The 110,173-nt window shown below is 63.4% G+C and carries 118 protein-coding genes and 2 pseudogenes (2 of these 120 only partly in view); 45 read left to right on the top strand and 75 right to left on the bottom strand.

Annotated features, from left to right (window positions below; translation table 11 throughout):
• A protein-coding gene (locus PNO31109_RS11210) for a hypothetical protein (protein ID WP_150555598.1) crosses the window boundary here: on the bottom strand, positions 1-442 show its 5' portion. 80 nt of this gene lie to the left of the window's left edge; 442 of the gene's 522 nt are visible here — the first part of the coding sequence; it begins with the start codon at positions 440-442; the stop codon falls past the left edge of the window.
• Here PNO31109_RS11210 and PNO31109_RS21930 point away from each other — a divergent pair.
• The gene (locus tag PNO31109_RS21930) at positions 441-581 is read left to right on the top strand and encodes a hypothetical protein (protein ID WP_174966361.1); all 141 of its coding nucleotides are present in this window, start codon (positions 441-443) and stop codon (positions 579-581) included. The genes PNO31109_RS11210 and PNO31109_RS21930 overlap by 2 nt on opposite strands.
• A 30-nt stretch (positions 582-611) precedes the next feature.
• Here PNO31109_RS21930 and sctE read toward each other — a convergent pair whose 3' ends face one another.
• The 8 genes from sctE to PNO31109_RS11170 form a co-directional block, all read right to left on the bottom strand.
• A complete protein-coding gene (gene sctE / locus PNO31109_RS11205; RefSeq protein ID WP_150555597.1) occupies positions 612-2,114 on the bottom strand; it encodes a type III secretion system translocon subunit SseC family protein in 1,503 nt (500 codons plus the stop codon).
• Positions 2,111-2,626 carry a SycD/LcrH family type III secretion system chaperone gene (locus PNO31109_RS11200; protein WP_150555596.1) on the bottom strand — a complete coding sequence of 172 codons (516 nt, stop codon included), beginning with the start codon at positions 2,624-2,626 and terminating at the stop codon, positions 2,111-2,113. The genes sctE and PNO31109_RS11200 overlap by 4 nt, the downstream gene beginning before the upstream one ends.
• Positions 2,623-3,240, bottom strand: a complete 618-nt coding sequence (locus tag PNO31109_RS11195; protein ID WP_150555595.1) for a hypothetical protein — start codon at positions 3,238-3,240, stop codon at positions 2,623-2,625. Before PNO31109_RS11195 ends, PNO31109_RS11200 begins: the two co-directional genes overlap by 4 nt.
• Before the next feature lie 24 nt (positions 3,241-3,264).
• On the bottom strand, positions 3,265-3,537 hold the full coding sequence (locus tag PNO31109_RS11190) for a hypothetical protein (RefSeq protein ID WP_150555594.1): 273 nt from the start codon (positions 3,535-3,537) through the stop codon (positions 3,265-3,267).
• Between the two features lie 125 nt (positions 3,538-3,662).
• Positions 3,663-4,274, bottom strand: coding sequence for a hypothetical protein (locus PNO31109_RS11185; protein ID WP_150555593.1), 612 nt, complete (start codon positions 4,272-4,274; stop codon positions 3,663-3,665).
• A gap of 212 nt (positions 4,275-4,486) precedes the next feature.
• Positions 4,487-8,149, bottom strand: a complete 3,663-nt coding sequence (locus tag PNO31109_RS11180) for a hydantoinase B/oxoprolinase family protein (RefSeq protein WP_150555592.1) — start codon at positions 8,147-8,149, stop codon at positions 4,487-4,489.
• 224 nt (positions 8,150-8,373) lie between these two features.
• Positions 8,374-9,705, bottom strand: a complete 1,332-nt coding sequence (locus PNO31109_RS11175; protein WP_150555591.1) for an MFS transporter — start codon at positions 9,703-9,705, stop codon at positions 8,374-8,376.
• Between the two features lie 225 nt (positions 9,706-9,930).
• Entirely contained in the window at positions 9,931-10,737 is an 807-nt protein-coding gene (locus PNO31109_RS11170; RefSeq protein ID WP_241013782.1) for a putative hydro-lyase, read from the bottom strand.
• Positions 10,738-10,965: 228 nt separating this feature from the next.
• On the opposite strand from PNO31109_RS11170, the gene PNO31109_RS11165 reads away from it, so the two are divergent.
• A complete protein-coding gene (locus PNO31109_RS11165) occupies positions 10,966-11,898 on the top strand; it encodes a LysR family transcriptional regulator (protein ID WP_150555590.1) in 933 nt (310 codons plus the stop codon).
• Positions 11,899-11,926: 28 nt separating this feature from the next.
• Here PNO31109_RS11165 and PNO31109_RS11160 read toward each other — a convergent pair whose 3' ends face one another.
• The 5 genes and pseudogenes from PNO31109_RS11160 to PNO31109_RS11140 all read right to left on the bottom strand — a co-directional run.
• Positions 11,927-12,295, bottom strand: coding sequence for a cytochrome C oxidase subunit IV family protein (locus PNO31109_RS11160; RefSeq protein WP_150555589.1), 369 nt, complete (start codon positions 12,293-12,295; stop codon positions 11,927-11,929).
• Positions 12,296-12,303: 8 nt separating this feature from the next.
• On the bottom strand, positions 12,304-13,041 hold the full coding sequence (locus PNO31109_RS11155; RefSeq protein ID WP_174966360.1) for a heme-copper oxidase subunit III family protein: 738 nt from the start codon (positions 13,039-13,041) through the stop codon (positions 12,304-12,306).
• A gap of 125 nt (positions 13,042-13,166) precedes the next feature.
• Positions 13,167-13,799 carry a cytochrome c oxidase subunit 3 gene (locus PNO31109_RS11150; protein ID WP_150555588.1) on the bottom strand — a complete coding sequence of 211 codons (633 nt, stop codon included), beginning with the start codon at positions 13,797-13,799 and terminating at the stop codon, positions 13,167-13,169.
• Positions 13,796-15,667, bottom strand: coding sequence for a cytochrome c oxidase subunit I (gene ctaD / locus PNO31109_RS11145; protein ID WP_241013757.1), 1,872 nt, complete (start codon positions 15,665-15,667; stop codon positions 13,796-13,798). The genes PNO31109_RS11150 and ctaD overlap by 4 nt, the downstream gene beginning before the upstream one ends.
• Before the next feature lie 687 nt (positions 15,668-16,354).
• Positions 16,355-17,470: pseudogene (locus PNO31109_RS11140) on the bottom strand (cytochrome c oxidase subunit II); the annotation flags it as partial.
• Positions 17,471-18,290: 820 nt separating this feature from the next.
• Here PNO31109_RS11140 and PNO31109_RS11135 point away from each other — a divergent pair.
• The 11 genes from PNO31109_RS11135 to PNO31109_RS22145 all read left to right on the top strand — a co-directional run bounded on the left by PNO31109_RS11135 (position 18,291) and on the right by PNO31109_RS22145 (position 28,626).
• Positions 18,291-19,748, top strand: a complete 1,458-nt coding sequence (locus PNO31109_RS11135; RefSeq protein ID WP_150555586.1) for a mannose-1-phosphate guanylyltransferase/mannose-6-phosphate isomerase — start codon at positions 18,291-18,293, stop codon at positions 19,746-19,748.
• Positions 19,749-19,763: 15 nt separating this feature from the next.
• Entirely contained in the window at positions 19,764-20,855 is a 1,092-nt protein-coding gene (gmd, locus tag PNO31109_RS11130) for a GDP-mannose 4,6-dehydratase (RefSeq protein ID WP_150555585.1), read from the top strand.
• A gap of 18 nt (positions 20,856-20,873) precedes the next feature.
• Positions 20,874-21,956: a DegT/DnrJ/EryC1/StrS family aminotransferase gene (locus PNO31109_RS11125; protein WP_150555584.1), complete on the top strand. Its 1,083-nt coding sequence runs from the start codon at positions 20,874-20,876 to the stop codon at positions 21,954-21,956.
• A gap of 128 nt (positions 21,957-22,084) precedes the next feature.
• On the top strand, positions 22,085-23,014 hold the full coding sequence (locus PNO31109_RS11120; RefSeq protein WP_150555583.1) for an ATP-grasp domain-containing protein: 930 nt from the start codon (positions 22,085-22,087) through the stop codon (positions 23,012-23,014).
• Positions 22,989-23,318, top strand: coding sequence for a hypothetical protein (locus tag PNO31109_RS11115; RefSeq protein WP_206111020.1), 330 nt, complete (start codon positions 22,989-22,991; stop codon positions 23,316-23,318). Before PNO31109_RS11120 ends, PNO31109_RS11115 begins: the two co-directional genes overlap by 26 nt.
• Complete coding sequence (locus tag PNO31109_RS11110) at positions 23,311-24,702, top strand: glycosyltransferase (RefSeq protein ID WP_150555582.1); 1,392 nt, start codon at positions 23,311-23,313, stop codon at positions 24,700-24,702. The genes PNO31109_RS11115 and PNO31109_RS11110 overlap by 8 nt, the downstream gene beginning before the upstream one ends.
• On the top strand, positions 24,692-25,465 hold the full coding sequence (locus tag PNO31109_RS11105) for an ABC transporter permease (protein WP_150555581.1): 774 nt from the start codon (positions 24,692-24,694) through the stop codon (positions 25,463-25,465). Before PNO31109_RS11110 ends, PNO31109_RS11105 begins: the two co-directional genes overlap by 11 nt.
• Before the next feature lie 7 nt (positions 25,466-25,472).
• Positions 25,473-26,210, top strand: a complete 738-nt coding sequence (locus PNO31109_RS11100) for an ABC transporter ATP-binding protein (RefSeq protein WP_150555580.1) — start codon at positions 25,473-25,475, stop codon at positions 26,208-26,210.
• Positions 26,211-26,271: 61 nt separating this feature from the next.
• Positions 26,272-27,378, top strand: coding sequence for a glycosyltransferase family 4 protein (locus tag PNO31109_RS11095; protein WP_150555579.1), 1,107 nt, complete (start codon positions 26,272-26,274; stop codon positions 27,376-27,378).
• A 233-nt stretch (positions 27,379-27,611) separates the two neighbouring features.
• Positions 27,612-28,079 carry a helix-turn-helix domain-containing protein gene (locus PNO31109_RS21925; protein ID WP_060784888.1) on the top strand — a complete coding sequence of 156 codons (468 nt, stop codon included), beginning with the start codon at positions 27,612-27,614 and terminating at the stop codon, positions 28,077-28,079.
• A complete protein-coding gene (locus PNO31109_RS22145) occupies positions 28,060-28,626 on the top strand; it encodes a helix-turn-helix transcriptional regulator (protein ID WP_235430215.1) in 567 nt (188 codons plus the stop codon). The genes PNO31109_RS21925 and PNO31109_RS22145 overlap by 20 nt, the downstream gene beginning before the upstream one ends.
• Here the strand turns inward: PNO31109_RS22145 and PNO31109_RS11080 are convergent.
• On the bottom strand, positions 28,608-29,723 hold the full coding sequence (locus PNO31109_RS11080; protein ID WP_061953545.1) for a Fic family protein: 1,116 nt from the start codon (positions 29,721-29,723) through the stop codon (positions 28,608-28,610). The two genes, PNO31109_RS22145 and PNO31109_RS11080, sit on opposite strands and share 19 nt — an antisense overlap.
• A gap of 153 nt (positions 29,724-29,876) precedes the next feature.
• Between PNO31109_RS11080 and PNO31109_RS11075 the strand changes: the two genes are divergently transcribed.
• From PNO31109_RS11075 to PNO31109_RS11050, 6 genes are all read left to right on the top strand, one after another.
• Positions 29,877-30,488 (top strand): type IV toxin-antitoxin system AbiEi family antitoxin domain-containing protein, encoded by a 612-nt coding sequence (locus tag PNO31109_RS11075; RefSeq protein WP_053822725.1) that lies wholly within the window; start codon positions 29,877-29,879, stop codon positions 30,486-30,488.
• Positions 30,489-30,589: 101 nt separating this feature from the next.
• Positions 30,590-31,057, top strand: coding sequence for a hypothetical protein (locus tag PNO31109_RS11070; protein WP_053823232.1), 468 nt, complete (start codon positions 30,590-30,592; stop codon positions 31,055-31,057).
• A 138-nt stretch (positions 31,058-31,195) separates the two neighbouring features.
• Positions 31,196-32,755 carry a recombinase family protein gene (locus PNO31109_RS11065; RefSeq protein ID WP_053822726.1) on the top strand — a complete coding sequence of 520 codons (1,560 nt, stop codon included), beginning with the start codon at positions 31,196-31,198 and terminating at the stop codon, positions 32,753-32,755.
• Positions 32,752-33,651, top strand: coding sequence for a plasmid partitioning protein RepB C-terminal domain-containing protein (locus PNO31109_RS11060; protein WP_061953543.1), 900 nt, complete (start codon positions 32,752-32,754; stop codon positions 33,649-33,651). Before PNO31109_RS11065 ends, PNO31109_RS11060 begins: the two co-directional genes overlap by 4 nt.
• Positions 33,648-34,532: a plasmid partitioning protein RepB C-terminal domain-containing protein gene (locus PNO31109_RS11055; RefSeq protein WP_053822728.1), complete on the top strand. Its 885-nt coding sequence runs from the start codon at positions 33,648-33,650 to the stop codon at positions 34,530-34,532. Before PNO31109_RS11060 ends, PNO31109_RS11055 begins: the two co-directional genes overlap by 4 nt.
• Positions 34,533-35,897, top strand: coding sequence for a hypothetical protein (locus tag PNO31109_RS11050; RefSeq protein ID WP_053822729.1), 1,365 nt, complete (start codon positions 34,533-34,535; stop codon positions 35,895-35,897).
• Between the two features lie 166 nt (positions 35,898-36,063).
• Here the strand turns inward: PNO31109_RS11050 and PNO31109_RS11045 are convergent, their stop codons facing one another.
• Genes PNO31109_RS11045 through PNO31109_RS11035 form a run of 3 tightly spaced genes read right to left on the bottom strand, consistent with a single transcriptional unit; the run spans position 36,064 to position 40,429 of the window.
• Entirely contained in the window at positions 36,064-37,170 is a 1,107-nt protein-coding gene (locus PNO31109_RS11045; protein WP_063392212.1) for a DNA methyltransferase, read from the bottom strand.
• Positions 37,167-39,275 (bottom strand): ATP-binding protein, encoded by a 2,109-nt coding sequence (locus PNO31109_RS22400; protein WP_053822731.1) that lies wholly within the window; start codon positions 39,273-39,275, stop codon positions 37,167-37,169. Before PNO31109_RS22400 ends, PNO31109_RS11045 begins: the two co-directional genes overlap by 4 nt.
• An 11-nt stretch (positions 39,276-39,286) precedes the next feature.
• On the bottom strand, positions 39,287-40,429 hold the full coding sequence (locus PNO31109_RS11035) for a hypothetical protein (RefSeq protein ID WP_053822732.1): 1,143 nt from the start codon (positions 40,427-40,429) through the stop codon (positions 39,287-39,289).
• Positions 40,430-40,540: 111 nt separating this feature from the next.
• Between PNO31109_RS11035 and mads1 the strand changes: the two genes are divergently transcribed.
• From mads1 to PNO31109_RS11015, 4 genes are all read left to right on the top strand, one after another.
• A complete protein-coding gene (mads1, locus tag PNO31109_RS11030) occupies positions 40,541-40,744 on the top strand; it encodes a methylation-associated defense system helix-turn-helix domain-containing protein MAD1 (protein WP_053822733.1) in 204 nt (67 codons plus the stop codon).
• A gap of 44 nt (positions 40,745-40,788) precedes the next feature.
• Positions 40,789-43,161 carry a type I restriction-modification system subunit M gene (locus PNO31109_RS11025; RefSeq protein ID WP_053822734.1) on the top strand — a complete coding sequence of 791 codons (2,373 nt, stop codon included), beginning with the start codon at positions 40,789-40,791 and terminating at the stop codon, positions 43,159-43,161.
• 77 nt (positions 43,162-43,238) lie between these two features.
• Positions 43,239-44,558, top strand: coding sequence for a restriction endonuclease subunit S (locus PNO31109_RS11020; protein WP_223819439.1), 1,320 nt, complete (start codon positions 43,239-43,241; stop codon positions 44,556-44,558).
• A complete protein-coding gene (locus tag PNO31109_RS11015; RefSeq protein ID WP_053822736.1) occupies positions 44,545-47,544 on the top strand; it encodes a type I restriction endonuclease subunit R in 3,000 nt (999 codons plus the stop codon). The genes PNO31109_RS11020 and PNO31109_RS11015 overlap by 14 nt, the downstream gene beginning before the upstream one ends.
• A 6-nt stretch (positions 47,545-47,550) precedes the next feature.
• Here the strand turns inward: PNO31109_RS11015 and PNO31109_RS11010 are convergent, their stop codons facing one another.
• The 26 genes from PNO31109_RS11010 to PNO31109_RS10880 form a co-directional block, all read right to left on the bottom strand.
• Positions 47,551-47,841, bottom strand: coding sequence for a hypothetical protein (locus tag PNO31109_RS11010; protein WP_053822737.1), 291 nt, complete (start codon positions 47,839-47,841; stop codon positions 47,551-47,553).
• 78 nt (positions 47,842-47,919) lie between these two features.
• The gene (locus PNO31109_RS11005; RefSeq protein ID WP_053822738.1) at positions 47,920-48,384 is read right to left on the bottom strand and encodes a lysozyme; all 465 of its coding nucleotides are present in this window, start codon (positions 48,382-48,384) and stop codon (positions 47,920-47,922) included.
• Positions 48,381-48,857, bottom strand: a complete 477-nt coding sequence (locus PNO31109_RS11000) for a hypothetical protein (RefSeq protein WP_053822739.1) — start codon at positions 48,855-48,857, stop codon at positions 48,381-48,383. Before PNO31109_RS11000 ends, PNO31109_RS11005 begins: the two co-directional genes overlap by 4 nt.
• Positions 48,854-49,156: a DUF6127 family protein gene (locus PNO31109_RS10995; RefSeq protein WP_060784892.1), complete on the bottom strand. Its 303-nt coding sequence runs from the start codon at positions 49,154-49,156 to the stop codon at positions 48,854-48,856. The genes PNO31109_RS11000 and PNO31109_RS10995 overlap by 4 nt, the downstream gene beginning before the upstream one ends.
• A 63-nt stretch (positions 49,157-49,219) precedes the next feature.
• The gene (locus PNO31109_RS10990; protein WP_060784893.1) at positions 49,220-49,573 is read right to left on the bottom strand and encodes a DUF2793 domain-containing protein; all 354 of its coding nucleotides are present in this window, start codon (positions 49,571-49,573) and stop codon (positions 49,220-49,222) included.
• A 29-nt stretch (positions 49,574-49,602) separates the two neighbouring features.
• Positions 49,603-51,822 (bottom strand): phage tail protein, encoded by a 2,220-nt coding sequence (locus tag PNO31109_RS10985; protein ID WP_060784894.1) that lies wholly within the window; start codon positions 51,820-51,822, stop codon positions 49,603-49,605.
• Positions 51,819-52,031: a hypothetical protein gene (locus PNO31109_RS10980; protein WP_053822741.1), complete on the bottom strand. Its 213-nt coding sequence runs from the start codon at positions 52,029-52,031 to the stop codon at positions 51,819-51,821. The genes PNO31109_RS10985 and PNO31109_RS10980 overlap by 4 nt, the downstream gene beginning before the upstream one ends.
• A complete protein-coding gene (locus PNO31109_RS10975) occupies positions 52,028-52,258 on the bottom strand; it encodes a hypothetical protein (RefSeq protein WP_053822742.1) in 231 nt (76 codons plus the stop codon). Before PNO31109_RS10975 ends, PNO31109_RS10980 begins: the two co-directional genes overlap by 4 nt.
• 9 nt (positions 52,259-52,267) lie before the next feature.
• Complete coding sequence (locus tag PNO31109_RS10970; RefSeq protein ID WP_053822743.1) at positions 52,268-53,071, bottom strand: phage/gene transfer agent baseplate hub protein; 804 nt, start codon at positions 53,069-53,071, stop codon at positions 52,268-52,270.
• On the bottom strand, positions 53,068-54,750 hold the full coding sequence (locus PNO31109_RS10965; RefSeq protein ID WP_141192903.1) for a hypothetical protein: 1,683 nt from the start codon (positions 54,748-54,750) through the stop codon (positions 53,068-53,070). Before PNO31109_RS10965 ends, PNO31109_RS10970 begins: the two co-directional genes overlap by 4 nt.
• Complete coding sequence (locus tag PNO31109_RS10960) at positions 54,751-55,893, bottom strand: hypothetical protein (protein ID WP_060784896.1); 1,143 nt, start codon at positions 55,891-55,893, stop codon at positions 54,751-54,753.
• 7 nt (positions 55,894-55,900) lie between these two features.
• Entirely contained in the window at positions 55,901-56,872 is a 972-nt protein-coding gene (locus PNO31109_RS10955; RefSeq protein ID WP_053822747.1) for a hypothetical protein, read from the bottom strand.
• Positions 56,873-56,874: 2 nt separating this feature from the next.
• The gene (locus PNO31109_RS10950; RefSeq protein WP_053822748.1) at positions 56,875-60,072 is read right to left on the bottom strand and encodes a tape measure protein; all 3,198 of its coding nucleotides are present in this window, start codon (positions 60,070-60,072) and stop codon (positions 56,875-56,877) included.
• Between the two features lie 3 nt (positions 60,073-60,075).
• A complete protein-coding gene (locus PNO31109_RS10945) occupies positions 60,076-60,723 on the bottom strand; it encodes a DUF6441 family protein (protein WP_053822749.1) in 648 nt (215 codons plus the stop codon).
• A 189-nt stretch (positions 60,724-60,912) separates the two neighbouring features.
• On the bottom strand, positions 60,913-61,302 hold the full coding sequence (locus tag PNO31109_RS10935; protein ID WP_060784897.1) for a DUF6631 family protein: 390 nt from the start codon (positions 61,300-61,302) through the stop codon (positions 60,913-60,915).
• Positions 61,303-61,312: 10 nt separating this feature from the next.
• Positions 61,313-62,065: a phage tail tube protein gene (locus PNO31109_RS10930; RefSeq protein ID WP_060784898.1), complete on the bottom strand. Its 753-nt coding sequence runs from the start codon at positions 62,063-62,065 to the stop codon at positions 61,313-61,315.
• 2 nt (positions 62,066-62,067) lie between these two features.
• The gene (locus PNO31109_RS10925) at positions 62,068-62,247 is read right to left on the bottom strand and encodes a DUF7210 family protein (protein ID WP_053822751.1); all 180 of its coding nucleotides are present in this window, start codon (positions 62,245-62,247) and stop codon (positions 62,068-62,070) included.
• Between the two features lie 6 nt (positions 62,248-62,253).
• The gene (locus tag PNO31109_RS10920) at positions 62,254-62,679 is read right to left on the bottom strand and encodes a hypothetical protein (protein WP_053822752.1); all 426 of its coding nucleotides are present in this window, start codon (positions 62,677-62,679) and stop codon (positions 62,254-62,256) included.
• A gap of 11 nt (positions 62,680-62,690) precedes the next feature.
• Positions 62,691-62,975, bottom strand: a complete 285-nt coding sequence (locus PNO31109_RS10915) for a head-tail joining protein (protein WP_174782328.1) — start codon at positions 62,973-62,975, stop codon at positions 62,691-62,693.
• Positions 62,975-63,976: a major capsid protein gene (locus PNO31109_RS10910; RefSeq protein ID WP_053822753.1), complete on the bottom strand. Its 1,002-nt coding sequence runs from the start codon at positions 63,974-63,976 to the stop codon at positions 62,975-62,977. The genes PNO31109_RS10915 and PNO31109_RS10910 overlap by 1 nt, the downstream gene beginning before the upstream one ends.
• Positions 63,977-63,978: 2 nt before the next feature.
• Entirely contained in the window at positions 63,979-64,356 is a 378-nt protein-coding gene (locus PNO31109_RS10905; RefSeq protein ID WP_053822754.1) for a head decoration protein, read from the bottom strand.
• Between the two features lies 1 nt (position 64,357).
• The gene (locus PNO31109_RS10900) at positions 64,358-65,665 is read right to left on the bottom strand and encodes a S49 family peptidase (protein ID WP_053822755.1); all 1,308 of its coding nucleotides are present in this window, start codon (positions 65,663-65,665) and stop codon (positions 64,358-64,360) included.
• Between the two features lie 22 nt (positions 65,666-65,687).
• On the bottom strand, positions 65,688-67,214 hold the full coding sequence (locus tag PNO31109_RS10895; RefSeq protein ID WP_053822756.1) for a phage portal protein: 1,527 nt from the start codon (positions 67,212-67,214) through the stop codon (positions 65,688-65,690).
• A 1-nt stretch (position 67,215) separates the two neighbouring features.
• Positions 67,216-67,422, bottom strand: coding sequence for a phage head-tail joining protein (locus tag PNO31109_RS10890; protein WP_053822757.1), 207 nt, complete (start codon positions 67,420-67,422; stop codon positions 67,216-67,218).
• A 10-nt stretch (positions 67,423-67,432) separates the two neighbouring features.
• On the bottom strand, positions 67,433-69,403 hold the full coding sequence (locus PNO31109_RS10885) for a phage terminase large subunit family protein (RefSeq protein WP_150555578.1): 1,971 nt from the start codon (positions 69,401-69,403) through the stop codon (positions 67,433-67,435).
• 10 nt (positions 69,404-69,413) lie between these two features.
• Positions 69,414-69,941 carry a hypothetical protein gene (locus PNO31109_RS10880; protein WP_053822759.1) on the bottom strand — a complete coding sequence of 176 codons (528 nt, stop codon included), beginning with the start codon at positions 69,939-69,941 and terminating at the stop codon, positions 69,414-69,416.
• 118 nt (positions 69,942-70,059) lie between these two features.
• On the opposite strand from PNO31109_RS10880, the gene PNO31109_RS10875 reads away from it, so the two are divergent.
• Both PNO31109_RS10875 and PNO31109_RS10870 read left to right on the top strand, forming a co-directional pair.
• Positions 70,060-70,572 carry a DUF3489 domain-containing protein gene (locus PNO31109_RS10875; RefSeq protein WP_053822760.1) on the top strand — a complete coding sequence of 171 codons (513 nt, stop codon included), beginning with the start codon at positions 70,060-70,062 and terminating at the stop codon, positions 70,570-70,572.
• 97 nt (positions 70,573-70,669) lie between these two features.
• Positions 70,670-71,035 carry a hypothetical protein gene (locus PNO31109_RS10870; RefSeq protein WP_053822761.1) on the top strand — a complete coding sequence of 122 codons (366 nt, stop codon included), beginning with the start codon at positions 70,670-70,672 and terminating at the stop codon, positions 71,033-71,035.
• On the opposite strand, the gene PNO31109_RS10865 is transcribed toward PNO31109_RS10870, so the two are convergent.
• From PNO31109_RS10865 to merR, 15 genes are all read right to left on the bottom strand, one after another.
• The gene (locus PNO31109_RS10865; protein ID WP_053822762.1) at positions 70,999-72,267 is read right to left on the bottom strand and encodes a site-specific DNA-methyltransferase; all 1,269 of its coding nucleotides are present in this window, start codon (positions 72,265-72,267) and stop codon (positions 70,999-71,001) included. The genes PNO31109_RS10870 and PNO31109_RS10865 overlap by 37 nt on opposite strands.
• Entirely contained in the window at positions 72,264-73,685 is a 1,422-nt protein-coding gene (locus PNO31109_RS10860; RefSeq protein WP_053822763.1) for a site-specific DNA-methyltransferase, read from the bottom strand. The genes PNO31109_RS10865 and PNO31109_RS10860 overlap by 4 nt, the downstream gene beginning before the upstream one ends.
• Before the next feature lie 330 nt (positions 73,686-74,015).
• Positions 74,016-74,414: a DUF6362 family protein gene (locus tag PNO31109_RS10855; RefSeq protein WP_060784899.1), complete on the bottom strand. Its 399-nt coding sequence runs from the start codon at positions 74,412-74,414 to the stop codon at positions 74,016-74,018.
• A complete protein-coding gene (locus PNO31109_RS10850; protein ID WP_060784900.1) occupies positions 74,407-74,616 on the bottom strand; it encodes a hypothetical protein in 210 nt (69 codons plus the stop codon). Before PNO31109_RS10850 ends, PNO31109_RS10855 begins: the two co-directional genes overlap by 8 nt.
• A gap of 1 nt (position 74,617) precedes the next feature.
• Positions 74,618-75,094, bottom strand: a complete 477-nt coding sequence (locus PNO31109_RS10845) for a crossover junction endodeoxyribonuclease RuvC (RefSeq protein WP_060784901.1) — start codon at positions 75,092-75,094, stop codon at positions 74,618-74,620.
• A 142-nt stretch (positions 75,095-75,236) separates the two neighbouring features.
• Positions 75,237-77,528: a phage/plasmid primase, P4 family gene (locus PNO31109_RS10840; protein WP_060784902.1), complete on the bottom strand. Its 2,292-nt coding sequence runs from the start codon at positions 77,526-77,528 to the stop codon at positions 75,237-75,239.
• Positions 77,521-77,748, bottom strand: coding sequence for a helix-turn-helix domain-containing protein (locus PNO31109_RS10835; RefSeq protein ID WP_060121201.1), 228 nt, complete (start codon positions 77,746-77,748; stop codon positions 77,521-77,523). Before PNO31109_RS10835 ends, PNO31109_RS10840 begins: the two co-directional genes overlap by 8 nt.
• On the bottom strand, positions 77,745-78,482 hold the full coding sequence (locus PNO31109_RS10830; protein WP_060121198.1) for a PD-(D/E)XK nuclease family protein: 738 nt from the start codon (positions 78,480-78,482) through the stop codon (positions 77,745-77,747). Before PNO31109_RS10830 ends, PNO31109_RS10835 begins: the two co-directional genes overlap by 4 nt.
• Positions 78,479-78,967: a DUF6511 domain-containing protein gene (locus PNO31109_RS10825; protein ID WP_060121195.1), complete on the bottom strand. Its 489-nt coding sequence runs from the start codon at positions 78,965-78,967 to the stop codon at positions 78,479-78,481. Before PNO31109_RS10825 ends, PNO31109_RS10830 begins: the two co-directional genes overlap by 4 nt.
• A gap of 9 nt (positions 78,968-78,976) precedes the next feature.
• On the bottom strand, positions 78,977-79,612 hold the full coding sequence (locus PNO31109_RS10820) for a hypothetical protein (protein ID WP_060121192.1): 636 nt from the start codon (positions 79,610-79,612) through the stop codon (positions 78,977-78,979).
• A gap of 5 nt (positions 79,613-79,617) precedes the next feature.
• Positions 79,618-80,457: an ATP-binding protein gene (locus PNO31109_RS10815; protein WP_060121189.1), complete on the bottom strand. Its 840-nt coding sequence runs from the start codon at positions 80,455-80,457 to the stop codon at positions 79,618-79,620.
• On the bottom strand, positions 80,457-81,230 hold the full coding sequence (locus PNO31109_RS10810; RefSeq protein WP_060121186.1) for a BRO-N domain-containing protein: 774 nt from the start codon (positions 81,228-81,230) through the stop codon (positions 80,457-80,459). Before PNO31109_RS10810 ends, PNO31109_RS10815 begins: the two co-directional genes overlap by 1 nt.
• A 2-nt stretch (positions 81,231-81,232) precedes the next feature.
• Complete coding sequence (locus tag PNO31109_RS10805) at positions 81,233-81,712, bottom strand: hypothetical protein (protein WP_060121183.1); 480 nt, start codon at positions 81,710-81,712, stop codon at positions 81,233-81,235.
• 11 nt (positions 81,713-81,723) lie between these two features.
• Positions 81,724-81,987 carry a helix-turn-helix transcriptional regulator gene (locus tag PNO31109_RS10800; protein WP_060121180.1) on the bottom strand — a complete coding sequence of 88 codons (264 nt, stop codon included), beginning with the start codon at positions 81,985-81,987 and terminating at the stop codon, positions 81,724-81,726.
• Positions 81,988-82,173: 186 nt separating this feature from the next.
• The gene (gene merR / locus PNO31109_RS10795) at positions 82,174-82,587 is read right to left on the bottom strand and encodes a mercury resistance transcriptional regulator MerR (RefSeq protein ID WP_060121175.1); all 414 of its coding nucleotides are present in this window, start codon (positions 82,585-82,587) and stop codon (positions 82,174-82,176) included.
• 41 nt (positions 82,588-82,628) lie between these two features.
• Between merR and merT the strand changes: the two genes are divergently transcribed.
• From merT to PNO31109_RS10780, 3 genes are read left to right on the top strand one after another with little or no spacing between them, the layout of a single operon-like run.
• The gene (gene merT / locus PNO31109_RS10790) at positions 82,629-83,003 is read left to right on the top strand and encodes a mercuric ion transporter MerT (protein WP_060121171.1); all 375 of its coding nucleotides are present in this window, start codon (positions 82,629-82,631) and stop codon (positions 83,001-83,003) included.
• A 15-nt stretch (positions 83,004-83,018) separates the two neighbouring features.
• A complete protein-coding gene (gene merP, locus PNO31109_RS10785) occupies positions 83,019-83,312 on the top strand; it encodes a mercury resistance system periplasmic binding protein MerP (protein ID WP_060121168.1) in 294 nt (97 codons plus the stop codon).
• Positions 83,309-83,530 carry a GDCCVxC domain-containing (seleno)protein gene (locus PNO31109_RS10780; protein WP_060784903.1) on the top strand — a complete coding sequence of 74 codons (222 nt, stop codon included), beginning with the start codon at positions 83,309-83,311 and terminating at the stop codon, positions 83,528-83,530. Before merP ends, PNO31109_RS10780 begins: the two co-directional genes overlap by 4 nt.
• A 3-nt stretch (positions 83,531-83,533) precedes the next feature.
• Here the strand turns inward: PNO31109_RS10780 and PNO31109_RS10775 are convergent, their stop codons facing one another.
• The 4 genes from PNO31109_RS10775 to PNO31109_RS10760 are packed head-to-tail and all read right to left on the bottom strand — an operon-like array spanning position 83,534 to position 86,092.
• Positions 83,534-84,004, bottom strand: coding sequence for a hypothetical protein (locus PNO31109_RS10775; RefSeq protein ID WP_060121166.1), 471 nt, complete (start codon positions 84,002-84,004; stop codon positions 83,534-83,536).
• Entirely contained in the window at positions 84,001-85,413 is a 1,413-nt protein-coding gene (locus PNO31109_RS10770) for a recombinase family protein (RefSeq protein ID WP_060121164.1), read from the bottom strand. Before PNO31109_RS10770 ends, PNO31109_RS10775 begins: the two co-directional genes overlap by 4 nt.
• Positions 85,410-85,880, bottom strand: a complete 471-nt coding sequence (locus PNO31109_RS10765) for a DUF2924 domain-containing protein (protein ID WP_060121161.1) — start codon at positions 85,878-85,880, stop codon at positions 85,410-85,412. Before PNO31109_RS10765 ends, PNO31109_RS10770 begins: the two co-directional genes overlap by 4 nt.
• Positions 85,877-86,092, bottom strand: a complete 216-nt coding sequence (locus PNO31109_RS10760; RefSeq protein WP_081059385.1) for a hypothetical protein — start codon at positions 86,090-86,092, stop codon at positions 85,877-85,879. The genes PNO31109_RS10765 and PNO31109_RS10760 overlap by 4 nt, the downstream gene beginning before the upstream one ends.
• Before the next feature lie 240 nt (positions 86,093-86,332).
• Here PNO31109_RS10760 and PNO31109_RS10755 point away from each other — a divergent pair, with 240 nt between their 5' ends.
• The 9 genes from PNO31109_RS10755 (at position 86,333) to PNO31109_RS10715 (ending at position 92,528) form a co-directional block, all read left to right on the top strand.
• Complete coding sequence (locus tag PNO31109_RS10755) at positions 86,333-86,668, top strand: PepSY domain-containing protein (protein ID WP_060121159.1); 336 nt, start codon at positions 86,333-86,335, stop codon at positions 86,666-86,668.
• Positions 86,669-86,724: 56 nt separating this feature from the next.
• A complete protein-coding gene (locus tag PNO31109_RS10750) occupies positions 86,725-87,321 on the top strand; it encodes an undecaprenyl-diphosphatase (RefSeq protein ID WP_060121157.1) in 597 nt (198 codons plus the stop codon).
• Between the two features lie 69 nt (positions 87,322-87,390).
• Positions 87,391-88,173: a COG4705 family protein gene (locus tag PNO31109_RS10745; RefSeq protein ID WP_060121153.1), complete on the top strand. Its 783-nt coding sequence runs from the start codon at positions 87,391-87,393 to the stop codon at positions 88,171-88,173.
• A 28-nt stretch (positions 88,174-88,201) separates the two neighbouring features.
• A complete protein-coding gene (locus tag PNO31109_RS10740) occupies positions 88,202-88,654 on the top strand; it encodes a hypothetical protein (RefSeq protein WP_060121150.1) in 453 nt (150 codons plus the stop codon).
• A gap of 2 nt (positions 88,655-88,656) precedes the next feature.
• The gene (locus tag PNO31109_RS10735; protein ID WP_081059384.1) at positions 88,657-89,292 is read left to right on the top strand and encodes a DedA family protein; all 636 of its coding nucleotides are present in this window, start codon (positions 88,657-88,659) and stop codon (positions 89,290-89,292) included.
• Positions 89,279-90,052 carry a COG4705 family protein gene (locus PNO31109_RS10730; protein WP_060121147.1) on the top strand — a complete coding sequence of 258 codons (774 nt, stop codon included), beginning with the start codon at positions 89,279-89,281 and terminating at the stop codon, positions 90,050-90,052. Before PNO31109_RS10735 ends, PNO31109_RS10730 begins: the two co-directional genes overlap by 14 nt.
• Before the next feature lie 22 nt (positions 90,053-90,074).
• On the top strand, positions 90,075-90,740 hold the full coding sequence (locus PNO31109_RS10725) for a response regulator transcription factor (protein ID WP_060784904.1): 666 nt from the start codon (positions 90,075-90,077) through the stop codon (positions 90,738-90,740).
• Positions 90,716-92,065, top strand: coding sequence for an ATP-binding protein (locus PNO31109_RS10720; RefSeq protein WP_060784905.1), 1,350 nt, complete (start codon positions 90,716-90,718; stop codon positions 92,063-92,065). The genes PNO31109_RS10725 and PNO31109_RS10720 overlap by 25 nt, the downstream gene beginning before the upstream one ends.
• Positions 92,066-92,093: 28 nt before the next feature.
• On the top strand, positions 92,094-92,528 hold the full coding sequence (locus PNO31109_RS10715; RefSeq protein WP_060122244.1) for an EamA family transporter: 435 nt from the start codon (positions 92,094-92,096) through the stop codon (positions 92,526-92,528).
• A 153-nt stretch (positions 92,529-92,681) separates the two neighbouring features.
• Here the strand turns inward: PNO31109_RS10715 and PNO31109_RS10710 are convergent, their stop codons facing one another.
• On the bottom strand, positions 92,682-93,611 hold the full coding sequence (locus PNO31109_RS10710; RefSeq protein WP_226151817.1) for an ImmA/IrrE family metallo-endopeptidase: 930 nt from the start codon (positions 93,609-93,611) through the stop codon (positions 92,682-92,684).
• Between the two features lie 3 nt (positions 93,612-93,614).
• On the bottom strand, positions 93,615-93,956 hold the full coding sequence (locus tag PNO31109_RS10705) for a helix-turn-helix domain-containing protein (protein WP_060121794.1): 342 nt from the start codon (positions 93,954-93,956) through the stop codon (positions 93,615-93,617).
• A 234-nt stretch (positions 93,957-94,190) separates the two neighbouring features.
• On the opposite strand from PNO31109_RS10705, the gene PNO31109_RS10700 reads away from it, so the two are divergent.
• The 7 genes from PNO31109_RS10700 (at position 94,191) to PNO31109_RS10670 (ending at position 102,474) form a co-directional block, all read left to right on the top strand.
• A complete protein-coding gene (locus tag PNO31109_RS10700; protein WP_150555577.1) occupies positions 94,191-95,426 on the top strand; it encodes a hypothetical protein in 1,236 nt (411 codons plus the stop codon).
• Positions 95,427-95,429: 3 nt separating this feature from the next.
• On the top strand, positions 95,430-96,383 hold the full coding sequence (locus tag PNO31109_RS10695) for a hypothetical protein (RefSeq protein WP_081059402.1): 954 nt from the start codon (positions 95,430-95,432) through the stop codon (positions 96,381-96,383).
• A 406-nt stretch (positions 96,384-96,789) separates the two neighbouring features.
• Positions 96,790-97,926 carry a site-specific integrase gene (locus PNO31109_RS10690; protein WP_174966359.1) on the top strand — a complete coding sequence of 379 codons (1,137 nt, stop codon included), beginning with the start codon at positions 96,790-96,792 and terminating at the stop codon, positions 97,924-97,926.
• A 9-nt stretch (positions 97,927-97,935) separates the two neighbouring features.
• Complete coding sequence (locus PNO31109_RS10685; protein WP_047906276.1) at positions 97,936-98,346, top strand: very short patch repair endonuclease; 411 nt, start codon at positions 97,936-97,938, stop codon at positions 98,344-98,346.
• 78 nt (positions 98,347-98,424) lie between these two features.
• Positions 98,425-99,687: a DNA cytosine methyltransferase gene (locus PNO31109_RS10680; RefSeq protein ID WP_047906277.1), complete on the top strand. Its 1,263-nt coding sequence runs from the start codon at positions 98,425-98,427 to the stop codon at positions 99,685-99,687.
• Positions 99,684-100,481, top strand: coding sequence for a hypothetical protein (locus PNO31109_RS10675; protein ID WP_047906278.1), 798 nt, complete (start codon positions 99,684-99,686; stop codon positions 100,479-100,481). The genes PNO31109_RS10680 and PNO31109_RS10675 overlap by 4 nt, the downstream gene beginning before the upstream one ends.
• A gap of 142 nt (positions 100,482-100,623) precedes the next feature.
• Positions 100,624-102,474: an ATP-binding protein gene (locus PNO31109_RS10670; RefSeq protein WP_047906279.1), complete on the top strand. Its 1,851-nt coding sequence runs from the start codon at positions 100,624-100,626 to the stop codon at positions 102,472-102,474.
• A 120-nt stretch (positions 102,475-102,594) separates the two neighbouring features.
• On the opposite strand, the gene PNO31109_RS10665 is transcribed toward PNO31109_RS10670, so the two are convergent.
• From PNO31109_RS10665 to PNO31109_RS10620, 9 genes and pseudogenes are all read right to left on the bottom strand, one after another.
• A complete protein-coding gene (locus tag PNO31109_RS10665; RefSeq protein ID WP_047906280.1) occupies positions 102,595-102,894 on the bottom strand; it encodes a hypothetical protein in 300 nt (99 codons plus the stop codon).
• A gap of 351 nt (positions 102,895-103,245) precedes the next feature.
• Entirely contained in the window at positions 103,246-103,767 is a 522-nt protein-coding gene (locus tag PNO31109_RS10655) for a hypothetical protein (RefSeq protein WP_047908551.1), read from the bottom strand.
• Between the two features lie 36 nt (positions 103,768-103,803).
• Positions 103,804-104,034, bottom strand: coding sequence for a type I toxin-antitoxin system ptaRNA1 family toxin (locus PNO31109_RS10650; protein ID WP_047906282.1), 231 nt, complete (start codon positions 104,032-104,034; stop codon positions 103,804-103,806).
• A 73-nt stretch (positions 104,035-104,107) separates the two neighbouring features.
• Positions 104,108-105,574, bottom strand: coding sequence for a P-type conjugative transfer protein TrbL (trbL, locus tag PNO31109_RS10645; RefSeq protein ID WP_174966358.1), 1,467 nt, complete (start codon positions 105,572-105,574; stop codon positions 104,108-104,110).
• Positions 105,571-105,759, bottom strand: coding sequence for a hypothetical protein (locus tag PNO31109_RS10640; RefSeq protein ID WP_047906284.1), 189 nt, complete (start codon positions 105,757-105,759; stop codon positions 105,571-105,573). The genes trbL and PNO31109_RS10640 overlap by 4 nt, the downstream gene beginning before the upstream one ends.
• Before the next feature lie 12 nt (positions 105,760-105,771).
• The gene (gene trbJ / locus PNO31109_RS10635) at positions 105,772-106,545 is read right to left on the bottom strand and encodes a P-type conjugative transfer protein TrbJ (RefSeq protein ID WP_047906285.1); all 774 of its coding nucleotides are present in this window, start codon (positions 106,543-106,545) and stop codon (positions 105,772-105,774) included.
• Between the two features lie 86 nt (positions 106,546-106,631).
• Positions 106,632-106,994, bottom strand: a pseudogene (gene traJ / locus PNO31109_RS10630) (conjugal transfer transcriptional regulator TraJ).
• A 331-nt stretch (positions 106,995-107,325) separates the two neighbouring features.
• Positions 107,326-107,565, bottom strand: a complete 240-nt coding sequence (locus PNO31109_RS21920) for a TraK family protein (RefSeq protein ID WP_167362721.1) — start codon at positions 107,563-107,565, stop codon at positions 107,326-107,328.
• A gap of 188 nt (positions 107,566-107,753) precedes the next feature.
• Positions 107,754-108,038, bottom strand: a complete 285-nt coding sequence (locus tag PNO31109_RS10620; protein WP_064674888.1) for a hypothetical protein — start codon at positions 108,036-108,038, stop codon at positions 107,754-107,756.
• Between the two features lie 258 nt (positions 108,039-108,296).
• On the opposite strand from PNO31109_RS10620, the gene PNO31109_RS10615 reads away from it, so the two are divergent.
• Positions 108,297-108,851 carry a hypothetical protein gene (locus PNO31109_RS10615; protein WP_237170011.1) on the top strand — a complete coding sequence of 185 codons (555 nt, stop codon included), beginning with the start codon at positions 108,297-108,299 and terminating at the stop codon, positions 108,849-108,851.
• Between the two features lie 449 nt (positions 108,852-109,300).
• On the opposite strand, the gene PNO31109_RS10610 is transcribed toward PNO31109_RS10615, so the two are convergent.
• A protein-coding gene (locus tag PNO31109_RS10610; protein WP_150555576.1) for a replication initiator protein A crosses the window boundary here: on the bottom strand, positions 109,301-110,173 show its 3' portion. Its footprint extends 111 nt past the window's final position; only the last 873 of its 984 coding nucleotides appear in the window; its start codon lies beyond the right edge, outside the window; it ends in the stop codon at positions 109,301-109,303.

Below are 110,173 nucleotides of genomic sequence, written 5' to 3'. Positions count from 1 at the left end.
CGCTCGCCGTGTCGATGCGCTGACGCAGGCGCTCGTTGGTGCGGCGCGTCTCGTCGGTGAGCGAGGTGGCGAATTCGCCGACGACGTCGTTGTCGCGCCCGCGGTTCGACAGGTCAGCCGCCGCGAATTCGAACGCCGGCTTGCCGAACTGCCCCACGCCGCTCACGACGCCGCCGATCGCCTGGCCGATCTCGATCCTGTCGCGCAGGCCGTAGCGCGCGCCGACCACGCTGCCGCCAAGCGAGAGCACGCCCGTGAACAGTGCGCCCCCCGCCTGCGTCATCGCAGCGTCATAATGCTTGCGGTTCGCGCGGTATTTTTCGTCGCGCGCCGCCACGCCGCGCGCGAACAGCATCACCTCGTGCCGCGTGCGATAGGCCTGGTCCGTGTTGCGCTCGCCGGTGCGGATCTCGATCATCAGCTTCGCGAGCAGCATCAGCATGACGAGGCTGTCCATTGCCGTCGCGACACGCGACATGCCAGGCGCCGCCGTTCCCGGCCTCGCCGTCTCGCCATACGGCGTCGACGTCAACGTCGGCGCGCTCGAAATTGCCATGTGGTTCATCTCCGACTCCGTGTGATGAAGACGCGGCTCGCACCGCGCCGGTTGATCAGGCCATCGACGCCGCGATGCGAATGCGCACCGCGCCCGTCCTCGTCACGGCTTCGCTCGCCGCTTCGGCCACGTCGCCCTGCTGGCCGGCCAATGCCTCCATGCGTTTGGCGATACGCTTCTTGTCGTCGCCGTTCAACGCCATGAGAAATTGCAGCCACGACATCTCGGTGGCGAGATCGCGGGCATCGAGCTGCAGCCTTGCGCGCTGCATGCCGATCGCACTCGCGGTGATTTCGCGCCCGGCCACCAATGCGCCGCGCAGCACCGACGAGAGCGACCACATGCCGCGCGCGACGGCGTGCCGCCCCTGCGAGGCCAACTGCTTGCCGAGCGACTTCGTGACTTCCGCCGCGCTCACCGGCACGCCCCTGGCCAGTTGCCGGCTCGTGGACTTGACGACGTTGTCGAACGCGCGCGTCACCATCTGCTCCATCATCTGCTGCGTGAACAGCTCGGCCATGCGGTTGAAGCCGCGCGCCGCGAGCGAGCGCGCAGTGCGCGTGCCCGACTGCGCGAGCGAGCGCCCCACCTGTCGGCCCACCTCCGCGCCGATCTGATACGACACCTCGGAGACCACCCGCGTCCTGATCGCGTTGATGGCGGCGTCGTCTCCCGCCTTGACGGCAGACGCGAGCGCGTCGCCCGCACCGCCCCGGAACACGCGCGTCGCCGTCTTCGCGACCGAGCGCGACGCCATGAACCCGCGCACCGAAATGCCGAAGCTCACGACCATGCCCAACGCCTGGAACGCCATCTGCGCGTGGCCCCACTTCGCGGCTTCGCGTTCGTAGTGCTCGGCGTTCTTCGGATCGGCCAGCGCCATCGTCTTCATGATCGCCGCACCGACGCCGGCGATACCCGCGCCCAGATCCGCCACGCCGCCCGCGATCATCAGCGGATTCATGGTAAGTACGCCGGTCACCACCTTGAGCGCACCTACCACCAGATCCACGGCTGCCGTGATCCAGTCGAAGATGACGCCGAACACGCCGCCCTTGCGGGCCTTGTCGGCGTCGCGGGTCATGGCCTCCATCTGCTCGCGAAACTTCTGGATGTCTTCCTGGCGCAGCCGGTCCTGACGCTCGGCGAGCAACGCCAGCGCGCGCTGCGTGGATTTCGCGGTGTCGCCCATGGCCTGCATCGAGATCATCGATGCGACCATCACCAGCGTCGACGGGTCGAGCTTCTCGAGACTGGCCAAATCCGTCACGCCGAACTGAGACGGCGGACGCAGCGCCTCGGCGCCCAGCCTTTCGCCCGCCGCGTAAAGCCGCTGCAGCAGCCGGGCGAACGCGCCCTCGGCGCCTTCCCAATCAGCGTCGGCCGGCGGGTCAGGGAGAAAGTCCTCCGGCGTGAGCCACGCAACGCGCTCGCCGGCCGGCGCCAATGTCTGCGCGCTCGCATGTTGCACGCGCCCGGCCCCGGCGGCCGTCGCCGGCACCGCGTCACCCGTCCATGGCGGGCGGTAGCCCACTCCCACTGCACCTATCGGGTTCATGTGTTTCCTCGTGTCGGAGAAGTTGTCAGAGCGTCGCGCCGCGCGCGCGCGGATCGTTCCAGCTCGCTGTGCTGCGACTGCCCCGCGCAAAGCCGCAGCGTGGCGTCGTAGGCCTTGACGGCGTATTCGTCATTGCCGATACCCTGGTAGCTCATGCCGGCGAGATACGGCGCTCGCGGGTCGTCCGCGCGAATCACGCCCGCCTTGGCGAAGCACGGCAGCGCCTCGCCGTGCTGCCCAAGCCGCTGGTAGCAAAGGCCGAGACCGAACCAATCGTCGAACGACCACTGATCCAGCGTTGCCAGCACGAAATAGACGCGCTGCGCGGCGGCAATCTCGCCCTGTGAAAAGCGCCGCTGCGCATAGGCGCGCACACGGGCGAGGTCGGCTTCGTCGAGCGAGGCGAGCATGCGAAGCGCACCGCCCTGCGCGAAGAAACGCGAAAAGATGGACTCGATGGACTCGATGGCCTCGACCTCGCCGACGCAGGGCTCCTGTGCTTGCGGCCTCACGAGCGCATCGACCCGTTGATCTGGTTGAGTTGCTGCCCACGCGAGCTGATGATCGTGTTAGCGAGCGTCGACACGCCGTTGTACTCCTGCAGGAACTTGTTGATTTCGATCTGCTCGATGGTGCGGCTGTCGGTGGCGGCCTCGCTGCGGCTCTCGGCGGCGGCCTTGAGCGCGCGCAAATGATCGGCACGGAATTCGCGCGAGGGTTCGACGTAATTGCGCTCGCCGAGCTTGCGCGGCCGGTTCTCCCACTGCTGCAGGGTGCGCTTCGTTCCCGAGTCGTCGATGGTGATCTCCACATCGTATTTGTCGAAGAATTGCCGGATGCCGTTGCCGACCTTGACGGTCTTCGAGGTGTCCGTGCCGAGCTGGTTGATCAGCGTCTCGATCTGGTTGGCGACGTCGCGCGCTTCGCGGCCGTGCGATTGACGCCGGCGCATCGAGTCGATCTTCTCCTTCGCGTCGTTGCCCGCGGCTTGCATCAGCGTGGCGGCATGCGCCAGAAGCAGCGAGTGCATGTCGATGGTGCGTGCGCTGGTGAGCGTGCTGTGCGTGGGCGGCGAAGCGAGGGGGGTGGCGCCGTAGCCGGCGCGGGGCGTGTCGAGCATGATCATGGGCAAAGCCGTGGGCAGGAAAAGTCAGAGGTTGTTCGTGATCCGGCTCATGAGCTCGCGCAGCTTGGCGATCACCGCGTTGCTCAGCGTGAGCGCGTTCTCGTAGGCGGAAAGGAACTGCTTGATCTCGATCTGCTCGAGCGTGCTGGACGTGGTCTCGCCGTCGGCCGCGCGCTGACGGGCCGACGCGACCCAGTCGGTCGCGCGCCGATGCAGGTCGTCCATCCGGTCGCTGGCGTGCGAGAGGGCTGCGAGCAGGGGATTGTCCGACGCGGCGAAGGCCGTAGTTCCGGACATTGCGGATGCTCGGATCGTTCGGGACGCGCCGGGCGATCTACCGGATGTCGCGTATCGGCTGGAGAACGATGTCGACGACACGTCGGCGCCAGGGGGTGGGAAGCCCGTCATCATGTGGCGCTCCGTCATGCCCTCGGCGAGCGCACCGCGAGAGAACGCCCCGCGGTGCGCTCCTGCGGCACGGACGAAGGCCAGGTCGCGGCCGCGGATGGCGCTGACGGCGGCGAGAGCGGTGATGACGGGGCCGTCGCCGCTGTCGCCGCTGTCGTCACTGTCGCCGAAGCCGGCGCATCGGACTTGAATCGCTCGATGGCGCTCACGAGCGCCGTCGCCATGCGCGCGATCTCGCGCTCTTCGCGTTGAAACGCTGCGCTCTCCACGAGTGTCTGGAGGCGCGACAGCTTTTCGCGCGCCTCAGGCGTCGCGCACGCCTCGAGCTGCCGGATGTCGGCCATCAGTGCCTCGTACTCCTGCATCTGCCGCTGCAGCCGGTGTCCCGCCAACTGCACCTCGCCGCAGGCGCGCTCGTACTGGACGAAGAGATCGTCGCCGGCCGCCGGCAACGCTTGCGCGTGCGCCGGCCGGGGCGCCGCGTCGGCGCGCCCAGGGGGGTCGCGCCGATCGGGTGAGGAATCGAGCGGAGAATCGAGTGGAGAATCGGGCGGAGACTCGAGCGGGGAGTCGAGCAGGGAGTCGAGCAGGGAGTCGGGCGAGGATGGTTGCGGCGAATCGGACATGTGGACACCTCCATACGTGAGCGTGGTCATCTACGACCAAGGCATCCTACGGAGGTCTCGCACGCCGGCCTTTGCAAAGCCAGTCATCCCTTCCGGGAACCGGCCGCACTTCAGGTTTCTCCTAGTACGCAGCCAGTCACCCCCTTGCATTGCATCATGCGCCCGGCGCGAGACACGCCGGCGCGCCGGGCACTACGGCATCGTGCGGCGCGTCATGCCGCGCCGAATCCCCCGCCTCCGGGCGTCTCGACGACGAAGACGTCCCCCGGTTGCATCCGCGTACTGCCAATGTGGCCCATCGCTTCGCGCGTGCCATCCGCACGCTCCACGTAGTTTGCGCCCAGCGCGCCAGGTGCACCGCCCTGCGCCCCGAACGGGGCATGCACGCGATTGTTCGACAGAATCGACGCCGTCATCGGTGCGAGGAAACGGATTCGCCGCACCGCGCCGTTGCCGCCGCGCCAGCGACCCGCGCCGCCCGAGCCGGTCCGGATTCGGTGACTTTCGAGCCGCACCGGATAGCGCCACTCCAGCACTTCGGGGTCGGTCAGCCGCGAGTTCGTCATGTGCGTCTGCACCGCGTGCGCGCCATGAAACCCTTTGCCAGCCCCGCTGCCGCCCGCGATCGTCTCGTAGTACTGGTACGTTTCGTTGCCGAACGTGAAGTTGTTCATCGTGCCCTGGCTCGATGCCACCCGGCCCAGCGCGCCGTACAGCGCATTGGTAATTGCCGAGGATGTCTCCACGTTGCCCGAGACGACCGCGGCCGGATAGGCCGGGTTGAGCATCGAGCCGTGCGGCACGATAACGGTGAGCGGCTTGAGGCACCCGGCGTTGAGCGGAATGTCGTCGTCCACGAGCGTGCGGAAGACGTACAGCACGGCGGCCATGCAAACCGCGCGCGGCGCGTTGAAATTGTTCGGCAGTTGCGCCGACGTGCCCGTGAAGTCAATCGTCGCCGAGCGCGTTTGGCTGTCGACGCGAATCGCCACCTCGATGAGCGCACCATTGTCGAGCGCGTAGCGGTAATGCCCGTCGGCGAGTGCGCCGATCACGCGCCGCACCGCCGCTTCGGCGTTGTCCTGCACGTGGCCCATGTAGGCGAGCACGACGTCGCGCCCGAACTCGCGCACCATGCGGCGCAACTCGTCCACGCCCTTCTGGTTCGCGGCGACCTGCGCGCGCAGGTCCGCCATGTTCTGATCGATGTTGCGCGCCGGATAGCGCGCGCCGGCCAGCAGTTCGCGGGTCTGCCGATCGCGCAGCTCGCCCGCGGCGACCAGTTGCCAGTTGTCGATGAGCACGCCCTCCTGCTCGACGTGCGTGGAGTCGGGCGGCATCGAGCCCGGCGTGATGCCGCCGATGTCCGCGTGGTGCCCGCGCGAGCCGACGTAGAACAGCGGCTCGCGGCTGTCTTCGCCGTCGCCGTGCACGAACACCGGCGTAATGACGGTGACGTCCGGCAAGTGCGTGCCGCCATGATACGGATCGTTGAGCATGAAGACGTCGCCCTCGCGCATCTTGCCGCGATTGCGCTCGATCACGGTGCGGATGCTCTCGCCCATCGAACCGAGATGCACCGGCATGTGCGGCGCGTTGGCGATCAGGTTGCCTTCGCGGTCGAACAGCGCGCACGAAAAATCGAGCCGCTCCTTGATGTTGACCGAATACGCCGTGTTCTGCAGACGCAGGCCCATCTGCTCGGCGATCGACATGAACAGGTTGTTGAAGATCTCGAGACGCACCGGATCGGCCTGCGTGCCGAGCCCGCGCTGCGTGGCGCGCGGCACCACGCGCGTGAGCACGAGGTTGCCCTGCCCGGTCATCTGCGCCTGCCAGCCCGGCTCCACGACCGTCGTGCCGCTCTTCTCGGCCACGATGGCCGGGCCGTCGAGGGTGTCGCCGGCGAGCAGCGTGTCGCGCGGGAACAGCGCCGCCTCATGCCACGCGCCGCCTGCGTAGAGTTTCACGCGATCGATGGCCTGCGGGGCGCCTGCGCCGCGCGCGGGCAGCGGTGCGATGTCGACCGGCGCGTCCGAGCGCCCGACCGCCTCGACCGACGCCACTTCCACGATCAGCGCCGCGCCGTCCATGAGGAACGAATAGCGCTGACGGTAGGCCGCCTCGAACGCGGCGCGCATTTGCGCCACGTCGCCAAACGGCACGGCAAGGGCGGAATCGGTGCCCGCGTAGCGCACGTGAACGCGACGCACCGTCTCGATGCGCGACGGCGGCACGCCTTGCGCGAGCAGCGCGTTCACGGCTTCGTCGGCGAGCGCTCCGAGCGCATCTTCCAGCGCTCCCATGCCATCTTCGGACAGGGGTGCCTCGATCATGCGCTCGCGCATCGCGGTCTGGTCGGCCAGACCCATGCCGTATGCCGAAAGCACCCCGGCGAGCGGGTGCGCGAACACTTTCGTCATGCCGAGCGCATCGGCCACACCGCACGCGTGCTGGCCGCCGGCGCCGCCGAACGTCGTGAGCACGTAGCGGCTCACGTCGTGGCCGCGCTGCACGGAAATCTTCTTGATGGCGTTCGCCATGCTGCCGATCGCGATCTCGAGAAAGCCCTCCGCGAGCGCTTCGGGCGTTTGCCGCCGCCCGGTCGCGCGTTCGATTTCCGCGGCCAGCGCCGTGAATTTCTCCACCACGACGTCGCGATCGAGCGGCGCGTCGGCGTGCGGGCCGAAGACCTTCGGAAAGTGCGCGGGCTGGATCTTGCCGAGCATGACGTTGCAGTCGGTGACGGTGAGCGGACCGCCCCGTCGGTACGCCGCCGGCCCCGGGTTCGCGCCGGCCGAGTCCGGACCCACGCGCAGGCGAGTGCCGTCGAACGACAGCACGGATCCACCGCCCGCGGCCACGGTGTGAATGCTCATCATCGGCGCGCGCATGCGCACGCCGGCGACCTGCGTCTCGAATACGCGCTCGAACTCGCCGTTGTAATGCGAGACGTCCGTCGACGTGCCGCCCATGTCGAAGCCGATCACGCGGTCGAAGCCCGCCGCGCTCGACGCGCGCACCATACCGACGATGCCGCCTGCCGGGCCGGAGAGGATCGCGTCCTTGCCCTGGAAGTTGTCGGCGCGCGTGAGACCGCCGCTGCTTTGCATGAACTGAAGGTTCACGCCCGGCATCTCGCGCGCGACCTGCTCGACGTAGCGACGCAGGATCGGCGAGAGATAGGCATCCACGACCGTCGTGTCGCCGCGCGAGACCAGCTTCATGAGCGGCGACACTTCGTGCGACACGGAAATCTGCGTAAAGCCGAGCTCGCGTGCGATGGCGGCGAGCGCCTTCTCGTGCGTGTGGTAGCGGTAGCCGTGCATCAATACGATGGCCAACGCCCGGATGCCGCGCGCGTACACGGCGGCCAGCGCCTCGCGGGCGGCGTCGACGTCGAGCTCGCGCACGACGTCACCGTGCGCGCCCACGCGCTCGTCGATCTCCACCACTTCGGCATACAGCGCTTCGGGCAGGGCGATGTCGAGGTCGAACAGGCGCGGACGGTTCTGGTACGCGATGCGCAGCGCGTCGCGAAAGCCCTGCGTCGTCACCAGCGCCAGCGGCTCGCCCTTGCGTTCGAGCAACGCGTTGGTGGCAACCGTCGTTCCCATCTTCACCATGTCGACGAGCGCCGGTGTGATCGGGGTGGCGGCGTCCAGCCCAAGCAGATGGCGGATGCCCGCAACGGCGGCGTCGCGGTATTGCTCGGGGTTCTCCGAGAGCAGCTTGTGCGTGACGAGCGAGCCGTCCGGGCGACGCGCCACGATGTCGGTGAAGGTGCCGCCGCGATCGATCCAGAACTGCCAGCGCGAGGCAGTCTGATGCGCCGGGGCGCGGTTCTGGGCGGAGGGCGTGAGAGCGTTCGTCATGAGGTCACTCGCGAAACAAGGGTCAAACGGGATCGAACGGTGACAGGGCGGCGCCGTCGTCGTTCGAGATAACGGTGGCGGCGACTGCGCACGCTGGCGCAGGACGCACGTGTCCCGGCGAGGGCCCGCTGCCAGGCGGGGCCGCGCACACCGATGCGTTGCCGGGGGGCTGAAACGGTGAAACCGAAAGGTGGACGCGGCAGCCGGGCCGCCGCGGTGTTTCGTCAGTTCGTTCGCGCTTTAAGGGATTCGAGCGACTCGAGTTCGCGTCCGCGCGTCTCGGGCAGCGTGAGCGCCGCGACGATCAGCACGCCGTAGGCCACGCCGGCGAAGATGCCAATCGTGGCGCCCAGGCCGTACTGCTTCGAGAGCATGCCGATGAGAAACGGAAACAGCGCGCCGATGGCCCGGCCGACGTTGTAGCAGAAGCCCTGTCCCGAGCCGCGCACGCTTGTCGGAAACAGCTCGGTGAGAAACGCGCCCATGCCGCTGAAGATGCCCGACGCGAAGAAGCCGAGCGGAAAGCCGAGCCAGAACATCGCGTTGTCGGTGAGCGGCAGCGACGTGTAGGAGAACGCGATCACCATCGAGCCCACGGCGAACAGGATGAAGTTCGGCTTGCGGCCGAGCCGGTCGGTCAGGTACGAACTGGCCAGATAGCCCACCCACGAGCCGAAGATGATCATCGCGAGATAGCCGCCCGTGCCCATGACCGTGAGGTGACGCTCCGTCTTGAGGAACGTGGGCAGCCACGTCGTAATGGCGTAGTAGCCGCCTTGCGCGCCGGTCGTGAGCAGCGCCGCACGGATCGTCGTCGAGATCAGGGCGGGACTGAAGATGGCGGCCAGGCCAGGCGCATCCTCTGCCTTCGCCTGCTTGGCCTTCTCCTTCTGGTAGACCTCCGGTTCCTGCACGTAGCGGCGGATGAAGAGCACCAGCAGCGCGGGCAGCAGGCCGATGAGGAAGAGCGCGCGCCATGCCATGTCGGCGGGCATGAGCGAGAACAGCACCGAGTAGAGAATCGCGGTCAGCCCCCAGCCGATGGCCCAGCCCGATTGCACCAGCCCGACCGCCTTGCCGCGATCGCGCGCGCGAATCACTTCGCCGATGAGCACGGCCCCCGCGGTCCATTCGCCGCCGAAGCCAAAGCCCATGAGCGCACGGGCGGCGAGCAGTTGGTGATAGTTCTGCGCGAGGCCGCACAGTCCGGTGAAAACCGCGAACCACAGCACCGTCAGTTGCAGTGTGCGCACGCGGCCGATGCGGTCCGACAGAATGCCGGCGACCCAGCCGCCCAGCGCGGATGCGAGCAGCGTGAGCGTGCCGATGAAGCCCGCGTCCGCAAGGCTAATGCCCCAGGTGGCAACGAGCGTGGGGATGACGAAGCTCAACATCTGCGTGTCCATGCCGTCGAGCATGTAGCCGACCTTGCAGCTCCAGAAGGCGCGCTTTTCGCGCGGCGTGGCGTCGCCGTACCAGCCGATGAGGCTGCCGCCGGTGTCTCCGCTTGCGGCGGGGGCCGCAGACGGGCTCGCGAGAGGGGTTTTGCTTTCCATGAGAAAAAGGCTCCGGTGATGTCCTGACTTGCCGTGTGGTGCCCTCGAGGCCGCGCTCCTCGATGGGCGTGTGCGGTCACCGGCGGGCGATGGCTCGCCCGCCGCCTCCCGTCATGGCGCGGTGCTTGTGTGATGCGTGTTGCTCGGTGATGCCGTAGTGCGTTAGTGCAATGGTGCGTACATCCGGCGGGCGCGATGGAGCGCCCGGGCGACGCGTCGCACGGCTCAGAAGACGGCGAGCGATGCGTTCGGGATATCCGTCATGAGCATGTACCCCGGGCGATGTGCGATCGCCAGCGGCAGTTTCGCGTCCATGAGCGCCGTTTGCGGCGTGACGCCGCAGGCCCAATACACGGGCAGCTCGCCGTCGCGAATCGTGACGGCGTCGCCAAATTCCGGCCGGGACAGATCGGCGATGCCCAGCTCGGCCGGGTCGCCGATGTGAATCGGCGCGCCGTGTACGCCGGGAAAGCGGCTCGTGATCTGCACGGCGCGAATGGCGTCGGCGCCCTTCATCGGACGCATCGACACGACCAGTTCGCCGCCGAACTTGCCCGCGCGCTGGTTCGCGATCTTCGTGCGGTACATCGGCACGTTGCGCCCCTCTTCCACGTGGCGCAGCGGGATACCGGCCTTGGCGAGCATGTCCTCGAACGAGAACGAGCAGCCGATGGCGAAGACGACGAAATCGCTCTGCCAGAACTCGGCCAGGTTGTCGACCTGCTCGGCGAGCTTGCCGTCGCGGTAAATGTTGTAGCCCGGCACGTCGGAGCGAATGTCCACCTCGCGCCCCAGCGCCGGCACGTGCCACTGGCCCGGCTCGCCCACGCCCAGCAGCGGGCAGGCCTTGGGATTGCTCTGGCAAAAGCGCAGGAAGTCATGCGCGTGCGTCGCCGGCAGGATAGCGAGATTGGCCTGCGCGAAGTTGCCGCAGTAGCCGGCCGTCGGTCCGCGGAACTGGCCGCTGCGGACAGCCTGACGAAATTCGAAGGGCGTGATCGTGGCGCGCTGCGAAGTGAAATCGTGCGGCATGGCAGGATGGTTCATGGTGGCTCCGGCATGGGGGGCGATACCTCGGCGGCATCGGATGGGTGAAGCATAGAAAGAAAAAAAAGTTGTCGCTAACGACTTTTTCTACGCAGAGCCGTATAGAATTTCTTAACAACATCGCGGGTTTTCCCCAAGTTCGTTGCATTTATTTTCATCGCCCGACGCCGGTTTTGGGCACGCTCCCGGCCTTCGTTCCCACGACACTCCCCCATGAACACGCGCTTTCTCGAAACCTTCGTCACGCTGGCCAAGCTGCGCAGTTTCCGGGCAACGGCCGCCGCGCTGCACGCCACGCCGGCGGCCATCTCGCAGCGGCTCAAGGCGCTGGAGGAGGAGTTGAATACGGCGCTGGTCGATCGCGACAGCCGCGAATTCCGCCTCACGCCGAACGGGGAATATCTGCTCGGGTATGCAAAGGCCGTGGTCGAAGCGGCGCGACGGCTCCAGACGGCCGCCTCGGGCGAGAGCCTGTTGCGCGGGCGACTGCGTCTGGGCGTGATCGAGACCGTCGTGCACAGTTGGCTGCCACACTACCTGCGCCGTCTCGCGTCGGACTACCCGACGCTGGAAGTGGAGTTGACGGTCGACGTGTCGGTGCAGTTGCAACGCCGCCTCGTCGCCGACGAGCTCGATCTCATCATTCGCGTGGAGGGCAGCGACGACAGCAGCGTGGTGTGCGATGCACTCGCGAACTATCCCGTGCACTGGGTCGCGCGCACGGGCATGTTCCCCAACACGCGCAGCGGGCTTGCGAAGCAGGTGCTGCAGCACCCGATCCTGACTTACGGGCGCGGCACTGCGCCGCACCGCGCGCTCGAGGACATCGTGGCGAAACTCGCCGGTGTGCATGGCGTGCCACTGTCCGAGACGCGCATTACCGGCTCGCCGTCGATCGCCGTGATCGTGCAGCTCGTGCGCGACGGCTTCGGCGTGGCGGCAATACCGCGCCTGTTCGTCGACGACCTGATTGCAAACGGCGAAGTGGTGGAGTTGCCGTTGCAGCCCGCGCCGCCCTCGATCGTGGTGTCGATGTCGCGGCGGGCGGACGCGCCGCTCTTCGTCCATGGGGCCGCTACGGCCGCGCGCACGGCGTGCGCCGAATACTGCCGCAAAAGCGATCGGCGTCTGGTGGAATTGCTCTGACGCCGCCCCCTCCCTGCTAACGCCACCCTCAACGGAAGTGCGCAACGCGCGTGAGGAACGTGTAGTCCGCTTCTGCCGCCATGAGCGCCATGAGCACGAGCAGCGCCAGCGGCGGGATCAGAATCGCGTAGACCAGCGCGAGGCGCTCCCAGCGCATGTGCATGAAGACCGCCACGATGAGTCCCGCCTTCGCCACCATCAGCACGAGTATCAGCGTCCAGCGCAAATAGCCCTGCAGGTTGGCGTAATCGACGAGATAAGACAGTGTGGAGAGCACGAACAGCAGCCCCCATACCTTCAGGTAGAGGCGCACCGAGTGTTGTTGTCCCGAATGCTCGCCGCCGGCCGCTCCCGGCGGGGAGGCGGCGGCCGAGGCCGGGGTTGCCGTGGAATTCATCGCTCCTCCTACCAGAGATAGAACAACGCGAAGATGAACACCCACACGAGATCGACGAAGTGCCAGTAGAGCCCGGCGATCTCGACGAGCTGATAGTTGCCGCGCCGCTCGAGTGTGCCGTCGAGCACGCGGCGCATGACGGTGAGCAGATAAACCACGCCCGCGCTCACGTGCAGCCCGTGAAAGCCCGTGATCATGAAAAAGCACGCGCCGAACTGCGCCGCGCCCATCGTGTTGCCCCACGGGCGGATGCCCTCGTGCACGATCAGGTTGGTCCATTCGAACGCCTGCATGCCGACGAACGCCATGCCGAGATAGGCCGTGGCGAGAATACAGGCGGCCGTCTTGTCGCGATCGCGTCGATAGGCGTAGTTCACCGCCATCGCCATGCTGCCGCTGCTGCTGATGAGCACGAATGTCATGATGGCGATGAGCAGCAACGGCACCGGATGCCCATTCACGTCGAGCGCGAAAATCTCGGCCGGATTGGGCCACGGCGCGGTCGTGGACATGCGCACCGTCATGTAGCCGATCAGGAAGCTGCTGAAGACGAACGTGTCGGAGAGCAGGAAGATCCACATCATGGCCTTGCCCCAGGGCACGCGAAACGCCGCGCGATCGCCTGACCAGTCCGCCACCACGCCGCGCCATCCGCCGGGCGGCGCGGCAGCCGAAGCGGTGGGGGACGCAGGCGGCAGGGACGATGACGGGTTCACGATGTGGCTCCTCACATAGTCTTGCGACATGTCACGCGATCTCTCACACTATCTCGCGCTATCTCGCATCACCTCTCACTCTCTCGCACTATCTCTCACATTGCCTCCCGGCATTTCCGGCCGTCTCTGGCGACGCCCCGCTCTTCCCGTTGCGCTCAGCCGCCGGCACCGCCGGTGCCGCACAGACGCTGCGCGATCTCCGGCGTGAGGTTGACGATGGCGGCAAAGAGCACGATCCAGAGCGCGAGCAGAAAGTGCCAGTACTGCGCGCTCAGCGACAACCGGCGCGCACGCACGGCGTGGGTGATCCGACGCGGCGCCAGGCACGCCCACGCCACCAGCCCGCCCAGCAGATGCAGCGCATGCAGCCCGGTGAGCAGGAAGAAGAAGCTGTTGGCCGGATTGCCGCTCACGCCGTAGTGACGGGCGACCAGGTCGTGCCAGACCCAGATTTGTCCGCCGACGAAGGCCAGCGCGAGCACGCCCGCCGCGCGCCAGTCGCGGCGCGAGCGGCGCAACTCGCCGCGGCGCGCCTGCGAGGCGGCGGACTGCATCACGATGCAGGCCGCTACCAGCATGCCGGTGTTGATCCACAGCGCATTGACCGGTGGCAGCGGACGCCAGTCGCCCAGGCTCATGCGCATCACGTACGCGGCGAGCATCAGCGCGAACAGACTGCCCACCACGCCCATGAACCACCACAGTGCGATCTGCGAGGCCGCACGGCGATGCGGTTGCGCAACCGGTACGCCGCCCGGCATGGACGGCCACGACGGGACAGGTCTCATGATGTGGCTCCTCTCGGCGAGTCGGGTGAACGAGGTGAATCGTGAGAATCCGGCGCGGGCGGCGCCCCGGACGACGGCGGCGGCGCATCGCGACGATGCAGCGCCGTCGTGTCGCCATGCACGAGCGTGGCCGGACGGCGCGGGTCGGGCGCCATGTTCTGGGGCACGAAGTCGTCGCTGTCGCCCGGCACGCTGTACTCATACGGCCAGCGATAGACCACGGGCAGCACCGGCCCCCAGTTGCCATGCACGGGCGGCACGTCGGGCGTCTGCCATTCGAGCGATGCGGCGCGCCACGGATTGTGTGTCGCCGCCTTGCCGTGCCGCAGGCTCCACGCGAGGTTGAACAGAAACAGCAGCTGGCCGGCGGCCACGACGAACGCGGCCACCGAGATGTAGGCGTTCATGGCGTGTGCCGAATCGGGGATGAAGCTGTAGTTCTGAAACTCGTAGTAGCGGCGCGGCATGCCGAGCACGCCGAGGTAGTGCATCGGGAAGAAGATCGCGTAGGTGCCGAGGAACGTAATCCAGAAATGCCAGTGGCCGAGGCGGTCGTCCAGGCGTCGGCCGGTGATGAGCGGATACCAGTGATAGATGCCGCCGAAGATCACGAGCAGCGGCGACACGCCCATCACCATATGAAAGTGGGCCACCACGAAATACGTATTGGAAAGCGGCATGTCGACGCTCACGTTGCCGAGGAAAAGCCCCGTGAGACCGCCGATCACGAACGTGCTGATGAAGCCGATGGCGAAGAGCATCGGCACGGTGAGATGAATGTCGCCACGCCAGAGCGTGAGCACCCAGTTGTAGACCTTGATCGCGGTGGGAATCGCGATGACCAGCGTGGTCGTCGCGAAGAAGAACCCGAAGTACGGATTCATGCCGCTGATGAACATGTGGTGGGCCCACACGACGACCGACAGCACGCCGATGGCGAGGATCGCCCAAACCATCATGCGGTAGCCGAAGATGTTCTTGCGCGCGTGCACGCTGATGAGGTCCGAGACGATGCCGAAGGCCGGCAGCGCGACGATATAGACCTCGGGGTGTCCGAAGAACCAGAACAGGTGCTGGAACAGCAGCGGGCTGCCGCCGCGATAGTCGAGCGGCTGCCCGAGCGAGACGAGTGCGGGCATGAAGAAGCTCGTGTGCAGCGTCTTGTCGAGCAGCATCATCACCCCCGAGACGAACAGCGCGGGGAACGCGAGCAAGGCGAGCACCGTCGCCATCACAATGCCCCATACGGTGAGCGGCAGGCGCAGCAGCGTCATGCCCTCGGTGCGTGCTTGCAGCACCGTGGTGACGTAGTTCAGACCGCCCATCGTCGCCGCGACGATGAAGATCAGCAACGAGACGAGCATCAGCACGATGCCCCACTCGGTGCCTGGCGTGCCGGGCAGGATCGCCTGCGGGGGATAGAGCGTCCAGCCCGCCCCGGTGGGGCCGCCCGGCACGAAGAAACTGATCATCAGGACAACGACGGCGAGCAGGTAGACCCAGTAGCTGAGCATGTTCAGAAACGGGAAGACCATGTCGCGCGCGCCGACCATCAGCGGAATCAGGTAGTTGCCAAAGCCGCCGAGAAAGAGCGCCGTGAGGAGATAGATCACCATGATCATGCCGTGCATGGTGACGTACTGGTAGTAGTGGTTCGCGTCGATGAACGAGAACTTGCCTGGAAAGCCGAGCTGCAGCCGCATCAGGTTCGAGAGCACGAGCCCGACCAGACCGACTGCGATGGCGGTCAGGGCGTACTGCACCGCGATCACTTTGTGGTCCTGGCTCCAGACGTACTTCGTCCAGAAGCTCTGCGGGCCCCCGTGGTACACGCCGGCGTGGGCCGGGCTGTCGGAACCGCCAGTCATGAGCTGTCTCCTGAACTGTCGTGACGCTTTCGGCGTGGCGACGGTGTCGTTTCGTGGTTGCGTTGCTCGGTGCCGTGTTGTTTGGTGGATGCGTCGTCGTGCTGCTCGGTGTCTCGTCGCTGCGTTTGCGTATCGTTGCGTGTCGTTGCGTGTCGTTGCGCCGCTCGTCCTTGCGAAGCGGGTTTTGCATCGGTGGGCCGTTGCATTCACGCGCCTGTGCACGGCTCGTCCCTGCCATGCTGCGGTACCGCGACGTTACGTCTGCCGGTGTTGCTGTCTCACGCCTCCTGCCGGCCCTATCCCGCGCTCACGCTCCGTATCGACCTACGGTGCCGGCCGGATCATCGGCACACTCGGCTGTGCGGAGCCCGACGGCGGCGGGTTCGTCGACGGCGCCGGCGGCACACCCAGCGGCGGCATATTCGTGCGCGAATCGTTCTGCAGCGGAAGTCCCGGTGTCTGCTGGCCCGGCCGGCGGGCCGGCTGCGATGGCGGTGACGGTTGCGTTCCCTGATTTGCCGGGGCCGACGGCGTCAGTGGCCCGTACTGCGCCGGTGGGCGCGGCGTCTGCAGCGAGTTCTGCGCCAGTTGTACGTCCACGCGCGGGGCGGCGGCGGAGGGAGTCGCGGGCGCTGGCGGAATCGGCGCGGCGGCAGGCGTTGTCCCGGGCAGGCCGGCCGGCGTCGGCGTGGGCGCGGCGTTCGCGCCCAGTGTCCGGATGTAGGCAATCAGGGCCTTCAGTTCGTCGTTCGTCAGGTCGACTTTTGGCATGAGCGGCGCGAAGCCTTTCGGGACGCGCGCGGTCGGGTTGCGAATGAACGCGGCGAGATAGGCCTCGTCCACGTGCGCCGTGCTGCCGTCTTGGAACGTCTCCGTCTTGCCGAAGAGCCCGTGCCACGTAGGCCCGACGCCGGCGCTGCCGTCGACCGTATGGCACCCGGCGCACCCCTTCGTTTGCGCGAGCAGCTTGCCCTTGGCGGCGAGCGGGTCGGCGGCAGCCGCGCCGGCGTGCCGCGCCTGCAGCGAGGCGAAGGTGGGCAGCTTGGCGACCCAGGCGTCGTAGGCGGGCTTGTCGTCGACGACCACGACGCCGCGCATGTTCGCGTGGCCGACGCCGCACAACTGGGCGCAGAGAATGTCGAAGCGCCCGGTGCGCGTGGGTGTGAGCCACATCTGCGTGACCATGCCGGGCACCATGTTCATGCGGGTGCGAAACGGCGGGACGTAGAAGTCGTGCAGCACGTCTTTGGCGCGCAGCAGCAATTTCACCGGCTGACCGACGAGAAGATGCAGTTCGGGGGCGTCGACGATGCGGTTGTCCTGATTGGCGGGATCTTTCGGATTCAGGCCGAGCGGGTTGTCGGCGGTGACGTAGCTCGGATCGGAACTGCCGAGCCGCCCGTCGGGGCCGGGCAGGCGGAAGCGCCACTGCCACTGCTGGCCGACGACCTCGACGGCACGGGCGTCGTGCGGCGGGTCGATGAGCTTGGCGTAAACGAACAGGCCGGGGGCGAGCATCGCGGCAATGCCGACGGTGGTGATACCGATCAGCCACCCCTCGAGGCGGCGATTGTGAGGCTCGTAAGCGGCCCTATGGCCGTCGCGATGCCGATAGCGAAAAATCGCCCAGGCGACGAAGAGATTGACGACAACGAAGGCCACGCCGGTGATCACCAGCGTGATGGTGAGCGTATCGTCCATCTGCCGCCAGTTCGACGCCAGCGGCGTGAGCCACCACGGGCTCCAGAAATGGAAGGCGAGCGCGGCGGCGACGACCAGCGTTAGGACAATGGGGATGGACATAACAATGCCCGCCCTGATGTGTCGCCTCCTACGGCCAAACTTAGAAGGCAGTTCTGGACATGAATACCCTACACCTAGGCTAGACGTCGGTGCGAAAGTGTCAAGGTGCGATTGTGCTGTCTGGCCACAAGCGGCGTCTCCTGACCGCATGCCAACCGCAACTGTAATCGGCTTCATCACACAAGCAGTCCATGTCGGCGCAACTAATACGCTCACCCCTTCGGAGGGCGCTGTTCATGCAAACACTATCGGAATCTCAGGAAGAATTGACATGCGCAGCATCAGTCCATTTCTCTATAGAGCGCGGGAAACCCAAACGACGGGCAGCTCAGCGTTGTGGCGATACCACAGGCAATCAAGGTTTTTCGGTCAAATTCGATGTTCCGTAAAAGATGCAACCAAATGTAGAAACGCTGATTGCCGGCTACGGACGGGTGTATCGTAAGTCTGCCCGCGGCTCAGGGCACGGTCCTCTGGAGATCGTACGCAGTGCAACCCATCCCGATTGCGCCGCCGCGACGCGCTACCGCAAAAGCGCCGCAGTAGCCAATCTCCAACAGCGGGATCGGCTCCGACCCTCGCGGTAGATGCTATACTTCTGCGCCTGTCAAGATGACTGCCCATCGCGTCGTTGGCGTCTAGGGTTGGGGACTCTGAATTCGCCGTTCACAATACGTGCGTAACTCGGGGTTCAGTTGGAATTTTTTTGCAATTATTTCGAATGGCATATCGATTTGTTAAATTGGATTAACTTCATCCAGTTCAATAGATCGATGGTTTTTAAGAAGCCCAAAAAGGGCGAGCGATGGGAAATGAGAATATGACGAAAAATCCAACGCCGACGACAAACGGGCAGCCTGGCAGGTTGATTCCCGTCATTCTTTGTGGCGGCGCGGGTTCACGCTTGTGGCCAGTTTCGCGCGAGCTCCACCCGAAACCGTTTATCCGACTCGCGGATGGCCAGAGTTTGATTCAAAAGGCTTTTCTGCGTGGCGCATCTCTACCTGGCGTTAGCGACATTCTCGTCGTCACCAACGGAAACCTGCTCTTCAAGATGGAAGACGAGTTTCGTGAGTTGGATATCGATGGCGTGTGCACCTCGTTCATTCTTGAGCCGTGTGGGCGTAACACTGCTCCTGCCATTGCTGCTGCTGCCCTTCAGGTTGCTCAGCGCTATGGGGAGGACGCTCAGATTTTGGTGCTTGCGGCAGACCACATCATTCAAAATCAGGCGGCGTTTACTGCTGCCGTCGCTGAAGCGTCCAATCTGGCCGCCCAGGGAAAACTGGTGACGTTCGGAATTGCCCCGACGTCGCCCGAAACAGGTTATGGCTATATCGAGGCGAATCAGCGTTCAGTCGTGCGATTCGTCGAGAAGCCGTCCGAAGAAAAGGCCCGCCATTATGTAGAATCGGGACGTTTTCTCTGGAACTCCGGTATGTTCTGCTTCACAGCCGGCGCAATGCTCGCACAAATGCGCGAGCATTGCGCGGATATTCTCGACGCCACGGCCCTGTGTATCAGCGAGCAGAGCAACAGCATGACGACAGCTGGCTCGCTACGAGTCGCCCTTGATGGTGACAAGTTCCCGGCAGTGCGCGACGAATCTCTCGATTACGCAATTATGGAGAAGTCCAGTGCCGTGGCGGTCATTCCCTGCGACATCGGATGGAGTGATATCGGATCATGGACAGCGCTTGGCGAACTGTCGCCTGCCGACGCCAACGGCAATCGCCTCCAAGGCGAAGTCCTCGCCCACGACACACGGAATTGCACGATTCATAGTGATGGCCGCTTGGTGAGCACCGTCGGCGTGGAGAATCTCGTGATTGTCGACACACCTGACGCCGTGCTGGTGGCCGACAAATCCCGCTCCCAGGACGTAAAGCATATCTACGCCGAGTTGAAGCGTTCCGGCCACGAAGCCCACAAACTTCATCGAACGGTACATCGCCCCTGGGGCACGTATACCGTTTTGGAAGAAGGCAACGGCTTCAAGATCAAACGTATTGAAGTGAAGCCTGGCGCCAGTCTCAGCTTGCAGATGCATTACCATCGCAGCGAACACTGGATCGTGGTCTCCGGCATGGCTCAGGTCGTCAATGGAGATCGTGAATTTCTCGTAAATACAAACGAGTCAACATACATTCCCGCAGGTCACAAGCATCGACTGGCCAACCCAGGTCGCCTCCCGCTTGTGATTATCGAAGTACAAAGCGGGGGGTATCTGGGCGAAGACGATATCAAGCGATTCGACGATGTGTACGGTCGTCAATAAGAGTTGAGGAATATTTTGACTAAGAAGCGAGCACTAATTACTGGCATTACCGGGCAGGATGGCGCATATCTCGCGGAGTTCTTGTTGACAAAAGGCTACGAGGTGCACGGCGTCCGTCGCCGAGCGTCGCTGTTCAATACCGATCGTATCGATCATCTCTATCATGATCCGCACGATAAAGGTTATGACCTGACGCTCCACTACGGCGACCTGACGGATTCGTCGAGCCTGATCCGGATTGTCAACGAAGTCCGGCCGGACGAAATTTATAATCTGGCCGCACAAAGCCACGTGGCTGTCTCGTTCCAGGAACCGGAATACACCGCGAATTCCGACGCATTGGGTGCACTTCGCATTCTAGAGGCGATTCGAATTGCGGGGCTTGAGGAAAAGACCAAATTCTACCAAGCGTCAACGTCGGAGCTGTATGGTCTGGTGCAAGAAATTCCACAGAAGGAAACCACGCCATTTTATCCGCGCTCACCGTACGCGGTCGCAAAAATGTACGCCTACTGGATCACGGTTAACTACCGCGAAGCGTACGGAATCTACGCTTGTAATGGGATTCTCTTCAACCATGAGTCTCCCATTCGCGGCGAAACGTTTGTAACGCGCAAAATCACTCGTGCCCTTGCTCGTATCAAACTCGGTCTGCAGGACTGCTTGTACCTCGGCAACATGAACGCGCTGCGTGATTGGGGCCACGCTCGTGACTATGTCGAAATGCAGTGGCTGATGCTGCAGCAAAGCGAACCCGAGGATTTCGTTATCGCCACCGGTGAGCAACATTCGGTTCGCGAGTTCGTCGAAGTCGCCGCCCGCGAAATCGGTATCGCAATTCGCTGGGAAGGCAAAGATATTGACGAGAAGGGTTACGACGTAGCGACTGGCAAATGCATCGTGGCCGTCGATCCGCGGTATTTCCGTCCGTCGGAAGTCGAAACGCTTCTCGGTGATCCGACCAAAGCGCGTGAAAAACTGGGCTGGGTTCCCGCGACGTCGTTCCAGGAACTGGTATCGGAGATGATGAGGGAAGACATGAAGGGTGCGCAGCGCGACGAACTGGTCAAGCAGCATGGCTTCAAGTACTTTAACTACAACGAGTAAGCGGTATATCCGTCTGTCATGATCCCTGTCTACAAACCCTATTTGACGGGCCGCGAAAAGGCATACGTCAACGAGTGCCTGGATTCGACGTGGATTTCATCCAAAGGCGAATTCATTAGCCGCTTTGAGCAAGGTTTCGCCAAGTTCATCGGTGCCGGCCACGTCACCACTGTGTCTAATGGTACGGTTGCCATTCACTTGGCGTTGGAAGCGCTCGGCGTCGGTCCCGGTGACGAAGTCATCGTCCCCACGCTGACTTATGTGGCTTCGATCAATACTATCTTGCAAACGGGTGCCACACCAGTTTATGTGGACTCTCTGGCATCGACATGGCAAATCGATCCGGACGATGTTCGGCGGAAAATCACACCGCGCACCAAAGCAGTGATGGTAGTCCATCTATACGGCCTGCCCTGCGACATGGACGCCATCTCGACCATTTGCCGCGAGAATAAACTGCTATTGGTTGAGGATGCCGCCGAAGCATTCGGCACGTTATATAAGGGGCAACACGTCGGCACGTTCGGAGACGTGGCTACCTTCAGTTTTTTCGGAAACAAGACAATCACGACGGGCGAAGGTGGCATGGTTGTCTTCCGCGAAAAAGCCGTCGCGGAACGCGCATACCACCTCAAAAACCAAGGCGTTTCTCCCACGCGAGAATACTGGCATGACACTCTTGCGTACAACTATCGCATGACGAACATCGCGGCGGCCATTGGTCTCGCTCAACTCGAACAGGCGGAAGAAATCATCGCAAAGAAGCGCGAGATAGCTTCGTGGTATCGCGAGGGTCTCTCGAATCTCCCGCTCAAAACGCATGACGAACAGCCTGGCACAAGGCATTCGTTCTGGATGTGCTCGGTCTCCGTCGATGACCCGGCTCAACGTCAACCGGTGCGCGACCACCTAAAAGCGAAGGGCATCGAAACACGGCCGGTATTCTATCCGGCTCATACGCTTCCCCATTGCTCATCGGAAGGTCACTTCCCGGGTGCCGAACAGGTCTCTGCGACGGGCCTGAACCTCCCGAGCTGGCCCGGTTTGACACGCGACAATGTTCATTTTGTGTGTGAGAGTCTATCTGCCTTTTGGCGCTAGCTGCACACATTTCAGTAGTAAGACTCCAACGCGGTAAATACCTGCCGACATGGAGTTCGGGCCGGGGCCGCAGACCATTCTGCCCCGGCCTGCCACTCCCCAAACGACACTAGTAAGCGAGGCCCCAAGTGCCCAACATCGCCCTCCTTGGCGGCGCCCGACGCGTTACGCTGGCAGAGCAAATCGATAGTCTGTTGCAGCCGCAAGGCGGTGCGCGGTTCTATTCGCTTGAACGCTCGGAAGATTTTTACCCGATCTCCGCTGTCGCCGAAGTCGTCGCAGCCCCCAAGTTCAAGGATGCCGACTTCGACATCTATCTGAGTGAGTTTTTGAAAATGCGCCGGGCCAGCGTACTGGGCTGCATGGACGCAGCAATTCCGTCCATCGCCCGCCTCGCGGGCAAGGATTTTGGCGGTGGCCGCATTGTCGGCCCCTCGCTGCAAGGCGCGGAGATATCTCTGAACAAAGCGCTTACGTCGGAGTTTTGCGAACAGGTGAGCATTCGCCATCCTCGGCGCTATTTCAGCAATCTGAAAGAAAAGATCACCGTTATCGCGAAACCCATTGAGGGATTTGGCGGCAAAGGCATCCACATCCTCGGTCCAGATCAACATCATCTGCTTTCCGGGCTCGAGTCCACGCACATTATTCAGGAACTCATCAGAGGCGCAGAAACCACGCACGATTTGTACATCGACGAAAAAGGTAATGTTCACGCGAGTTCGCGAGATCGACTCGCAGTGATCGACGGGGAAGTCGATCACTGCGTTGTTCGACAACCTCGCGAAAGCGAGATGGCCGTATTCGATAAAATTGCCCGTTCGGGGCTGTTCTGGGGTCCATTGACGGTTCAGACGTTCCAGAGCGATTCGGGCGAAACTGTACTCATTGAAATCAACGCTCGGCTCGGTGGTGGCGTAACAGCTTCGATCGCCGCCGGTTTTCCTGTCATCGAGTTATTTGTCGAAGAGTCGTTCGGTATTTCGCTCCCCCGCCGGGAGTTCCGCCCCTTAGAAATGAAGAGAGCACGACGTGACTTTTACCGATTCATTGCTTAACGTTCGCGGCAAAACGCTGTGTATCGACATCGACGGCACCATTTGCACGGAAGAGAAGACCTTCGAGCGACCGCTCGCGACGCCCCTGGAAGGCGCGGTAGAGGCGCTGCGCATGCTAAAGGAGCATGACAACACGATCATCCTCTGGACGGCGCGTGGGTGGGAACAATACCGTGTGACCAAGCATTGGCTCGACCAGCACGGCTTCGTCTACGATCAGCTGATCATGGGAAAACCGATCGTCAATTTCTTTATCGATGATCGCGGCCGTCAGTTCAAGTCATGGAGCGAGCTAATTGTCTGATCCGCAGGAACATGTCGTTTGGCTGCCGTTGCGCCCTGGCTCTTCGTGGCGCGGAGAAGGTATCGCGCAAACTGTAGAGAACATTTTGACCCACGCGCCGGCCGACAGCCGATTTTGTGTGGTCGTATCTAAAGATCACGCACCGGATCTGCGGAAGGTGCTCGAAAAGCACCCGAACGTACGCGTTCATCCCATCGGTTTCGGCAAACGTAAGAGGAGCGTCGAGATTACGCTGTCTTCGCAAGACTCACCGAGTCTGATCGAGATCGCAGCAACCAAATTTCGGTTGCCCCGTTTCCATAGTTTCTCCGTGCGGTGGGAACTCGCCAAGTACTCGCTCTCGCTTTACTGGCACTATTTTCTTCAACGCAGAGGATGGTTCCTGCCAGGCCGCACGGTCTATTGGTTCCCGACCCCGATCATTCCGGGAACCGAACGCATCAAGGCGAAAAAAGTCTGCTCGTTCTGGGATCCTTTCGTTTTCGAATACCGCGAATTTGCCGGTATTGCGCCGATTCTGCTGCGCAAGTTTCGTTCTCATTTCGAGGACGCCACGTGGATCTCCACCCAGTCGGAAGCCAACCAAGACTATCTTACGCGCGTTCTGAAAATGAACCCCGCCAAGATCACAGTGCTGCATAACGGAAGTCCAAGCTATGCTCAATTCCTTCCCAAGCTGCAAGCCATCGGAAAAAGGAATGCCGCAGGGCTTCTAGATGCGTGGAGTCCCGAAAAATATTCGGGCGAGTCGCGCAGCGCGGCACGCCTACAGCTCGCCAAGGATTTGGTTAACAAATCGGTCCTTTGGCGTTTGTTGCAGAAAGTCCAGCGACCGCGAGACAAGATTTTGATGGTATCGACGCAGTTGCGACCGTACAAAGGCTTCGGCGCGTTGCTCGAGCTGATGAACTACCTGGTTTCTAACGAAGCCGAGTACCAATATCACTTTGTTTTCACCGCCGAAGTACCGGTAGAAGCCAAAGAGCAATACCCGATTTTGTATGAGCGCATTCACGAGATCATTCGTGTACCGGCGTTTCAGCACGCCGCACTGTATTACATAGCAGATCTCGTACTGCACCCCAGCTTCGTGGAGGGTGGCTTGGGTGTGTACCCACAATTCGAGGCCGCCAGTGTCGGCACGCCCACGTTAGTCAACATTGGTCGGCATGTACTCGAGCAGACCTCCGATCAGACTCCGCCACCGCATACCAGCGCGGTATTTACCGATGTCCGGGCGACCGCGAAAAAGATTGAAGCACTGATGGCTTCCGAGGCACTCCGCGAAGCTAATCTGCGCGAAACGCGCGATTTGGTTGTGGAGTGGAGCGAGTCGTCACAGCAGTACGCTAACATGTTCGACAGGCTGGCAAATGTTGAATGACTTTCTGTATACGCTGAGAAATTGGCGTCTGGTTCACTTGATGGGTATTACTACGTTGCGTACGCGGTACGCCCGTTCCAAGTTTGGCCAGACGTGGTTGAGCATTACCACGCTGGTGCAAATTCTGTGCACGGGCCTCGTGTGGTCGCTTATCTGGCGAATGCAAATTTCGGAATATTTGCCATACGTCGGCGTGGGTCATATCGTCTATCTGTTCATTTCCCAAACGATCAATGATAGCTCTGGTGCGTTCATCGCAGACGCACGGCTTTACTTAAACGATAAGCAGCCGTTCATGCTGTCCATCGGTGCACATATCTATAGAAACGTGCTCACGTTGCTGCATAACGCTCCCACGATTATCGTGCTGCTTTTGTGGTCGAGTGATGTTCATCCGAACCTGAACTGGGAGTTTCTCGCAGGGCTGCTCTTAGCGTTCGTTTTTATTTTCTTTGCGACCTATTTCGTCGCAGCAATGTGCACTCGGTTCAGGGACCTGATCCAGCTCGTTGGTCTTTTGTTCCAGCTGATCTTTCTGGTCACGCCCATTATGTGGAAGGTCACATTTCTGCCGGAGCAATATCGGAAGTACGTGTATATAAACCCGTTTGCATCGTTGCTTGAATTGATTCGAAATCCGCTCATCGGTATAGCGGTCAATGAGTGGGCACTCTTGTCCCTCTGCGCATGGACCGCACTGACTATCCTGCTTTCGCTGATCGTATATTCGCGGATGAATCGCGAAATTATTTACTGGGTCTGAGTTTGAGATGATTGAACTGAAATCGGTACATCTGCGATACCCGTTGATGGGCCACTACTCTCACTCTCTCCAGTCACTGCTCTCCCAAAAAGTGGGCGGCGTGCTCGGCGGCAGCAGGAAAACTGAACTGGTGAACTATGTACATGCGCTTCGCGATATTTCGCTGCGCATCGACGATGGTTGTCGACTGGGGATTGTGGGCCATAACGGGGCAGGCAAGACCACTTTGCTCCGCGTTTTGTCTGGCGTTTATCCTCCCACCAGTGGTGAAGTGACGTTACGTGGCAAAATCAGCGCGCTGACGGATTTCACACTCGGGATGGAGCCAAACGCGACCGGACTGAAAAATATCGTTTTCCGTCTAGTTTTCATGGGTTTTTCATTCCGTGAAGCCAATAAGGCCGTTGACGAAATCGTCGAATTTTCCGAGCTCGGAGATTTCATCAACCTTCCTGTACGAACGTACTCGACAGGGATGTTCCTCCGCCTAGCGTTCGCAATCTCTACTCATTTCACACCGGACATCTTGATTTTGGACGAGGTCATTGGTGCTGGCGATGAATCGTTCCGAGCAAAAGCAAAAGCTCGACTGGACAAATTAATTACCAGCTCGCGTATCGTCGTGCTCTCCTCTCACGATCTGGGCGCTGTCAAATCGTATTGTGACCGTGCGATATTGATGGAACAGGGACAGATCGTGGCAGACGGCACCCCGGACGAGATAGTTGCGCGATATACGTCCTAGTATTGTTCGATGGGCGTGGCTACCAAAGCCGTAACTGCATAATCAAGAGCCACTGTTCCCGATGAATATTCTTCAGTTTTACAAAACCGCCTATCCAGACACCTTCGGTGGTGTTGAGCAGGTCATTCATCAGATTGCGATAGGGTGCACCCGGGTCGGCACTCGCAACAACGTGCTTACGATTGCCCCTCCGGGGGCACCGGTGGGCTCTGATACAGTAGCCGGATACACGCTGTATCGTGCCCGCCGCAATTTTGAGATTGCGTCGAATACCGTTTCTGTTTCCGCGATAGGTGATTTACACGAATTGGCTAAGTCGGCCGACATTGTGCATTACCATTTCCCGTGGCCGTTCATGGACGTCGCTCATGCACTGGCGCGACACCGCAAGCCTACCGTCGTAACATATCACTCGGATATCGTCCGCCAAAAAGCACTGCTTCAACTATATCGTCCGCTGCAGCACTGGTTTTTGGGCAGTGTCGACAAGATTGTCGCCACGTCGCCAAATTACGCTCTTACGAGCCCGGGACTGCAGCGGTTCAAAGACAAAGTAGCGATCATTCCTTTCGGCCTGGACGAATCGACATATCAACCACCGGACGACGCCACGCTCGCACGCTGGTTGGCGTGTCTTGGCCCTCGCTTCTTCCTGTTTGTCGGCGTCCTGAGATACTACAAGGGTGTGGAGTATCTGATCGAGGCCGCGCGAGGAACCGATTGCCAAATTGTCATTGTCGGCGATGGCCCACTGCGCCCATCGCTCGAGGCGTCCGCGCGCGGTCTCGCGAACATCAAGTTCTTGGGGGCTCTATCGGAAAGCGATAAGAACGCCTTGCTACGTCTGTGCTCCGGGTTCGTCTTTCCCTCGCACATCAGGTCCGAAGCATTCGGCATCTCGCTACTCGAAGCTGCGATGCATGGTAAGCCGATGATCTCAGCGGAGATCGGCACCGGAACGACGTTTATCAACGTCGCAGAACAAACAGGTATCGTCGTGCCGCCAGCGAACGTCAATGCGTTGCGAGCTGCACTTGTGAGGCTTTGGCAAGCTCCCGCGGAACGCGAGAGAATGGGGCACGCCGCGCGCGAACGCTTTCTTGACCTTTTTACTAGCAATCGGATGATCGGCAGCTATCTCGACCTGTACCGAAGTTTGTTGACATAAGCGGCACTGCCGAACGTTACAGCGCTCGACTACCGGCAGAAGCAACAATAACGCCCCGAGACGCGATATACGTCCGGGGCACAGAATTTCTGGTGGCGTAGTTTAACAAGAAACGAAACCCGCTTCTCCGCTGTGCCTCGCCACGGGTCGGAAACCCCGCCATATGTGCGCGATTCCGAGGAAGGATTCCGCGCCCCCGCGCATGCCCACGACCGGAAGTTCAGAGAGGCCGATTGGCACTCGCAGCCGTCGCCAATGCCGGGCGCTTCTGGGCCTGCAACTTGGCTTTCGTCGCGTTCGCCGCCGTAATGCCCAGCACGAACGACGAAAGGAGCGCCATGTTGACCGAACCCGCCTTCACCGAAACCGAACTTGCCTTGCGCTGGAACATCAGCATCAAGACCTTGCAACGCTGGCGCAGCGAAGAGCGCGGCCCACCGTACTTCAAGCTCTCCAAGGCCGTCCGCTACGCGGTGGCTGAAATCGTGGCCTATGAGCAGGCAAACCGCCAGGGGATGCCCAACGACGCTGCCTTGCCGCCATTGACGGCGGCGACGCCCGTCGTCGAACCTCAGGTGCCAGCCGCGCCCGAGCCGAAGCGGTACTACCTCAACGAGGCCTTCGCGCTCATCGCGCAGTACGGCAGCCTTGCGGCGGCCGAGGCCGCCCTGACGGAGGCGCATGATGAAACCCAAGGCTGACTCCACTACCCGCCGCGCCGACACCGGCCCGGATGAACCGCCAATCAAGTATCCGGTTCTCAACGAAACGCAGCTGTGCTCGAGGTGGAACCTCTCGCCCAAGACGCTCCAACGCTGGCGTTCGGAGGGCATCGGCCCGCCCGCATGGCACATCGGCAGGTCTGTCCGCTACCTCCTGATGGAGGTCGAGGCCTTCGAGCGCAAGGCGCAGGTGACGTGGAGATCCAGCGCCGGACGCGCCTTGTCCGAATCCTCGCCCACCGCGCGCGAAGACGCCATCGAGCAGATGATGCAGCAGCGACCCGGTCGGCGCGATCAGATTTTCTACTCCGCCAAGGAGGTGGCCGACATCACTGGATTGCCCGCTCACTGGCTTCACCAGAATCAGGAACGCCAGCGGCTCGGCATTCCTTTCTACAGGATGGCGAACGGTGACGTCATCCGTTTCAGCATCGAAGAAGTCTTCCGCTGGGAGGTGCATCACCTGCGTCCGTGCCGCAGCGGTGCGGGCATGCCCGTCGATGCACTTCAGTCCGCGAGCTCGTAGCCGGTGCTGCGCCCGCCGCCGGGCGATTTTTTCAGCACGCCCAATTCCAGCAACTGCGTGATGTCGCGCAACGCGGTGTCGGGCGAGCACTTGGCGATGGCGGCCCACTTGCTGCTCGTGAGCTTGCCCTCGAAGCCGTCGAGCAGGCGGTTGAGCAGTTTCACCTGCCGCTCGTTCAACGACATGCCCGCCCAGCGTTGCCAGAAGCGTGCTTTGACCAGCACGGCATCCAGCGTGGACTGTGCGCTGGTGACGGCGCGCCCGAGTGTGTCGAGGAACCACGACAGCCAGCCGGTGGCGTCGAGCGTGCCCTTCTGCGTGCGCTCCAGCACGTCGTAGTAGTCCTTGCGCTCGCGCTGGATTTGCGCCGACAGGCTGTAGAAGCGTTGCGGGCTACCATCGGCGCGCGCGAGGAACAGGTCGCCCACGGCGCGGGCGATGCGGCCGTTGCCGTCGTCGAAGGGGTGCAGCGTGACGAACCACAGATGCGCCAGCCCGGCCTTGATGAGCATGGGCTCGCCGGTTTCCTCATTGGCCCATGCGAGGAAGCGCGCCGTCTCCACGGGCAGCACGTCGGCGGGCGGTGCCTGGAAGTGAACCTTGCGTCGCCCCACCGGGCCGGAAACCACCTGCATCGGCCCGGCGGCATCGTCGCGCCACTGGCCCACGGTGAGCCTATTCATGCCCGAGTACCCGGTCGGGAACAGGGCGGCGTGCCAGCCGAACAGGCGCTCGGCGGTCAGTGGTTCGGCGCTGCGCGAGGTGGCGTCGAGCACCATCTCCACGACGCCTTCGACGTGCCGATCCACCGGAGCCACTGCGCCGATGTCCACGCCCAAGCGCCGGGCGATGGACGAGCGCACGGATTCCACGTTCAGCACTTCACCTTCGATTTCGCTGGTTTTGACCACGTCCTCGGTCAAGGCGGCGAGGCTGGCCTGATCGCGCAGCGCCATGCCCACGTCGGCCAGACGGCCCAGCAGCACGCCTTGGGCGCGGCTGACCTCGGTCAACGGGCCAGTGAGCGCCGACAGGTCGTAGCGCCATTTCGGCCAGTCGTTGGCCTGCCAGATGTAGAGTTTTTCTCCGCTATCCATGCGGAGATTAAACACCTTATTCGCCGCAAGGGCAAGTCATTCTCCGCATGATGTGCGGCGAATGTGGCAGCTAATCACCGCATCCAGCAGCACGATGTTCCTATGTTTCTCCAAAATGCTACATTGAGAGAATATATGGAACATGCTCCAGCCATGCCCGCCGACACCCACAGCCAGCGCGTGCTCGATCTGGCCAGCCAGAAAGGTTTGCTGCGCGCCAGCGATCTGGACGCCATCGACGCGCCACGGGTCGTCCTGACGCGCCTGATCGCCGCCGGCCTGCTGGACCGGGTCGGGCGCGGCCTCTACCGCCTACCCGGCCATCCGGTCTCGGAACACGAAAGCCTCGTGGTGGTGGCGGCCAGAGCGCCGCAGGCCGTGTTCTGCCTGCTGTCCGCGCTGCAATTCCACGGACTGACCACCCAACTGCCACCCCAGGTCTGGATCGCCATGCCGCGCGGCTGCCACGCGCCGCGCATCGATTGGCCGCCGATCAGGATGGTGCAGATGACGGGTGATGCCCACGCAGCAGGCATCGAGGAACACCGGGGCGACGGCGTGACGCTGCGGGTCTACAGCGCGGCCAAGACGGTCGTGGACTGCTTCAAGCACCGCAACAAGATCGGTCTGGATGTGGCGATGGAGGCGCTGAAAGATGCCTGGAGGGCGCGCAAGGCCTCGGCGGAGGATCTGTGGCGGTACGCCAAGGTGTGCCGGGTCGCCAACGTGATGCGGCCCTACATGGAAGTGGTCGCCCATGAGTAATCGCGCGGCCTCGCTCCCATGAGCGCCTGATCGCCCCCGTGATCATCCGGCGACGGTGATCGGTCGCGGCTTCCGTGCGGATTTGCATGGAGACCCCGACGATGACCCGACACTGCACCTGCTGCGGCGAGCCCTTCGAACCCCGCCCGCAAGTTCCCGACCAAGCCTTCTGTTCCGCGCCCGACTGCCAGCGCGCCCGCAAGCGCCAGTGGCAGCGAGCCAAGCTCCAATCCGATCCGGACTACCGGATCAACCAGCGCGCCGCCCAGCAGGCGTGGTCGCAGCGCAATCAGGACTACTGGCGAAACTACCGCGACGCCCGGCCCGAGTACGCACAGCGCAACCGCGAGCAGCCGCGGTCGCGGGACCAGGGCCGAAACGGCGATCTTGCAAAGATGGACGCGTGCGACCTGCCGAGCGGCCTGTACCGCATCACGCTGCATCCGGCATTGCCGAGGGAAAACGGCGACTCGTGGGTCGTCGAGATCACGCCGGTCTGCGTGACGTGTCCGTGCAAGATGGACGTGTCAAGAGAGGACGTGATCGACGCCTCGTCGATTCGCCCGTAACTTTGCTTCCAAAACGGGTTCTCTCGAACATCCTGCATGGCAACGATTCCAACCGTGTGCGTTGCCGCCGTGCGGCGGCGGCGTGTCCATTGAAGGGGCGGCAGACCCGAGATCGCCAATCACGGAGTGACCGGGTCTATGCAATCGAACGAATCGCCTATAAGTCCGCCGGGGCCGGTGTTCCGCGCCGCGCAGTACGTGCGCATGTCCACCGAGCACCAGCAATACTCGACGGAGAACCAGGCCGACAAAATTCGCGAGTACGCCGCCCGGCGCAACATCGAGATCGTCCGCACCTACGCCGACGAGGGCAAGAGCGGTCTGCGCATCGACGGTCGGCAGGCGCTCCAGCAACTGATCGGCGACGTCCAGGCAGGCAAGGCCGACTTCCAGATCATCCTCGTCTACGACGTGAGCCGCTGGGGCCGGTTCCAGGACGCCGACGAAAGCGCCTACTACGAATACATCTGCCGCCGCGCCGGAATTCAGGTCGCCTACTGCGCCGAGCAGTTCGAGAACGACGGCTCGCCGGTGTCCACCATCGTCAAAGGCGTCAAACGTGCAATGGCGGGCGAATACAGCCGCGAGCTGTCGGCGAAGGTGTTCGCCGGACAGTGCCGCCTGATCGAACTCGGATTCCGCCAAGGCGGGCCAGCGGGCTACGGTCTGCGACGCGTGCTGATCGACCAGTCCGGTGCGGTGAAGGGGCAGCTTTCGCGTGGTGAGCACAAGAGCCTGCAAACCGACCGCGTGATCCTGCAGCCCGGCCCGGACGAGGAAGTGGCGGTCGTGAACCAGATCTACCGCTGGTTCGTCGAGGACGGCCTGTTCGAATCCGAGATCGCCGACCGGCTCAACACCCGCGGCATTCGGACCGACCTCGGGCGCGACTGGACGCGGGCCACGGTGCGCGAGGTGTTGTCCAACGAGAAATACATCGGCAACAACGTCTACAACAGGCGCTCCTTCAAGCTCAAGAAGGTGCGCGTGGTGAACCGCCCGGAGATGTGGATCAAGAAGGAAGGCGCGTTCGAGGGCATCGTGCCGCCCGAGCTGTTCTACACGGCGCAAGGCATCCTGCGCGAACGCGCCCACCGCTTCAGCAACGAGGAGCTGATCGAGAAGCTGCGGCGGCTCTTCCAGCAGCACGGCTACCTGTCCGGCCTGATCATCGACGAGTCCGAGGGGATGCCGTCGGCGGCGGCCTACGCGCACCGCTTCGGCAGCCTGATCCGCGCCTACCAGACGGTGGGCTTCACGCCGGATCGGGACTACCAGTATCTGGAGGTCAACCAGTTCCTGCGCCGCCTCCACCCGGAGATCGTCGGCCAAACCGAGCGGATGATCGCCGATGTCGGCGGCGCGGTCGCGCGCGATCCGGCGACCGACCTGCTCACGGTCAACCGCGAGTTCACCGTCTCGCTGGTGCTCTCGCGCTGCCAGTTGCTGGACAACGACCGCCGCCGCTGGAAGGTGCGCTTCGATACCAGCCTGACGCCCGACATCACGGTCGCCGTGCGTCTGGATGACAGCAATCAGGCTGCGTTGGACTACTACTTGCTGCCGCGTTTGGACTTCGGCCAGCCGCGCATTCACCTGGCCGATCACAACGGCCTCGAATTCGAGAGCTACCGCTTCGACAGCCTGGACTACCTCTACGGCATGGCCGAGCGCAGCCGTCTGAGGAGAGTCGCATGAGCAAAATGCACCACGCCACCGAGCTGCAGATGATCCCGGTCGATCAGATCGCGGTGCTCAACCCACGCGACCGCAACGGCCGCGTGTTCGAGGAGATCGTCGGCAACATCAAGAACGTCGGTCTGAAGAAGCCGGTCACGGTCACGCCGCGCGACGATCTCGAAGACGGCAAACGCTACCTGCTGATCTGCGGTGAGGGACGGCTCAAGGCTTTCAAGTCGCTCGGCGAGAGAGAGATTCCGGCACTGGTGGTGCGGGTCAATGACGAAGACGCCTTCATCATGAGCCTGACCGAGAACATCGCCCGCAGGAAATACAGTGCGCTGGAACTGCTGATGAGCATCGAGCAGTTGAGCCAACAGGGCTACGACAAGCGCGTCATCGCCCAGAAGACCGGCCTGAGTCTCGACTACATCAAAGGCATCCTGCTCCTCTTCGAAAAGAGCGAGGAACGCCTGCTGGCCGCCGTCGAGGCCGGAAGGGTTCCGCTCAGCGTCGCCATCACCATCGCGGGCGCAAGCGACGAAGAAGCGGTGCAGGCCGCGTTGCAGGACGCCTACGAAAGCGGCCAACTGCGCGGCGGGCAACTGATGCAGGCGCGTCGCGTGCTTCAGCGGCGCAGCAGCTTGGGCAAAACGCTGGCCCACCGGCCCACGCGCAAGGGAGCGTCCGTCACCACCTCCAGCCTGGTGCGCAACTACCAGCACGAGGTCGAGCGGCAGAAGCTGATGGTCAAGAAGGCCGAATTCACCCAGCAGCGCCTGCTGTTCGTGATCGAGGCGCTGCGCCAGTTGCTGGCCGACGAGCATTTCTCCAACCTGCTGCGCGCCGAAGGACTGGACACCTTGCCCAAGCAACTGGCCGAGCGCGTCTGGGCTGGAGGTCACGCGGCATGAGCCGCCCGCCGCTGGGGTTCATCCCAGAACCGATCACGCTTGCGCTGGATCGGATTCTGCCGTCGCGCAAGACGCCGGAGGGCTTGAATACGTCGCGAAAGTTCAAGCAGATCATGGCCTCGATGGAAGCAGTCGGACTGATCGAACCCTTGAGCGTGGGCAAGGCCGATAAGGCCACCGGCCAGCACATCCTGCTCGACGGGCACATGCGCCTGCTGGCGCTGCGGCAGCTCGGCTACGTCGACGCACCGTGCCTGGTCGCTACCGACGACGAAAGCTACACCTACAACAACCGGATCAACCGCATCTCGTCCATTCAGGAGCACCACATGCTTCGGCGAGCAGTCGAGCGTGGCGTTTCGCCCGAGCGGCTGGCCAAGGCGCTGAACGTGGACATCAGCCAGATCCACAAGAAGGTGAGCCTGCTCGAAGGCATCTGCCCGGAGGCGGTCGAGATGCTGAAGGATCAGCACTTCTCTGCCAACCTCGGTTCGGTGCTGCGCAAACTCAAACCCACCCGGCAGGTCGAGTGCGTGGAGCTGATGCTCACTGCCAACAACATGACGGTCGCCTACGCCGAAGCCCTGCTTGCGGCCACGCCGCCGCACCTGCTGGTCAGCGAGAAGCGGCCTCGGAAGCTGCCCGGCGTCACGGCGGAACAGATGGTGAAGATGGAGCGCGAGATGGGAAACATCCAAGGGCAACTGAAGCTGGTCGAAAAGTCCTACGGTCAGGACGTGCTACTCCTGGTCCTGGCACGCGGCTACCTCGGCAAGCTGATCGACAACAAGGCGGTGTTCCGTTTTCTGTCGCAGCGCCAGCCTGACGTGCTGGCCGAGTTCGAGAACATCATCCAGACCGTGGCGCTGGACGGAAAGTGAATGCGACGGATCGGCGATGCTATTCACCGACCGCACGCCACATCACCGCCGGACGATGCCGATGACGGCGGAGAGGCGGCGATGGTCGCGCATCGCAATGCGCCCGTGGCCGATCCGGCGTGCCTGTATGGCCTGATCGGCGACGTGGCCCATGCCGGCAGCGAAGGCACGGAAACCAATGCAGTCGCCATCGCCGCCAACTTCATGGCCTATCTGTCCTGCGCGGTCGGGCGCGGCGTGTACCTGCCTGTCGGCAACACCCGCCACCACGCGCGGCTGTTCTGCTTGCATGTCGGGCGCTCGGGCCGTGGCCGCAAGGGCGACGCGGTGTCGCTGGTGCTGCGCATCGATCAGGCGCTGCGCGCGATGGACGAAGGCTTCGCGCCGCAGATTCATCGCGGCGGCCTGTCCAGCCGCGAGGGGTTGGTGGCGCTGATGCACGATGGTTATCGGCAAGGCCGACTAGAGGTGCCCGCCATCGAGGACAAGCGGCTGTGGGTGGTCGAATCCGAATTCGCCAACGTGCTGCATCAGGGACGGCGCGACGGCAACACGCTGTCGGCGGCGCTGCGCGATTGTTGGGATGGCGTCGATCTGAAGCCCGCCACCAAGTCGAACCGGCTTTACGCCAGCCAACCACACGTCTGCCTGAGCGGCGCGATCTCGCCCAGCGAACTGACGGGCCTGATGAGCGCCCGCGATCTCACCAACGGCTTCGCCAATCGCTTCCTGTTGATCTGGGCCGAGCGCACGCGGATGCTGCCCTTCCCGAAGGAGACGCCGCAGGCGGTGGTGGAGCATCTGGCGTGCAGGACGCTCGAGGTGTTGGCCTTCGTTCATGCCAATCGGCACGACCGTCGCGACCACCTGCGGATGGAGCTATCGCCGCAGGCGCAATGGCGCTATGCCCAGCTCTACCGGGGCGAACTGAACGACGATCTCGGCGACGGCGTCGTCGGCGCGTTGTTGGAGCGCCGTGCCCCGATGCTGCTACGGCTGGCGATGCTGATGGCGCTGACCGATCTGCAAACCCGCATCGATGCCAAGCACATCGACGCGGCGACGGCATGGATTCGCCACGCCACGGCGTCCGTGCGCTTCGTGTTCGTCAGCGCCGCCGAGGAGGCGAAGCTGGCGCAGGTGCTGGAAATGTCGAACCGCGTGCTGGCTTTCCTCCACGAGCGTGGCCAGGCCACGCGCAGCCAGATCAGCGCGGAGTGCTTCCGGGGCAAGGTGACCAAGGCGCGGATCGACGCCAGCCTGGAGCACCTGTTGGCCAGCACGCCGCCCAGGATCAGCGTGCAGTGGGTCGAGCGGCCTGCCGACACGCCGGGTACGCCAACGCGGGTGTACCGACTCGCGTAGTGGCGCGAAGCTCATTTCGCTCGCTTCGCCTCACCAAAACGCCCGCAAGTCCTTGTCGGGACTCTCATTTCGTTGATTTCGCTCATTTCGCGGCCCACTTTCGCTCTTCGACCCGGGCGGGCAGAAAAGTGAAAGCTGGGAAGCTCAAGGCAACCCGGGCCACAGGCTACTGTCTGGTCGCCCAAACGTCGTACTCGACCATCGGTTTGGACTTGGTGCGAAGGAAGGCATCTGCCTGGCGCTTGCCTTCGGTGGCGGAGCCTGCCTCCCTGATCGTGGTGATGCGCCAGCCGCTGTCACCGAGAGAGCTCTTGATGAGGTCCAGCGGGTCGGCGCGCCTGTCCGTGATGCCGCCGAATCGAATGACCATTCTTGCATCTTCGGCGCACACCTCTTCCGCGTTCCGCCACACCCGGCGCAGATCAGCTGCGAAGTCCTCGGGACTGGAATGTACGACCTGATCGCGATTGCTGTAGTCAACAGCGTCGGGACCGCCGACGAACCAGTTGCGCAGCCACTGGTCGGGAATGTAGGTCCGCATCCCGTAGTACGGCGGCGAGGTGATCACCCAGTCGAACCGAGTGCCCGCAGTGTTCGGGTGGAGCGCTCCCGCCTCGCGGCTGTCTGCCAATCGCACGGCGCCCGTGATGTCGGAAGACGTTCCGAAGTAGCGCTTCGCCCGGCGTTCGATCACGGCCAACACGTCGATAGGCTCGGGCACAAGTCCCCGCCCTTGCCAGAAGCGTGTCGCATAGGCAGGCTTGGGAGCGTAGGTGCGGGGGCATTGGTTGGAGAAGTAGCTCGGGAAGGTCTTCTGCTTCGGGCCATGCAGGGCACCCAGCACAATGCCGCGCAGCGCGATGCGCGCGTCCGTGGCGCAGTCCTCCAGAAATGCCTCCCGGAACCGACACAGCGAATCCAGCACGGTGGAGTGAAATGCCCATTGCCAAAACTCACCGGTCGGGATGCGGTGCGCCTCACGTTCGGTCAGAATCTTGCGCGCTTCGGCAAGGATGTCTTCGACGGTGGCTGTCGCGAGCTTGGAAGCCGTAATGGCTGCGGCAACCGGACTGGAATCCACCCCAAGGGAACGGAGGCCGACCAGACGCGCCGCGAAATTGGTGGTGCCCCGGCCACAGAATGGATCAAGCACGACATCACCCGGGCGCGCTTTCCGCTGCAGTATGTTCAGCGGAAAATCGAGCGGGAACATCGTGAAGTACGGACAAATTCCATTCAGGGCGGTATCGCCACGCTGAAAGTTAACGGTCATTTTCTGACTCTTATCCACGTCTTTCCTGTGCCTGGGTTCTTGAAGGTCTCCCACGCTGTGGGTTGTGGTCCAAACACTGCGTTCATGGCCTTCGAGACCAAGTTGTACGCAAACTGACGGCGGTCCTCCAAGTGCTCCGGCAAGTGGTCGATCAGGAACTGTTGAACCCCATACCATGGCATGCCATTTTGGGATTCGAGTTTCTGGCGAAGGTCGTCGTTTCCCTGCAGAGCTTCGATAGCGCGCCGCTCAATGGCTGCCATGACATCCACGGAGTCGGCTTCTTCATGCTCCGTCTCCGCTGGAAACAAGCCGCCGGTGCCCTCGGCTTCCGGGACACGGGCCGCCATCTGCCTCATCCCGGAGAAAGTGCTGCGCAGGGTTTGCGCATAGGTATTGCCCGCAGGCTGGTTGTAGTCATGATCGCGCATCGAGAACATCTTCTCGAAGGACAAGGCGCGAAGGCTGACCGGGTAAGGCTTGCCTCCCACTGAGCTCCAAAACACACCCTGGCCCGGGATGGGCTCATTGAGCAGCGAGCTCAGCAAGTCGTCGCTGAAATGGGCATTGGCCCGTTTCAGTGAGGTGAGATCCGCTGCCGACAGCAGATGGAAGATGAACCAGTTGTCGCCCTGGCTGAGAATCTCGACAGGGATGCTGCCCGGCTGCTGGGTAATCAACAGCGCGCCGAGGTCGTATTTGCGGCCCTCCTTTACCCAAGCGACGTAGGGCTCGGCAGCCGGGGCGTTCTCGTTCAGCACCGACTGCGCTTCTTCGACGACGGCAATCGTCGGAATCGTCTTCGGGTCGGCTGCGGTGAATTCCTGTTGGTTGCGGTCGAAGATCCGGCGAAGAATCAACCCCGATAGCACCAATGACTGACCGCCACGCATCTGGGACACGTCGATGACGCACAGCTTCCCCTCGGACAACGCGTGAACCAGCATGTCCATGAGCTGGCTGCTCTTGTCATGCAGCATCTTCACGATCGCTGTCATGTTGCCTCGGGCCGCCAAGGCCTCGGCCTCTTGCCGCTGGGGGTCAAGGTCGAGCAGCCCACAAATGTCGTCCAGCGGCGTGGTATTCCCGTTGGTGTCGATCAGGTTGACCAGCGACTCCCACCGGTCTTGCGGAAGACCGCGTAGCTTGCGAACGTTCTGCTGCTCCTGGCGCTCGGGTCCGAGCGCGATCGAGATCACATCGCCTGGGCGCAAGCGCCGGATGTCCAGTTTGATGCCGCCCGCCACGAACGACTGGTAGAAGGGACTTGGATTCCTCCTGTCCGTAAAGACGACGACCTTGTCCTCCAGCGCCGGGACATCGCAGAGACCTGGGCGGCCTTTGTCATCGGGCCAGAAATACTCGCCATCCGGATCGAAGATCACCGTGCCTACGGGAACTTGCTTGCCGGCACGCTTGGTGACGAAGGGTGTCGTCTCGTAGAGCTTCGAGAAAAGCAGCTTGTTGAGATTGGACTTGCCGAAGCCCGCGCGGGCAAAGATGAAGCTGCGGCGAGACACAAGCGACTCGATGGGGAAGCGGACCAGCACCTCCGGGTCTACGACCTGCATCCATTCCTGCGATTGGAAGGACTTGCTGCCCGCGGCGTAGATGTACTCGCCGAAGGCGAGATGGCCGATGGGAGCTCCGTCGATGTTGTGGCCGGCGATCTCGCGCAGCACCTCATCGCTCGGGAAGGCCACCTTGCTGCCTACATGGGGAAGCCGGCGATGCGAGGGGACGAACGTCAGCCCCTTGCCATTCTTTCGCAGCACGCCCAGCACGCGAATGTTGACCCGGTACTTGAGGTATTGCTCGCGCAGATCCTCGGGGATCGGCCGCTCCTCGCGGACTGCGCGGATATTGAATTCCTCGCCGGAGCCGAAAGACAGTTTGCCCTCCGAGGAGAAGGAGGCGATGCGTCCCAGCACGGCCTCATCGGGCGTCTCCAATTGGACAAGGAGGAACTGCCCGTGCATCGGGATGTTCTGGAACTCGTTCCGGTACGGCAATACCAGGTCGGCGTGGAACTCCATGCCGCCTTGCTGGAAGCCCCGGAAGATGCCGACGACCTGCTCCCTGGGAAAGAGTTGAATTTCTGCCATGTTGTGCTTCCTTATCCGTACCGGCGTTGGGCTGGGTCAGCGTCCTGTAGCTGAAACGCGTCCAGGGTCCCGGCGTCACCGCCAAGACTCGATCGCACACCTTCGTAAATGAAGTCCTGCAGGATGTCGAAATCGAAATCGACCAGGGCTGCGTTTTCATGGGCCTTCTGCAGGCAACGCGGATAGTGCGGCACCGGAAAGCCGTTGATCGCGTCAGCCAGCATCGAGCCGAGGATGGTCTGAGCATCGCCAACTTGCGGAACAAAGACGTCAACCGGCCACACCGGGTCACGCCGGTGCGACCCGAATTTCACCAAGAACATCTTGCCGCCGACAAACTTGTTGGTCTCCCCGCCATCATCAGCGCGGTCATCTCCTCGCGCGAACTCCGACCAGACGTAGGCCTTCTCCTCCACTTCACGCGGCACTTCCACGTAGGCCGGGTAGTCAGTTTGAAGCACGCCTTCCAGGGCCATGGCGAGCCGATACCGCGAAAGCACCTTGCTGTGCTTGGCCACACCAGCGAGGTACACCCGACGACGGCTCTTGTTCCACTGCGCGTCGATACGCTCCTTCATGCCTTGGAGCAGCCGCTGGAACCGATCCTTGGCGAAGACCTTGCTGCGCAGCAGGCCGTCGCAAACGATCAAGGTATCGGTGCCAAAGTCCTTCTTCAGGATCGCGAACAAGATGGCCCACTCGACCAGCTCCCGGTAGACCTGCACCCAGCTGGGAGAGACCGGCTTGCCCTTGTCGGTCGGTCGAATCATGTGAGAGAGCGCCGGCAGGTTGTCGACGCCCAAAAAAGCCATCATCTCGCCCAAGGCTGTGCGCGCCGACCCGTCCGACCCGAACTGACGCTCATTGAGCTTCTGAACCGGTGTGGTGGGCGAGACGGCCTCCAAGCAGTACTCGTTGTTACTGCTGTCCACCACCCGGACCAGCTGGATCAGAAAGGGGTCGAACTGGAGCTGGTTGTTTCCGCCATCGGTGCCGACCAGCGAGATGGACGTCGTCGCGCGCGGCTGAATGCGGCGTGTGGCGCTTTTCAGCGGGCGAATCTCTTCCCGCAGCGCATCCAGCACCCCTTGGTCGGTGCCGATGCAGTCCGCGATGGCCTCCTTCAGTTGGGCCTGGCTTGCCGGGTCGATCATCCCCCCTCCTGCCAAGTAAATCGGTTAGCTGTTCAAGATTGCACGATTTTGCCGTATCCTAGCCAAGATTACCACCATGCCGGCCTACTTTCGGCACCGGGTGAAACAGCGATGACAGACGACGCGGCAGAGATATTCACGCTCGATGAAGTGGCGGCCTACCTCAAGGTGGGCAAGCGCACGGTGTACCGCCTGGCAGCGGCCAAGAAGATCCCGGCATTCAAAGTCGGGGGCACCTGGCGCTTCCGGCGCCAGGAAATCGACCTGTGGATCACGGAGCAGACCGAAGGGGGGCGGCAAGGCCATAAGGATTGACATGCCCAAGCCCAGCCCGTGCCGCGCGAACAGAACATGACGATATGAACAGCGGAAAAGTACAAGACCAAAGCCAGATCAAATGGATCTCCGACTTCATCTGGAACATCGCGGATGACCGCCTGCGCGACGTGTACGTGCGCGGCAAGTACCGCGACGTCATCCTGCCCTTCACGGTATTGCGGCGGCTAGATGCGGTGCTGGAGCCGACCAAGCAGAAGGTGCTGGAGCGCAAACGCTTCCTCGACACGAACAAGGTCGCCGAGCAGGACGGGGCCTTGCGCATGGCCGCCGGCCAGGCCTTCTACAACACGTCCGAATTCACGCTGGCCAAGCTCAAGGCCGCAAGCCAGGGCCAGCGCCTGCGCGAAGACTTCATCGCCTACCTCGACGGCTTTTCGCCCAACGTCCAGGAGATCCTCACCAAGTTCAAGTTTCGCGACCAGATCCAGACCCTGGTCGATGCCCATGTGCTGGGCTATCTGATCGAGGACTTTCTCGACCCGGACATCAACCTGTCGCCGTTGCCGGTCAAGGACGCCGACGGCCGCATCAAGCTGCCCGCGCTGGACAACCACGGCATGGGCACCGTGTTCGAGGAACTCATCCGTCGCTTCAACGAAGAAAACAACGAGGAGGCTGGCGAGCACTTCACACCGCGCGACGTGGTCAAGCTCATGGCCAAGCTGCTGTTCCTGCCCGTCGCCGACCAAATCCAGTCCGGCACCTACCTGCTCTATGACGGCGCCTGCGGCACCGGGGGCATGTTGACCGTCGCGGAGGAGACGCTTCAGGAGTTGGCCGAGGAGCACGGCAAGGAAGTTTCCATCCATCTCTTCGGGCAGGAGATCAATCCCGAAACCTACGCCATCTGCAAGGCCGATCTGCTCTTGAAGGGCGAGGGCGACGAGGCCGAGCACATCGTCGGCGGCGCGGACAAGTCCACCCTCTCGGCCGACCAGTTCCGCGCCCGCGAGTTCGACTTCATGATCTCCAACCCGCCCTACGGCAAGAGCTGGAAGACCGATCTGGAGCGCATGGGCGGCAAGCAGGGCTTTTCCGACCCGCGCTTCATCGTGAGCCACGGCGGCGCCCCCGAGTTCCGGCTCATCACCCGCACCAGCGACGGGCAGCTCATGTTCCTCGTGAACAAGCTGCAGAAGATGAAGAAGAACTCACCCCTGGGCAGCCGCATCGCCATCGTCCACAACGGCTCGGCCCTGTTCACTGGCGACGCCGGCCAGGGCGAAAGCAACATCCGCCGTTGGGTGATCGAGAACGACTGGCTCGAAGCCATCATCGCGCTGCCGCTCAACATCTTCTATAACACCGGCATCGCCACCTACATCTGGGTGCTCGCCAACCGCAAGGCCGAGCACCGCAAGGGCCGCGTGCAGTTGATCGACGCCAGCAAATGGTTTGCGCCGCTGCGCCGCAACCTGGGCAAGAAGAATTGCGAGCTCGCCGAGGCCGACATCCAGCGCATTCTGGACCTCTACCTCGGGCAGCCGCAAGACACACCCGAATGCAAATGGTTCGACAACGCCGACTTCGGCTACTGGAAGATCACCGTCGAACGCCCGCTGCGCTTGAAGAGCCAGCTCAAGCGCAGCGCCATCGAGAGCCTGCGCTTTGCCAGCGGCGATGAGGCGCTGCGCGCCGAGCTTTGGGCCCGGTATGGCGATGCGCTCTACACCCGGTTCGCCAAGCTCAAGCCCGAAATCGAAGCCTGGCTGAAGGGCGATACTGGGGAAGAAGAAGACGAATTGGAGGGCGATGAGGACGAGGGCACGCCCGCAAAGAAGGCAGTGCCCGAGAAGCGCCGCAAGAAGCTGCTCGATGCCACGACGTGGCAACGCGACAAGGCGCTGCTGGAACTGGCGCTACTGGCTCGGCAGGAGCTGGGCGACGGCGTCTTCGACGACCACAACGTGTTCCGCAAGCGCTTCGACGCCGCCATGGCCGCACACGACAAGAAACCGACCGCCGCCGAAAAGAAGGCGATCTTCAAGGCCGTGAGCTGGCGCGACGAATCGGCGCCGCCGGTGATTGCCAAGCGCACCAAGCTGAAAATGGACGGGCACTTCGAGCAGGGCTTTGACGGCAGGTATTTGGAGGTCGTTGGCAAGGATCGCTTCCTGGTCGAGTACGAGCCCGACCCGGAGCTGCGCGACACCGAGCAGGTGCCGCTCAAGGAGCCCGGCGGCATCGAGGCGTTTTTCGAGCGCGAGGTGCTGCCCCACGCCCCGGATGCCTGGATCGACCGGAGCAAGACCCAGATCGGCTACGAAATTTCCTTCGCCCGCTACTTCTACAAGCCCGCGCCGCTGCGCACACTGGCCGAAATCCGCGCCGACATCCTCGCGCTGGAGCAGCAGAGCGAGGGTTTGCTGAAGAAGATCGTGGGGGCGGTGTGATGGCGGCGGGCAGCGCGTATCCGTGCTACCGCGACTCTGGCCTGCCATGGGCTCCCAGGGTGCCCGCTGACTGGCAAGTGCTGCGCAATGGTCGGCTGTTCAGCCACCGTGTGGAAACGGGTTTTCCTGAGTTGCCGATTCTGGAGGTGTCGCTGCGCACAGGCGTTCGCGTCCGGGACATGGACAACCTGAAGCGCAAGCAGATGATGAGCCAGAAGGAGAAATACAAGCGCGCGTGCAAGGGCGACATTGCCTACAACATGATGCGCATGTGGCAAGGCGCGGTCGGCCCCGCTCCTGCCGACGGCTTGGTCAGCCCGGCCTATGTCGTGGTGAGGCCCTACGACGAGGCGAACAGCCACTACTGCAGCTACCTGTTCCGCACAGCAGCCTACATGCAGGAGGTCAACAAGTTCTCGCGTGGCATCGTGGCTGACCGCAACCGGCTGTATTGGGAGTCCTTCAAACAGATGCCCTCGCTTGTGCCTCCGCGCCCCGAGCAAGACCAGATCGTCGCCTACCTGCGCGCGCAGGACGCGCACATCGCCCGCTTCATCCGCGCCAAGCGCAAGCTCATCGAGCTGCTCACCGAACAGAAGCTCGCCATCATCGACCGCGCCGTCACGCGCGGCCTGAACCCCGCCGCGCCGCTCAAACCCTCCGGCATCGCATGGCTGGGCGAGGTGCCAGCGCATTGGGAGGTGAAGCCACTGAAACGGTGGGCACGCCTTAACGCCAGAACGCTCGGCGAGAAAACAGACCCCGACTTCGAGTTCCGCTACGTGGACATCGGCTCGGTAGGAACCGGGCGCTTGGCGAAGGAACTTGAGCGCATCCGCTTCGAGGCTGCGCCGTCCCGAGCGCGTCGCGTCCTGCGCCGAGGCGACACCATTATCTCGACTGTGCGGACTTACCTGAAGGCCATCTGGTATGTCAGTGAGGACGCAGAAGACCTGATCGCATCCACCGGTTTCGCGGTGCTCACACCCAGCAACAGTGTGGAGCCGGAGTACCTCGGTTACGTCATCCAGAGCAACGCCTTCGTGAACCGGGTGACGGCCAATTCCATCGGCATCGCATATCCCGCCATCGCAGAAACTGTGCTGGGGCGCTTCCCTGTGGCGTTGCCGCCAACCGTGAATGAGCAGCAGGACATCGTTGCGCACATCAAGACCGAGAGTGCGCCGCTGGACGAAGCCATCGCCCGCGCCGAGCAGGAAATCAAGCTGATCCGCGAATACCGCGACCGTCTCATTGCCGACGTGGTCACCGGCCAAATCGATGTGCGCGGATGGCAGCCCGGCCCGGACGATGTGGCGAGCGACGAGGAACTGGCTGCCTTGGGCGACGACGAGGCTGGCAACAGCGACGAGGAGGAAGCCGATGGCGACAACTGACACCAGCGAAAAAGGTCTCGAAGCCCTGATCGTGCGCGATCTGGTCGCCTGCGGCTACGTGCAGGGCCATGCCGCGGACTACCACCGCGACGTGGCGCTGGACCTGACCCAGTTGCTCGCCTTCTTGCGGGCCACGCAGCCGAAGGCCGTCGAAACGCTGAACCTGGACGCCGATGGCATCCAGCGCACCCAGTTTCTGCACCGGCTGCAAGGCGAGATCGCCAAGCGCGGGGTGGTGGACGTGCTGCGCAAAGGTGTGGGCCACGGGCCGGTACACGTCGATCTCTACAAGCTGCTGCCCACGCCGGGCAATGCGGCCGCCACCGAGGCCTTCGGCAAGAACCTCTTCAGCGTCACCCGCCAGGTGCGGTACAGCAACGACGAGTCTCAGCGTGCGCTGGACATGGTGGTGTTTATCAACGGCCTGCCGGTGCTCACCTTCGAGTTGAAGAACTCACTGACCAAGCAGACCGTGGCGGACGCCGTGGTGCAGTACCAGACCGACCGCAACCCGGCCGAACTGCTGTTCCAGCTGGGCCGCTGCATCGCCCACGTGGCGGTGGACGATGCCGAGGTGCGCTTCTGCACCCACCTGACCGGCAAGACCTCCTGGTTTCTGCCCTTCAACCAGGGTTGGAACAGCGGCGCGGGCAACCCGCCGAACCCGAATGGCCTGAGGACCGACTACCTGTGGAAGCAGGTGCTGGCCAAGGAGTCGCTGGCCAACATCATCGAGAACTACGCGCAGGTCATCGAGGAGGAAGAGGAAGACACCAATGGCCGCAAACGCAGGACGCGCAAGCAGATTTTTCCCCGCTTCCACCAGTTGCGCACCGTGCGCGCGCTGCTGCGCCGTTCGCGCGCCGACGGCGTGGGCAAGCGCTACCTGATCCAGCACTCGGCCGGCAGCGGCAAGAGCAACACGATTGCCTGGCTGGCACACCAGCTGGTGGAGCTGAAGACGGCGGCGGACAACACACAGGCGCAGTTCGACTCGGTCATCGTCATCACCGACCGCCGCGCGCTGGATGCGCAGATCGCCCGCACCATCAAGGCCTACGACCACGTGGCTTCGATCTACGGTCATTCGGAAAGCGCCGACGAGCTGCGCACCTTCCTGCGCCGGGGCAAGAAGATCATCGTCACCACGGTGCAGAAGTTCCCGTTCATCCTGGACGAACTGGGGGACCTTGGTGACAAGAAGTTCGCGCTGCTAATCGACGAGGCGCATTCCAGCCAGGGCGGCAAGACCACGGCCAAGATGCATCTGGCGCTCTCCAGCCAGGCGGCAGAGGGCGCCGAGGAAGAAGAGGAGTCGGTCGAGGACAAGGTCAACGCCTTGATCGAATCCCGAAGGATGCTGGGCAACGCCAGCTATTACGCCTTCACGGCCACGCCCAAGACGAAGACCCTGGAGCTTTTCGGCGAGCGCCAGGTGGTGGGCGACACGGTGCAATTCCGTTCGCCCGAGGAGCTCACCTACACCACCAAGCAGGCGATCCAGGAGGGCTTCATCCTCGACGTGATCGCCAACTACACGCCGGTGTCGAGCTTCTACCACGTCGCCAAGACCGTCGAGCACGACCCGGAGGTGGACAAGGCCAAGGCGCTGAAGAAGATCCGGCGCTACGTGGAGTCCCACGACAAGGCCATCCGCCGCAAGGCCGAGATCATGGTCGATCACTTTGCCGAACAGGTGATCGGCGCCAAGAAGATCGGCGGCAAAGCCCGCGCGATGATCGTCTGCAACGGCATCGCCCGGGCCATCGACTACTTCCGCGAGGTGTCGGACTACCTCACCGAGATCAAGAGTCCGTACAAGGCCATCGTGGCGTATTCTGGCGAGTTCGAGGTGGGCGGCTCGAAGAAGACCGAGGCCGATCTCAACGGGTTTCCGAGCAAGGACATTCCGGCCAAGCTCAGGCAGGAGCCGTATCGTTTCCTGATCGTCGCCAACAAGTTTGTCACCGGTTTCGACGAGCCGCTGCTGCACACGATGTACGTGGACAAGCCGCTGGCCGGCGTGCTGGCGGTGCAGACGCTCTCGCGCTTGAACCGGGCGCACCCGCAGAAGGCCGACACCTTCGTGCTCGACTTCGCCGACAACGCGGAGGCCGTGAAGGCGGCGTTTCAGGAGTACTACCGCGCCACGATCCAGGAGGGGGAGACTGACCCGAACAAGCTCCACGACCTGAAGAGCGACCTGGACGCACAGCAGGTCTACAGCTGGCAGCAGGTCGAAGACCTCGTTGCGCAGTACCTGGGCGGCGCCGAGCGCGACCGGCTCGACCCGATCCTAGATGCGTGCGTCGCCGAGTACGTCGAAAAGCTCTCGGAGGACGACCAAGTGAAGTTCAAGGGCAAGGCGAAGGCCTTCGTCCGCAGCTATTCGTTCCTTTCGGCCATCCTGCCCTACGGTCACCCGGCCTGGGAGAAGCTGTCGATCTTCCTGAACTTCCTGATTCCGAAGCTGCCCGCGCCCAAAGAGGAAGACCTGTCCAAGGGTGTGCTGGAGGCCATCGACATGGACAGCTACCGCGCGCAGGCGCAGGCCTCGATGCGCATGGCCATGGACGACACCGATGCCTTGGTCGAACCTCCACCGCCCGGTGGTGGCGGAGGTGGCGGCGAGCCGGAACTGGATCGTTTGTCGAACATCATCAAGCAGTTCAACGACCTGTTCGGCAACATCGAGTGGCATGACGCCGACAACATTCGCAAGGTCGTCACCGAAGAGATTCCGGCGCGCGTCGCGCAGGACAAGGCCTACCAGAACGCGCAGGCCAACTCGGGCAAACAGAACGCGCGGCTGGAGCACGACAAGGCGCTCAATCGCGTGGTGTTGGAGCTGCTGGACGACCACACGGAACTCTTCAAGCAGTTCAGCGACAACCCGAACTTCAAACGCTGGCTGGCGGACATGGTGTTCGATTCGACCTATCGCCCCGGTGCAACACCGCCCGCGCCGCCGCAGGGCAGCGCGTGAATCTGTTCACTCAAGGTGCCCGACCACATCAAGTCGTTGGTCGCCGCGCTGGAACGCGCCAAACCATGCATCGCGGGAATTGGCATGGGCCCGGCTGAGCAGCATGGCGAAGCCGTCGCCGCCGTGCTGGCAGGCCGTGCCGAAATCGCTGGTGTCAAACCGCGCCTCTCGGATCAGCGTTGGAGCGACGGACTTCATGGCGTACTCGAAGAGATCGAGAAGATGGGCTTGCAAGGATTCGTCGACATTCGCGGCGGTGACGTCGTCGATGATGGCCTTCTTGAATCGTGGGTTCACAGCGCACTCCAGAAATCAAGGAGATGACATGAACGCGCTGTTTCGGCGTGAAGCCAAGCGCTTGCGAACTGCTCGTTTTCAGGCATTGCAAAGGAGCCAAACGGCCTCAGCTTCCCGACGCGATACAAGGCCGGGGAGCACCTTGCCGCCGCCATAGATCCAGCGCCGCAGCTCCGTCGCGGCGGCGGGCCAGTCCCGCTGGTTGATCCGCCGCCGCAGCGTCGAGGTCTGCAAGCGCCCACCACCGAGGTTGAATGTGAAATCCACGATGGCCGCCAACCGCCCTTCGGGTTCGGAGGCCAATACCGGGCAATAGCGCAGCGTGGCGGCCAGCGCCGTGTTCAGGTCGAGGGCGAGATACGCTTCCGCTTCGTCCTCGGTGATCGGCGGGTGCTGGGCATCGCAGAGGTGGCCGAAGCCAATCGTCCAATACCCCGCCGGGCAGATGTACGGATACGCGCGGCCCGGATCGGCTTTCGGAACGCGGTGGAAGCCCTCGAAGCGCTTGGCCAGATCGATGGCCGATTGCGGCACCTCGATCACGGCCGCACCCGGTCGAACACGCGACCCAAAAACCAGAAGTTCAGCACCCCGGCCCACAGCGCCTGGTCGGCCTCTGTCCACGCGTGCAGGACGGCCAAGCCCCATCCCGTGCCGGCAGTCACGGCGGCCGCGAACGCCGCCGTCTTGGCCGCGCAGTACAACGCCATGAACCAGTAGGTGATCACGGGCCGCACGCTGCACGACAGCGCGTCGGCCCAACGCACGCCGGTTTTCTCTCCCTGCGTGCGCACGGCTTCGCGCAGCGTCTCGATGGCACCGACGTTCCACGCCGCATCCGCGCTCGCGCCGATCTCGGCCATCCGCTGCGCGCCGCGCAGCTTCTCGAACTCCAGTGCCTTGTCCTGCATCGCCAGTTCGTGGCCGCGCTCGCCCTTGCGGTCGAGCCATTTCAGGATTTCCGGCGCGAGACGGAAGGCGCCGCCGAGGAGGCCGCCAAGCAGAGTCTCGATCATTGGGGGCCTCCCATCAGTTTGAGTTTGATGGCGGCACCGACCAGCAGCGCGGCCAGGATGCCGGTGGTGACCACTTTGATGAAGGTTTGCCACGCGGTGCGCCGGGCATCGCGCCACGCATCCAGCAGATCACGCAGCTCGCGGATGTCGCGCGCCGCGTGGCCGTTTTCCAGGCCGAGATGGGCGAGGCAACGCTCGGCTCCGCGTTCGGCGGCACGGTCGAGCAGTTCGTCGAAGTCCTCCTTGCGCAGCAGGAGCATGTTCTCGACGAGCGCTGGTTTGCTGTCAGGTTCAGTCATGGGTGGTCTCCAGAAATGCGAAACCCGCCTCGAGGGCGGGTTTCAGGTGGGCGAAAGTAATGATCAGAAGGCGAGGCCAGGGCTCCAGCCGGAGGCCTTGTAGACTGAGAGCACGCCCTCGTCCTCGATGAAGCAGGTCCAGCCGATCTTCGGAGCATAGAACGACCACCCCGCATCGATGCGGACGGCAATCTGGCCGGCTTTTCCGGCCCAGGCACCGGTGGGATTGGCCGCCACGATGTAGCGGTCGCCGTTGGCGGGCGAGGCCGGCGGCGTGGCTTGCGCGCGCGACTTCACCGACAGCTGCAGCACCGCATCGAGCAGCTTCAGGTTGGCGTCCATCCCCGTGTTCCAGCCCGACTCGCGGGCGGCCCAGCCGTAGTTCACGCCCAAGTTCGGGCCTTGCAGAGCTGCCATGTCATTCTCTCCAATGGATTGTGGTGGGGTCATTCCCCATAACTTGCCCCATAGAACATCCCGTAGCCCCGGCACTCGGGGATGTCGATTTGTTGGGCCTGCCAGCTGCTGTGGCCGTCGCGTACCGTCTCCACCTTGACGGTCAGTTTCTCGTTCGGACGATTCAGGCCGCTGTCGGCAATCTCAGTGGCCATCGGATAGGTCCAACTCGTGCCGGTCAGTCCCGTCTCGGTGTGCTTGAGCGTGCCGGCCTCGCCGTAGATGCGCACGGTGTAGGTCGTGCCGGTCTCCGGACCGATATTCGCTTCGCCTTGCGTCACCAGATAGGCGGTCTGCAGCACCCGGCTGCGGTGCGCCCAGCTGACCGTCACCTCCCCGGTGATGTAGCTGAGGCTATAGTCGAGGTTGTTTACGCGGAACTTGCCGGGTGGATAGGGGCGGGTCTGCCGTTTGGCGAAGGTGTAGTTGATCGCCGGTGCCGACGCCTCGGCCAGAACGCCCATCCCGGTAGCTGGCAGCACCTTGGTTTGCACCGTCTCGCCGCTCAGGTATTGGGTCGCGTTGTAGAACTGTCCACCGTCGACGAAGTACATCCGGGCGCCGGCCAAATGCGTGACAGGCACCGTGTCCAGCACGCCCCGATCCACCGTTACCGTGCCGGCGGCGACATTCACCGCCTTCACCGCGACCAGCTCGCCATCGAGCAGCGCGTAGGTGCCCAGCGTGACCAAATCCAAGTCCACCCCGTACAGCACGTTCAGTACTGTCTCGGTTTGCCCGATATCGTTTGCCAGCACGCAGGAGGGGACGAAGTCACCGACGCCGATCTTCTCAAAGGCCGCCGAGCCCTGTCGGGTCAGCACTGCATAGTTGATCGCCGCATCCGAGGGTCGCACGACGGAGACGGACAGGAACCCGCCATTCGGATCAATCTCGGCCTGGGCGGCGGCCGACTCGCCGGTCAGCTCGTGAACAATCGTCCAGTACGGCAGTTCGCTCACTGACACGAAATTCGCGGCGATAGGCGCTTGCCGGGGATCGACCCAGCCGCTCTCGGCGGGTGCGAGATAGACGGCATCGGGCAGGCCGAACACGTCCTCGACGCAGGTGATCCGCACCCGGCCGTCGGCCAGCGTCCCGTAGCTGATCTGCGCGACCCGAAGGATCAGTTGCTCGATCCGCAGCTCGGGCCAGGAGAGTCTGAACACGTCGCCGATGTTGAGGCTGGCGGCCGTGCGGTTGGCCACCAGCGTGATCTTCGCCAGAGTGGACGAAAGCTGGCGCAGATCCCGCATCGCGAGGCGTGCGGCTAAGGCGCCGTTGGCCACGCCCTCGTAGCTGACCTTGGCGTCCTTGATTTCCCCCAGGGATCGCTCGATGCCGGCGATGTCCTGCACCGAGATCGACACGCTCTTGTCGGTCGTGCGGTCGTGGTAGGACAGTGTGACCTGATTGATCAGCTCCTCCGGCAAGGTGCGCTCGAAAGACTCCAGCCGGATCACGTTGGTCTGGTTCAGCTCCAGCAGCGTCGCCGGATCGTAGTCGTCGCGGGTCAGCTTCAAGGTGAACAGGCCGGTGCGGGGGCTCACGTAGATCGAACCGTCGATGTGCTGCAGGATGCGTTCGATGAAGGCCTCGATGTCCTGTTGCTGATCCCACAGGATCGACAGCCCGAAATTCTCGGCATAGAGCGTGTCGGCAGCGGCACGGAAGGAGGCGTCGTCGATCTCTGCCGAGCTGTAGCCCCGGCCCCAGGTGCGGTCGGTCAGGCACTCATAAATGATGTGCGCCGGATTCATGTCGCCCGCGATGGCGGCCTTGTCCGAGTACCACTGCGGCGAGCCGTCGGATCGGCGGATGATCCGCGTGAGTTCCGCGCTCCAGGGCTTGATGTAGGGGTTCATCGCCGACAGTTGCGGCTGACGTAGCACCAGCGACACCACGCCCCGGAAAGCTGGCACATTGGTTCCCAGCTTGGCCACGAGATAGTCGTTCTGGCCGTCCGCCGCATTGCCCATCACCAGGTCCACGGCGCCGACGATACCGCCCTCACGGTCGTCACCGCCGAACAGGTCGGGCTGATTGATGGTGATCTGGCCGCTAGACGTCATCGACCCCGACCACGCCGTGCGCTCGCCGACGACAATCTTGTTGAGCGAATCGACCGGACCGTGGCACAGCGTCAGATGCATCCCCGCGTAGTAGCGGTAGCCGACCGTGACGCTCTTGCTGCCTTTGCCGCCGCTCATGCCTTGGCTCCCGTTTCGGCCCGCTCCACGTGCTCGGCCAGCCGGATCGCCATCGCGTCCCCGGTGGCGCGCAGCCAGTCGGTGCTCACGCCTTGCCGGCGAAAATCATCGAAAGTCACGCCGTCACGCGGAAACCATCGGCGCAGACCAGCGTTGCAGTAGCCGAGCGCCTTGGCATCGAGATGGGTAGCAATGCGGGGTTCGCTCATTTCTTGCCGCCTCCCTTGGTCTTGATCGGCGCCGTGCGCACGTCGCCGAACCAGACGCAGTTCGGCTGCTTGATCGTCCGCGTGCCGAACAACACCGGGATCGGGCTGTCGGTCGCGGCGACCGGCGCATCGACATCGCCGGGCTGCGGCGTGGTGGTCTTGGGCTTGGGGGCGAGCAGCGACGACAGGACCGTCGTGATCACCCACACGATCAGGTATTGCCACATGGAAAAGCCTCAAACGATGGCGTCGCCGGTGAAGGGGTTCTTCACCGGGATGTAGGGGAAACCGCCGTAGTTCAGCTGGTTGCCAAACTTGGCGGCGCAGGTCGCGAGCGTGTGGTCGCAGCCCGGATACGCCTCGAAGGCGTCGCCGGCTTTCAGGCCGGGGATCGGCGCCGAGAGGGTCACCGCGCCGCCGGAGCTGGCGACGATCATCCGTTGCGCCCCGGCGGCCATGAGGCGTCCGCCGACAAACCAGGCAATCGGCTTGGGCAGAAAGACGGACGCAGTCACCTCCAGCCCCGCCACGCTCTCGACGATGCCGGCCGTTTTGTAATCGGCCGCGTTGACCTTGCAGCCGCCGTGGTAGAGCGGATGACGGCAGTTGATCTGGTAGTTCGCCCGCCGCCCCGAACGCTTGAGCGTCGTGAAAATCGGTTCGCAGCGCATCTGCACCGTGATGCCGCCGAACACCACCGACACGACGCGCCCTTTCCACCAAGTGATGAATTCCGTCCCCGGGTCGGACAGGTGCTGGCGAAAGATGGTGAGTGACAGCACGCCATCGGGCGGGGTCACGATGAAGGACTGCACCACGCCGATGTCGAGCGCTGCTTCGAGATTGAGCATCGCGCGGCCGAATTCCTGCGTCTGCTCGATCTCCGAGCGCCGGATCGGCGCCGGGATGTACGGCTCGCCATTGTAGGTCACGGCATCCCGCGCCGACGTGTAGCGCCAGACGGTCGTGCCCAGCGTGAACCGGTACAACTCGACCGGCTGCCCGGAATGGACGCTCGCCTCAATGTTCTGATAGGTCATCCGTTGATGCTCCGAATAGGCAAAGTCACCCGAACCACACGATCCGTTTCGAAGAAAAATTCCACGGCATCGCTCTCCAGTCGTGCCAGTTCCAGGAAGCAGACGATCCGGAAATCGGACGGCACGCAGGCCCGTCCCAGCGCGGCGTCGATCCGCATCCGTTCCACCACCCCGTCCACGAACTCGAACCCGGTGATGCTGCGCAAGAACCAGGTGCCGTCGTTGTGCAGGAAGGCCACGTCCCGCCGGCCGGGCATGGCCTGGTAGTAGGTGGCGAAGCCCCGGCCCTGGACCAGAATTTCCGTGGCATCCAGGGCGAAGGGCTGGGCGACTTCGAGGCCACGCTCCCAGGTCGGCACCCAGAAAGGCACCTGCCGGCCGGCGCGGGCGGCGAGCCAGCCCCGCATCGCAGTGAGCCGGGCGCGATCCGGTAGCAGGTACTGGTGGCGGCGCACGATGAGGGGACGATTCGGGATGTCGATCACCGCAGGCGTGCCGGTCTCAACGTCGAACACATCGGCGAGTCGCTGATAGTCGATGCTGACGTCCTCGACCCGGTTCGGGTGCTGCAGCAGCGTGTCGTAGCCTCGGTACTGGATCGGCGAACTGATCGCCGTCACCGGCGAGGCCAGGTCCTCCAGCTCGAAGCGCAGTTTGGCCTGGGAGATTGCCGCCGTTGGCCGGGTGACGGTCTGCTGGGCGGGTAACCGTCCCAGCCGGGCCGGGGCGATCCAGGAGCCTGCGGGCCAGTTCCCCAACGTCGGGCGCTTGAGCGTGATCGTTCCGGCGGTCAGGGACAGAACTTCGAGGGCCTCGCTGGCGCCAGCGCTTGAGCCGACGATGGCGAGCCCACCGGGGTGATAGTCCATGTCAGTGGTATTCACGGCCAGCACCGTGTCGCCGGGATGGATGGCGGCCGCAAGCCAGGCCTTGTCGGTCCACACCGGCACGGCATAGACGCGCGACTGCCAGACGTTCATCAAGAGGTCCAGCTGCCCGCCGTTGCCGTACTCCAGCACGTCGAACTCGAACGAGCGCCGGGGATCGGCTCGCAGCCGCACCCGCTGCTCGCCGCCATCGCGCATCGTCAGCACGTCGGTGAGCCATTCCAGGCGCTCGGTGAAGCCGCCTTGCCAATCGTGCAGCAGGCCCATGACCAGCACCCGGCCGTAGCTGATCGCCAGGTCGCGGGTGCCGCCGGCGGAAAAATGCAGCGTCAGCAGCGTGTCGACAAAGCTCGGGCCGTCGAGGGTGGCCGTGACCTCGTAGAAGATGTCCTCCAGTGCTCGCATCCTCGCTGGCGGGAAGAAGCCCAGGGACAGCCCCTCGGTATCGCCATCGAGCAGGAAGATCGTGACCGGGTCCAGGAACGCGTTCCAGATTTCGACGGTACGGGTCGTGGGGATGACGAGGTTGCCGAACTCGATCCGGGACGGCGACAGGTAGATCCGGTGGTAGTAGTCGTCCGAGAACGAACCGCAGTGTGCGCCGGCCCGCTCGATCAGGGCCTCGGGCGATGGCTGGCCGCTCGCGATGGCACCCATCGCACCGACGATGGCGGCAACGGCGGTGGCCGGCTCGTAATACCCGGGCCGACCGTTGTCCCACAGGGCGTTCATTCCTGCGGCCGCTGCACCGCCCAGAATGCCTGACGTGAAGGCTCCGACAAAGTCAGGCATTCACACCACCTTGCGGTAAGCCAAGCCGTAGTCGTAGCTGATCGGTTCTGCCCCGAGCGTGTAGGCCTTGTTCCACAGCGGGAAGATCTTCCATACGTCGGTGCCGAGGGTCAGTTCGTCGCCCGGGTTGAAATTGGAGATGTTCAGGAAGCGCACATCGGGGAATTCACCGAGCAGCGTCCAGGTGCCGACGTAGGGCGTGCGATTGACGCCCACGTAGCAGGGCATCATCGGTGCCAGGCCGTTGTAGCTCTGCGGGGAGCAGTGGTAGGCCAGATCGTGTGCCAGGGTGTGGAAGGAAACCTGGGGTCCCCCCGAGATATAGCCTGCGCGGTTGTTCACCGAGTTGGAATAGGTCGTGCAGCCGTAGGCATCCAGGTTGGCCGTATCCCAGACACCGGTCGAAAGCAGGCGCCAGCCGACCGTCCAGCCGTCGATGTCGGCTCGGACGTAGGTACCGGGATAACCGTTCGACGCGAGCGCCGATCGCGACAGCCCTTGGCCGTTCGATCCGAACGGGACCATCTGATTCGAGCTGTTGAAGGCGTAGGCCGTGGTCGTGAACGATTCGATGGGGCATCCTGCGGTCAGATACTGGCCCCCGGCAAAGGCGCCGTATTTGTTGATGAAGCCGAACGACAGGTGGCGGAATCGGCCCGGCGTTTCCTCGATCACCACGTGCACGAAGTCGCCGTTGGAAAACAGGTGGTAGGCATAGAGTGAGGTGGCCAAGGGACCTACCATCACGAACTTTCGGTTGTTGGTCTGCAGGTTGGCGGCCGTGCCGGCAGCGAAGCCGTCGCACACCCAGGCCTCCAGGCAGGCGTAGGTGCCATTGACGCCGTTCTTGTAGAGCTTCTTGTTGACCGCGAACAGCTGGTAGGACAAGCCGTTCTTGGTCAGCACGACCCGGTTCGCGACGAGGCTCGTTTCCGACTGGTTCTTGTACGCATCGGAGCCACTGACCGAGGAAATCATCGACGTCGTGCCGGCGTGAGTGGCGCCACCATTCGATCCATAGGTCGGAAAGGTCAGCGTAAAGGTGTCGGTTGCATTGGCCGTCCAGCCGTTGGCGACCGCGAAATTCTTGATGGCAGTCAGCAGCGTGTTGATGTCGGCCGACGCACCGGTGATGTAAGCCATGATCGCCTCAAGCGAGTTGGATGGCGGCAAAGCGCGCCGCGTTGGTGGAAGTCGCCGCCTGCACGACCAGATGGGATTTGCCGGCCACGGTCACGGTGTCGCCAGCGGCCACTCCGAAGCCCGGCACGGCAAACACGCCTTGCAGCTCGCCCCATATCGAGAACGGACGAGTCGTCGCGCAGTCATAGAGGATCGCCGGCAGCAGCGGGCTCGCGCCGCTCGGCAACTGCGTGAGATTGCCCAGGTCGTAGCGCCCGGCGCTGTTTTTCCTGGTCTCCAACGACATCGCCCAGGGCCAGGCGCGACCGGTGTAGGTCGTATCGAAGCGGTTGGTGCCGACCCAGCCGCCGCTCGGTTGCAGGAGCGCCGCGCTGTAGCTGCCGTATTCACCATCGTTGCGCCAGAAGGCGCTGCCCGCGATGTCGAGATCCGAACTCTGGTAGTTGTCGCCGCGCGACGTGTTGGCCCCGATGAATAGCGGGTACGGATATTGGGCCGGGGTGCCGTAAGGCAGGATGAAGCCCGCGTAGAGCGCGCCCCAATACGCCGAGGACTTCGCCACCACGATGAAGCGCCGGCCGTTGGCGACGAACCAGTAGCTGATCGCGCTGTTGAAGAGCGGCATCCTCGGCACGATGCCCAGCGAACCGGCGCCCGAGAGCAGGCTGCCCGGCTGGCCCTCGGGTGTGTTGATCGAAACGATGCTTTGCCAGGACTGTGACCCGAGCACCCGGATCGAATACGCGGGTGCCGCACCGTCGGCGAACAGGCAAACCTGCACGTAGATCGCATCGCCCGCCGAGGAACCTGGGCCCCGCAGTTCGGCCAGATCCCGCTTCGCGTCAAGCGTGAAGGTGTCACGGCGTAACAGCGTCCAGGCTTCGCCCCCGGCGACCAGGGTCGCGTCGGAGGTCAGAAACGTGATCAGCTTGTTGAACAGGTCGGCGGCATTGGTTGCGGTGCCAGAAGTCCAGGCCATTCTTATCTTCCAAGGATGTTGCGAACGGAGGCGGCATTGCGCTGGATGAGGTTCATCACCACGCGCTCGCCGGCGCTGCTGTTGAGGTAGTCGGCCGCCATCGCCGGGTCGATGACATTGACGATGCGGATGTTCTGACCCGGGGCTGGCTGCGCGGGGGCTTCCGGCACGAGGCCGCCAGCGGCAAAGGCCAGACGACCACCAGCCACACGGGGCCCGGCAGACAAGCCGTTGATGGCATCCAGGAACGACAACCCGAGCCGGCTCACCGCGTGGGCATTGACCACGTACTCGCCGTGGGAGAGGCGCGCCGGGATGGAGTCGCTGGTCGATGTGCCAGGACCGGTCACGTAGCCCCCGGAGGCAAAGCCGAAGAACGACGAGATCAACGCGCCCAAGCCTCCGGCACTGCCTGCCGTGCCACCGCCCATCAGGCTGCCGAACAAGGCTTCGGCCAGTTTCTGCGAGGCGATGCGGTTGATCGTCTGCAGCACGGATCGCCCGAAATCCGCGAATGCGTCCTTGGCCGACTTGGCGCCGCTGCCGATGTCCTGGAACAGTTGCGCGAAACCATCCTGCACCGCGCCGTCGATGGCCACCGCCACGTCGTCGACGACCAACTTCACCTGCGCGATCTCGTTCTTCCACGCTTGCACCCGGGCGACGGCGTCCGGGCCAATGGCTGTGGCGGTAGCCTCCAACTGCGGCAGCAGAGCATCGAGCGATTGGCCGGTCTGCCGGTGCAGCGCAAGGATCTGCTGGCGGGCCTGGGATTCCGTGAGGAGCCCGGACTGACGCTGCAGATTGATCGACTCTTCAGACGCACGCATCCGCGCGAGCGTGTCGTTGAACTGGCGCTCGTACTCGGCGAGGTCGGCGGCCGATGCTTTGACGTCGATCAGCCGACCGACGGTGGCCGCCCCTTCGGTGTCGCCCTCGGCACGGAGCCGCTCGATCAGGGGCTGGTACTGCCGCTCGATGGCTGCGCGCCGGTCCTGGCTGGTCGCCGCACCCGTGAGATCGAGCAGTTCGTCGCGCACCTTGGCGAGCTCCTCGCGCAACTCGCGCTCGGCCTGGACGGCTTTGCGGGCATTGGCGACCTCGACGTCCGCGCGCTTGTGGTTGAGGACGGTCAACTCGCTCTCGAGCTTTGCGACTTCTCCTTTCGCTTTGATGCGTGCGGGCTCGTCCTTGCCCGTCTTTTCCAGCCGCTGCTGCTGCGAGAGCGACACCTGCACGCGCCGGATTTCCGCATCGATCTCCTGCTGCTCGATCCGGGTCTTGGCCGCGTAGTAGTCTTTCAGCGAAATCAGCCGGTCTTCGAGCGCCGCGTCCAGTTCGCGCGCCTGGCGATCCAGCGCATCCTTGAGGATCTTGAATTCGGCCTCGGCCTGCGCCTGCACGAGTTCGAGCTTGGCCGCCTCGACCCCCTTGTCGGGTGTCGGCTTGGCGGGTGGTTGTGGACGGCCGAATACGCCAGGCTGGTTCTTATCGGAGGAGCGGATGCGGCCGGCAATGGCCTGTGCGACCTCCCCGACGTAGTCGCGCGTCACGGCATCGCGCACGGCCCCCGCCAGTTCCTGCCCGAAATCTCGTACCTCGCCGAGCTGGCGGCCGAGCGCGGCGCGCAGCGACTGCATCGAGAAGTCGCCGCTGAAGGCCGCTGCCACGTCCTGGCCCAAGGCCTTAGCCAGTTCCCCGATGTCGGAGAAGGCATTGCGAAAGCGCTCGACCATGAAGGCAGCCGTGACGCCGACGACGCTGCCGACCGCGTTGAAGGCGCCGATGACGACATTGACCATCGTTCGAATGGCAGATCCGATGGCTCGGAGCGCATCGACCATCACCTCGCGGACGCGCGCCCAGCTCAGATTGTTGGCGCCGACCAGCCGCCCCAGGGCGCTGACGACGTCGCCGACCTTCTCGACCACCAGGTCCCAGGTGGCGCTGATGATCTGTTTGATCGAAGCGGTCTTGCCGCCGAACTCGACCACGGCGTTGCGCGCCGAATAGAGGGCCCCGGCCAAAAGCGTCACCGTGGTCACGATCACGCCGATGGGGCCGCCCAGGAGTGCCAGCACCCCGCGCAACAAACCCGCCGCGCGACCGAGCAGCGACGTGGAGGCCACCGCCTGAGTCACGGCACCGGTGGCGGCGGTGGCTTGCAGCCGGGCCTTTGCCGCATCGACGACCAGTGCGCTGGTGGCGAGGCCTTGCGCCCGCGCCTGGGCCAAGGCCGCATCGGCGAGGCGGACCCGTGCCAGCGCCTCGGCTTCCAGCGTGCGCAGGTTGGCACGCCGCGCCGCCGCTTCCGCTCGGGCGGCGGCGATGCTGGTGGCAAAGGCGCCCGCCATCCGGCCGAAGGCGGTAACCAGAACGACCCCCGCCAGATCGATCAGCAGTTCGAGATGCTGGGCGACGAGTTGGATCGCCTGCGCCAGACCTGCGGTCAGGCCGGAGCTCGCGTCGCGCTCGCCGAAGGCGCGCAGAAAGGCGTTCTTGAGACGGGTGAGCGCACCCGACACCGTATCGGGCAGGCTGCCGTACTCCTCGGCGAGCCGGCCACGCTGCTTGAGCAAGGCGTCGAGCACGGCCTTGGACGTGATCTTTCCTTCCTGCGCCAGGGCCCGCAGCGAGCCGAGCGGCACGCCCATGCCATCGGCGATGGCCTGCGCCAGACGCGGTGTCTGCTCGATGACCGAATTGAATTCCTCGCCGCGCAGTTGTCCCGAGGCGAAGGCCTGGCCCAACTGCAACAGCGCCCCGGCCGCGGCCTCGCTGGAGGCGCCGGAGAGCGATACGGCCTGTCCGATGGCATCGGTCGCCGCCAGCACGTCCGCCTGCGAACGCCCCAGCGCCTGCACCGAGGGCGCCAGCCGCGCGTAGAGCGTGACGGTTTCGGCGAGCGGTGCGCGGTTGCGCTGCGCGATCTCGAACAACGCCGCGTCGGCGCGGTTGAACTCCTCCTGGGAGGTGACCGCGAGCCGCAGGCGCGCCTGCAGGTTCTTGTACTGGTCGGCGACCTCGACCAGTTCGCGCACACCCAGTCCCACACCGATGGCACCGCCGATGCGGGACAGGACTTCTCCCACCTGGCCTGCTTCGCTGCGCAGGCGCGAGAGGCTGCCCTGGACGGACTGGAAGGCGCGTCGCGTCTCATCGACGGCGGTGATGAGGATCTGCGCGCGATTATTCGCCATTGCTCAAACCTTCGACATTGCCTTGCTGATGGCCGCCGTCAGGCGGGGAAGATCGACCCGCACCGAACGGGTAAGGTCGAAACGTTTCTTGAGGGTCACGCGCCGCACCAGCATGGCGACAGGAATCTCCTGGCCACGCTTGATGCGCTTGGCGCCGGTGCGCTCCCGCTCGGCGCTGCGGAAGCGCGCCAGCGGCCGGGCGTTCTCGCCGATGTTCTCGGCCATTAGGATCTGCTGGCCGTTCTTTTCGACGAACCAGGCATTGCCGGATCGCATCAGCGCATCGATCACCCGGGCAAACGCCTTGCGTCCGATACGCCGGTGTTGCGGCAGCAGCGGGATCAGCATCCGCCCCCGAATCGTTCCTCCCTGTTCGTGCAGGCCCAGCCAGGACACCTTCGAGCCGATGTAGAGCGCCGGAAATTCCGTGGCTTTACGGTCGAACACCTTGGCGTGCATCGACCGGAGGAACTTGGGACTTGCAACCTTGAAGCTGGCGCGCATTTCGCCCCGCACCCGCTCGGCCATCTCTTTGCCGGAATCCCGCATCGCGCGGGCGACGGCGGTGTGGATCGTTTTGTGGGTATCGGTTTGCCAGGCGTTGAAGCGACGACGATCCAGCAAGCCCTCAGCGACCAGATCGATCTTCATCGCGCATTCCCTGTTGGAGTTCGGCCTGGAGCTGACGGATGCCTTCGCGGTTGCCCTGGGCGGCGGTGGTCATGACCGCGAGCTGGGTGGAGAGCCGTTCGCGCTCGAGACGGCTGTCGGCGGCCAGAAACGCGTTCAGCTGGCCCAGCGTGTAGCCGAGGATGTCCGGGTAGCGGTGGCCACTGCGGATCAGGCGGGCGATGGCGTCGCTCCAGCCAACCGTCCGCTCAGAGACTGCGCGAGCGTGCTGACCTTCGGCGCGACCCGGTGCACGAAAAAATCCGCGTTCACCTCGAACACCGTGGCGGCGAGCGTGATCGCGTCGTCGAGCGCCAGCGCGTCCACCCATTCACGCGGGCGTCGGCTGGCCAACGCCAGAGCGGTGAGCAAGGAATCGCCGTGTTCACAGAGCAAAGCCAGCCAGTCCGGCTCGCCGGTCAGCTGCTCGGCAAAGGGCCGCACGGCCTTGAGCATCGCGGGCAGCTCGCCGATTACCAGCGGGCTGATCGTCAGGCGCTGCCCGGCGATCTCCAGGGATTGGGTTTGCGGGACGAGAACATCCAGGTCAGAGGTGGTCATCGTGTACTCCTCACAGCAGCACGATGCGGCCGAACTGACCGAGGTCGCCGGCAGCGGGCTTGAGCGTGTCCGCCAGCACCTGTCCGGAAAGCTCGAACTTCAGCAGTTCGTCGGTGATCACCGACAGTTCCTTGGCCGGGTTGATCGCCACGCGGTACAGGTCGATCACCACCTCGCGGTTGCTGTCGGCGATGTTCAGGCCTTCGAAACGCACCCAGCGCTCCGGCAGCGGCTGCGTGAACAACGCGGTGGATTGCGCGGTTCCATAGGCGTAGTCGACCTTGAACGGCTCCACGTAGGGGCCGCCCGTCGTCTTGTCGTTGATGACCAGCGATCCGTGCTTCGCATTGAGGCTGTACTGGGCGGCGGGCAGCGTCTTGGGCGTGCCCGAGGCGTCCTTGACCACCACAGAGGAGACGTTCTGCTTGGCGAGCAGGTACAGGCTTCCTGCCGTGACCGGGTTGGGCAGTGCCTCGGCCGTCACCGTGCCGCTGACCTGTTCGATGGTCGTGCCGTAGAGCGCCAGGCCCAGATTCACCGCGATCAGCTCTTCCAGCGTGCAGGCGAATTCGCCCTTCTTGGTCTTGATCAGCTGCAGGTCGGTCAGGCGTTGTCCGCTGGTCGATTCCTGATGTTCCAGCGTTTCCACCGACAGCGAGACCTTGAGCTCGGGCACGTTGCCGACAAAACTCAGCCCTTGCGGGTTGCCGGCAGCGTCGCGGGCGCCGATGTAGACACGGCCTTGTCCAGAGAAATACGGCATGGTCAGTCTCCCTTGCGTGCGGTGAATTGCGGTTTGACGCCCGGCTCATCGGGCGCCTCGGTAGGTTTGGCGACGCCGCGTTCGATCAGCCAGCGTGCGGTGGCCTCGTCGACGTCGAGGCGCGTGCCGGGGACGCACTGCACGCCGGCATGGGTGTGGGGTTTGATGAGTTCAACGGTCATGGCAAGTCATCCTTTCTGGGTCAGGTCCATGGCATGGGTGCGGTAGCGGATCTCGTAGCGGGCCGGCAGCGCGACGGCGCCAGCGTCGGCATCCTCGGCATCCCACTCGGCATCGACCTCGTGCAGCAGGAGCGCGAGGCCGCCGAGGGTCGCGTCAGGCATCAGCGCCGAGTGGGCGTCTACCATCGCCCGGTCGGCCTGGTCGAACGCGTCATCGCCGCGCGCCACCACGGTGAGGCGCAGCGTCAGCACCCGGTCGACGAGGTGGTTGGCGTAGCCGGTGATGCGGTCGCTCTCGGCGAAGAGCAGCAGCGCGGGGCTCGCGTCGCGGGTGACCGGCACGGCCGGTTGTCGCAGCACTGGAACGGGTGCGACAGCGGCCGACAGACGGGCCACGACCTCCCGCAAGATGCGCTCACGGATGGAGTTCATAGGCAGAGTCCTCAAATGCGGGTGAGATCGGCACGCCGCTCGCTGCCATCACCGATGGCCCGCACGTCGCGCACGCGGTAGCTCGTGCCACCGATGCTCACGACCTGGCCCACGGCCAGATCGGGCAGAGCCGAGGCGAGGAAGCGCATCGTGTAGTCGGTGGAGAGCGCGAGGCCATCGAGCACGGTCTCGTCCGGGGCAAGGAAGTCCACCATGACGATCTGCCCGCCGACCTCTGCATCCACCAGCAGCCCCGCGTCCGCGGCCGCCGCGTACAGCTCCTCGACGCGCACCATTAGACGGTCAGCTTCACCAGCACGCCCGGGCGGTGGCACATGGGCAGCGGGTTCGACTGGGTGTGCAGGTCCGTGCCCCGGTCGAACTTGCGCGGCTCCTGCTTGGCATACAGTGGCTGGCCGACCGTGTTGACGGTCTCGTTGAAGTCCGCCGGCGCGAAGTAGGTGCCGAAGGTGTCGATGGTGCCCAGCGGAAAGGCGTGCGCCTCACCGGCGGCGATGAAGCGGCGCGCGGTGCCGCTGGCGTCCGTAGCCTGGCCCCGGTACTCCTCGAAGGTGATGCCGCCGTAGGTGAAGCCGCGACGGATGTCGTTGATGAGGATGGCTCCGTTCTGCCAGTTCTCGAACGCCTTCTCGACCTTGGCGTGGCCGGTGAGCGCGGCGAAGAACTCCGGCGAGCACAGGCAGTGGACGCCGTTCATGAACTCGCCCTTGAGGTTTTCCTCGATGGTCGCCAGCACCGTGCCGCACTTGGCTTTGACGTTGGTGCCCGCCGTGCCTAGCTCGAAGGACACCGTCTGCTGCGCGATCTCGAAGGCATCGAACAGGTCGTAGAGCACCGAGCCGTCCGCGTCGAGGATCACGCCCTTGAGCGCGCCGACACGCAGGTGCTCCAGCGTGATCGCGTGCTTGTTGCGCATCGTCTCCAGATGGCGCGCGACCACGCCCGCGACCGTCTCGGTTTCGGTTTCCGAACCGAAGGCGCGGATGCCTTGCACCTCCTCGGGCAGCACCACGTCGTCGTGCGGGATGTGCGGCACGACGAAGGAGCGCAGCTTGCGCTTGCCGCGCACGCCGACCGTGCCGGGCGAACCCGGCGGCAGCGTGGGCAGCAGGTTGAGCACGCCGTTCATTTCCTCGACGACGATCTGGCGCTGGCGCACCGGCTTGGGTGGCATCAGGTTCAGTTCTTCCAGGCGCCCGTAGCGGTTGGGCAGGATGTTGATGGCGGCGGTCAGCGCGGCCATCGAGAATGCGGGATTGCTGAAGGGGTTATTCATGGTCAGGCTCCTTGACGGACGAGCACGCCCAGCGCCTTGAGCTGCGCCACGACGCTGAGTTTTTCGGCGTTGGTGATGGCCGCGGGCCACACGAGCGCGTGGTCGGCGACAATGGCGTGGCGCGCGACGATCAGGCCGTCGTCGCGGTCGGCGAGCGTCGCGTCGCAAGCTTGCAGCAGCACGCCGGCGGCGACCTGCGTGCCGTCGGTGGCGGACGGGTCGATCCGTGTGACTTTTCCGGTGGCGGTGACGATGCCGATGACCGCGCCCAGCGGCAGGTTCTGGCCGGAGGCGACCGTGACGCGGTCGCGCGAGTAGAGGTTGGGCGCCTCAAACTTGAGCAGGTCGCCCAGATTCAGCGGTTCGGCGAGAACGGACATTTCAGATCTCCTTCTTGGTGGATTGCGCCGCGAGCTGCTTGGCCGCGTCGATCAGCGGATTGCTGGCCGCAGGACGCGCGGCATCGGGCGCGATGCGGCTGACGATTTCGGGACTGGCCTCGGCCTGCGCCGCGAGCAGTCGGCTGCGCACCTGGGCGGGCGCGGTGTTGGTTTCGAGGAAGCCTGCGATCAGGTCGGCGCGACCGGCGAGCGTGCAGGTCTGTGCGATCTCGATGGCCTCAAGCACACTCAACGTGGTGCCGGCGGACGGTTGAGGAGGACTGCCAGCAGGATCAGCAAGAGGCCGATCAAGAGCAGTGGGGTCGGATCGTTCATTCATGGAAGACTCCATCGGGTGGTTGCGAAAATGGCCCCCAAGCTGCGCCTGCGGCTCGCTGCCCCCCGAGGGGGCGCGCTTGCCTTGGGACGGCCCGGCGGCGCGTAAGCCCGCTTGGCTGGCCGGAGTCACCAGAGTCGGGAGTGGGGAAAGCGATTGCGTGAGCTGGGCGAGCGCGTCGTCGAAACCTCCGACGGCATCGGCCAGTCCGGTGGCGACGGCATTCGGGCCGAAGAACAGGCCGGCTTCGGTGGCGCGCACGGCACCCGCGTCGAGGCCGCGATGGCGCGCGACGGTCTCGACGAACAGCTCGTAGACGCGATCCACCTCGGCCTTGAGCACCGCGTGCGCGGCGTCGGAAATCGGCTCGTGCGGGTTGAGGTCGTTCTTGCGCTCGCCCGCGAACACGGCGGTGTAGCGAACGCCGTCTTTGGCGTCCTTGGCGGACTGATCGACGTGCATCGCAATGACGCCAATCGAACCGACACCACCGGTGCGCGCGACGAACACGCGGGTGGCGGCGGACGCCAGCGCATAGGCGGCCGAGAATGCCATGTCGTTGGCCACGGCCCAGACCGGCTTCAGCTGCGACGCCGCCCGGATGCGGTCGGCCAGATCGAACACGCCGCCCGACTCGCCGCCCGGTGAATCGATGTCGAGCAGGATGGCCGCGACCTCGGGGCTGGCGAGCGCGGCGTCCAGTTGCGCGGCGATGCCGGCGTAGCTGGCGAGGCCCGACTCGGCTTCGAGGCCAGAGGTGCGGCGCACCAGCGTGCCGTGGATCGGGATGACAGCGACCTTGCCGCTGACCGGCGTGGGCGCGCGCGCCGTTGGCGTGTAACCCACGGGCGCGGCGAGATCGGCGAGGCCGATGCGTGCGCCGAGCACGGAGAGGATGACGTCGAGTTTCGGGCGATGGATCGCCAGCGGCACGCCGAACAGGCGAGCCGCCAGATGAGGCAGCACGGTCATGGGAATCCTTCGGGGAAAGCGGTCAGGCGGAGGAGTCGCCGCCGGTGGCGTCGGGCGCGATGGCGTTGCGGTTGGGTTCCGCCCCATCACGCACATTCGCGCCGTCCTTCGACGTGTAGCGAGGGTCGGAATCGAAGATCAGGCCGAGGTCGTCGGCGCGCTTGTTGTCTGCGGCGATCTCGCGGTCGACGTCTTCGGCGTCGTAACCGTTGGCCGAGATGGCTTCCGAGCGGCTCATCAGGCCCGCACGGATCGCCAGCAGCATGGCCTTGTATTCCTTCTCGGGATCGACCCACTGCCAGCCCTGCGGAATCCACTTGGCTTGCAGGTACTGGCGGCGGCGCGCCGGCCCACCGCGCGCGAAACCCGGCGCATCGAGCGAGCCGGCGAGCACGGCCTGCTTCATCCACGTCGCCCACACCGGGCGACACATCTGATGGACCAGCACCGAGTGCTGCACCATCTCGCAGCGGCGGCGGAACTCAAGCAGTCCGGCGCGGATGGACGAGTAGTTCACGCCCGTCAGGTCGCCGGTCAGTTGCTCGTAGGTGATGCCGATGGCGGCGGCGACCGCGCGGAACTGCGTGCGCAGGAACTCCGAATACGAGCCGCCCACGTCCGCCGGATCGGAGAACTTGATGTCCTCGCCCGGCTCCAGAATCTGCAGCGTGCCCGGCTCCAGCCCGGCGAGCGCGATGCCGTCGCCATCGGCCGGGCCTTCGCCCATCAGGTTGTCCTCGGGGTTCTGGCGCGTGACGAAGCCCGCGAACATCGCGGCGGTCTTCTTGCGCACCAGTTCGGCGTCGTCGTACTGGTCGAGTTCGTTGAGCTTGACCAGCGCGCGCGACAGCCACGGCTCGCCGCGGATCTGGCCGGGACGCAGCACGCGGTAGAGGTGGATGACCTCGCGCGCGTCCACGCGCACGGTCTCCATCCCGCCCTGGCCCGACATCGGCGCGAGCCGTCCGTCCTCGGGGTGCGAGCGGTACAGGTGGTAGGCCACACGGCGGCCCAGCGCGTCGAACTCGATGCCCGAGCGCACCACGTTGCCGGAGGGCAGATCGGTGGTGAGGTGGATCGGCAGGTGCTCCGACTCCAGCAGTTGAAGCTGCAAGGGCACGACCAAGCCATCCTCGACACGGCGCGGCCGTAGCCGGATCAGGCATTCGCCGCCTTCGAGCATCGAACGGCAGGCCAAGGCTTGCAGGCCGTAGAAATCGGTTTGGCCCGCCGCGTCGGCTTCCTCGGTCCAGTCGCGCCACAGCGCCTGCACGTCGGCCTTGAAGTCTTCGTCGTCCGACAGGCTCTGCGGCTTGATGCCGGTGCCGACCGCGTTGGCGACGAAGGCGTCGAGCGCGGCCTGCGCCCACGCATTGCGGCGCACGAGGTCGCGGCTCTTGACGCGCAGGTCGGTGTGGGTGGCCAGCATCGCGGCGACCGCGCCGGGATTGCCGGGCATCCACGCCAGCGCGCGGCGGCCACGGCCGGCGGCTTCATGGACGGGCGATTGGCCGAACAGGCGGCGCACGGTTTGGGAGAACCACGCCATGTCAGAAGCCCTTGCCCGTGGTGACACGGATCTGACGCTTGGTGCTCCGACCGACGCTGCGCGCAAGTTCCGCTTCGACGATGCGAATAGCGACCTGCAGTTCCTCGACCGAGCGGTACTCGACCGTCTTGTCGCCGAAGCTCACGCGGCGCTCGCCAGTGGCCAGCGCGCGCTTGAGCGCATCGAGTTGGGTGGTGGTGTAGGTCAAAGGTCTTCTCTCATCGGGTCAGCCAGCGGCTCTTGATCACGCGCCGGCCGCCATTGCGGGTGCCAGAAGCAGAAAGGCCACCGCTGTGGGTGGCCTCGTTGGGATGTGTCGGTTCGAGCGGCGGCGAATCGTCCGGTGGACGCTCCATGCCGAGTTGTCGCTCCAGTTCGCGCCAGTGACGCTCCTCGAAGCGATCCAGGCCCGCCGCCGCTGCGGCGGCGCGGGCATAGACGTAGCAGTCGAGCGCCTCGTTGCGCTCGCGCATCTTTTGCCATTCGCGCACGGGGAAACCGTTGCGGTCGCGGCGGGTGATCAGTTGTTCGGCACAGAGCTGCTGGGTGAACTCCGCGTCGATCTTGGGCAGGTGGACGAAGCCTGCGGGGAACGTCGTGGTGACGCCGTCCTCGCCGACGTTGGCCGCCTTGCGCAGGTTGTTGTAAAGCTCCAGCTTGGCGATGCCGACCGCGACGGTGAATACCTTGATGCCACGGCGCAGCTTCTTCCCGTCGCGCGAGACATCGACCGCCGTCGGCGTGCCGATCAGCGCCGCGCCGCGCGATGCGCCCTTGACGGCCATCACGCGCGCATCGCGGCAGGCGCGCACGAAGGCGTAGGCTTCCTGCGTGGCAAAGCCGGTGTCGAGCGCGAAGCGTGCCAGCGGCATCGCCGCGCCCGTGGCGTGCGTCCAGGTTTCGTCGAGCATCTCGGCCAGACGCTTCCACACCTGCTCACGCGCGGTGTCGCCCATCAGCACGCGGTGCTCGACGAGCCATGCTTCCTTACCGCGTCCGAAGGCCCAGACCGAGACTTCGATGCGATCCTTCTGCACGTCCGCGCCGCCCACCAGCAGCAGACCGCCTTGCGGCACCGTGCCGATGCGGTAATCCTCGCGGCGTTCGACCAGCCGCTGCCAGTCGGGCGCTTCACCTTCCTCGACCCACGTTTCGCCGAGTTCGGTGTTCTTGAAGGTCTTGATCGCGGCGGCGGAACCGGATTCCTTGCTGACCGCCGCTTCCCACGCGGCGGCGATGTCGCGCCACGCGCGCCAGCCGACCGGGCTGTATAGCGAGGACAGGTGAAAGCCCGCCGTGCGCGGCGCACCGTCCTCGACCATCGCGCGCCACTCGCCGTGTTCGAGCATCCACGTCTTGTGGTGCTCCGCAATCGCGGTGTCGCAGGATTCGCAGACATAGGCCGCCGTCTCCGGCGCGCCCTTGTCCCAGCGCAACTGCTCGAAGCGCAGCCACTGCCGGTGCGAGCAATGCGGGCACGGCACGAAGTAGCGGCGCTGGTCGCTGGCCTCGTACTCGCGCTCGATGGCCGATGCGCCCGAGATCGTCGGCGTGGAAACGATGAAGATCTTCCGGCGCGCGAAGGTGCGCGTGCGCGCCTCCGCCAGCGAGATCGCGTCGCCTTCGCCCTCGACGTCCAGCGGGTAGCCGTCCACCTCGTCGAGGAACAGGTAGCGCACCGGCATCGAGCGCAGGCCGACCGCGCTGTTCGCGCCGGTCATCACCAGCACGCCGCCGCGAAACTCCTTGGCCAGAATCGTGTTGCCCGAATCGCGCGAGCGAGCCGGAGCGATCAACTCGGCCAGCACGCCCGATTCCTCGATCAGCGGGTCGATGCGCTGCTTGGAGTTGCGCTTGGCCATCTCGACCGTCGGCCAGACCGCCATCATCGGGCCCGGCGCATGGTGGATGACGTAGCCGATCCAGTTCGATCCCATCTCGGTCGCGCCGAGCTGGGCAGCCTTCATGAACACCACGCGCTCGACCGGCGAGGTCGGGGACAGGCAATCCATGATGGCCTTCAGGTACGGCGTGCGGCTGGTGCGCCAGCGGCCCGGTTCGGCGGATGCCTTGCTGGAGAGCATCCGATGCCGATCCGACCATTCGGACACCGTGAGCAGCGGATCGGGCGTCAAGCCCTCGCGCCACGCGCGTTCGATTTCGGCTGCGCCTTCGTAATCGACGTCCATTTGTTCCTGTTCAGTCCACGCGCGGGCGCAGATCGCCAAGTTCCTGCAAGTGCTCGCGCACGGCGGCCTCGAGCGCGACATGCATCGTGTGCGGGGCGACCCCGAGCTTGGCCGCCATCTGCGCGGAGATGCGAGCGGGCCAGTTCAGCCACGCATCGCGCTCGGAGCGCGCCAGCTTGAAGACATGGGCGATGGCCTGCGGCCGATCCACCAGCTCGCCCTTGAGCCGGGCCAGCCGCACCTTGTTCGTCTGCGCCTTGACCACCTCGTTGACCGTGCGCGCCTGAAGCAGCGACGCACCGCCAGCAGGAAGGGCGGCGGGACCGTCGCCACCGCCTTCCGGTACGGCGACCTTCGTGGCCTTGGCGCGCGTCCCCGCCTTGGGAGCATCCGAGTTGCGTGCCCACTCCCGATCCGCGCGGTCGGCGTCGATGGTGCCGTCAGCTTCCGGCGTGATGCGCCCAGCCCGGATGGCCTTGTGAACAGCGGTGTCGGTTACGCCCCGGTGGCGGGCGTAAGCGCGTATCGAGATGCCCATTTTGAGAACCAGCGGCCCCTTCATTCATTTGTTCGTCATTCCCCCGGAATCAGCTTGGCTTCTCTCTGGAACAGCGCGTTCATCACGTCACCCATCAACCACCCCGAAGGAGCAGCAAATGACCACCAGCCAACTGACCCCGGCCCAGCACGCGATCCTGGCCTACGCCCTCGAACACACCGGCGGCAAGATCGACTGGTTCCCTGACAACATCAAAGGCGGCGCACGCAAGAAAGTGCTAGACGGCCTGTTCAACCGCGCCCTGATCACCACCGACGGCAACGACTGGTTCGTCGCCGCCGAGGGCTACGACGCGATGGGTCGCGCCCGTCCCGCGCCCCTGGACGCCGACCCGGAGATCGAGGCCGCCGTGACGGCCGCCGAGGCCGAGTGGGCCCAGGACAAGACCACGCAGGCCAAGCCGCGCACCCGCGAAAACAGCAAGCAGGCCGAAGTCATCCGGATGCTGCAGCGCGCAGAGGGCGCGACGGTGCGCCAGATCTGCGACGCCACGGGCTGGCAGGCGCACACGGTGCGCGGCACCTTCGCCGGAGCCTTCAAGAAGAAGCTCGGCCTGACCATCGTCTCGGACAAGGCTCAGGGCGGCGAGCGGGTCTACCGCATCGCCTGATCAGAAAGATCGAGAAAGAGGCCAAGCGGCGCTTGGCTTCTCAATCGAGCAGCGCGTTACTACGGACGTCGCAACGATCAACCCGAAGGAGCCCGAGATGACCACCAACCAGATCCCTGCCACCCAGAACGAAGCCTGGGGCTTTTGGGGCACGATGAACGAGCACGCCAGCGCTGCGTGGCCCTTGGCGATGAACGCCATTTCGGACGCCACCGGCCAGCCCCTCGAATCGGTGCGGATCTTCCTCGACAGCCGACACGGCCGCCACTTTGCCGACGAGGTTCAGAACGGGCTGTACCGGGGCCAGACCTTGACGGACGCGATCAACGCCGCCACCCGACAGTGGATGGGCTGGACGATTGGACGCCAGACCAGCAAGCAATACGGCATCCCGCGCGGTCTGCCCTACCTGACGGGCTTCGTGATTCACTGCGAGATCACCGACGAGTCGCGGGCCGCCTGATCGAACGCCATGCCATCCGCCTCGCGGGTGGCACGTTTCCCAGTCCAGTCCTGCCAGCGGCGCACAATCACGTCGACGTACTTCGGGTCGAGTTCGATCAGCCGCGCCAGCCGCCCCGATTTCTCGGCGGCGATCAGCGTCGTGCCAGAGCCGCCGAACGGGTCCAGCACCACGTTGCCGGGGCGGCTCGAATTGCGGATCGCCCGCTCGACCAGCTCCACCGGTTTCATCGTCGGGTGCAGGTCGTTCTTCTGCGGCTTCTTGATTTGCCACACGTCGCCCTGATCACGGTCGCCGCACCAGTGGCGTTGCACCCCTTCGGGCCATCCGTACAGAATCGGCTCGTACTGGCGCTGGTAGTCGGCGCGACCCAGCGTGAAGGTGTTCTTCGCCCAGATGATGAACGTCGACCAGTGGCCACCGGCGGCGCGGAACGCCGCCTGCAGCACGTCGAGTTCGCTGGAGGACATCGCCACGTAGATGCCGCCCCGGCAATGCGCGACGGTGGGCGTCAGCGCCGCCAGCAGGAAGTCGCAGAAGCCGTCGCCCAGGTTGTCGTTCAGGATCGCGCGATCCTTGCCGCGCATCTTGTCCTTGGCACTGTTGGCGTAGTTCACGTTGTACGGCGGATCGGTGAAGACCATGTCCACCTGCTCGCCTTCCAGTAGTCGCTCGTAGCTTTCGGCCAGAGTGGAGTCGCCGCACAGCAGGCGGTGACCACCGAGCAGCCAGACGTCGCCCGGACGCGAGACCGGCGTCTCGCTGACCTCGGGCACCGCATCGTCATCGGCTTCGCCCTCAGTATCCGGCTCGTCGCCCGCCATCAACTCGGCCAGCGCGTCGGCATCGAAGCCGGTGAGCGACAGGTCAAAGTCATCGTCCTGCAGGGCCGCGATCTCGATGCGCAGCATCGCGTCATCCCACCCGGCGTTCTCGGCGATGCGGTTGTCCGCGATGACCAGCGCCCGGCGCTGGGTCGGGCTCAGATGGTCGAGCACGACCACCGGCACCACCTCCAACCCGAGTTTCTGCGCGGCGGCGAGCCGACCGTGCCCGGCGACGATCACGCCGTCGCTACCCGCCAGGATCGGATTGGTGAACCCGAACTCGGCAATCGACGCAGCGATTTGCGCCACCTGTTCATCCGAGTGGGTGCGCGCGTTGCGGGCGTAGGGCAGCAGCTTGCCTGTGGGCCACTGCTCGATCTTGTCGGCCAACCAGGAGGCGTTCATTGCTCGGCCTCCGTGGTGGCCAGACGCTCGTTGGCGACGTGGTCGAAGGACTGGCCTGTGGCCAGCAGTGTGACGGGCACGCCAGGGTGGTTCTGCTGGAAGCGCTTGATCGCAACATCCACGTACTCCGGCGCGATTTCGACCGTGCGACAGATCCGACCGGTGCGCTCTGCAGCCAGCATCGTCGTGCCGCTGCCACCGAAGGGCTCGAACACGATGTCGCCCGAATCGGTGTAGGCCTCGATGACGAACTCCGGCAGCGCGACCGGGAACACGGCCGGGTGGTCGATGTCCTGCCCGATCTTGCCCTTGTGGCGCATCACGCGGATCACCGAGTCGGGAATGCGGGTGTCCTGTGTCGGCTGGCCCTTGTGCGTCCAGCCGCCCACCTCGCCATCCTTGCCGCGCATTGCCGTGGACGACCCGTCAGCACGCAGGTGCGATTCCTGGCCAGCATGCTTGCACGGCACGATCTTGTTCGGCTTGCGGCTCTGGCGGTTGAAGTGAAAAACGAATTCGAAGCTTGGCGCGAAGCGGCCCGCCCAGTCGCCGGGCATGCCCGGGCCCTGATCCCAGACGTACCACGCGAAACGCCGCCAGCCCTGCTGGCGCATCCAACCGAGCCACGCATCCCAATACGGGATGACCTCGTTGTCGCGGTGGATCAGCCCGAGGTTGACCAGCACCTGGCCATCCTGAGCCATCGGCAGATGGGCGAACACGCCGCGCATCAGGCCATCCCAGTCGGCGATGCCGCCCGAGGTGTAGTCACGCTGATTGCCGTAAGGCGGTGAGGTGAAGCACAGGCGAGCCATGTCGCCTTGCATCAGCGTGCCGACCACGGCACGGTCGGTCGCGTCGCCGCAGATCAGGCGATGCTGGCCGATGGCCCAGACATCGCCGGTGCGCGACACCGGCACCACGGGTGCATCCGGCACGTCGTCAGCGGCGTCCGGTTCGTCGCCGTCCGTTGCGTCCTGCTGCTCCTGGTCGGCCTCATCGGAGACCACGTCGTCGGCGAGCAGTGCCTCGATCTCGGCATCCTCGAAACCGGTCAGCCCAAGGTCGTACCCGGCCTCGGACAGCTCGGCCAGTTCCAGCGCCAGTAGTTCCCCGTTCCATCCCGCATCGAGCGCCAGCCGGTTGTCGGAGATGACGTAGGCGCGCTTCTGCGTCGGCGACAAGTGCGCCAGTTCGATGACCGGCACCTGATCCAGTCCCAGCTTGCGCGCGGCAGCCAAACGGCCGTGGCCCGCGATGATGCCGTTGTCGCCGTCCACCAGCACCGGGTTCGTCCAGCCGTACTCGACAATGCTGGCCGCGATCTTGGCCACCTGCTCGTCGGTGTGCGTGCGCGGGTTGCGGGCGTAGGGAATCAGCGCCTCGACCTTGCGGTACTCGACGTTGAGCGTGTTCAGAATCGGTTCCTCGAAAAAGGAAAACCCGCCGACGGAAAACCGCGGGCGGGCTCGTGATGGGTGCGGACTGGTGCGGGTGCAAACTGCAAACCCTGCAAACCTTGGTTTGCAGTCGGACGCTAGGCGAATGCCGCGCTCGCGCCCCCCGCATTGCGATTCGGGAAGGAAGGACCCCTTTTGCCTCGGGCCGCTCGCCGCGCCGTCACCGCTGTCCAGAAGATAGCTGAAATACTACCCCCGGATCGCCGAATCTGTTGCAGGGTCAAAAACCGCTCACTACCGCCGATGCCCGCGCATTGCCGACCGGGCGCGCCAAATCACGCCAAATCCCTACGCAGTGACGACGCCATTGAGCTGGTCGGCGACCGTCTGCAAGGCGCGCTGCCAGCGCCGCCAGGCCGTCGTGCGGTCGCAGGCGAAGCGGATGGTGATGTCGCGCCAGCCGTATCGCTTGGCGCGCATCCACACGAGGTGGCGCTGCTCGACCTCCAGCCACTGCACCCACTTCATCGTCTCCAGCATCCGCTCGATGGCGTCCGGCGTCGGAGGGAACGGTCGATAGACCGTCTCGTCGGCCGCGAAGGCTTCCCACTCCTTGCGCACGATGATCGGCCAGGTGTTGAAGTAGCCCTGCACACGCACGGGCGGCAGGCGTCGTCCGGTGCTGGCCGCCTCCTCGAAGCGCGCGGCCACGTCTTCGATTGTCCAAGCAGCATAACGGTCAGTCATGGCGTGCGCCTCCCTGTCCGTAGAGACGTTCGCCGATGCGCCGGACGAACTCGCGCTCGACGAAGTCCAAGCGTTCGTCGGCGGCGCTGACGACGAGGACGTGCTGGTCGCGCCAGCCGCGTTGCTTCATCGCTTCGAGGTCGGTGGTCTCGGGCTGGAGGCGGCCCAAGGGGCAGCGATAGGTGGGCGTCGGAATCTTCATCTCACGCCTCCTGTTCGAGATCGTGCTGTGCGATGGCCCAGTGCAGCAGCGCCAGTGCGTCGGCTTCGTTGTCGTCGCCCGGCGCGTGGCCGCGAGCGGTGACGGAGGCAATCACCTCGTCTTTGCCCGCGTTGCCTTTGCCGGTGGCGTGCTTCTTGATCGTGCCGACCGGCACGCCCTGGTATGGGATCTGGTGGTGCTCGCACCACGCGGTGAGCGTGGCGAGGAAGCCACCGTAGGCGTGCGCCGCGTCGGTCGAGACGTGGCGGCGCACCTCCTCGAAGTGCAGCGTGTCGATGCCGTCGGCCACGGCCTTTAGTTCCGTGAGCCAACGCTTGAAGCGCAGGAAGCGCATGCCGCCGCCTTCGAAGCGTTGCGGCCGAAAGCTCTCGCTGCCGCTGGTGATGTTGCCGTCGCTGCCGCGCAGCGCCCAGCCGGTGGTGGTGCCCAAGTCGAGGGAGAGGATAGTCGTGGTCATGGTTGCAGTCCTTGTTTCGGTTTGGACTGACGCATCCGGCGCAGCACAACGAAACTTTCCATGAGGCGTGCGCGCGCACGCGCGCGTAAGAGACTTACGTTGTGATGCGTCAAAAGCGTCAGTCGGTGTGTCGGCATGGCGGTCAGTCGTCGGCGTATGGGGTGTAGGCGGGCTTGGGCGGGTGCTTGAGGCCAATGCCACGGAAGCCGCGAACGCCCGCCGTGTTGCGCCACTTCTCGACGCCACGGGTGATGAGCAGATCGGAGAAACGGCGCTGCGAGCCGATGAACTCGCCAGCGGAATCGGCCCATTGCTTCCAGTCGCCGAACAGTTCGGCGGTCAGCGACTTCGCGTTGGCCTCGCGCACGCAGCGTTCGTCGAGCCAGCGGCCCAGCGCGTCCTCGGATTCGAAATACTCCTCGGTCGCCGACACCACGCTCGCAGGTGGTTTCAATCCTTCGCGTTGCCACACGAGGCATCCGGCCACTGCCCACGCCAGAATCCCGTCGCGCTCGGCGAGCAACTTGTCGGTCAAGTTGCCATCGCGCCGTTCGGGCGGGATCGTCACGGTGAAAGGGATCAGGTGCATCCGCCGCTTCATCGCCTCGTCGATGTTGCGAATGGCGGGCTTGTGGTTGCCGACGATCACTGGCTTGAACTGCGGCGTGTACTCGAAAAAGTCCTGCCGCATGAAGCGCGCGGAGATCTTGTCGCCGCCGGTGATGGCCTTGACCTTCGATTCGTTCAAGCGCCGCCCCTGTTCCGTTTCGATGGCCGTCACGAAGCGTGCGCCGCGAAGTCCGGCCAGATCGGTCGGATGGCGGTCGCCGCGCGCTTCGACGAAGGTGTCCATCGACGCGGTCGAGGCGTAGTCGCCGAGGATGGTGCTGACCACGTTGGCGAACACGCTCTTGCCGTTGGCACCGGTGCCATAGAGGAAGAACAGTGCGTGGGCGCTGGTCACGCCCGTCAGGCAGTAGCCGACCATCCGTTGCAGGTAGGCTTGCAGATCGGCATCGCCGCCGGTGATCTCGACGAGGAACTGCCGCCAGATCGGGCAGTCGCCACCCGGCGTGGCCGTGGTGATCTTGGTCATCCGGTCAGCGCGGTCGTGCGGACGCTGCCTACCGGTCTTGAGATCGACCACGCCGCCGGGCGTGTTGAGCAGCCACGGATCGGCGTCCCATTCGGAGGTGGTGGCCGCGTGCCTGCGATCCGCACGCGCCAGCCGTTCCACGCCGCCGACCGTGCCCGAGCTGGCCAGCTTGGCGGCGATCTTGGGGTTGTCCGCATGGACGGCGGCGTGACGGCAGACGCTGCGGATCAGGTCGGTGGCTGCCAGCGTGTCCTCGGTGCGCCAGCGATGCCCATCCCACACCAGCCAGCGGCCCCACGCGGCGACGTAGCGCCAGTCGCGGTGGTAGCGCCGGGTGAAGGCCAGCGCCAGCGCATCCTCCGTGCCCCACACCGATTCGTCGCTGCTAACCACCGGCTCGGCGTCGTCGGCGACGTCGTGCATCTGGAGACGCGGGCCGTGGGTGAGGAAGGCCGTGACGTCGAAGCCCTCGATCACGGCGTCCGCCGCGTCCCAGCCGTCCGCCGCTTCCTCGGGCGGGTACAGGATGTGGCAGGTCTTCGCGCCGGCCGACAGGATGGCCTGCGCCGCCTGCGTCGCGTACTCCCAGCCCGGTTTGTCACGGTCGGGCCAGATCAGCACGGCCTTGCCCGCCAGCGGTGACCAGTCGGTTTTCTCGACCGGCGCGTTGGCCCCGTGCATCGCCGTGGTCGCGACGATGCCTGCGTTGATCAGCGCCTGCGCGCATTTCTCGCCCTCGACCAGCACCACCAGCGATGCGCTGATCATTCCCGGCTGGTTGTAGAGCGGGCGCGGATCGGGCGGAGCCATCTTGCGACGGCGCGCGTCCCACGGGCGGAACTCCTTCTTGCGGCCGGGCGGGTCGTAGCGGTAGACGACCGCGATCAGCTTGCCGGAGGCATCGAGGTAGTCCCACTTCGCAGTGGCCGGGCCGAGGTCGTCGACGGGTGCTTCCTTCTTGCTCTTGCGCGTTGGTGCCGCCGGAGCGCGCCCGAGCAGTTCGGTCGCCGCGTCGAGCACGCGCGGGAAATCGGCGTGGGCATCGAGACGCAAGTGCGCGGCGATCAGCGTGAAGATGTCGCCGCCGTCACCGGTGGCGCGATCCGTCCACAGGCCCGCCTTGTCGCCGTCGAGCACGATCTCCAGGCTGTCGCCCGGGCTGCCGAGGACGTCGCCGACGAGGAACTTGCCACCGCGCTTCTTGCCCGCGGGGAACAGCGCGGCCAGCACTGAATCCAGCCGCGCGCGCAGTTCGGCGCGGATCGCTTCGCGCTCGGTGTCGAGGTCACGAGGAGCGGGCCGAGCGGTGGGCTCGGGCGCGTCGTTGAAATCAAGCATCCTCTGCCTCCTCGCCGGGCACCTGCTGCGCGACCATCCACGCTTCCAGTTCGTTGGGCTTGAAGCGCACGAGCTTGCCGACGCGGTAGTGCGGAATGCGCCGCCGCTGGCGTTCCTTGGCTTGGGAGAGCCAGTACGACGGCAGATTGAAGATCAGCGCCGCCTGACGCACGTCGATCAGTTGTTCGCCGAGCAATTGGCTCAAAGATGTGTGGTTCATGTCGGCGTCCTCCAGCAGCGGTCTTGCCACGCGCACATATGGCATTCGAAATGGGTGGGATCGTTGAAACCGCGTGGCAGCAGTTCGCCGGCCTCGGTCGCGGTGATGACCTTGACCGCACGGTCGGTCATGCGCTGTGCGAGCGCGGCGTCGAAGGGCGCCAACTCGACGTAGATCTCCATCGAGTCGGCGTTGATCGCGGTGAACAGCGCCGGGTGTTCATGCAGTTGCAGGTGAGCCTGATACAGCGCGACCTGCGCCGCGTACACCGGCTTGGCGACCACGAGGCCTTTCGCCTCCAGCTCGCGCCACGACTTCGCGCTTAAGGCTTTGTTCTCCCACAGCGCGGGGTAGCGGAAGCCCTCCGGCCCGCCGACGATCACGCCATCGACGTGTCCGCGCAGCCGACCGTGCGCGTCGGAGAAGCCGAACTGCCCACCGTCGGGCTTGCGCGTGCGCAGGTCGAAACCCGCGTCGCGCAGCCACGCCACCATGCAGTCCTCCATGACGTGGCCACGCTCGAAGATGCGCAGCATCCGGCCGCAGGTCGCGCGCCCATGATCGACCGGAGCCTTAGCGTACTCGAACTGCACGGCGCGCTCGCACGCCGCGCCCAGACGCGACGCGCCGAGGTAGTCGCGGGCGGGCTGCTGCGCGCGGACGCGCTGCATTCCGGCATCGACCAGTGCCGTGACCTGGCCCGAGAGGCTGGACGAAGAGTTGAAGTCCATCATGGCTTCCTCCCTTTCGGTTCTTCCCAGGGAAGGTCGTCCTCCAGATCGGCGAACGGATTCGCCAGCGGATCGGATGTCGGGGCCATGCCGCGCACGGGCGGGAACTTGGTTGCCTCGTGGTGCTCGACCATCGCTTCCGTGTAGCAGGTGACGATGGCGTCGATGACGCGCATCGCCTCGGCTTCGGCATACTCGCCAAGCGGTTTCTTGAAACCGATCTCACCCGCCGCCTCGCCGAAGGCCTTCAGGCACTTCTTCATTGCGGCCAGTTCGACATCAGACGGATCGATCATGGCGACCTCCGATTTGTCGATGCGTCCTTCCTTCACGCGCGTCCAGTTGCCGTAGAGCATGTGAAAGGCGTCCTGGCAGCGGCGCGAGCAGAACACCCAGTCGATGGGGTAGCGGCGCGGATCGGCGGTCTTGAATCGGCCATCGAAATGGCCGTAGCCGCGCGCCTGTCGTTTGCAGATCCAGCATTTCATCGGCCTCCCTCACTGCGCCCAGGCGGGCTTGCCGGTCACCGGCGCGCGCTGCGGCGCGGCGGGTGCGGCATACGGTGCCGATGCGCTCACGGTGGCCGGGGCGCCCGAGGTGCCACCGCCGGTCTTGGTCTTGGACGGCACGCCCATGAGCTTGGCGTACTCGGGATGGTCGGGTTCGACCGCGAGCTTAATGACGTTGCGGTCTTGGCCCTTGGCGTCCTTCTCGATGTCCACGCGGGCGAGGAATTCGAGGCCATCCAGTTCGTGGAAGCCCTGGATGCGGCGCGCGGAGGCGGCCTGCGGGCTGTTGTCCTGCGGATGGACGTTGCGGGCGCTGTTGAGCGCGGCACGGATGAAGCTGCGCCCCATCTGGCCCCAGGTCGGCCCCTTCTTGGAGTGCAGGCCGATGTTGCTCCACATCTTGCGCTTGGCATGGTCGCCAGCGGTGACCACGAATTCAGCAGCGAGATAGATGGAGCCGGTCTCGAAAGACTCGGTGGCGTAGCCGCCGCCCCAGCCTTGATCGGGATCGTCGTAGCCACCGGGCTTGATGGTCATGCGCACCGGGACGACGGTGCCCTTGGGGATCAGGTCGAAGCCGGATTGCTGGGCGTCGGCGTCGTTGAAGTCATTCCATGCGGTCATTGCGATTACTCCTGAGATTCGATGTGTGCGGGGGTGGCGGCGCTGACGGGCGATGCGCCCGCGCACTTGGCGATCAGCGCGCCGAGATGCGGCGGCTCCAGCAGGTCGAGGCGACCGCTGCGGTCTTTGGCCGGGAAGCCGTAGGGATTGACGGTATGCGTGACGAAGGCGCGGTAGGCACTGCCGTCGTCGGCCTTGATCTCGGCCAGCGTCACGACCTCATCGACGATGCCGGGCAGTTCCAGACTGGTCTTGCTGCCTTCGATCTGCGGCACGAACACCTTGCGGTTGTAGTCGTCGAGCCGCTCGTCGAGGATGGCCACGAACACCACGTTCTTGCCCCGGGCGTGCTGCAGGTGGGTCAAGGCGCTGACCATCTCCTGGCCGAGCAGCCCGTAGGCCGCACGCAGATCGGGCTTGCCGGAGCGGTCGCTGACCGCGCCCGGCTGGGTCTTGCACCACGCGAAGCACTGGCGGGACAGCTGCGTGATCGAGTCGAGGAAGAAGGTCTGGTAACGGTCGAGCTGCGTCGGATCGCCGAACTTCTCGACGACGTGGTCGTAGTGCGCCTGCGAGAACGCACTCTCCGGCGGCAGCGACTTGTCCGGGCCCGCGAGGAACACGAAGAAGTCACGAGACTCCGGCCACGATGCCGGGCGGATGGTGTCGCCCGGCCAGTCGGCCACGGCAAGATCGCCCGCCTCGATGTCGAGGAACAAGGTGGTAGCCGGATCGAGGTCTTTGAGCCGGGTAGTCTTGCCGATGCCGGACTTGCCCAGTATCAATAGCTTCACGCCCTTGCGCTCGGCCATGCGCTGTTGCGCCGAAATGATCGGGAGGGACATCACGCCACCTCCTTCAACTGCTCGGCGACCGCCGGATTCCAGAGGATCTGGTAGCCGCTATGGCCGTTGCGTGAGTACGGCATGGCCTCGGCCCACGCTTCACCGGCTTCGGTCAGTTCCCATTCGTCGCGGTCGTTGCGGAACTGGAAGCCGCGCGATGCCAGCAACTGGTTCGTGGCCTTGGCCGAACGGTTGAGCAGCTTGCCAAGCTGGGTGGCATTGAGCGAGCAGATCGGTTCGTTGGCGGCAGCGCTTTTGGCTGGAAGGGCGCGGCGCAGCACCTCGGTGGTGAGGCCCGTGTTCTCCTGAATGCAGGTCAGCGTAGCCGCCATCGCGATGCCGGTCTTGACACCCGGCACCTTGGCGACTGCCTCTCCGATCAGCAGGATCGCGCTCACGCGGTCGTGGGTCGGCGCGGGCAAGGAAGCCAGGGCGCCGGGGGCGGAGTACGCGCCGGTCTTGCGGATCGCGGGCAGCACCTCGCCGGTCACCCAGCGTTTGAAGCGTTTCGCGGCGTCCTTGGTGCTGCCGAGGATCAGGGCGTAGAGGCCCGATTCGTTGACGTGGTTGGCGCGCTGCATGCGCCCGAGGTTGTCGATGACCTCCAATTTCTGGAGGTCATCGACATCGACGTGCGACTTGATCGCCTGAGACGGATTGCCCATCTCCAACGCATCGCAGACGTCGTTGGCGTTGAACCACGGCAGGCCAGCATCGTCGACCTGGACGCGCACGGCGTGCGCTTCGAACTGGAAGGGAATGATCGCGCTCATGATCAGTGCTCCGAATCGAGGGAAAGGGTGAAAGCCGGCTTGCCGGAATCCACGGTGCGCGCGGCTGCAAACTGCTGCTGCAGCGCGGGAGGCCAGTTCGTGTAGCGGGATTCGGAGACGGACAACTTGATGTCGAGGTAGCCCTCGACCTTCTCGCCTGAGGCGACGATGCGCTCGGCGATTTCTGCCAGTTGCTTCTGATCCCAACTGACCTTCTTGGGCAGATCGAACTTGATGCGCAGCTGGCCGTCGTCGAGGTGCACGGTGCCGAAGTCGCGGCCGGATTCGCGCAGTGCCGTGCGGGCCTGTTCGCCGTAGGCGGCATCGAGCGCCGCGTCGAACTTGGTGCGGGCCTTCTTGAGCCAGTCGAGGGCCGCGTCGAGGTTCTTGTCGATCTCGGCCTTCTGCACGGCGGGCAACGCGGCCAGTTGGCCGACGGACATTGCGGCGATGTCGGCGGGAAAGAGGGTGATGTCCTTCATGGCATCGCTCCTCAGACCGCCGCGCGCTCGGACGTCGAGTCGTGCAGCGCCTGGCGCTCGAACTCGATGACCGCGTCCACGGGATAGCCGACGCGCTTGGACAACTTCAGGTAGCGCGGGCCGCGACCTTCGCTGCGCCAGCGTTGCAGGGTCTTGGGGCTGACGCCCCACCGCTGGGCCAGTTCGTTTTCGTTGAGCACCCGGCGGTCGCCGGGCGAGAGGCTGTTGATCGCCTGCTGTGGCGACCGGGGGATAGTGCTGGTTGGTGTCTGCATGGAATGCTCCTGTGACGTTGTTGAGGAACAGGTGTCATTCCAAACTTCGGGTGGCGAACCTTTAAGGGACGCAATGGCGAACCAGGCGGGAACTTCGGGTTCGCCAATCCCTGCCCACAGGGCACAAAAAAGGCGAGCCGGTGGCTCGCCTCAAGGAAGGGAATCAGATCAAATGCGCGCGGCGGGCTACGCTTCGTGGAGCGAGTCGATGAGCGGGCAGCGCACACGGCCGCGTGTCGCCGAGCACCGCGCGACCAAGTCCGTGAGCGCGGCTTCGATGCGTTTGAGGTCGGCGATTCGGGCGCGGACGTCGTCGAGTTTCTTGCGCCCCTGCTCGCGTGCTTGTTGGCACTGTGTGCCGTCCTCGAGCTCGAGCAGAGCGGCCACTTCGTCGAGACTGAAGCCCAGTCGCTGCGCCGACTTGATAAAGCGGATGCGGCCAAGCTCATCGGCGCTGTAGCGGCGGATGCTGCCCAGGGGACGATCCGGTTCGGGCATCAACCCCTTGCGCTGGTAGAAGCGGATGGTTTCGACATTGACGCCGGCCGCGCGCGCCAGGGCGCCGATCGTCATCGGCTCGCGATCAGAAATATCGTTCATGGTCTTGACTCCGTACTTAAGTACGGAAGTAAGCTTACGCCATGAAACCAGATTCCCCAACCACGCGTGCCGACACAGGTAGCGGTCGAATGGCGCTGGCGACCGGGTTCGTCTCCGCGATCCTGGCCTCGACCTGTTGCCTCGGGCCGCTGGTGCTGATCACGCTGGGCTTCTCGGGGGCATGGATCGGCAACTTGACGGCGCTCGAACCCTACCGCCCGATCTTCATCGGCGCGGCCCTCGTCGCGTTGTTCCTCGCCGGGCGGCGCATCTGGGCGAGAGCCCCGGTTTGCGAACCCGGACAGGCCTGCGCGGTGCCGTCGGTGCGGTGCGGCTACAAGCTGCTGTTCGGGATCGTGGTCGCCCTGGTGATCGTGGCGCTCGGCTTTCCGCTGGTCGCGCCCTGGTTCTATTGAGGAACGGAGGTCGTCATGAAGAAACTGCTGGCATGGGCCTGCCTCGCGCTCGCGCTCGCACTGAGCGGGCCAGCGATGGCGGCCCCCAAGACCGTCACGCTGTCGGTGCCGGGCATGAACTGCGCCGCCTGTCCCATCACGGTCAAGAAGGCGTTGAGCAAGGTGCCGGGCGTGGCGAAGACGGAGGTGAACCTCAACAAGCGCGAGGCGACGGTGACCTTCGACGACGCGAGGGCCAACGTCGAGGCGCTGATGCGGGCCACCCAGGACGCGGGCTACCCCTCGACGGTGGTCGGGAGCGCGGAGTGAACGCCCTCGTGCTGGAATCGACATTGCGCTGTCCGGCGTGCGGGCACGCGAAGACCGAGGTCATGCCCACCGACGCCTGCCAGTGGTTCTATGAGTGCGAGGACTGCCACACCGTGCTCAAGCCCAAGCACGGCGATTGCTGCGTCTATTGCTCCTATGGCACCGTGCCTTGCCCGCCCGTTCAAGAGCGTGGCAAGGCGGGCTGTTGCGCCGGCTGAACGTCAGCTTTCGGGAGCCGAGAACCCCAGAACCTTGCGCTGCTCCGCCCAGTCGCGGGGCAGCAGGGCCTGGCGGCCGCGCAGCGTGTGCAGATTCAGATGCCGGGGCTGGCGGCCCTCGAAGATCGCCTCGACGATGTCCGGGGCCAGCATGGTCATGCGCAGCACCTCGGCCGCCCAACCTGGCTCCAGTTTCAGCGCGCGCGCCAGGTCGGCGGTCGTCGGATAGACGCCTTCGTCGATCAGCCGCTTCCAGTAGAACGCCTTGCCGAGCGTCTTGATCATCGGCACGTCGAAGCCACCCGTCGCAGTGGCGGCATCGGGCGCGGGCGGGATCAGCAGCTTGCGGTTCTGGCGGCGCTTGATCGTTAGCGGCACCAACGTGACGCGCTGGCCATCGCTGACGTAGCTGCGGGCATCGGTTCCGACCTCGACGCGGATGGCGCGCTTGCGCGGGTTCGTCGTGGTGCTCATGCCAGTGTTTCCTCGGCCTGTGCGCTGGATTCCTCGACCAGCGGATGCGCGCCGATGTCGGCACCGAAGCCGATCCAGCCGTCCTCGCGCCAGACGATGTCCAGCCCGTGCCCGTGCAGTTGCACCCGCTCGATCAGCAGCCGCGTGATGCGCTGCTGCTCGGCGGGGAACAACTGCGCCCACACGTCGCCGATGCGCTGCATCGCCACCACGACCTGCGCTTCATCCAGCGTGCTCCCTGCGGGATGCTGCTGGCAGGCGCGCCAGACCGCGATCAGCATCTGCGGAGCCGACAGTGCCGCGTGGATTTGCGCCAGCACCGCGTTCTCGATTTCGGCGGCGGGCAGATGACCCACGTCCGACGCACCGGGCGACAGACTCGCGCCCGCATTGCGCCGCTTGTGCAGGTACGGGACGTAGTAGCGGTACTGCCGTCCGTTCTTCTTCTTGACGAAGGAGTGCAGCATGCGCTGCCCGTCGGGCGCGAACAGCAGGCCCGCCAGCAGCGCCGGATGCTTGGCGGCGTGCTCGCGCGGCGCTTGCTTGCGCCGTTCGATGAAGGCATGCGCCGCGTCCCACAGACCTTGCGACACGATGGCTTCGTGCTGGGCGGGATACCAGGTGCCGTGATCGCGGATTTCCCCCAGGTAGATGCGGTTGCGCAGCATCGCGAAGAGGTACTGCTGGTCGATGGTTCGGCCCGAGCGTTCGCGCCCGGCCTGCGTCACCCAGGCCTTGGTGGTATGGCCTTCGATGTCCAATTCGCGCACCAGCCGCGCCGCCGAGCCATGCTCGGCGTAGCGCCGGAAGATGTCGCGCACCAGCGCCGCTTCGCGTTCGTTGACGACGAGCATGCGCTTGACCACGTCGTAGCCCAGGGGTGGCACCCCGCCCATCCACATGCCCTTGGCCTTGCTGGCGGCGATCTTGTCGCGGATGCGCTCGCCGGTCACCTCGCGCTCGAATTGCGCGAAGGACAGCAGGATGTTGAGCGTCAGCCGCCCCATCGAGGTCGTAGTGTTGAACTGCTGGGTGACCGAGACGAAGGACACGCCGTTGCGGTCGAACACCTCGACCAGCTTGGCGAAGTCCGGCAGGCTGCGGGTGAGCCGGTCGATCTTGTAGACGACGACGGTGTCGATCTTGCCGGCCTCGATGTCGGCCATCAGGCGGCGCAAGGCGGGACGATCCATGTTGCCGCCGGAGTAGCCGCCGTCGTCATAGCCGTCGCCGACGGCGATCCAGCCTTCGTGTCGTTGACTGGCGATGAAGGCGAGGCCGGCGTCGCGCTGCGCTTCGAGACTGTTGTATTCCTGATCCAGCCCTTCGTCGGTGGATTTGCGGGTGTAGACGGCGCAACGCTTCTTCGGCGTGACCGGCGGCAGCGAGTTGGCGCGCGGCGAACTCATGCCGTCACCTTTTTCGATGCGGGCGATTTGAGGCCGAAGAACACCGGGCCGGACCAGTGGCTGCCGGTGATGTGGCCCGCAATCGCGGACAGGCTCTTGAAGCGTCGCCCCTGATATTCGAAGTCGTTCGAGCCGCGCACCAGCACGCGATGCTCGACGTCGTCGTAGATGCGCGTGAGGATGGTTCCAGGCAGCAAGCGCTGGCTGTCGCCGCGCAGTTGCTTGGGCAGGATGCCGGTTTCGCCGACTTCCTCGAGCTTCTTGCGCAGCGACGGCTTCAGGCCGCCGAAGGCGCGCTCCTGAATCCGGTAGGCCAGTCGGCTCTCCAGCCAGCCGCGATGGTGGTGACTGGGCCGTTCGTCAAAATGCTCGTCCCACAGTTTCCAGAGATCATCCATCGAGAGATGGGGAAGACCGGCGACTTGGGCGGCGACGGAGGTGGTGGTGGATGGTGCGTGTGCTGTCATGGGCGAACTCCGTGGTGGTGATCGGGGTTCGCATTCACGCGCTGTTGGCCGGGGAAGCCAAGGCGAACGCACTCGCTGTTTTCGGTGGTGTCGCGTGACGGACGCGCGCGCAGGCGCAGTAACGCGGCGGCCAGCAGGTCGGCGATTTCCTGATGCCCGTGCCGTGGCCGGTCAGGTGATGTGCAAATGGAGATAGGTTCAATTTCTGTCATGGCAAGCGTTCCGATGGAAAACGCTGCTCATGCTAGAAACCAAGGGTACTTCGCGTAACGTGTTTTGGGGGAAATGAGGGATGAATGCAGAGCAGGATGCTGCGGCTGTCATCCCATCAGTCAGATCGAAGGCCTCTACCTACCAGCTTAATTCCGGAAGTGACCCGGCTCAGTGCCAGCTAAGTCTGGGGCCGCATCTTCTCCATCGTGCAAATTCCTGCACTTTTCTGGAGAAGCATCATGTACCGCTACACCAAACTTTCCCTTCTGGCCATCGCCATTGCCACGACCGGTGCGGTCGCCTATGCCGCCAAGGGCAGGATGGAAAACGACGCCCTGGCGATCACCCAGGCCAAAATTCCGCTCACCCAGGCCGTCACCGTTGCCGAGCAGCACGCCAACGGCAAGGCGTCGCGCGCCGAGTACGAAAACTCGAAGCAAGGCTGGGTCTATGACGTGGAAGTCGTCAGCGGGGCCAAGGTCTTCGATGTCCGGGTCGATGCCGACAAGGGCACCGTCATCTCGTCTGCCGAGGACAAGGCGGATCACGATGACGACCACGACAAGCAAGACTGACCGCCTGCCAGTGTGGCCGGATCGCGCGTGACGCCGTGATCCGGCCCGGAGACGTCATGGAACACCTCAACCAAACATTCTTCCTGTGGCTCAACGCACCCGAACACCCGAACGCTCTGCTCGTGACGCTGGCCACCTTCTTTGCGGAATGGCTCATCTGGGCTGTCCCGATCCTGATCGGCATCGGCTGGCTGCGCGGCAATGAGAACACCCGCAAAGCGCTGTTGGTCGCTACCGCGTCCGGCCTGCTTGGGCTGCTGACCAACCAGGTCATCGGCCTGGCTTGGTCGCATCCCCGGCCTTTCATGATCGGTCTGGGGCATACGCTGATTCCCCATGTTGCCGACTCGTCATTCCCCAGCGATCACCTGACGCTGTGGTGGTCGGTTGCCTTCAGCTTTCTGCTACAGCGAGGACTGCGAAGGGCTGGCGTCGCTTTGGCGCTGTTTGGCCTCCCCATCGCCTGGTCGCGCATCTACCTGAGGGTTCACTTCCCGCTCGACATGCTTGGTGCCATTGCGGTCGCAGCGTTCAGTGCCGTGCTGACGTTGCACGAAGCACGCTGGTATCTGGGGCCAATCTACCGATTGGCGACCCGTATCCATTGCTTGTTGTTCGGTAGGCTGATCACGTTGGGATGGGTGCGCGAGTGAGCCTATGGATGGGCTAAGTCTGCCTGGTCAGACTGGCGGCAATCCCTTTCACCCCGGCAGGAGAACACCATGAACAATTTGCCCACGGTCAGAGCAAGCGACTGGCTCAACAAAGTCCCTGAAGTAACGCTGTCGTTCTGGATCATCAAGATCATGTCCACGACGGTGGGCGAGACAGGGGCCGACTTCCTGGCGGTCAACGCGGGCTTTGGCCAGGGCTTGACGCGCACCGTCATGGCCGCCTTGCTGGCAGTCGCCCTGTTCATGCAGCTGCGTACCCGCCGCTACACCCCTTGGATTTACTGGCTAACAGTCGTGTTGGTCAGCGTGGTCGGTACCCAGATCACTGACCTGTTGACCGATGGCCTGGGCGTCAGCCTCTATATCAGCACCTCGGTGTTCGCCGTGGCACTCGCTGCGATCTTCTTCGTCTGGTATCGGGTTGAACGTACCTTGTCCATCCACGACATCGTGACGCGCAGCCGGGAGCTGTTCTATTGGTCCGCCATCCTCTGCACGTTTGCGCTGGGCACTGCTGCTGGCGATCTGGCGACTGAGGCGTTGGGCCTAGGCTTTACCTGGGGCGCGGTCGCCTTCGGTGCGCTGATCGGCATCACCTATGCCGCCTGGCGCATGGGTGGCAACGCCGTGCTGACCTTCTGGATCGGCTACATCCTGACTCGTCCCTTCGGCGCTGCGCTCGGCGACCTGCTGACGCAGGCCAAAACCTACGGGGGCCTGGGTATGGGTGCCATGTGGACGAGCGCCCTGTTCCTCTCAGTCATCGTCATGCTGGTCGGCGTTGCGCAATTCGGCATGAACGCAGGCCGTTCCGCGCAAGCCACCGAATAACCCCAGTTCCACTTCTCAAGGAGAAATCATGCCCATGCAGCACTCAATCGCTCGTCCTGTTGCCGCCGTCTCGGCCGCCTTGCTCTTGGCTCTGGCGTCCGGCTGCTCCAAACCTGCCGACCAAAGCGGCGCGAGCACCGCATCGGCACCGTCTACCAACGCCAGCACAGGTATCGCAGGCAAGGCCGTCTCCAAGCTGGGCGACCTGACCGCATTTCGCACCATCGCCGCCGACGTGGCCGCCATTGTAGATAAAGGCGATTTGCCCGCAGCCAAGACTCGCATCAAGGATTTGGAGGTGGCATGGGACGCAGCCGAGGCCGGGCTGAAACCGCGAGCCGCCGATGACTGGCACGTGCTCGACAAGGCCATCGACAAGGCGTTGGCAGCACTGCGCGCCGATACGCCGAACCAAGCCGACTGCAAGGCTGCGATGGGTGCCCTGCTGAAAACCTTCGACACGCTCGAAGGCAGGAGCTGAAGATGGACATTGCCAGATGGGTCCAAAGCTGGGGCCTGCCTGCCGTGGGCGTCGGCAGCTTTCTCGAAGGCGAGTCCGTACTGCTGGTCGCTGGCGCCGCCGCCGCGCGCGGCCATCTTTCGATCCAGGCGGTGATGGCCGTAGCGGCCGTGGCCAGCTTCATCGGGGACCAGTTGTTCTTTCTGATCGGTCGGCGCTACGGCACCGCCCTGCTGATGCGCTTTCCTGCGTTGCAGCCACGCGCCCAGCGGGTAACCGTGTTGCTAGAGTGTCATCACCTGCCGCTGATTCTGTCGATTCGCTTCCTCTACGGCCTGCGCGTCGCCGGGCCGATCGCGATCGGCATGAGCCGCGTGCCCTGGTCACGCTTTCTGGCGCTCAACTTCGTTGGCGCCGTGTGCTGGGCTGTGCTGATTGGCGGTCTCGGCTACAGCACGGGGCATGCACTGGCGTACGCACTGCAAAGCGTCGATGCCGATGAGCTCTGGGGGCTGGCGTTGCTGGCCGTGGCGATTTGCATCACCTGGCTGATTGCGCGACACAGCCCACGAGGGCCATCGGGTGGAAAGGGTGCCCATACCGATCTGACACACGCCTCAGCAGAACACGATATTTGGAGCAAAAATGAACACCAATGAATCGACGACCAACCTCCAGGATGCATTGACCAAAGTACCCGAGGTCACGCTCGGTTTCTGGCTGATCAAGATTGCCGCTACCACACTCGGCGAAACCGGCGGCGATGCCGTCTCGATGTCCATGAACCTGGGCTATCTGGTCGGCACTGGCATCTTCGCGGCGATCTTCCTGATAGCCGTCGTCGCGCAGATCAAGGCCAAAGGTTTCCATCCATTCCTGTACTGGACCACCATCATCGCCACCACCACGGTCGGTACGACGCTGGCCGATTTTGCGGATCGTTCGCTCGGAATCGGGTACGCTGGCGGTTCGACCTTGCTGCTGGCCTTGCTGCTCGGCTCGCTCTTCGTCTGGCATCGCACCCTCGGCTCCGTGTCGGTGAGCACCGTCAGCTCACCCAAGGCGGAAGCGTTCTACTGGCTGACGATCATGTTCTCGCAGACGCTGGGCACGGCGTTGGGTGACTGGACGGCGGATACGGCGGGCCTGGGCTACACGGGCGCGGCGGTCGTGTTCAGCGGGTTGCTCGCTTTGGTCGTGGCGGCCTACTACTGGACTAGCGTGTCCCGTACGCTGCTGTTCTGGGCGGCGTTCATCCTGACCCGCCCGTTGGGTGCCGTGGTCGGTGACTTTCTGGACAAGCCGTTGAGCGCGGGCGGTTTGGCGCTGAGCCGCTATTCGGCGTCGGCCGCGTTGCTGGCCTTCATGCTGACCGCGATCCTGCTATTCAAACAGCGGGCAGCCCGGACGGCGCATTGAACAAGGATTGAAAGGAGGGGGAATGCGGGTATTGCTGGTCGAAGACGATCCCATGATCGGTGACGCGATCCAGGGTGCATTGAGGGATGCCTCCTATGCCACCGACTGGGTGAAGGATGGACCAACCGCCCTCACGACACTGGGCTGCCAGCACTATGACCTGGTGCTGCTTGACTTGGGCCTGCCCGGCAAGGATGGGCTGGAGGTGCTGGCCAGCATCCGCGCCAAGGACAACCCGATTCCCCTGCTCATCATCACGGCGCGTGATGGCCTGGATGATCGTCTGCGCGGCTTGGACGGCGGGGCCGACGACTACGTGTCCAAGCCCTTTCAGATGGCGGAGCTGTTGGCCCGGATGCGTGCCGTTCTGCGGCGCAAGGGCGGCACCGCAGCGCCCGTTCTCAGCAATGGCGTGGTGTCGCTTGATCCAGCTACGAAAGAGGCCAGCGTCAATGGTGGTTCCTCGGTGCAACTATCCAACCGGGAATTCTCGCTGCTGCAAGCCTTGCTGGTTCGGCCCGGAGCCATCCTCTCGCGCAGTGAACTGGAGGATCGCATCTACGGCTGGGGGGAAGAGGTCGAAAGCAATGCCGTCGAATTTCTGATCCATGCGCTGCGACGCAAGCTGGGCAGCGAGGTCATCAAGAACGTCAGGGGGGTGGGATGGATGGTTTCAAAAGGCGCTTGAACGAATCGGTTCAGCTCAAGCTGTCCTTCACCCTGTCGCTGGCCATCCTCGTGGTGGCCATCGTGGCAGGTGTCTTCTCGTTCCTGTCCGCCTTCGACGAGGCCCACGAGCTACAGGACGATGTGCTGCGCCAGGTGGCGCAACTCATGGATCGGCAGCGCTTGTCACCGGCCCCGCCGACGACCGATGTCCACCCCAAAGATGTCGATGAAGAATCGCGCGTGATCGTCCAGCGCTTAGGCGAGGCCAATCCATCTGAGGCCAGCGTGGATGCAGGCGGCACGCTTTCTCTGCCGACGACACTGGCTGATGGGCTGCATACGCTGGAGGTCGGCGGCGAGACATTCCGTGTACTGGTCAAGACCACGGCTGCCGGTGAACGCATCGCCGTGGCGCAGGAAGCGGGCTTCCGCAATGAAATCGCCCGCGATGGAGCGCTGCGCTCAGTGATGCCCTTCCTGATCCTCGTGCCAGTGCTGCTGCTGATCGTCGCCGACCTGGTGCGCAAGATGTTCCGGCCCATTGCGGCACTTTCCAAGGAAATCGACCAGCGGGCAGAGCAGGAACTGCACCCCGTCGAAGACCGCCACCTTCCGGTCGAGGTGCGCCCATTCGCCGTGGCGATCAACCGGTTGCTCGCCCGCGTCGGCCAGTCGATGGACTCTCAGCGCCGCTTTGTGGCGGATGCCGCGCACGAGCTGCGCTCGCCGTTGACCGCCCTTTCGCTGCAAGCGGAACGACTGGCGGAGGCGGAAATGTCCGGCCTGGCGCGCGAACGACTGACGGTCTTGCGCCAAGGAATCGAGCGCGGCCGAAGCCTGTTGGATCAACTCCTGACCTTGGCCAAGGCGCAGTCGGCCACTGATACGCCGGAGTCGCCGGTATCCGTTCAAGGCATCTACCGCCGTGTGCTGGAAGACCTCATGCCGTTGGCCGAGGCCAGGCACATCGACATCGGGGTCGAAGGCACGCAAGACGCCGAAGTGTGGGCGAGCGAGCTGGACATGATCGCCCTGGTCAAGAATCTGGTCGATAACGCCATTCGCTACACGCCGGAGGGTGGCCGAGTTGATCTCTCGGCCGGTGTTGCAGAGGGGTGTGCCGTGCTGCGTATCCAGGACACTGGGCCAGGCATTCCGTTGGCTGAACGGCACCGGGTTTTTGATCCCTTCTACCGCACGCTGGGCAGCGAGCAGATCGGTTCGGGCCTGGGGCTATCCATCGTCCAAGCAATTGCCCATCGCATTGGTGCAGAAATCCGCCTCGACTTCGTGGACGAAACTCAGACCGGCTTAAGTGTTGCCGTTATCGTTCCCATGAGGTAACGACTTGAGAAACATGGAGAGGAGCGAAATGGTTACTTCAACTGGCTGGTTCTATTGGGCGCTGCTATCGGCTGTGTTTGCCGCGCTGACGGCTATTTTTGCCAAGGTGGGTATTCAGGGAGTTGATTCCGATCTGGCCACCTTGATCCGAACGGCCATCATTATCGTCGTGCTGTCGGCGTTTGTCGCCTACACGGGAAAATGGGCCAACCCGTTGGAGCTGCCACCCAAGACATGGCTTTTCCTCGGGCTTTCGGGCTTGGCAACAGGGGCATCGTGGGTCTGCTATTTCCGCGCGCTTAAGATCGGCGATGCATCTAAGGTTGCACCAGTGGATAAACTCAGTCTTGTCCTGGTGGCGGTGTTTGCTTTCACATTTCTGGGTGAACGCCCGTCGCTCCGCGAGTGGTCCGGTATCGCGATGGTTGCTGGCGGAGTTTTACTGTTGGCTTTTAAGCGATAGTCTTCCCGATATCAACGGCACCACAGCACCGCAGATCCAAATTGTCCGGCTGAGTCACTTTTGGTTTCGTACGTAGTGCTTCCTATTGAAGCGGGGGAGGTCGACTATGCGAGTTTGTGATTTACCGGTAGCGGGCCGAATAAACCCGGCCCGCTACCGTACCGGCAATTGCCCGTTCGAGACGAACTGATCAAGGCTGTCAAAACTCTCGCCGTCCCGCCAAGACCGATCCCAAGGGCGCGGCTCGGCGCTTTCGAGCAGCAGCAAGGTGAGGACGCGATCACGGGCACCGTAGCTGTGCTTGAACTCGCGCAGCTTCATATGCTGCGCCTCCTCCGGACACCAGATCGCGGCGGAAATCTCCGTGCCGTTCCACTCTTGATCGACGCTGGCGTCGGCGGCCAGCGTGCCCGGTAGTGGTTCCTGCGGATCGGCGTTGCGACGGATGCGCGCCCGCGTCCTGATGGCGCTGCTGCTGCGCCATTCGTACTTCACGTAGCCGTTGTCCCAGTAGACCAGGATCGCGCGCTGCGTGGTGAACTTGATGAAGCGGATGCACAGCGCCTCGAACGAAACCTGAAACCGCTTGGCGATGGCGCTGAGGACGTGCAGGTCGATGCGCTGGCTCGAAATCCAGTCGCGCAGCAGATCGCCGGGCATCAGCAGGTTGCTGGCAAAGTCGTCGGCTTCGCGTTCGATGGCGCGGATGGTGTCGACGCCGGAGTAGACGCTTTCCTTGTCGCAGTTGAAGCTCTGCTGCTGACCGCGATGGAGGATGAAGTGGCCCAACTCATGGGCGATGGTGAAGCGTCGGCGTTCAGAGCTGGCCTTGCCGTTGTAGAAGATGCCCCACTCGGCCGCGTCCTTCGGGTTGCGCACCAGCATGCCTTCGCAGCTGTCGACATCGAGCACCATCGGCGCCTTGATCTCCCGCACGCCCGTGCCGTAGGGCGTGCTCGGCAGCATCTGCCGGACGATCTCCAAATCGATGGCGTCGGGCATGCCCGTGCTGTACCACGCCCGCAACCACTTCTGGACGGTGTTGGCGGCAATGGAGCCAGTGAGGGTCTGCGCTGCGCTCAATCCTCAGTCCCCGCCTTGGCCCTTGTCGGGGAACATGATCTTGAGGGCCTGCCGGTAGCGATCCTTCTCCTCGTCCGTCATCCCGGCGTACTCACGGAAGAAAGCCACGTCCTCGGGACTGGCTTCGGGTGCCTGCTGCATGGGCGTACCCATCACGTCCTCCATCGTCACGCCGAGCACCTGAGCGATCTTCTGAATCCGCTCGGCGGTGGGGCGCTGCCCCTCCTTCATTTCCAGCTCCCAGATGTAGGCCTTGGTGCAGCCGACCGCGTCGGCGACCTGTTGCAGGGTCAACTTCTTCGCCTCGCGCAAGCGCCGCAGGCGTGCTCCAAACGCCGAAGCCATGGCGATGCTCCTGTGGTCAGTCAATAAAAACGAGACTCACAGTATAGCCATGAGATACACAAAAGGTCTAGATGTGCCCCGTTGATTGACAAGCGGAAATCCACGGTTCAGAATCGCACCAGTATCTCGTAGCTTTACTTGTACGAGATGCGTGTTCAGTAACCCTGTCGCTGGCCCGTGCAGCCCGAACATCGGTCGCAGACCTCCGACGCCGATCCAGAAAGGACGAACAAGATGAAGAAAACCTTTGTCGACGTGATGCTCGAGCTGCCGGTGGACGCCACGCTGCGCGACTTCCTGACCTCGCATGGCCTGCCGGTGCCGGACGGGTTCGCGTGGGACGACACACCGGAGACCAGCCAGTTCCTGGTGGAGGCGGTCAAAGTCTGGCCGGACACGGACGCCCGCGACCGGATGGCCGCCAACCTCAATGCCAGTGTCCAGTTGGGCGACGCCGCGGGCAAGCAGGCGATGTTCGAGGCCGTGGTGGCGGACGGTGCCGCACTGGCCGGCCTGACGCTGTGCCGCAGCGACGTCCATCGCTCGTTCTGGCTGTACGTCAACCACCCGACGCTGTTCGAGCGCGCCTACGACTTCAGCTTCTGGGAGCATCACGGGCCGCAGACCCAGCAATACGATCTGGGCGTCAAGCGCCAGCCGAACGGTTCGGACACCAACCTGGCCGCACTGCGCCACGCCATCTCGGCGTTCTACAAGCGCGAGATGCAGTGCGGCGACAGCAGCGTGGCGCACTTGGTCGAGCGTAGCCCCGGCGTGTTCCTGCTGACCGTCCACGTCAAGGACATGGCCATGCTGAGGCTGGAGTTCGAGGGTTCGACCCTGAAGCGCCGCGTCGGCAATCCCAACATCCACATGGTGCTGGAGTACGCCAAGTCCACGGGCGTGGTGCGCACGCTGGTGCGCGGCGGCCAGAAATACCAGCAGATGCTGGTCGAGGCCTTCGCCGAGCATGTGCTGGGCGTCAAGGCGAACGCGCACCGGATCAAGTCGCCGACGCTGAATTTGTCGATGCTGCGCACCGGCTTCGACGTGCCGGAAGCGTTCGAGGACGGTTTCTCGATGGTGCAACTGAAGGCGCTCACGCTACTCAGTCCGGACGCCGCGCTGAAGATCGAATGCACCGCGATGCAGTCCAGCCAGCAACGCTCGGTGCATGAGCTGCTGAAGGAGAAACTGCCCGGCCCGCTGGAAGGCCAGTGGGCGGTGACGGCGGCACAAGTCAATCTCTACTATCCGCCCGAGCCGGGCCGCACGCGTGCCAAGGTGGTCACCATCGAAGTGACCAGCAAGGGGCGGCTGAACCTGCACAAGTTCGACGCCAAGATGCAGGCGCAGTTGGAAGGCTATCTGGTCGCGGTGGGCATCTTGCAGAAGGGCCAGACCCTGAGCGCGCAGGAGCTTCCGCCGGAAGCCGACGCGATCAGTTCCTCGTCGGCGTTCGAGGACTGATCGATGGCGGCTCATGATGCCTGGGCCTTGGTCTGCCGGCTGTTCGCGGGCGGCACGCCCGTGCTGCGCACCACGCTGTCGCCGCGCGAGGCCACGGCGCTGACCGTCCTCGGCAAGGCGGTCAAGCCGACGGTCGTGGATCAGTCCTTCGTGCTCTGCCCGCACTGTCAGCAGCATCGGGCGCAGGTCTGGGGCGATGGTCGCGGCGGGCGCATGTGCCGTTGCCCGGAGTGCGGGCCAGTCGCCGTCGAAGCGAACGATGGTGCGGCCGTGGCCTTGGACGAGGAATGGTTGCGCCAGAAGCTGCGCCTCGCGCTCGACATCGAAAGCCGGGACGGCATCGATGATCTGGGCGACGGCGTGTGGCGGCTCGGCGATGCTCGACGCTCGCCGGTGCTGCTCGCCCGCGATCTGGCGCGGGTGCAGCAAGAACCCGCGCTGTTGGATCGGGTGCGCGTGGCGGGCGGCGACATCCGGGTGGTCACGCCGAGGCCACGCACAACGCGCGGGTCGCCCTTCGGCCCGGGCGTGGAATGGCTGGCGCTGGAGGAACGCTTCACGTTCTACGGCGGCGGGATCGCACTCATCGGCACATCATTACCGTCCACGCAACCGACGGTCGCCGATCCGGCCACGCCGGTGAACGGGCCGTTCTCGGCGGACTTCAAATGGGCGACGCTGCCTGACATCAGCAGCACACCGATCCGATTCACCGACGGTCAGGCCAAGGTGTTCGAGGCGCTATGGTCGTTCAAGGGCGAGGCCACGACGGCGGAACGCATCATGCAGCGCGCGGGTCTGGACAGTGCCAAGCCGAGCGACCTGTTCAAGATCAAGTCGAAGGACAAGGGCAAGCCGGAACCTGCGGCGCAGCACGCCGCCTACGTTGCCCTCGTGGTCACGCAGCAACGCGCAGGGTTGTACTCGATGCCCTGCGCGGCGGGCGCGTTGGCGTGATGGACTGCTGCTCCACGTTCGCTGGACAACCGATGGCAATGGCATGCGCGCAAGTTTCCGGCGCACAAGGCCGCGTGCGTGTGCCACGGCGAAGAAGTTGGCGCAGGTTTCGAGAGAAGAGAGGGCGGAACAGGGGCGAACCGCGCGCGTCGCGGGCCCTTGTCCGCCGACCGTCGGCACACGCAGAACGGCCCGGAACCCCGCGTGGTTTGCGGGAAGCAGAAATGAAAACGCCCAACCGAGAACGGTTGGGCGCTGAATAGTGGTGGAGCGGAGGAGGATCGAACTCCCGACCTTCGCATTGCGAATGTAAAAATACATCTTGCAAAATCAATAGTTTCTAAAAGTTCCCCCGCTTTTATGGCACAATTTTGGCACACTGAACCCAAGATGACCTTTTCCCACGATGGCCGCCATCACCAAACGAGGCCCCTACCAGTGGCGCGCGCAGGTGCGACGACACGGCTACCCTGCGCAGAGTAAGACCTTCAATACAAAGGCCGAGGCGGAAGCTTGGGCCAAGATGATCGAATCCGAAATGGCACGCGGCATATGGGTCAGCCGCTGCGAAGCCGAAGCAACGACGCTTTACGAGGCGCTGAACCGGTATGAAGAAGAAATATCCCTCGCAAAGAAGGGATCAGCGCAGGAATCATCCGTCATCAAGACCTGCAAGGCGATTGACTTGGCGAAGCGGCCGCTAGCCACGATTCGGAGCGCTGACGTGGCGAAGCTTCGCGACGTGTGGCTGAAGGACTATAAGCCTGCCACGGTGCTGCGCCGGCTCGCTGTTCTGTCACATGTGTTCAATGTCGCCCGCAAGGAATGGGGCATGGAAAGCCTGTCGAACCCGGTTGAGCTAGTGCGGAAGCCGCAACCGAATAACGCGCGGACGCGGCGCATCGCCGCCAGCGGCGAACCTCCCACAGACTTCCCTGACGATGGCGATCTTGAATCAGGGCGGGGCGCGCAGGATGGTGAACTTGAACGGGTTATAGCGGCCAGCAACTCGGCGCTGCTGCCCGCCATCATCTGGCTAGCTGTCGAAACGGCCATGCGCCGGGGAGAAATTGTGTCACTGCAATGGGAGAACGTGGACCTCAAACGCCGAGTCGCACATCTGCCAGCGACGAAAAACGGTGAGGCGCGCGATGTACCGTTGTCGCCCCGGGCCATTGCCGTACTTCAAGCTCTGAAAGACAACTGCGACGACGCTAAAGATGCCCCCAGTTGCGAAAGGCTTGGCGGCGATGGAACGAGCGTATTCAAAATTCGGGGCGACGCTGTTACCAGGGCTTTCGAACGTGCTGTGGCGCGGGCGCGTAAGCTCTACCAGGAAGAGTGCAACGAGACCGGCCGAAGACCCGATGCGAAGTTTCTGACGGACCTACGGTTTCACGACCTGCGACACGAAGCCACTTCGAGGCTGGCATCGATCTTTCCGATGCACGAGCTGACGAAGATTACCGGCCATAAAGACCCGCGGATGCTAATGCGGTATTACCATCCTCGCGCAGAAGATTTGGCGAAGCGCCTCCTGTAGAGATCGACATTGACAGACCGTCTGAATTCCGATCAACGCCGACACCTCATGCAACAGGTGAAAGGCAAGAATACGCGGCCAGAGATGATTGTTCGCTCGCTGCTGCATCGCCTCGGCTATCGCTTTCGACTCCATCGGAAAGACCTGCCAGGAACGCCCGATGTGGTCTTCCCGAGCCGGCGCGTCGCGCTGTTTGTGCACGGCTGCTTCTGGCACGGCCATGGTTGCCGCATCGGTCAACTACCGAAGTCGCGCCTCGACTACTGGCAACCGAAAATTGCCACCAATCGCGACCGGGATGCTCGAAAGGAGGCTGCACTTGAGGCGACCGGCTGGCGTGTGGCCGTCGTCTGGCAATGTGAGCTGACCGATCTCGAAGGGCTGGCAACGCGCCTGAAGGACCTGCTCGACACGAAGTGAAAACTACGATCGACAAAGCGATCGTTTTCGCGTAAACTCCCAGCCAACGATTTGCAACCAAAAACAGGGACTTCACTTATGACTCGCCCAATCGGGATCGACCTTTTCGCAGGAGCCGGGGGGCTGAGCCTCGGCTTCGAACAAGCCGGTTTCGACATCGTGGCTGCGGTGGACATAGACCCCATTCACTCCGCCGCCCACAAGTTCAACTTCCCTACCTGCGCCACGATTTGCAAGAGTGTCGTTGATGTAACCGGCGACGAGCTGCGACAACGCGCTGGTATCGGCAAACGCGATATCGACGTTGTGGTCGGGGGAGCACCGTGCCAGGGCTTTTCGCTCATTGGCAAGCGAGCGCTCGACGACGCACGCAACCAGCTCGTACATCACTATGTCCGAGTCGTGCTGGAACTGAAGCCCAAATACTTCATCTTCGAAAACGTCAAAGGACTGACTGTCGGAAAACACCGAAAGTTTCTGCAAGAGATCATCGAAGCTTTCCAAGAGGGCGGCTACGATGTCGAAACGGACTACAAGGTTCTCAACGCCGCTGACTTCGGGGTACCTCAAGATAGGCGGAGACTGATTCTCATGGGGGCGCGCAAGGGCTTGCCCTTACCGACTTATCCGCAACCGACGGGCCACACGACCGTTGCCGAAGCGATTGGCGACATCCCGGATGCCGAGACGTTTCCCGAGCTGTGGGAGCGCGATTGGACAAAGGCGAAGTACGGCAAACCGTCGACCTATGCAGCGTACTTGCGCGGAAAAAAGGACGACCCCACCGACTTTAGTTATCGACGGCAATTCGATGCATCCCTGTTGACCGGATCCTTGCTGACGGAGCATACCGATCTGTCGAGAAGCCGCTTTGCAGCTACGGCCCCCGGCGACGTCGAACCGATCAGTCGTTTTAAGAAACTAGCTCTCGACGGTATTTGCAACACGCTGCGTGCAGGTACCGCCAGTGATCGCGGCGCGTTCACATCGCCGCGTCCGATCCATCCGACTGCGCCCCGTGTCATCACGGTGCGCGAAGCAGCGCGCTTGCACTCCTATCCCGATTGGTTTCGCTTCCATGCGACCAAGTGGCACGGCTTCAGGCAGATCGGTAACAGTGTGCCTCCAATGTTGGCACGTGCTGTCGGCGCGCAGGTCATGAAGGCGTTGAAAAAGAAGCCCGAAAAGCCTACCGAAATCCTGGCACTCGGCGATGAAAGCCTGATCGGAATTTCGATGAGCGATGCGGCCGCGATGTTCGGCGTATCTAGCACCGTAATCGCCCGGCGCCAGCGTCCTGTTGTACGCCACGAAGACGAAACGGAAGCGGTTGCCGCATGAACGATAAAGCCAAGGCTCCGACTCGTTATCACCAGCTCATCGAGAAAATTTTCTTCGATGGATACGTCGAAGGTACTACGGAGATTCCTTTTGAGCGTAAGGCACTGAAAGAAGCCGCGAACCAGCTTGGAATCGCCCTGCCCGACAATTTGGGAGACGTGATCTATGCGATGCGGTTTCGAGTCCCCATGCCGGCGAAAGTCATCGCCACACAGCCCAAAGGACGCGAATGGATTATCGAGTTGGTAGGACGTTCGAAGTACCGCTTCCGGCTAGCGTCCGCCAATCGGATCTTGCCTAACCCGAATCTCGCTGTTATCCGCATTCCCGACAACACGCCGGAAATCATCGCGGCCTACGCCCTCGACGATGAACAAGCTCTACTCGCGAAGGTGCGCTACAACCGGCTCATCGACATCTTTCTTGGTCTCACCACGTTCTCGCTACAGAACCATTTGCGCACGAGCGTCAAGGACATGGGGCAAATCGAGATCGACGAGCTTTATGTCGGTCTCGACAAGTACGGTTGTCACTATGTCATCCCTGTACAAGCCAAGGGTGGCAGCGACCAAATTTCGACGGTACAGACCGCGCAGGACACCGCTTGGTGCGCGCAAAAATATCCGGCGTTGCGATGCCGACCGATCTCTGCCCAATTCGTGAGTAGCGATCAAATTGCATTATTCGAGTTGAAAATAGAGGATGACGAGCTCAAAGTCGTCGAAGAACGACATTACAAGCTCGTGCCTGCGGGCGAACTCGATCACAACGAAATCGTTGCTTACCGTACATAGGTTGCGGCCGCAGTCCTTGCGTAACAGGTCGCTGTCTGACTAGTTCCGATATGTCGGCGTAGCGCGGACGGACACTTTTTTCAAGCGGAAGCCGTTAATAGACTACCAGTTCAGTGGACCACATTCGTCGGGGGGAGGGGTTGTGAAACTCGCCGCTGTAATTCTTGAAAATTTCCGTGGGTACGCTCAAAGCGTCCGAATCGAGATCGACGACCTGACAGCTTTCGTTGGTAAAAACGACGCTGGCAAGTCAACGATCCTCGAAGCACTCGAAATCTTCTTCAATGACGGCAAGCCCGAACGCGGCGATGCGTGTGTGTACGCCAATGGGACAACGATCCGCATCGGCTGTGCCTTCACGAACCTGCCTATCAAGATTGTTCTCGACGCTGCTGCCCCGACATCCCTCGCTGCTGAGCATCTGCTGAACGAAAAAGGCGAGCTGGAGATCACTAAGGAATGGGACTGTTCGGGTAAAACGCCGAAAGAAGCGGTTTTCGCGACAGCGCTACATCCGGTCAATGCCGACGCCGCCGATCTGCTCACGCTCAAAAACAGCGACCTCAAGTCCAGAATCAAAAAGCTCGGTATCGACGAGTCGACCGTGAACTTGGCGATAAATGGGAATATGCGCCAAGCGATCCGTGCTGCTTGTCAACCGTTAACGCTAGAACGCCGGCTGCTCCCGCTCGACAAGGAGGATGCCAAGAAGGTCTGGGATCAGCTCAAGCCGCAGCTTCCGATGTACGCGCTGTTCCGCTCTGACCGACCAAGCCAGGACGGTGACGAAGAGGTTCAAAGCCCGCTCAAATTTGCGATCACGCAAGCGCTTAAGGAAATGGCGGACGATCTGAAGAAGATCGAGGATGCGGTGAGACTTAGGGCGGAAGATGTCGCGAAGCGAACACTCGAAAAATTGAACGAGATGGACAGTCGCCTAGCGAGTGAGCTTAAGCCATTTTTCAAGGCCGATCCCAAATGGGATGTCTTCAAGTTTGGCCTTGTGGGGGACAACGACATTCCCATCAACAAGCGCGGGAGCGGCGTTCGCCGTCTTATCCTCCTGAACTTTTTCCGGGCCGAAGCGGAGAGGCGACGTACCGAGAAGGGCGCATTGAGCGTCATCTACGCCATCGAGGAGCCGGAGACGTCGCAACACCCCGACAACCAGCGCTTGCTCGTTCAAGCACTTAAGGAACTTGCCGTAGATGAGAACACGCAAGTTCTGGTCACGTCTCACACGCCCGGGCTAGCCGGGCTTTTGCCGAGCGATAGCCTGCGGTGCGTGCGCAAACAGGCCGACGGTACGGCTACCGTCGTTCATTGCACCGACGACGATTTGGCCACGATTGCAAACGAACTCGGCGTATTGCCTGATCGGCGGGTCCAAGCGCTGGTCTTCGTCGAAGGGACCAACGATATCGAATTCCTTGAGCGCATCAGTTCCATGCTGAAACCAAGCATGGCTGATGTCGTCGATTTCACCGGCGACAACCGAGTGGCGCTTGTCCCTCTCGGTGGAGGCTCGCTCAAGCAATGGGTTGCCAAGCACTATCTGCGAAACCTGAATCTTCCGGAAGTTCATATCTATGATCGTGACGATGCCGTGCCGCCGAAGTACCAAGCGGAGTGCGATACGGTAAACGCCCGTACCGACGGATCTTGGGCGGTCATAACGACGAAGCGCGAGCTCGAGAACTATTTGCACGCGGACGCCATCGCGGAAGGTATGAACGGTATCGTGGTCACCTACACGGACACCTGTGACGTTCCGCTAATCGTTGCCAAATCCGTTCACGAATCGTCTGGTAGCACGAAGCCATGGGCCGATGTCTTGGCTGACGCCAAGGAATTGGGTGATAAGGTCAATCGGGCCAAAAAGCGGCTCAACCGCGACGCTGCTGCAAAAATGACCCCCGCGAGACTTGCGGAGATCGACGCGGCCGGCGAGGTATCGGGCTGGCTTAAAAGGATTCACGGGATGCTCGTTTAACGAGCGGAAATCGCGGCATTACTGATCGACCGTGCTCACGCGCTACGCTTCTGCTCCTGGTTGAAAGCTCGGGGAGCCAAGCCGCAAATTCGACCTCCCTTATCGCACGCGAGCCCACGCCTAACCTTCTTTGGCCTTGCGCGCTAACGCTTGGGCTACCGTCTCGCCGGGACATAGGCCGAATAGTTCGCGGGCATTGTTCCTGGTGATGAACAGAGGAACGTCAAGGGTAGGGCCTTCGTCGTCCAGGAAGGTCGGCTCTGGCGCATCAGCCAAGTTGGCCAGGACGTTACCGCTTGCGATGGCATCTTGCTCGCTCAAGGCATTCTCCTTGAACGCACCGGTCGCGTTCCCCGCTTTGTCGCTTGGTTGGGTGGTGGCATTGAGGTTCGATTGTTTTTCGTCGCTGCTCATGGTCATGGGTGTCTTGGCTCAGTTGAAGATCGACGTTCATGGGTGCGTGATACGCAGCCACGGCCCAAGAACGTCCTTCAGGCTCTGCTGACAGAGGTCGATACTGATTTGGCTGCCATCCCCGAAAACGGACATGTAACCACCCGTGAACGAGAGCGACAATTTTTCGTGCCACTCCATATCGGTGGACGCTAGGCGGCGGCTACAACGATCACGGGTAAAGGAGACGGCTTCGTGGACGGTAACGGGTTGATATTGAAGCATCGGAGCGCTCCGGCTCAGTTCGAATACGATGCGCCGTGTCGCGGTAGTCGGGAAGAAGAATAATATTCTTATTATTCTTACCAGCGTTATGCGCTACGTGCTGGTCAAACGGCTTGCCCTGGCTCGAAGGTCATCCGGCGTGGCTCTCTGTAACGATATAAAGTCACGCTCGGCCATTGTCTCGTAGGTGCCTCGAAAGGGTAGGTAGAGATCCACAACCCATGATTCACCTTCTTTTCGCCCAGCATAAGGGTGAAGAACTTCGCCATCCGGACGCTTGCGATCAAATCGCAGAACTCCTTCGTGCGGGTACGGGTGTGCGCGCCGAGTCGCCATCATCCGTTCGACAACCTCGTGGGGAAAGCCCGGATGCTCGGAGTTATCTGCGGCGTGGACCGCCGCACGAATCGATTCCTCGACTGTAAGGTGACAACGTGAAATATCGTCTTCATCGAATACCTCTTCTTTGACGATATAGGGCGGGCCTTCATACCAGTGCGGATCGTCGTGGTCCAATCGGATCGCCAAGATGGTTCGGGCACCGACATCGGTACAACGCCACCACCCCGTGCAATCCATGAAGGTCAGGCCGATATAAAAGTCTGTGTGGTTCATGGAAGCTCCCTGCGCCGATAGCATGCTGCTCGCAGCTCAATGGTGCTGCAACGTTTGGCGTACAACGGCCATTGCCTCACTGAAATCTCGGTGCGTCGCCCGCCCTGTTTCGGCCTGGTAGAAGACGACCATGAACAGGTTCGCAACGGCCTCCGCCAGTGTCGATAGCTCCCGAGCGGTGCTCTGGTCCATGAAGTCCAAGGCCGCGAGTTGCATTGCCGCGTGATGGATAACTTGCCGTGCTTCGGTATCATGCGTGATTGCCATGCTTCACCTCTCAAGCAGGTGTTGTTACGTGGAAGTGCCGGCCGGTTGCCGCCGGCCGGTGCGCTTGTGCTGTCTAAGCCTCGTCCTCAGTTGGACGATGTTTGTTTACGAACGCAGCTACCTCGTCGTTCATATTGCCCCCGGCCATCGCGCTTTGCCGACCCGCACCGAGACTGTCGCCGGCGAAATTCGATTCAGTGTCCGTGCTGGCACCGCTCCTGCTCGAAATCGCCGACGCAATCTTGCTGCCCGTCGTCTGCGCCATTTGTTCCTTCGCGGCGTCCATCATGTTCGCGGCCTTGTCCTTGGCGACTGCGCTCGCGCCCTTGGCGAGATTCGCGCCCATGTCCGCCGCGAAGCGGCCGGCTGTGCTCATGGCAGACATGAAGCCGCCGCTGCCGCCGGACGTGCTACCGCTGCCAAAGCCGCCCAAGCCGCTGCCACTCGACGAGCCACTGCCCGACGAACTGTCGCCACTGTTCGAGAACATACCGCTGCCATCGGCCATGTTCTGCTGCGCTGACTGGAACGCCGCCTTGAGAGCCGATGCTCCACCGGCCGAGCTCGTCGCGCCGGCCATCGCAGTAGAACCGACAGACGCCGCCGCGCTCGCGGTCATGGCGGCAGCAGCCATCACCGAGCCAACCCCAACACCACCAATCGAACCAGCGCCACCAACACCAACAATGCCTGCGATCCTCGGCGGTATCTTGTTCGTGAGATACATCAACACGAATGCCGCTATAAGCATGATCGCCATTTCCTTGAGGTCGATTCCGGCTCTCATGCTGGCGTAGTACTCGTTGATGAACGTCTTGCCGATCCCGATGAGCAGCAGCATTACCATCATCTCGGCTCCGATCGCCAAGACATGCTTGTAGTAGCTGATCGCGATATCTGACGTCCAGCGCGCCCCACCAAAGCCAAGAAAAAACACCCCGCCGTAGATCATGATCCAGGCCGACACAAAGACCAGGAGCAGGTTCACGCCGACAATCGCAAGAACGATCATCACAACCAACGCCATGAGGAGACCTACCACGCTGTCCGTCGGCGACCAGACCGACGACTGATCGAGCGCCTTGGTAAAAATGTCATAGCCGATTTGCACGATGCCTCCTGGCGTAAAATCGGTTGACTGGCCGATGGCCTTCGCGCCGATCATCCACATCGACTTGACGATGGAATCGGCAATCGCAGGCCCGTTGGAGAGAATCCACCAGAAGAAGCCGAGCACAGTGAAAAAGCGAACGATTTCAGCCAGTGCCTCCTGAATGCCGCCGTTTTTCAACGCCAGCATCCCGAACGTCCACACCATGCTGATCAGCGCGAGGCCCCAAAACAACCACGATGCGTAGCTCACCATGACGCTGCCCCACGCGCTGGCAGCGGCCTGGTATTTCCCCATCACCGAATCGACTACGTTGGAATTCAGCGGTGCGGCTGCAACGGTTGCCGTATAGGCGATGGCCGTCGAGGCAACGGCAAGGCGCTTGAAGCCTTCGGAAAGCATCGTTTTCATAGCGCGGCTCCTCCTCATTGGTCTTTCTTTTGCGGTTGTGATGGCGTATCGCCCCACGTCCAGTTTTTCGGAGAGGAACTGACGATGTTGCTGCCGTCGCGCAGTTGCTTCGCGGCTGCCGCCTGCTGTGCCTCGATCCGAGCGCTCTTGTCCTCGCAACCTGTAAGAACTGTGATAAGGATGAGCAAGATGGTGAATTTCATCGCCAGTCTCCCTTATTCGAAGGTCCAGTTTTTCGGCGTCGAACTGGTGATGTTGCTGCCGTCACGAAGCTGCTGAGCCGCTGCTGCTTGCAAGGCTTCCTTGTCAGCCACGTTCTCGGCACGCGTCGCTTGCGCTGCTGCTTGGGCGGCCAACATGCCCCGGATTTGCAGGAGCTGGTTCGTCTGCGCGCTCGCGAGCTGGTTTGCCGCCGACAACGCTTCCATTTGCCCTTGCGCACTTGTCGCCTGCGATTGCAGCGACCGAAGATGCGCTGCGTCCGTGGTCAGCGTTTGTTGTTGCTGATCGACGGCCTTCAGGACGGCATCGTTGGCGCTCTTTTGCGCGGTCGAACCGTTAGCCTGCGCATCGAGCAGCGCCTGTCGTTGCGAGTTTGAGCAACCACTCGACGTGAAACACGGCGACGTGCGGTAGTAACTCACGTCCTGATATCTTGACAGGTAGGCGTCGAGACTACCGGCCTGATTCTTGTAGTAGCTCAACGTGTCCTGCGCTTGCAGCAGCTTGTTGATCGTCTGATTCGCCTGGTCCCACACCCAGGCGGCGGGCGCGAGCGTGTTTTGCAGCATGTTTTGATATTGCTGCAACTGCGTCTGATACTGCTGAATCTGCTTTTCGACAGCCGCGACGTTCTGCATCGCACTGACCGTTGTTTGCACAACGTTCGTAGCATCGATCACGGGGATGCCGGCGTGCGCCGGGACGTTGAGTGCCGCTGCGATTGCGACAATCAATACCATCTTGACGGAACCTTTTTCTCTACGCATCTTGCTTCTCCTTCGATTAATTAGAGGCCACCTCATAAGCTGAACATAGGGGGCCACGAGTCAGCCCGCTTTAGCGGCTAAAAAGCTCACGCACGCACTATCCGCGTCATGACCGCCCGCAATTCGTCCTGTGTGGCCTCAATCTTCGTCAGCAGGACGCGGATGGTTGCCGGCGTAAACCCGGCCGTCCGCGCATCGTTCGTCAGCCAGAGCTTCAGCAGGCCACCGAGGCGCCCCAGGTCGCCATTGACTCGGGCCAAGTCTTGAACGCGGGCGAGATCGAGAATGCCTCGGATCTCCTAGCCCACTCCCACGTTCCGCAAGTAGGCAGCGACACTCAAGCCGGCCGCCGCCGCATTGCGCTTTATTGCCGCTTCTTCGTCCGGCAAGACGGGCGCACGAAGGTGGCGGCCATGCTTGCGCGTCATCGTCTTTGTCTCGGCGTCCATTACTCATCCAATCCGGCCTACGCCGGCATTAAGCGGCGGTAGCCGCTGGCCTCGCAGAGCAGGATTCCCGTTGAGCGCCGAAGACGCGAATAAGGGAGAGTGAAGAAGGAACACCGGCTTGCCGGTGGGCCTACTTCACATATCCTGCCCGGCATGCCACCGCTTCCGAAAGGAAACTGGACCTTTCCGCGATCGAGACATCGTTGTTGATTTACCGTTGTTCTTTCGATCAATCGAAAGAACAACGCTCGAATGCTGCATTGGTCGAAGAAAGACATATTCTGTTCGACTCCAAGAAGGTAACGACTGAATGCGGTGAGATCGCTGATCGTTATGGAAACACTTGCGGCTTGCGCGTCAGCTCGTTGGCATATCTTCGGAAAGCTTGGTAGCCGTAGCAGATATGCCCCTCTTCCGCCAGCGCCTCCCAAATGCTCATTAGCGAATGCCCGTCGTCGATAGCTGCTTGAACTTCCGTCCGCACGAGCAGAAATGCCGCTCGGTTTCTTGCATTTCGTCCAATGGACTGCCTCAAGGCGCGCTCCGCAATTCGTTCCGACAGCGATTTCATAGCTTCAAACCTCGTAGCCGTGCGACGACAGCACCTGAGCCAAGTTGGCACCTTCCCAACTTCCCGGGCGGCTGATCACCATGCCGGCATCTTCCGCAAGCATCGCCAGCAACGTTGAAGGCGTCAGATCGCCGTGACTTGTGAATCCTTCTCGCAACTTGTTCGACCGCGTACAGCGAATAGCCAGCTCACGAAGATTTGCCGCCGTCTCCTCGGATATTTCGATCGACATTCGCTTCATCACGTCGCTCCCCTTCCGTTGCAATTCCTGCATCGAACAGGCGCGCGACTGCCTCGGTGGGAAAGTACATGCGGCGGCCGATGTAAACCTTCTGGGCATTGAGAGATCGCGCCCATTCGCTCTTCGACTTCAGCAGGGCCATCCGCAAGCCTTCTGGTTTCCGGCTTAATGTCGCGGCCAATTGCTCGAGAGTCATGACAGCGCCGTACCGCTCTTTCAAGATGTCGAACATTGAACTCACACACTGGGCTTGATTCCGGTTGATTGACGTTGTTGCATGAATTCTTGGGCAAACAGGAATAGAATTGCAGTGCGAATAATCAGGCGTTTTCTTACTAGGGTTTAAAGACCTATGGCACGACCTGCGCGAAGCGATTCAGAAAAACGGCAAGGCGGCATGCGCGCGGCTGCGCTCCTGCACATACTCGCTGCTCGCGTGGGGGCGGAGAACCCACACCAATTCGCAGCGCGCTTTGACGATAAGGTTGGCATGCTGACCCAACAGTCCGGAAAGTGGCGGCCGAACTTCAGCGGAGAAAAGCCTCTGTCCGCACAACAAAGAGCGCTGCTGACGCGTCTCGACGCCGACGCGGATGTCCTGCATGAGAACGGCCCGGCAGATCTGTGGAAAGCGATGTGGGGACGGCTGGACGAGTTGCAGTCGATACTATCCGGCGAGCTGAAAGAATGGCGAACGCTTGATATGGTGCTCGCAGAATTCGAGGCCGATATGCTACTGGCCGAGCGTGATCGTGCGCCCGTTCCCCTTGCATATTTGGCGAAGGCAGTTGCCTTATACCGGCTGCACCAAGAGGTCGAGGCCATCGTTCCCGTTGGTCTCGATGGCGAGGGAATTTGCCGATGCCTGCGGCTCTGCCTGGATAACGACCACGTACAGCAGGAACTCGCCCATCTTGGCGTCAAACAAGCTGTTGATGCGGAACTAACGAACTGGATCGTCTCCCGGCCCGATATGGAGATAGCGTGGGCACCGGCCGAAGCGCGATGGAATGTCCTCGCTTTTCGGCTGGATTGGGTCCATTGAACGTGCCGAGAAATTTAGCGGCTAAAATTCGGCTGCTCGCGTCCCTCAAGTGTCAATGAAATGCATTCGGCGACGACTCTTCGATGTAGCGGCGGGGCCCGCGCGAAAGGCGGATGAACGAAAACTTCGGTTGCCGGAACGAAGCTTATTGACAGATGAGGGACAAGTTGAGGGTTGAGCGCAGTAGCACAACGCAACGACTACTTGCTTGTGCTACCGCGCGAAGAGCGTCGGCGGAACGTTAAAGGTTTTATATAGAGTTATATCGCGCGCGCGCGTTACGCTTTTTGAAACCCTTGCAGTACAAGGCGATTCGGGACGTGCTCATCCTTAAAAGCACGAGGAGGCGCATCCCCAAAAGCACGTGGCAAGCCACAGCACTGCATCCCTAAAGGCACGTGATAATTCACAGGTCAGATTGAGTTATCCACAACGGTACGCACGTAGTTTCACGGACATCTGGGCCCACCTCGCTTGCGAACACATGCATTCTCACGAGCCTTGGCCGAGGTGGGAGGCAGACCCTTCACGATAGCCGCGATTTCAGCTCGGTAGCCTTTCGGGCCGTTAGCGTAGAACGCTACCGCGTCGGCCTTAGGGTCATAGGCCATGCGGTAGTCAGGTAGCTCGCCGGAGGCGGCCAGCGCCTTGATAGCCGCCCGAAATTTGAATAGCTTGTCGGCACTGCCGCTCTTCTCATGCAGCGTGGCGATACTAGGCTTCCAGGTCGGTTGCCTGCCACAGTGCTTGCGGGCAAGTTCGTATATGCGCCGGTCAAGAGGCTTACGCAGGCGGAAGTAGTCTGGTGACAGGGTTAGCACGTGCATAGCGTCCACGCTGCGAAACAGCCAGTCTGGCAAGGTCACTTCCACGGCCACCATGCGGTTATCGCCGTCGCGTTCAACGACCTTGGCCGAATCGATCAATCCGAAGAACCCGCGTTCGCGCTTACCCGCCGTCTCGATGTTGGTTTCGATGCGCGTGCCGGTGAGTCGTGCGAGCATCTCTCCCATGCGGATATAGGCACGGCCGCTGGCGTCGCGATTTGTCGTGTGCAGAAAGTCGTAGGCAGTGAAACGTACCGTGCGTGCAATCTCGCGGCCACGGTTCTTCGCCTCAACCAACTGGCTGATGCAGTAGATCCATAGGTCTTTGTCATGAATCGTCGCGCAGCCGTCGATCCCAGGTTTTACTGATACCGTAGTCCCGTTTCGCTCGTACACACGTACACGCCGGTCACCGGCGCGTAAAGCGAATAAGGGGTGCTCCATGCTTGCCACGTCGTCCTTCGGTGAAGCATCGAGAATGTCAGCGACGAAGAA

This window comes from Pandoraea nosoerga, from assembly GCF_902459585.1.
GTDB lineage: Bacteria > Pseudomonadota > Gammaproteobacteria > Burkholderiales > Burkholderiaceae > Pandoraea > Pandoraea nosoerga.
Note: the sequence above shows the minus strand (reverse complement) of the source record. Positions and strands in the feature narration are given on the sequence as shown.

What these genes read in the sequence shown, in the direction of transcription:
- PNO31109_RS21930 (WP_174966361.1), top strand. Translation starts at nt 441, where the DNA reads ATGACGAGGCTGTCCATTGCCGTCGCGACACGCGACATGCCAGGCGCC.
- sctE (WP_150555597.1), bottom strand. Translation starts at nt 2,114, where the DNA reads ATGAACCCGATAGGTGCAGTGGGAGTGGGCTACCGCCCGCCATGGACG.
- PNO31109_RS11195 (WP_150555595.1), bottom strand. Translation starts at nt 3,240, where the DNA reads ATGATCATGCTCGACACGCCCCGCGCCGGCTACGGCGCCACCCCCCTC.
- PNO31109_RS11190 (WP_150555594.1), bottom strand. Translation starts at nt 3,537, where the DNA reads ATGTCCGGAACTACGGCCTTCGCCGCGTCGGACAATCCCCTGCTCGCA.
- PNO31109_RS11185 (WP_150555593.1), bottom strand. Translation starts at nt 4,274, where the DNA reads ATGTCCGATTCGCCGCAACCATCCTCGCCCGACTCCCTGCTCGACTCC.
- PNO31109_RS11180 (WP_150555592.1), bottom strand. Translation starts at nt 8,149, where the DNA reads ATGACGAACGCTCTCACGCCCTCCGCCCAGAACCGCGCCCCGGCGCAT.
- PNO31109_RS11175 (WP_150555591.1), bottom strand. Translation starts at nt 9,705, where the DNA reads ATGGAAAGCAAAACCCCTCTCGCGAGCCCGTCTGCGGCCCCCGCCGCA.
- PNO31109_RS11170 (WP_241013782.1), bottom strand. Translation starts at nt 10,737, where the DNA reads ATGCCGCACGATTTCACTTCGCAGCGCGCCACGATCACGCCCTTCGAA.
- PNO31109_RS11165 (WP_150555590.1), top strand. Translation starts at nt 10,966, where the DNA reads ATGAACACGCGCTTTCTCGAAACCTTCGTCACGCTGGCCAAGCTGCGC.
- PNO31109_RS11160 (WP_150555589.1), bottom strand. Translation starts at nt 12,295, where the DNA reads ATGAATTCCACGGCAACCCCGGCCTCGGCCGCCGCCTCCCCGCCGGGA.
- PNO31109_RS11155 (WP_174966360.1), bottom strand. Translation starts at nt 13,041, where the DNA reads ATGTCGCAAGACTATGTGAGGAGCCACATCGTGAACCCGTCATCGTCC.
- PNO31109_RS11150 (WP_150555588.1), bottom strand. Translation starts at nt 13,799, where the DNA reads ATGAGACCTGTCCCGTCGTGGCCGTCCATGCCGGGCGGCGTACCGGTT.
- ctaD (WP_241013757.1), bottom strand. Translation starts at nt 15,667, where the DNA reads ATGACTGGCGGTTCCGACAGCCCGGCCCACGCCGGCGTGTACCACGGG.
- PNO31109_RS11135 (WP_150555586.1), top strand. Translation starts at nt 18,291, where the DNA reads ATGACGAAAAATCCAACGCCGACGACAAACGGGCAGCCTGGCAGGTTG.
- PNO31109_RS11125 (WP_150555584.1), top strand. Translation starts at nt 20,874, where the DNA reads ATGATCCCTGTCTACAAACCCTATTTGACGGGCCGCGAAAAGGCATAC.
- PNO31109_RS11105 (WP_150555581.1), top strand. Translation starts at nt 24,692, where the DNA reads ATGTTGAATGACTTTCTGTATACGCTGAGAAATTGGCGTCTGGTTCAC.
- PNO31109_RS11100 (WP_150555580.1), top strand. Translation starts at nt 25,473, where the DNA reads ATGATTGAACTGAAATCGGTACATCTGCGATACCCGTTGATGGGCCAC.
- PNO31109_RS11095 (WP_150555579.1), top strand. Translation starts at nt 26,272, where the DNA reads ATGAATATTCTTCAGTTTTACAAAACCGCCTATCCAGACACCTTCGGT.
- PNO31109_RS22145 (WP_235430215.1), top strand. Translation starts at nt 28,060, where the DNA reads ATGATGAAACCCAAGGCTGACTCCACTACCCGCCGCGCCGACACCGGC.
- PNO31109_RS11080 (WP_061953545.1), bottom strand. Translation starts at nt 29,723, where the DNA reads ATGGATAGCGGAGAAAAACTCTACATCTGGCAGGCCAACGACTGGCCG.
- PNO31109_RS11075 (WP_053822725.1), top strand. Translation starts at nt 29,877, where the DNA reads ATGCCCGCCGACACCCACAGCCAGCGCGTGCTCGATCTGGCCAGCCAG.
- PNO31109_RS11070 (WP_053823232.1), top strand. Translation starts at nt 30,590, where the DNA reads ATGACCCGACACTGCACCTGCTGCGGCGAGCCCTTCGAACCCCGCCCG.
- PNO31109_RS11065 (WP_053822726.1), top strand. Translation starts at nt 31,196, where the DNA reads ATGCAATCGAACGAATCGCCTATAAGTCCGCCGGGGCCGGTGTTCCGC.
- PNO31109_RS11060 (WP_061953543.1), top strand. Translation starts at nt 32,752, where the DNA reads ATGAGCAAAATGCACCACGCCACCGAGCTGCAGATGATCCCGGTCGAT.
- PNO31109_RS11055 (WP_053822728.1), top strand. Translation starts at nt 33,648, where the DNA reads ATGAGCCGCCCGCCGCTGGGGTTCATCCCAGAACCGATCACGCTTGCG.
- PNO31109_RS11050 (WP_053822729.1), top strand. Translation starts at nt 34,533, where the DNA reads ATGCGACGGATCGGCGATGCTATTCACCGACCGCACGCCACATCACCG.
- PNO31109_RS11045 (WP_063392212.1), bottom strand. Translation starts at nt 37,170, where the DNA reads ATGACCGTTAACTTTCAGCGTGGCGATACCGCCCTGAATGGAATTTGT.
- PNO31109_RS22400 (WP_053822731.1), bottom strand. Translation starts at nt 39,275, where the DNA reads ATGGCAGAAATTCAACTCTTTCCCAGGGAGCAGGTCGTCGGCATCTTC.
- PNO31109_RS11035 (WP_053822732.1), bottom strand. Translation starts at nt 40,429, where the DNA reads ATGATCGACCCGGCAAGCCAGGCCCAACTGAAGGAGGCCATCGCGGAC.
- mads1 (WP_053822733.1), top strand. Translation starts at nt 40,541, where the DNA reads ATGACAGACGACGCGGCAGAGATATTCACGCTCGATGAAGTGGCGGCC.
- PNO31109_RS11025 (WP_053822734.1), top strand. Translation starts at nt 40,789, where the DNA reads ATGAACAGCGGAAAAGTACAAGACCAAAGCCAGATCAAATGGATCTCC.
- PNO31109_RS11015 (WP_053822736.1), top strand. Translation starts at nt 44,545, where the DNA reads ATGGCGACAACTGACACCAGCGAAAAAGGTCTCGAAGCCCTGATCGTG.
- PNO31109_RS11000 (WP_053822739.1), bottom strand. Translation starts at nt 48,857, where the DNA reads ATGATCGAGACTCTGCTTGGCGGCCTCCTCGGCGGCGCCTTCCGTCTC.
- PNO31109_RS10995 (WP_060784892.1), bottom strand. Translation starts at nt 49,156, where the DNA reads ATGACTGAACCTGACAGCAAACCAGCGCTCGTCGAGAACATGCTCCTG.
- PNO31109_RS10990 (WP_060784893.1), bottom strand. Translation starts at nt 49,573, where the DNA reads ATGGCAGCTCTGCAAGGCCCGAACTTGGGCGTGAACTACGGCTGGGCC.
- PNO31109_RS10985 (WP_060784894.1), bottom strand. Translation starts at nt 51,822, where the DNA reads ATGAGCGGCGGCAAAGGCAGCAAGAGCGTCACGGTCGGCTACCGCTAC.
- PNO31109_RS10980 (WP_053822741.1), bottom strand. Translation starts at nt 52,031, where the DNA reads ATGAGCGAACCCCGCATTGCTACCCATCTCGATGCCAAGGCGCTCGGC.
- PNO31109_RS10975 (WP_053822742.1), bottom strand. Translation starts at nt 52,258, where the DNA reads ATGTGGCAATACCTGATCGTGTGGGTGATCACGACGGTCCTGTCGTCG.
- PNO31109_RS10970 (WP_053822743.1), bottom strand. Translation starts at nt 53,071, where the DNA reads ATGACCTATCAGAACATTGAGGCGAGCGTCCATTCCGGGCAGCCGGTC.
- PNO31109_RS10965 (WP_141192903.1), bottom strand. Translation starts at nt 54,750, where the DNA reads ATGCCTGACTTTGTCGGAGCCTTCACGTCAGGCATTCTGGGCGGTGCA.
- PNO31109_RS10960 (WP_060784896.1), bottom strand. Translation starts at nt 55,893, where the DNA reads ATGGCTTACATCACCGGTGCGTCGGCCGACATCAACACGCTGCTGACT.
- PNO31109_RS10955 (WP_053822747.1), bottom strand. Translation starts at nt 56,872, where the DNA reads ATGGCCTGGACTTCTGGCACCGCAACCAATGCCGCCGACCTGTTCAAC.
- PNO31109_RS10950 (WP_053822748.1), bottom strand. Translation starts at nt 60,072, where the DNA reads ATGGCGAATAATCGCGCGCAGATCCTCATCACCGCCGTCGATGAGACG.
- PNO31109_RS10945 (WP_053822749.1), bottom strand. Translation starts at nt 60,723, where the DNA reads ATGAAGATCGATCTGGTCGCTGAGGGCTTGCTGGATCGTCGTCGCTTC.
- PNO31109_RS10935 (WP_060784897.1), bottom strand. Translation starts at nt 61,302, where the DNA reads ATGACCACCTCTGACCTGGATGTTCTCGTCCCGCAAACCCAATCCCTG.
- PNO31109_RS10930 (WP_060784898.1), bottom strand. Translation starts at nt 62,065, where the DNA reads ATGCCGTATTTCTCTGGACAAGGCCGTGTCTACATCGGCGCCCGCGAC.
- PNO31109_RS10925 (WP_053822751.1), bottom strand. Translation starts at nt 62,247, where the DNA reads ATGACCGTTGAACTCATCAAACCCCACACCCATGCCGGCGTGCAGTGC.
- PNO31109_RS10920 (WP_053822752.1), bottom strand. Translation starts at nt 62,679, where the DNA reads ATGAACTCCATCCGTGAGCGCATCTTGCGGGAGGTCGTGGCCCGTCTG.
- PNO31109_RS10915 (WP_174782328.1), bottom strand. Translation starts at nt 62,975, where the DNA reads ATGGTGCGCGTCGAGGAGCTGTACGCGGCGGCCGCGGACGCGGGGCTG.
- PNO31109_RS10910 (WP_053822753.1), bottom strand. Translation starts at nt 63,976, where the DNA reads ATGAATAACCCCTTCAGCAATCCCGCATTCTCGATGGCCGCGCTGACC.
- PNO31109_RS10905 (WP_053822754.1), bottom strand. Translation starts at nt 64,356, where the DNA reads ATGTCCGTTCTCGCCGAACCGCTGAATCTGGGCGACCTGCTCAAGTTT.
- PNO31109_RS10900 (WP_053822755.1), bottom strand. Translation starts at nt 65,665, where the DNA reads ATGACCGTGCTGCCTCATCTGGCGGCTCGCCTGTTCGGCGTGCCGCTG.
- PNO31109_RS10895 (WP_053822756.1), bottom strand. Translation starts at nt 67,214, where the DNA reads ATGGCGTGGTTCTCCCAAACCGTGCGCCGCCTGTTCGGCCAATCGCCC.
- PNO31109_RS10885 (WP_150555578.1), bottom strand. Translation starts at nt 69,403, where the DNA reads ATGGACGTCGATTACGAAGGCGCAGCCGAAATCGAACGCGCGTGGCGC.
- PNO31109_RS10880 (WP_053822759.1), bottom strand. Translation starts at nt 69,941, where the DNA reads ATGGGCATCTCGATACGCGCTTACGCCCGCCACCGGGGCGTAACCGAC.
- PNO31109_RS10875 (WP_053822760.1), top strand. Translation starts at nt 70,060, where the DNA reads ATGACCACCAGCCAACTGACCCCGGCCCAGCACGCGATCCTGGCCTAC.
- PNO31109_RS10870 (WP_053822761.1), top strand. Translation starts at nt 70,670, where the DNA reads ATGACCACCAACCAGATCCCTGCCACCCAGAACGAAGCCTGGGGCTTT.
- PNO31109_RS10865 (WP_053822762.1), bottom strand. Translation starts at nt 72,267, where the DNA reads ATGAACGCCTCCTGGTTGGCCGACAAGATCGAGCAGTGGCCCACAGGC.
- PNO31109_RS10855 (WP_060784899.1), bottom strand. Translation starts at nt 74,414, where the DNA reads ATGACTGACCGTTATGCTGCTTGGACAATCGAAGACGTGGCCGCGCGC.
- PNO31109_RS10850 (WP_060784900.1), bottom strand. Translation starts at nt 74,616, where the DNA reads ATGAAGATTCCGACGCCCACCTATCGCTGCCCCTTGGGCCGCCTCCAG.
- PNO31109_RS10845 (WP_060784901.1), bottom strand. Translation starts at nt 75,094, where the DNA reads ATGACCACGACTATCCTCTCCCTCGACTTGGGCACCACCACCGGCTGG.
- PNO31109_RS10840 (WP_060784902.1), bottom strand. Translation starts at nt 77,528, where the DNA reads ATGCTTGATTTCAACGACGCGCCCGAGCCCACCGCTCGGCCCGCTCCT.
- PNO31109_RS10835 (WP_060121201.1), bottom strand. Translation starts at nt 77,748, where the DNA reads ATGAACCACACATCTTTGAGCCAATTGCTCGGCGAACAACTGATCGAC.
- PNO31109_RS10830 (WP_060121198.1), bottom strand. Translation starts at nt 78,482, where the DNA reads ATGATGGACTTCAACTCTTCGTCCAGCCTCTCGGGCCAGGTCACGGCA.
- PNO31109_RS10825 (WP_060121195.1), bottom strand. Translation starts at nt 78,967, where the DNA reads ATGAAATGCTGGATCTGCAAACGACAGGCGCGCGGCTACGGCCATTTC.
- PNO31109_RS10820 (WP_060121192.1), bottom strand. Translation starts at nt 79,612, where the DNA reads ATGACCGCATGGAATGACTTCAACGACGCCGACGCCCAGCAATCCGGC.
- PNO31109_RS10815 (WP_060121189.1), bottom strand. Translation starts at nt 80,457, where the DNA reads ATGTCCCTCCCGATCATTTCGGCGCAACAGCGCATGGCCGAGCGCAAG.
- PNO31109_RS10810 (WP_060121186.1), bottom strand. Translation starts at nt 81,230, where the DNA reads ATGAGCGCGATCATTCCCTTCCAGTTCGAAGCGCACGCCGTGCGCGTC.
- PNO31109_RS10805 (WP_060121183.1), bottom strand. Translation starts at nt 81,712, where the DNA reads ATGAAGGACATCACCCTCTTTCCCGCCGACATCGCCGCAATGTCCGTC.
- PNO31109_RS10800 (WP_060121180.1), bottom strand. Translation starts at nt 81,987, where the DNA reads ATGCAGACACCAACCAGCACTATCCCCCGGTCGCCACAGCAGGCGATC.
- merR (WP_060121175.1), bottom strand. Translation starts at nt 82,587, where the DNA reads ATGAACGATATTTCTGATCGCGAGCCGATGACGATCGGCGCCCTGGCG.
- merT (WP_060121171.1), top strand. Translation starts at nt 82,629, where the DNA reads ATGAAACCAGATTCCCCAACCACGCGTGCCGACACAGGTAGCGGTCGA.
- merP (WP_060121168.1), top strand. Translation starts at nt 83,019, where the DNA reads ATGAAGAAACTGCTGGCATGGGCCTGCCTCGCGCTCGCGCTCGCACTG.
- PNO31109_RS10775 (WP_060121166.1), bottom strand. Translation starts at nt 84,004, where the DNA reads ATGAGCACCACGACGAACCCGCGCAAGCGCGCCATCCGCGTCGAGGTC.
- PNO31109_RS10770 (WP_060121164.1), bottom strand. Translation starts at nt 85,413, where the DNA reads ATGAGTTCGCCGCGCGCCAACTCGCTGCCGCCGGTCACGCCGAAGAAG.
- PNO31109_RS10765 (WP_060121161.1), bottom strand. Translation starts at nt 85,880, where the DNA reads ATGACAGCACACGCACCATCCACCACCACCTCCGTCGCCGCCCAAGTC.
- PNO31109_RS10760 (WP_081059385.1), bottom strand. Translation starts at nt 86,092, where the DNA reads ATGACAGAAATTGAACCTATCTCCATTTGCACATCACCTGACCGGCCA.
- PNO31109_RS10755 (WP_060121159.1), top strand. Translation starts at nt 86,333, where the DNA reads ATGTACCGCTACACCAAACTTTCCCTTCTGGCCATCGCCATTGCCACG.
- PNO31109_RS10750 (WP_060121157.1), top strand. Translation starts at nt 86,725, where the DNA reads ATGGAACACCTCAACCAAACATTCTTCCTGTGGCTCAACGCACCCGAA.
- PNO31109_RS10745 (WP_060121153.1), top strand. Translation starts at nt 87,391, where the DNA reads ATGAACAATTTGCCCACGGTCAGAGCAAGCGACTGGCTCAACAAAGTC.
- PNO31109_RS10740 (WP_060121150.1), top strand. Translation starts at nt 88,202, where the DNA reads ATGCCCATGCAGCACTCAATCGCTCGTCCTGTTGCCGCCGTCTCGGCC.
- PNO31109_RS10735 (WP_081059384.1), top strand. Translation starts at nt 88,657, where the DNA reads ATGGACATTGCCAGATGGGTCCAAAGCTGGGGCCTGCCTGCCGTGGGC.
- PNO31109_RS10730 (WP_060121147.1), top strand. Translation starts at nt 89,279, where the DNA reads ATGAACACCAATGAATCGACGACCAACCTCCAGGATGCATTGACCAAA.
- PNO31109_RS10725 (WP_060784904.1), top strand. Translation starts at nt 90,075, where the DNA reads ATGCGGGTATTGCTGGTCGAAGACGATCCCATGATCGGTGACGCGATC.
- PNO31109_RS10720 (WP_060784905.1), top strand. Translation starts at nt 90,716, where the DNA reads ATGGATGGTTTCAAAAGGCGCTTGAACGAATCGGTTCAGCTCAAGCTG.
- PNO31109_RS10715 (WP_060122244.1), top strand. Translation starts at nt 92,094, where the DNA reads ATGGTTACTTCAACTGGCTGGTTCTATTGGGCGCTGCTATCGGCTGTG.
- PNO31109_RS10705 (WP_060121794.1), bottom strand. Translation starts at nt 93,956, where the DNA reads ATGGCTTCGGCGTTTGGAGCACGCCTGCGGCGCTTGCGCGAGGCGAAG.
- PNO31109_RS10700 (WP_150555577.1), top strand. Translation starts at nt 94,191, where the DNA reads ATGAAGAAAACCTTTGTCGACGTGATGCTCGAGCTGCCGGTGGACGCC.
- PNO31109_RS10695 (WP_081059402.1), top strand. Translation starts at nt 95,430, where the DNA reads ATGGCGGCTCATGATGCCTGGGCCTTGGTCTGCCGGCTGTTCGCGGGC.
- PNO31109_RS10690 (WP_174966359.1), top strand. Translation starts at nt 96,790, where the DNA reads ATGGCCGCCATCACCAAACGAGGCCCCTACCAGTGGCGCGCGCAGGTG.
- PNO31109_RS10680 (WP_047906277.1), top strand. Translation starts at nt 98,425, where the DNA reads ATGACTCGCCCAATCGGGATCGACCTTTTCGCAGGAGCCGGGGGGCTG.
- PNO31109_RS10675 (WP_047906278.1), top strand. Translation starts at nt 99,684, where the DNA reads ATGAACGATAAAGCCAAGGCTCCGACTCGTTATCACCAGCTCATCGAG.
- PNO31109_RS10665 (WP_047906280.1), bottom strand. Translation starts at nt 102,894, where the DNA reads ATGACCATGAGCAGCGACGAAAAACAATCGAACCTCAATGCCACCACC.
- PNO31109_RS10655 (WP_047908551.1), bottom strand. Translation starts at nt 103,767, where the DNA reads ATGAACCACACAGACTTTTATATCGGCCTGACCTTCATGGATTGCACG.
- PNO31109_RS10650 (WP_047906282.1), bottom strand. Translation starts at nt 104,034, where the DNA reads ATGGCAATCACGCATGATACCGAAGCACGGCAAGTTATCCATCACGCG.
- trbL (WP_174966358.1), bottom strand. Translation starts at nt 105,574, where the DNA reads ATGAGGAGGAGCCGCGCTATGAAAACGATGCTTTCCGAAGGCTTCAAG.
- PNO31109_RS10640 (WP_047906284.1), bottom strand. Translation starts at nt 105,759, where the DNA reads ATGAAATTCACCATCTTGCTCATCCTTATCACAGTTCTTACAGGTTGC.
- trbJ (WP_047906285.1), bottom strand. Translation starts at nt 106,545, where the DNA reads ATGCGTAGAGAAAAAGGTTCCGTCAAGATGGTATTGATTGTCGCAATC.
- PNO31109_RS21920 (WP_167362721.1), bottom strand. Translation starts at nt 107,565, where the DNA reads ATGAAATCGCTGTCGGAACGAATTGCGGAGCGCGCCTTGAGGCAGTCC.
- PNO31109_RS10620 (WP_064674888.1), bottom strand. Translation starts at nt 108,038, where the DNA reads ATGTTCGACATCTTGAAAGAGCGGTACGGCGCTGTCATGACTCTCGAG.
- PNO31109_RS10615 (WP_237170011.1), top strand. Translation starts at nt 108,297, where the DNA reads ATGCTGACCCAACAGTCCGGAAAGTGGCGGCCGAACTTCAGCGGAGAA.